The organism is Acinetobacter sp. F16 (assembly GCF_052712855.1).
On sequence record NZ_JBRATK010000003.1, the window covers coordinates 115,344 to 198,507 of the forward strand.

At 43.0% G+C, this 83,164-nt stretch carries 74 protein-coding genes, 4 tRNA genes and 1 riboswitch (1 of these 79 running past the window's edge); of the genes, 42 read left to right on the forward strand and 36 right to left on the reverse strand.

Features of this window, described 5'->3' with window-relative positions; genetic code table 11:
* A protein-coding gene (locus ACU0NF_RS02935) for an exodeoxyribonuclease V subunit gamma (protein ID WP_445660074.1) crosses the window boundary here: on the reverse strand, positions 1 to 1,923 show its 5' portion. It extends 1,770 nt beyond the left edge of the window; 1,923 of the gene's 3,693 nt are visible here — the first part of the coding sequence; it begins with the start codon at positions 1,921 to 1,923; the stop codon falls past the left edge of the window.
* Positions 1,924 to 2,107: 184 nt separating this feature from the next.
* Here ACU0NF_RS02935 and ACU0NF_RS02940 point away from each other — a divergent pair, with 184 nt between their 5' ends.
* Positions 2,108 to 2,614, forward strand: a complete 507-nt coding sequence (locus ACU0NF_RS02940; RefSeq protein ID WP_445660075.1) for a hypothetical protein — start codon at positions 2,108 to 2,110, stop codon at positions 2,612 to 2,614.
* A 67-nt stretch (positions 2,615 to 2,681) separates the two neighbouring features.
* On the opposite strand, the gene pap is transcribed toward ACU0NF_RS02940, so the two are convergent.
* Complete coding sequence (gene pap, locus ACU0NF_RS02945) at positions 2,682 to 4,100, reverse strand: polyphosphate:AMP phosphotransferase (protein ID WP_445660076.1); 1,419 nt, start codon at positions 4,098 to 4,100, stop codon at positions 2,682 to 2,684.
* A 207-nt stretch (positions 4,101 to 4,307) separates the two neighbouring features.
* Between pap and ACU0NF_RS02950 the strand changes: the two genes are divergently transcribed.
* From ACU0NF_RS02950 to ACU0NF_RS03020, 15 genes are all read left to right on the forward strand, one after another.
* Positions 4,308 to 5,012, forward strand: a complete 705-nt coding sequence (locus ACU0NF_RS02950) for an FFLEELY motif protein (protein WP_445660077.1) — start codon at positions 4,308 to 4,310, stop codon at positions 5,010 to 5,012.
* A 167-nt stretch (positions 5,013 to 5,179) separates the two neighbouring features.
* Positions 5,180 to 6,124, forward strand: a complete 945-nt coding sequence (ubiE, locus tag ACU0NF_RS02955) for a bifunctional demethylmenaquinone methyltransferase/2-methoxy-6-polyprenyl-1,4-benzoquinol methylase UbiE (RefSeq protein WP_131385339.1) — start codon at positions 5,180 to 5,182, stop codon at positions 6,122 to 6,124.
* A gap of 11 nt (positions 6,125 to 6,135) precedes the next feature.
* Complete coding sequence (locus ACU0NF_RS02960) at positions 6,136 to 6,798, forward strand: ubiquinone biosynthesis accessory factor UbiJ (protein ID WP_445660078.1); 663 nt, start codon at positions 6,136 to 6,138, stop codon at positions 6,796 to 6,798.
* Between the two features lie 12 nt (positions 6,799 to 6,810).
* Positions 6,811 to 8,430 carry an ABC1 kinase family protein gene (locus tag ACU0NF_RS02965; protein WP_445660079.1) on the forward strand — a complete coding sequence of 540 codons (1,620 nt, stop codon included), beginning with the start codon at positions 6,811 to 6,813 and terminating at the stop codon, positions 8,428 to 8,430.
* 428 nt (positions 8,431 to 8,858) lie between these two features.
* Positions 8,859 to 10,346: a hypothetical protein gene (locus ACU0NF_RS02970; RefSeq protein WP_445660080.1), complete on the forward strand. Its 1,488-nt coding sequence runs from the start codon at positions 8,859 to 8,861 to the stop codon at positions 10,344 to 10,346.
* 319 nt (positions 10,347 to 10,665) lie between these two features.
* The gene (locus tag ACU0NF_RS02975) at positions 10,666 to 11,745 is read left to right on the forward strand and encodes a patatin-like phospholipase family protein (RefSeq protein ID WP_445660081.1); all 1,080 of its coding nucleotides are present in this window, start codon (positions 10,666 to 10,668) and stop codon (positions 11,743 to 11,745) included.
* 256 nt (positions 11,746 to 12,001) lie between these two features.
* Positions 12,002 to 12,793, forward strand: a complete 792-nt coding sequence (gene hisIE, locus ACU0NF_RS02980; RefSeq protein WP_284065996.1) for a bifunctional phosphoribosyl-AMP cyclohydrolase/phosphoribosyl-ATP diphosphatase HisIE — start codon at positions 12,002 to 12,004, stop codon at positions 12,791 to 12,793.
* Positions 12,794 to 12,803: 10 nt separating this feature from the next.
* Positions 12,804 to 14,309, forward strand: coding sequence for a UvrD-helicase domain-containing protein (locus ACU0NF_RS02985; protein ID WP_445660129.1), 1,506 nt, complete (start codon positions 12,804 to 12,806; stop codon positions 14,307 to 14,309).
* Between the two features lie 30 nt (positions 14,310 to 14,339).
* A complete protein-coding gene (locus ACU0NF_RS02990) occupies positions 14,340 to 15,707 on the forward strand; it encodes an ATP-binding protein (protein WP_445660082.1) in 1,368 nt (455 codons plus the stop codon).
* Between the two features lie 367 nt (positions 15,708 to 16,074).
* On the forward strand, positions 16,075 to 18,915 hold the full coding sequence (locus ACU0NF_RS02995) for a monovalent cation/H+ antiporter subunit A (protein WP_445660083.1): 2,841 nt from the start codon (positions 16,075 to 16,077) through the stop codon (positions 18,913 to 18,915).
* Position 18,916: 1 nt separating this feature from the next.
* The gene (locus tag ACU0NF_RS03000) at positions 18,917 to 19,282 is read left to right on the forward strand and encodes a Na+/H+ antiporter subunit C (RefSeq protein ID WP_131267927.1); all 366 of its coding nucleotides are present in this window, start codon (positions 18,917 to 18,919) and stop codon (positions 19,280 to 19,282) included.
* Positions 19,282 to 21,090 carry a monovalent cation/H+ antiporter subunit D gene (locus ACU0NF_RS03005; RefSeq protein WP_445660084.1) on the forward strand — a complete coding sequence of 603 codons (1,809 nt, stop codon included), beginning with the start codon at positions 19,282 to 19,284 and terminating at the stop codon, positions 21,088 to 21,090. The genes ACU0NF_RS03000 and ACU0NF_RS03005 overlap by 1 nt, the downstream gene beginning before the upstream one ends.
* Before the next feature lie 2 nt (positions 21,091 to 21,092).
* Positions 21,093 to 21,614, forward strand: a complete 522-nt coding sequence (locus ACU0NF_RS03010; protein ID WP_445660085.1) for a Na+/H+ antiporter subunit E — start codon at positions 21,093 to 21,095, stop codon at positions 21,612 to 21,614.
* The gene (locus ACU0NF_RS03015) at positions 21,611 to 21,886 is read left to right on the forward strand and encodes a monovalent cation/H+ antiporter subunit F (RefSeq protein WP_171532500.1); all 276 of its coding nucleotides are present in this window, start codon (positions 21,611 to 21,613) and stop codon (positions 21,884 to 21,886) included. The genes ACU0NF_RS03010 and ACU0NF_RS03015 overlap by 4 nt, the downstream gene beginning before the upstream one ends.
* A gap of 11 nt (positions 21,887 to 21,897) precedes the next feature.
* The gene (locus ACU0NF_RS03020; protein ID WP_445660086.1) at positions 21,898 to 22,299 is read left to right on the forward strand and encodes a Na+/H+ antiporter subunit G; all 402 of its coding nucleotides are present in this window, start codon (positions 21,898 to 21,900) and stop codon (positions 22,297 to 22,299) included.
* Between the two features lie 149 nt (positions 22,300 to 22,448).
* Here ACU0NF_RS03020 and ACU0NF_RS03025 read toward each other — a convergent pair whose 3' ends face one another.
* The 10 genes from ACU0NF_RS03025 to tpiA form a co-directional block, all read right to left on the reverse strand.
* Positions 22,449 to 22,853, reverse strand: coding sequence for a ribosome-binding factor A (locus ACU0NF_RS03025; RefSeq protein WP_131267933.1), 405 nt, complete (start codon positions 22,851 to 22,853; stop codon positions 22,449 to 22,451).
* Positions 22,853 to 25,558 carry a translation initiation factor IF-2 gene (infB, locus tag ACU0NF_RS03030; RefSeq protein WP_445660087.1) on the reverse strand — a complete coding sequence of 902 codons (2,706 nt, stop codon included), beginning with the start codon at positions 25,556 to 25,558 and terminating at the stop codon, positions 22,853 to 22,855. Before infB ends, ACU0NF_RS03025 begins: the two co-directional genes overlap by 1 nt.
* A gap of 10 nt (positions 25,559 to 25,568) precedes the next feature.
* On the reverse strand, positions 25,569 to 27,053 hold the full coding sequence (nusA, locus tag ACU0NF_RS03035) for a transcription termination factor NusA (protein WP_131383749.1): 1,485 nt from the start codon (positions 27,051 to 27,053) through the stop codon (positions 25,569 to 25,571).
* A 39-nt stretch (positions 27,054 to 27,092) separates the two neighbouring features.
* Positions 27,093 to 27,617, reverse strand: a complete 525-nt coding sequence (gene rimP / locus ACU0NF_RS03040; RefSeq protein WP_445660088.1) for a ribosome maturation factor RimP — start codon at positions 27,615 to 27,617, stop codon at positions 27,093 to 27,095.
* A gap of 211 nt (positions 27,618 to 27,828) precedes the next feature.
* Positions 27,829 to 27,905, reverse strand: a tRNA-Met gene (locus ACU0NF_RS03045).
* Positions 27,906 to 27,997: 92 nt separating this feature from the next.
* Positions 27,998 to 28,074 (reverse strand) — tRNA-Met (locus ACU0NF_RS03050).
* Positions 28,075 to 28,145: 71 nt separating this feature from the next.
* Positions 28,146 to 28,222: transfer RNA gene (locus ACU0NF_RS03055), tRNA-Met, on the reverse strand.
* Between the two features lie 47 nt (positions 28,223 to 28,269).
* Positions 28,270 to 28,354, reverse strand: a tRNA-Leu gene (locus tag ACU0NF_RS03060).
* Positions 28,355 to 28,407: 53 nt separating this feature from the next.
* Positions 28,408 to 28,737 (reverse strand): preprotein translocase subunit SecG, encoded by a 330-nt coding sequence (gene secG / locus ACU0NF_RS03065; protein WP_086193057.1) that lies wholly within the window; start codon positions 28,735 to 28,737, stop codon positions 28,408 to 28,410.
* A 13-nt stretch (positions 28,738 to 28,750) separates the two neighbouring features.
* Positions 28,751 to 29,542, reverse strand: coding sequence for a triose-phosphate isomerase (gene tpiA, locus ACU0NF_RS03070; protein WP_445660089.1), 792 nt, complete (start codon positions 29,540 to 29,542; stop codon positions 28,751 to 28,753).
* 281 nt (positions 29,543 to 29,823) lie between these two features.
* Between tpiA and pilB the strand changes: the two genes are divergently transcribed.
* From pilB to coaE, 4 genes are read left to right on the forward strand one after another with little or no spacing between them, the layout of a single operon-like run.
* Entirely contained in the window at positions 29,824 to 31,536 is a 1,713-nt protein-coding gene (gene pilB / locus ACU0NF_RS03075; protein WP_445660090.1) for a type IV-A pilus assembly ATPase PilB, read from the forward strand.
* Between the two features lie 29 nt (positions 31,537 to 31,565).
* Positions 31,566 to 32,792, forward strand: coding sequence for a type II secretion system F family protein (locus ACU0NF_RS03080; RefSeq protein ID WP_445660091.1), 1,227 nt, complete (start codon positions 31,566 to 31,568; stop codon positions 32,790 to 32,792).
* On the forward strand, positions 32,792 to 33,652 hold the full coding sequence (locus ACU0NF_RS03085) for a prepilin peptidase (RefSeq protein WP_445660092.1): 861 nt from the start codon (positions 32,792 to 32,794) through the stop codon (positions 33,650 to 33,652). Before ACU0NF_RS03080 ends, ACU0NF_RS03085 begins: the two co-directional genes overlap by 1 nt.
* A 14-nt stretch (positions 33,653 to 33,666) precedes the next feature.
* Positions 33,667 to 34,281 carry a dephospho-CoA kinase gene (gene coaE, locus ACU0NF_RS03090; RefSeq protein WP_370982661.1) on the forward strand — a complete coding sequence of 205 codons (615 nt, stop codon included), beginning with the start codon at positions 33,667 to 33,669 and terminating at the stop codon, positions 34,279 to 34,281.
* On the opposite strand, the gene ACU0NF_RS03095 is transcribed toward coaE, so the two are convergent.
* The 4 genes from ACU0NF_RS03095 to ACU0NF_RS03110 all read right to left on the reverse strand — a co-directional run bounded on the left by ACU0NF_RS03095 (position 34,278) and on the right by ACU0NF_RS03110 (position 36,702).
* The gene (locus tag ACU0NF_RS03095; protein ID WP_445660093.1) at positions 34,278 to 35,195 is read right to left on the reverse strand and encodes a DMT family transporter; all 918 of its coding nucleotides are present in this window, start codon (positions 35,193 to 35,195) and stop codon (positions 34,278 to 34,280) included. The two genes, coaE and ACU0NF_RS03095, sit on opposite strands and share 4 nt — an antisense overlap.
* Before the next feature lie 31 nt (positions 35,196 to 35,226).
* On the reverse strand, positions 35,227 to 35,976 hold the full coding sequence (gene rlmB, locus ACU0NF_RS03100) for a 23S rRNA (guanosine(2251)-2'-O)-methyltransferase RlmB (protein ID WP_425918515.1): 750 nt from the start codon (positions 35,974 to 35,976) through the stop codon (positions 35,227 to 35,229).
* A gap of 131 nt (positions 35,977 to 36,107) precedes the next feature.
* A complete protein-coding gene (gene ppnP / locus ACU0NF_RS03105) occupies positions 36,108 to 36,431 on the reverse strand; it encodes a pyrimidine/purine nucleoside phosphorylase (RefSeq protein WP_067866108.1) in 324 nt (107 codons plus the stop codon).
* Positions 36,432 to 36,549: 118 nt separating this feature from the next.
* Positions 36,550 to 36,702, reverse strand: a complete 153-nt coding sequence (locus ACU0NF_RS03110; protein WP_445660094.1) for a hypothetical protein — start codon at positions 36,700 to 36,702, stop codon at positions 36,550 to 36,552.
* Between the two features lie 440 nt (positions 36,703 to 37,142).
* Between ACU0NF_RS03110 and recN the strand changes: the two genes are divergently transcribed.
* A complete protein-coding gene (recN, locus tag ACU0NF_RS03115) occupies positions 37,143 to 38,804 on the forward strand; it encodes a DNA repair protein RecN (RefSeq protein ID WP_445660095.1) in 1,662 nt (553 codons plus the stop codon).
* Positions 38,805 to 38,867: 63 nt separating this feature from the next.
* Here recN and ACU0NF_RS03120 read toward each other — a convergent pair whose 3' ends face one another.
* From ACU0NF_RS03120 to ACU0NF_RS03135, 4 genes are read right to left on the reverse strand one after another with little or no spacing between them, the layout of a single operon-like run.
* Positions 38,868 to 39,851, reverse strand: coding sequence for a CsgG/HfaB family protein (locus ACU0NF_RS03120; RefSeq protein ID WP_445660096.1), 984 nt, complete (start codon positions 39,849 to 39,851; stop codon positions 38,868 to 38,870).
* Between the two features lie 50 nt (positions 39,852 to 39,901).
* Positions 39,902 to 40,501, reverse strand: a complete 600-nt coding sequence (gene lpoB / locus ACU0NF_RS03125) for a penicillin-binding protein activator LpoB (RefSeq protein WP_445660097.1) — start codon at positions 40,499 to 40,501, stop codon at positions 39,902 to 39,904.
* Between the two features lie 13 nt (positions 40,502 to 40,514).
* The gene (locus tag ACU0NF_RS03130; RefSeq protein WP_131383773.1) at positions 40,515 to 40,919 is read right to left on the reverse strand and encodes a DUF1425 domain-containing protein; all 405 of its coding nucleotides are present in this window, start codon (positions 40,917 to 40,919) and stop codon (positions 40,515 to 40,517) included.
* Between the two features lie 18 nt (positions 40,920 to 40,937).
* Entirely contained in the window at positions 40,938 to 42,293 is a 1,356-nt protein-coding gene (locus ACU0NF_RS03135; protein WP_445660098.1) for a COG3014 family protein, read from the reverse strand.
* Positions 42,294 to 42,674: 381 nt separating this feature from the next.
* On the opposite strand from ACU0NF_RS03135, the gene ACU0NF_RS03140 reads away from it, so the two are divergent.
* Entirely contained in the window at positions 42,675 to 43,229 is a 555-nt protein-coding gene (locus ACU0NF_RS03140; protein WP_445660099.1) for a YqgE/AlgH family protein, read from the forward strand.
* Positions 43,222 to 43,665 (forward strand): Holliday junction resolvase RuvX, encoded by a 444-nt coding sequence (gene ruvX / locus ACU0NF_RS03145; RefSeq protein ID WP_131316640.1) that lies wholly within the window; start codon positions 43,222 to 43,224, stop codon positions 43,663 to 43,665. The genes ACU0NF_RS03140 and ruvX overlap by 8 nt, the downstream gene beginning before the upstream one ends.
* A 98-nt stretch (positions 43,666 to 43,763) precedes the next feature.
* Here ruvX and ACU0NF_RS03150 read toward each other — a convergent pair whose 3' ends face one another.
* Genes ACU0NF_RS03150 through ACU0NF_RS03160 form a run of 3 tightly spaced genes read right to left on the reverse strand, consistent with a single transcriptional unit; the run spans position 43,764 to position 47,114 of the window.
* Positions 43,764 to 44,771, reverse strand: a complete 1,008-nt coding sequence (locus ACU0NF_RS03150; protein WP_445660100.1) for an HlyD family secretion protein — start codon at positions 44,769 to 44,771, stop codon at positions 43,764 to 43,766.
* 46 nt (positions 44,772 to 44,817) lie between these two features.
* A complete protein-coding gene (locus ACU0NF_RS03155) occupies positions 44,818 to 45,024 on the reverse strand; it encodes a DUF1656 domain-containing protein (RefSeq protein WP_131383781.1) in 207 nt (68 codons plus the stop codon).
* Between the two features lie 2 nt (positions 45,025 to 45,026).
* Positions 45,027 to 47,114, reverse strand: a complete 2,088-nt coding sequence (locus ACU0NF_RS03160) for an FUSC family protein (RefSeq protein ID WP_445660101.1) — start codon at positions 47,112 to 47,114, stop codon at positions 45,027 to 45,029.
* Between the two features lie 483 nt (positions 47,115 to 47,597).
* Between ACU0NF_RS03160 and ACU0NF_RS03165 the strand changes: the two genes are divergently transcribed.
* The gene (locus ACU0NF_RS03165; RefSeq protein WP_445660102.1) at positions 47,598 to 48,371 is read left to right on the forward strand and encodes an IclR family transcriptional regulator; all 774 of its coding nucleotides are present in this window, start codon (positions 47,598 to 47,600) and stop codon (positions 48,369 to 48,371) included.
* A 210-nt stretch (positions 48,372 to 48,581) separates the two neighbouring features.
* Here the strand turns inward: ACU0NF_RS03165 and ACU0NF_RS03170 are convergent, their stop codons facing one another.
* Entirely contained in the window at positions 48,582 to 49,199 is a 618-nt protein-coding gene (locus ACU0NF_RS03170; protein ID WP_445660103.1) for an alpha-ketoglutarate-dependent dioxygenase AlkB family protein, read from the reverse strand.
* A gap of 148 nt (positions 49,200 to 49,347) precedes the next feature.
* On the opposite strand from ACU0NF_RS03170, the gene ACU0NF_RS03175 reads away from it, so the two are divergent.
* Positions 49,348 to 51,150, forward strand: coding sequence for an ABC transporter ATP-binding protein (locus ACU0NF_RS03175; RefSeq protein WP_131383786.1), 1,803 nt, complete (start codon positions 49,348 to 49,350; stop codon positions 51,148 to 51,150).
* 65 nt (positions 51,151 to 51,215) lie between these two features.
* Here the strand turns inward: ACU0NF_RS03175 and phoU are convergent, their stop codons facing one another.
* The gene (phoU, locus tag ACU0NF_RS03180; protein ID WP_131316655.1) at positions 51,216 to 51,932 is read right to left on the reverse strand and encodes a phosphate signaling complex protein PhoU; all 717 of its coding nucleotides are present in this window, start codon (positions 51,930 to 51,932) and stop codon (positions 51,216 to 51,218) included.
* A gap of 95 nt (positions 51,933 to 52,027) precedes the next feature.
* On the reverse strand, positions 52,028 to 53,380 hold the full coding sequence (locus tag ACU0NF_RS03185; protein ID WP_370982645.1) for a TolC family outer membrane protein: 1,353 nt from the start codon (positions 53,378 to 53,380) through the stop codon (positions 52,028 to 52,030).
* 275 nt (positions 53,381 to 53,655) lie between these two features.
* Between ACU0NF_RS03185 and ACU0NF_RS03190 the strand changes: the two genes are divergently transcribed.
* The 7 genes from ACU0NF_RS03190 (at position 53,656) to ACU0NF_RS03220 (ending at position 60,415) form a co-directional block, all read left to right on the forward strand.
* Entirely contained in the window at positions 53,656 to 54,723 is a 1,068-nt protein-coding gene (locus tag ACU0NF_RS03190) for a hypothetical protein (protein WP_445660104.1), read from the forward strand.
* Positions 54,724 to 54,813: 90 nt separating this feature from the next.
* A riboswitch (TPP riboswitch) is annotated at positions 54,814 to 54,942 on the forward strand.
* Between the two features lie 111 nt (positions 54,943 to 55,053).
* Positions 55,054 to 56,949 (forward strand): phosphomethylpyrimidine synthase ThiC, encoded by a 1,896-nt coding sequence (gene thiC, locus ACU0NF_RS03195; RefSeq protein ID WP_445660105.1) that lies wholly within the window; start codon positions 55,054 to 55,056, stop codon positions 56,947 to 56,949.
* A 76-nt stretch (positions 56,950 to 57,025) separates the two neighbouring features.
* Positions 57,026 to 57,646, forward strand: a complete 621-nt coding sequence (locus tag ACU0NF_RS03200) for an NUDIX domain-containing protein (protein WP_445660106.1) — start codon at positions 57,026 to 57,028, stop codon at positions 57,644 to 57,646.
* Between the two features lie 10 nt (positions 57,647 to 57,656).
* Positions 57,657 to 58,466, forward strand: coding sequence for a 3',5'-cyclic-AMP phosphodiesterase (cpdA, locus tag ACU0NF_RS03205; RefSeq protein ID WP_445660107.1), 810 nt, complete (start codon positions 57,657 to 57,659; stop codon positions 58,464 to 58,466).
* 209 nt (positions 58,467 to 58,675) lie between these two features.
* Positions 58,676 to 59,203, forward strand: a complete 528-nt coding sequence (gene dksA / locus ACU0NF_RS03210) for an RNA polymerase-binding protein DksA (protein WP_067722416.1) — start codon at positions 58,676 to 58,678, stop codon at positions 59,201 to 59,203.
* A gap of 7 nt (positions 59,204 to 59,210) precedes the next feature.
* A complete protein-coding gene (gluQRS, locus tag ACU0NF_RS03215; protein ID WP_445660108.1) occupies positions 59,211 to 60,128 on the forward strand; it encodes a tRNA glutamyl-Q(34) synthetase GluQRS in 918 nt (305 codons plus the stop codon).
* A gap of 53 nt (positions 60,129 to 60,181) precedes the next feature.
* A complete protein-coding gene (locus ACU0NF_RS03220; protein ID WP_370982637.1) occupies positions 60,182 to 60,415 on the forward strand; it encodes a zinc-ribbon domain-containing protein in 234 nt (77 codons plus the stop codon).
* A gap of 15 nt (positions 60,416 to 60,430) precedes the next feature.
* On the opposite strand, the gene ftsW is transcribed toward ACU0NF_RS03220, so the two are convergent.
* From ftsW to ACU0NF_RS03245, 5 genes are all read right to left on the reverse strand, one after another.
* Positions 60,431 to 61,627 carry a putative lipid II flippase FtsW gene (gene ftsW, locus ACU0NF_RS03225; protein ID WP_445660109.1) on the reverse strand — a complete coding sequence of 399 codons (1,197 nt, stop codon included), beginning with the start codon at positions 61,625 to 61,627 and terminating at the stop codon, positions 60,431 to 60,433.
* A 21-nt stretch (positions 61,628 to 61,648) separates the two neighbouring features.
* Positions 61,649 to 62,995: a UDP-N-acetylmuramoyl-L-alanine--D-glutamate ligase gene (gene murD / locus ACU0NF_RS03230; RefSeq protein WP_445660110.1), complete on the reverse strand. Its 1,347-nt coding sequence runs from the start codon at positions 62,993 to 62,995 to the stop codon at positions 61,649 to 61,651.
* A gap of 162 nt (positions 62,996 to 63,157) precedes the next feature.
* Positions 63,158 to 63,409: a DUF6587 family protein gene (locus tag ACU0NF_RS03235; protein WP_445660111.1), complete on the reverse strand. Its 252-nt coding sequence runs from the start codon at positions 63,407 to 63,409 to the stop codon at positions 63,158 to 63,160.
* A gap of 47 nt (positions 63,410 to 63,456) precedes the next feature.
* Positions 63,457 to 65,313 carry a ferrous iron transporter B gene (feoB, locus tag ACU0NF_RS03240; RefSeq protein WP_445660112.1) on the reverse strand — a complete coding sequence of 619 codons (1,857 nt, stop codon included), beginning with the start codon at positions 65,311 to 65,313 and terminating at the stop codon, positions 63,457 to 63,459.
* Positions 65,310 to 65,573 (reverse strand): FeoA family protein, encoded by a 264-nt coding sequence (locus tag ACU0NF_RS03245; RefSeq protein WP_205677715.1) that lies wholly within the window; start codon positions 65,571 to 65,573, stop codon positions 65,310 to 65,312. The genes feoB and ACU0NF_RS03245 overlap by 4 nt, the downstream gene beginning before the upstream one ends.
* A gap of 169 nt (positions 65,574 to 65,742) precedes the next feature.
* On the opposite strand from ACU0NF_RS03245, the gene xerD reads away from it, so the two are divergent.
* The 4 genes from xerD (at position 65,743) to thrC (ending at position 70,209) form a co-directional block, all read left to right on the forward strand.
* Entirely contained in the window at positions 65,743 to 66,660 is a 918-nt protein-coding gene (gene xerD, locus ACU0NF_RS03250; protein WP_171535746.1) for a site-specific tyrosine recombinase XerD, read from the forward strand.
* A gap of 108 nt (positions 66,661 to 66,768) precedes the next feature.
* Positions 66,769 to 67,584: a DsbC family protein gene (locus tag ACU0NF_RS03255; RefSeq protein ID WP_445660113.1), complete on the forward strand. Its 816-nt coding sequence runs from the start codon at positions 66,769 to 66,771 to the stop codon at positions 67,582 to 67,584.
* 123 nt (positions 67,585 to 67,707) lie between these two features.
* Positions 67,708 to 69,012: a homoserine dehydrogenase gene (locus tag ACU0NF_RS03260; RefSeq protein ID WP_445660114.1), complete on the forward strand. Its 1,305-nt coding sequence runs from the start codon at positions 67,708 to 67,710 to the stop codon at positions 69,010 to 69,012.
* A 57-nt stretch (positions 69,013 to 69,069) separates the two neighbouring features.
* Complete coding sequence (thrC, locus tag ACU0NF_RS03265) at positions 69,070 to 70,209, forward strand: threonine synthase (RefSeq protein ID WP_131383812.1); 1,140 nt, start codon at positions 69,070 to 69,072, stop codon at positions 70,207 to 70,209.
* A gap of 87 nt (positions 70,210 to 70,296) precedes the next feature.
* Here thrC and ACU0NF_RS03270 read toward each other — a convergent pair whose 3' ends face one another.
* On the reverse strand, positions 70,297 to 71,349 hold the full coding sequence (locus tag ACU0NF_RS03270) for a D-alanyl-D-alanine carboxypeptidase family protein (protein ID WP_445660115.1): 1,053 nt from the start codon (positions 71,347 to 71,349) through the stop codon (positions 70,297 to 70,299).
* A gap of 220 nt (positions 71,350 to 71,569) precedes the next feature.
* Between ACU0NF_RS03270 and gacA the strand changes: the two genes are divergently transcribed.
* From gacA to ACU0NF_RS03285, 3 genes are read left to right on the forward strand one after another with little or no spacing between them, the layout of a single operon-like run.
* Positions 71,570 to 72,205: a response regulator transcription factor GacA gene (gacA, locus tag ACU0NF_RS03275; RefSeq protein ID WP_131267965.1), complete on the forward strand. Its 636-nt coding sequence runs from the start codon at positions 71,570 to 71,572 to the stop codon at positions 72,203 to 72,205.
* Between the two features lie 45 nt (positions 72,206 to 72,250).
* On the forward strand, positions 72,251 to 73,813 hold the full coding sequence (locus ACU0NF_RS03280) for a sensor histidine kinase (protein ID WP_445660116.1): 1,563 nt from the start codon (positions 72,251 to 72,253) through the stop codon (positions 73,811 to 73,813).
* A 21-nt stretch (positions 73,814 to 73,834) separates the two neighbouring features.
* Positions 73,835 to 75,250 (forward strand): sigma-54-dependent transcriptional regulator, encoded by a 1,416-nt coding sequence (locus ACU0NF_RS03285; protein WP_445660130.1) that lies wholly within the window; start codon positions 73,835 to 73,837, stop codon positions 75,248 to 75,250.
* A 13-nt stretch (positions 75,251 to 75,263) separates the two neighbouring features.
* Here ACU0NF_RS03285 and ACU0NF_RS03290 read toward each other — a convergent pair whose 3' ends face one another.
* The 4 genes from ACU0NF_RS03290 to lptF form a co-directional block, all read right to left on the reverse strand.
* Positions 75,264 to 76,439 (reverse strand): S41 family peptidase, encoded by a 1,176-nt coding sequence (locus ACU0NF_RS03290; RefSeq protein ID WP_445660117.1) that lies wholly within the window; start codon positions 76,437 to 76,439, stop codon positions 75,264 to 75,266.
* 26 nt (positions 76,440 to 76,465) lie between these two features.
* The gene (gpmI, locus tag ACU0NF_RS03295; protein ID WP_445660118.1) at positions 76,466 to 78,013 is read right to left on the reverse strand and encodes a 2,3-bisphosphoglycerate-independent phosphoglycerate mutase; all 1,548 of its coding nucleotides are present in this window, start codon (positions 78,011 to 78,013) and stop codon (positions 76,466 to 76,468) included.
* A gap of 121 nt (positions 78,014 to 78,134) precedes the next feature.
* Positions 78,135 to 79,205, reverse strand: a complete 1,071-nt coding sequence (gene lptG, locus ACU0NF_RS03300; protein WP_445660119.1) for an LPS export ABC transporter permease LptG — start codon at positions 79,203 to 79,205, stop codon at positions 78,135 to 78,137.
* A gap of 1 nt (position 79,206) precedes the next feature.
* On the reverse strand, positions 79,207 to 80,307 hold the full coding sequence (lptF, locus tag ACU0NF_RS03305; RefSeq protein ID WP_445660120.1) for an LPS export ABC transporter permease LptF: 1,101 nt from the start codon (positions 80,305 to 80,307) through the stop codon (positions 79,207 to 79,209).
* A gap of 159 nt (positions 80,308 to 80,466) precedes the next feature.
* Between lptF and ACU0NF_RS03310 the strand changes: the two genes are divergently transcribed.
* The 3 genes from ACU0NF_RS03310 to blhA are packed head-to-tail and all read left to right on the forward strand — an operon-like array spanning position 80,467 to position 82,976.
* Complete coding sequence (locus ACU0NF_RS03310) at positions 80,467 to 81,915, forward strand: leucyl aminopeptidase (protein ID WP_445660121.1); 1,449 nt, start codon at positions 80,467 to 80,469, stop codon at positions 81,913 to 81,915.
* A complete protein-coding gene (locus tag ACU0NF_RS03315) occupies positions 81,908 to 82,315 on the forward strand; it encodes a DNA polymerase III subunit chi (protein ID WP_445660122.1) in 408 nt (135 codons plus the stop codon). The genes ACU0NF_RS03310 and ACU0NF_RS03315 overlap by 8 nt, the downstream gene beginning before the upstream one ends.
* A 28-nt stretch (positions 82,316 to 82,343) precedes the next feature.
* Positions 82,344 to 82,976, forward strand: a complete 633-nt coding sequence (gene blhA, locus ACU0NF_RS03320; RefSeq protein WP_445660123.1) for a cell division protein BlhA — start codon at positions 82,344 to 82,346, stop codon at positions 82,974 to 82,976.
* Positions 82,977 to 83,164: the final 188 nt, after the last annotated feature.

Consider the following 83,164-nt stretch of genomic DNA (forward strand, 5'->3'; position numbering starts at 1 on the left):
ATAAATCTGAATCAACTTGGCAATCAACTCAAAGTCGCTTGGCAATACTTTGGCAAAACTCAGCGTGCCTTGAAACAAGCTATGTTCGGGAATGGCAATGCCCAAAGCCAGACGGTCAAGCGCAAATTTAAAACTAAATCGATAGTCCTCATCGCCCTCACACAAACTACGCTGTAAATGCTGAGCATCCAGTCCACGTTTAAAGCCGCCATCTATCAGCAACTGCGTCATGCGTTCAATCGAATTGACTTCTAAAGCGTAGCGCTGCTGGGTGGCTCCCAGACTAAGCCAGTCAGCAAAATCCTCAATCGTAAAACGCCGTTGAATCAGCTCAATTCGCCCGAGAACGGCTTTCCAGGCGTTTAGCGCATCCAGCTGGGTCACACCGGCAATTTTAATCGGCAAATACACACTGTCTTTAGAGAGTTGATGACTGCTGCCCGTTTTTTGCTGAATCAGGTCGCGTTCACTGGGCGGTGGGGCGAAGACACTGCGAATCAACGGTTCAAGCTCACTCAAGCTTGGGCTTAAAACCAAGATGTCACTTAGCCTGCGTGGCGCATCTTTTGTGCCTTGTGCCAGCCAGTGAATCAGTTGTTCCTTTAAAACTTCCAGCTGGCGCAAACTGGAATGACAGACATGAATCTGAATCGAATCATCCTGCTTATCCAAAGCATATTGATGCTTTTCAGGCTCGATCAGATACAACACATCCGACTGAATTTTACCGAGCAGCTTATCTTTATATTCATCCACAAAGGCATCTGCCCAAACCCCATCTTCGCCTGAAGACAAGTTGGACAACAAGGAAAAGTGATCCCGTGCCTGTTTACCAAAACGGGTGAGTAAAGGATGGCGAGATTCACGCTGTTCTGCATTGAAATTTAAGGTAAATTCCTGAAAGAACTTTTCAATATCGGCATCACTGGCTTTCGGGTTTTTGGCAATAAAACGCTCTTTCACGCGTACGTCGTAACGTGCTTTCCAGTTCGGATCGACACTGTCTGCCCAATATTCTTGCGATGGATTGTAATGCAGAATATAGATGTCAATGTATTGCCCCAAACGGCGTAAAAACTCTAGTTGCATCGGCGGCAAATCAAGCAGGGTAAAAATCACCAATTGTCGCGGCAGTTTTTTTAAGGCTGCTTTACGCGTTTCCGGATTGTCCAGAATTTCCCAGAACATCGCATCAATACTTTGCATTTGCTCAAAGTCTTGATGAAACACTTCCTGCCATAACCAGCGCTGCCACGCTTCCAGTTCACGGGCCTGATTTAGGGTAAAGTCGGAAATTTCAGTATTGGTTTTAAAGAACATGTCTTCAATTTGGAGTTCTTTGTTTTGTCCCCAAGACTGCAACCAGTTGCTTGGACAACTGCACATATTCGGTGGACAGTTTTTCTGGCAATGCCCGCGATATTCCATGTAATGGCTAAACAGGCGTGATACCTGTTCCGCCACCCAATACAGCATGCCCTGCTTTTTCAGCTGTTTTTCTATGCCTTGTTCCAAACGATCGGCACTGTCATAAATCCGCTGCACAATGGAATGTAAAGGATGATCAAGCGCTAAAGGATTTTGTTCGGCCTGAATAAAGCTTTTCAGCGCCTGAAACACGCGCCACTTAATAATAATGCGGGGAATATTGGCTTTACGGACTTGTTCTTTTTGCTCAACCAGCACCCATTGATAGGCTGACCATTGAAAACCACGAATACGGTGATGGAACTGGGTATTGGCACTGATGCCTTTTTGTTCTGCCAGTTTTTGGGTCAGCCATGCTTCCATCGCATGCGAGGGCACAATAAAATGCTGGGTTTGCAGGACCTGAAAAGGGGTCGTTGCAGGCGCATTCACCGTCGTCAGCATCGCATGTACAAGTACATCAATACGCTGACTTTGAATCACATGAATGGCCATGAATTACCTACCCCTTTATTTTTCAAAAATGAAATACCTACAAAAGCATAAAGATTATTTACTATACATCTGCGTCTGTCTATGTCACTTTTAGATTTCGGTTCGACTCAAAAATGCTTTGAAATTCGTACCTTAATAATGATTGAATAGAAAAAACCAACACCAAGTTCAAGGTATTTACATTATGAAAATAGACAAAATTCCAGACTCAATAGACGCCGCATTAAATTTGGATGCCATTCGTGCAGAATGCTTAGAACTTGTCAAAAAACGTGCTTATTTTTCTGCAGGTGCTGCTGTCGTGCCTGTTCCATTTCTGGATGTTGTCATCGACGTTGGGATTTTGTCACAACTCATTCCAGAAGTGAATGCACGTTTTGGTTTAGCCCCTGAACAAATCAGTGTCTATGACCCAAAAACCAAACAGGTTCAGTGGAATGAACTGCGTAAACGCGGGGTCGAATTTTCTGGTTTGGTGGTTGCTCGTACCGCAGTCAAAAAATCCCTCAACAATGTGGCAGCCAAGGTCATCACCAAACAGGTGACTAAATTTATTCCTTTAGGCGGGCAACTTATTGCGGCAAGTTTAGGTTATTTTGTAATGAAAAAAGTCGCTGAAGCGCATGTAGAAGAATGTTACAAAATTGCCAAAGGTATTCAACAAAAACAAAAGGCACATCTGGTGAATTAAAGCCGCAGTGCAAAATATTGCACAATCAAGGCAGCTTATCATCAAAAATTATTTCAAAGCTGAGAGCTTATTCTGCTCTCAGCTGTTTTAAAATGGCACGCAACACTTCTAGACGCGCCGTATTTTTATCATTATTAGCAATAATATACCAAGGTGCATAGGCGGTACTGGTTCGTTCGAACATATCTGCCGCGGCATTTAGATATTCATCCCATTTTTCACGATTACGCCAATCATCATCAGTAATTTTAAAGCGTTTGTGTGGAGTATCTTCACGTGCTTTAAAGCGTGCTGCTTGTTCATCTTTACTAATCGCCAGCCATAATTTGATCACCACCGTTTGACTATTCACTAAATCTTTTTCAAAGCGGTTAATTTCATCATAGGCACGTTGCCACTCAACCTGATTGGCAAAGCCTTCTACGCGTTCGACCAATACCCGCCCATACCAGGAACGGTCAAAAATCGTAATATCCTCATCGGTCTGTAATTTGTTCCAGAAACGCCACAAATACGGGTGACGCAATTCATATTTTTCAGGTGCGGCAATGGTGTGAATATCATATTCACGTGGATCAAGATTTTTGACGATACGTTTTATCACCCCCCCTTTACCTGCCGCATCCATGCCTTCAAAAACAATAATGGCGTCACGGTCATCCAGGCGCAGTGCTTCGGCCACTTTCAGCGACAGTTTTTTTAACTCTTTTTTATAGTCTTCATTACTTGCCGGCTGATTTTCTGGATGTAATAAAGCCTCGGGAATAACGGCCTGTTTCCACTTGTCTTTGCTTTGACTTACATGCTCGGGGCAATGTTCCAGGGCAGTTAGAATGGTTTGTGCAAATTGTTGATCTCGTGCTTTTTCATCTTCACATTCAATCACCGTCCAGTCCTCGGTGAAGCGCTGACGCAGTTTTTGCACATTGTCATATTGTTTTTTATTGCGCCAGTCCAGACCGTGCAGTTTATGCCAATGCACTTCACTCGGATCCATATTGTCTAGCCGTTTCTGCAAAGATTTCCACGACAGGTCAAACCAGATTTTAATTACGTCAACATGATTGTTTTTTAAATCCTGCTCAAAAGCACGCATATCTTTAATGTAGGCATCAAACACTGTTTCATTTAGGGGTTTGGACACATGCAAGGCGGTGACTAGCAAATCGCTGTACCAATTACCAAACATCACCATGATTTGCCCTTCAGCAGGAATGGAGGAGGCATAAGGCTGCCAAAAAGTTTGCTTCTGATCCAACATCAACGGTGGATCTGCCTTGACTCGCAAATAACGCGGATCGACCCATTCACGTAGTTGTTTGACTGACTCGCCTTTTCCCGCTAGCTCGATTCCATTGACTAAAACCAGTACGCTTTTAGCATTGTTCTGATCACGGGTATTTTTTAAAAGATATTGCGCTTCAATCAGACTCAAGGAGAGTTCATTTTCATCCAGCAGCTGCATTTCTCTTTTTTCTAAAGGCATATTATTCTCAAAGCTATTGTTCTTCATTTGAGTATAGCGAAGCTCAAAACCGCACAACAGAGCAAGATGTGCAGTTTATGTTGCTTAAAATTGTTTATTTCCAGATCAAACTGACCTATTTAAAGTCATTTTTTCATCACTTTGTCATAGCGGCTTTGTCCATCTCCCTCTAAGATTTACCCATCTGAAAAATAATAGAGATGCATGATGTCGAAACTGGCTGCACTGGATGACTTGTTAGAGTTGTACTATCAATTGAAATATCATCAAAATCCTGACATTTTCCAACGTCTTCAGGATGTGCAAGCCTGGCAAAAACAGCGCATGCAAAACACGCATACCCAAAAATTTGCAGAAAAACAGAATATTTTGATGTCTGAATACTTTCTGAATCGTCTGTATGGTGGTCCAGATTTCGACGCTTTGGCAGAGCAAATTGCACGTTTAAGCAAATATGCACATAAAGCTGAAAAGCTGATTCCAGAAAATGCCATTAAAACTGGTACCTCTGGTGTTGAATTGGCAATTTTGGCGGTACAACTGGATGAACAGGTCGCCATGCAACTGCTCGAAGACTATCATCCTTATGAAAGCTTAAGTGATGAGATGATGCGCCTGACTTATCTTAAACTGGATCAAGGACAACAGCGTTTAAAACAGCTGGACTTGCTGGATCAACTGGGTTTGAGTCTAGATAAATACATGCGCTCATTTGTGGTCTACACTGCGTTTAAAATGTGTAAAGGCACTGCTCACAAATACAACTTTCAAGTGATGTATGAATTTATGCAGGATGGCTTTTTAGCGATGAAACCGTTAAAGTCGGCAGAGAAGTTTGTTAAAGATTTTACTGCGGTTGAACGTCAAATCATTCATAAAGTTCATGCAGGCGACCCTACTCCATTTCAATAACCTGATGCTGTGATGGAAAGAGCACAATAAGCCGCGAATAAAAACACGCAGCAGATTTCTGTATATTATTCATAACAATTGCATGCGGATTGCTGTACAACGTCTTAGAATCTGTCATCATGCAAGCACTGCAATATTAACCCTATTTTTATGTTAGGAGTGACTCTATGTCTAACGAAAATCAAACGCCTGCTTCGACACCCGAGTCGGCACAAAATACAGACAAAGTGAGTCCATTCTTAACTGAACCCTTACCGCAAGGGACAGCCCAAGGTCAGCAACAAAGCTTACAACAACAGTTGACCGATACGCCTGTCACTGGTTCAGTACCTAAATACAATCTGCCGCGTGGCGCAAACACGGGCAATGTGGGCGAAACCACACACTTTGGTTTTCAAACGGTAAATAGCCAAGAAAAAGCTCAAAAAGTGGCGGAAGTGTTCCACTCAGTCGCCAGCAAATACGACATTATGAATGACTTGATGTCATTTGGTATTCACCGTTTATGGAAACGCTTTGCCATTAACATGTCTGGCGTACGTCGTGGTCAGCATGTACTGGATATTGCAGGCGGTACAGGTGACTTAGCTAAAGTCTTCAGTCGTGAAGTTGGTCCTACCGGTCATGTTGTTCTTTCAGACATTAACGAATCGATGCTCAATGTCGGTCGTGACCGTTTAATCGATGCCGGCTGTACCAATGTAGACTTCGTTTTAGCCAATGCTGAAACTTTAGAGCCATTTGCAGACAACAGTTTTGACTTACTCACCATCAGCTTCGGTTTACGCAACGTAACCGACAAGGATGCTGCACTCGCTGCGATGTACCGCGTACTTAAACCAGGTGGTCGCTTGTTAGTGCTTGAATTCTCTAAACCGGTATTTGAGCCATTCTCTAAACTGTATGACCTGTATTCATTTACCGCTTTACCGATCATGGGCAAAATCATTGCCAATGATTCAGAAAGTTATAAATACTTGGCCGAATCAATTCGTATGCACCCTGACCAACGTACTCTTAAAGGTATGATGGAAAATGCGGGCTTCCAGAACTGTGATTACCACAACTTAACCGGTGGTATTGTGGCGGTTCACCGCGGCTTTAAACTTTAAGGTTTTATGCTATGTGGTCGATTCTGGCACTTGGTGCAGTTGAACGATTAATTCATCATGTGATTGATCTGGATGCGATTACTCGTATCCAGTTGAATGAGCTGCAAGGGAAAATGTTGCGGGTGGTGATTGAGTCACCGCAGCTGTCTGTCGACGTGTTCTTTGACCAGAACAAAGTTCGCTTAGAACCGACAATCACGGGTCAAAGTGATACGCCCTCCATCTTCGAACAACGTCCATTCGATAAAAATGAACAGATTTCTGAAGCAACGGCGACTTTACAGGTTAAAAATGTGGTCGAGCTTCTGAAGCTGTTACTGGCGGATGATGTCGGCAATATTCCGCTACAAGGGGACTATCACCTGTTACAGGATATTCAGCGCATCATGAAACAGACTGAACCCGATTTGGCTGCACATTTAAGTCCGTGGATTGGTCCGAGTCTGGCACATGAACTGGGTAAGATTCAACTTGCACCGAAATATTTAAAACGCACGCTGGAAAGCTATGCGTTCTTTGCTGAAGATGCATTAAAAGAAGATACAGGTCTGTTTGCCCCACGCTGGCAAATGGATGATTTAAACCATGACACTCGAATTTTTAATCAAAATTTAGATCGTGCTGAAGCTAAAGTTCAGCAGCTTCAGACACAGATTGATTCAACTCAAGATTAGGCACACGCATTTATGATTCCGCACGTTTCACGTTTACTTGAACTTTGGCGCATCGCCGCGCACTATAGACTCGACACGTTGTTTCCTGCGGAAGAATTACCTGAAAAAGCCCGTCATATTTTAAGCCTGATTCGCATGCACCCTGCGGCATGGTCCAGCCGTGAACGTAAAAACCCACTGAAGCTGAAAGAAGCTTTAGAGGATATGGGACCGTTAGCGATCAAGCTTGGACAATTGCTCTCGACCCGCCGTGACTTGATTCCACCAGAAGTCTTACAACAACTGGTCCTACTACAAGATCAAGTTAAACCTTTTGACAACAATGTTGCCAAAATGCGTATTCAGGAATCATTGAAAGCCGATGTAAATACCCTATTTGCCCGTTTTGACACTCAACCGCTTGCCGCAGCGTCCATTGCTCAGGTACATACCGCAGCATTGCATGATGGCCGTGAAGTAGTGGTGAAAGTCACCCGCCCCAACATTCGTCAGCAAATTTTACAAGATTTCGAGATTCTCGACTGGTTAGGTGCGGCCTTAGAAAAACGTCTGGAAGCAGCACGCGCATTACATCTTTCTGAAATTATTCAGGACTATCGTCAAATCATTCTGAATGAACTGAATTTGACTTTAGAAGCGGATAATACTCGTCGCATGCGTCATTACTTCACAGGCTCAAGCATGATGTATGTGCCGGAAGTGTATATGGACAGCAAAGATGTGATGGTCGCTGAACGCATCACCGGTGTTCCAATTTCCGACATTACCACTTTTGACCGCATGGGGATGAATCGGGCGGACTTGGCAGAAAAAGGCTTAACCATTTTCTTTACCCAGGTGTTCCGTGACAACTTCTTCCATGCCGACATGCATCCCGGTAACGTATTTGTCGAAACCATTAATCCAGCCAATCCACGCTTTATTGCACTGGATTGCGCTATTATGGGCGAGCTGTCCAAGCACGATCAAATGACCGTGGCACGGATGTTACTGGCAGTGATGAACAGTGACTTTATGCAGCTAATTCTGGTGGTACATCAAGCCGGCTGGATTCCACCGGGTACAGATCAGGATGCTTTAGCGCGTGAAATGCGTCGTACTGTGGGGCCAATGGTATCCAAACCAATGCATGAATTGGATTTCGCTGGCATTCTCATTCAAGTCATGGATATCGCCCGTCGTTTCCATCTGGAAATTCCACCACAATTAATGTTATTGCTGAAAACATTGGTACATGTAGAAGGTTTGGGAACAGACCTCTACCCCGAATTAGATATCTGGAAACTGGCGAAACCGATCCTGACCGACTGGATTAAAGCGCAAATGAATCCACAGAAGAATCTGAAAGAATTGGGACAAAAAATTCCTGATCTTCTGCTGGGTGCCCAAGACTTGCCAAGCTTGATGATCGACAGTTTAAACGGTCTAAAAAACCAGTCAGCTTGGCATGCTAAACAGTTGCATGAATTACAAAGCATGCGTTTGCAAATGGAAAACCAGCAAAAACGCAGCTGGATTTTCGGCAGCCTCATGGCCATTTTCTTATCCATCGCAATTATTACCCCTTGGTATGTTTCGATTCTTTTGATTGCATTCTCAAGCTTGCTTGCGGTTTGGAGAGTGTTTAAATAAAGGGAAGCCTTCATTAAATCTTTTAAAAATAATTAAATATATTCTTGTTTAAGGCTATTTCGATCATTGTATCGAAATAGCCTTTTATTTTAATATATGGATATTATTAAAATCATTTACAGTATTAAAATTGATAAAAAACCAATAGATCCATTTCTTTATTTTATAATTTTTTGTTTTATGGTTAATAAAAAAATTATTTAACTAAAAATTAAAACACCATTTTTATTTAAATTAAAAAAAACAGTATGAAATAATAAAAAATAACAATTAGATATAGCTTACCAGACATAAGATGAACAAAAATTAAATTTTTAAAATAAGATAAATGTAACTTTAAAAATTAATAGATATATATATCAACACGTATTTTGATCTATTTTTTTGATATAAGAGAAAGAATAACAATAATAGTAGGATAATAAAAAATGTTAAATAAAATTCCAAAAAATCATGTTTTTACAATTGTTCTTTCAAGTTTTTTAACTGCTTGTGGTGATGGAAGTGACAATACACAAAGTAGCAATTTCACCCCTACAACCATTAGTGGTACTGCAGTAGACTTTTATTTAAAAGATGCTGATATAAAATTTGATGACTGTGAAAATACCTCTATAAAAACAGATGCAAATGGTCATTTTTCATTTACCACAACCGCTGCTTGCTCTGAGTCTGCTCTCACCATTACTGGTGGTATGGATATTGGTACGAACCTCCCATTTACGGGCACATTAAAATTTAAAAAAATAGATTTAAAAAATTTAAAAAATGGAATACTGGTGGTTAGTCCTTTAACATCATTAGAATATTTTTTAGAAAAAGTCGGACAATCTAATCAATTAAATACAATTTTAAAAAATTTAGCTTTGAATAATATTAACAATATTTCACAATTTGATCCGACAAAAGATGGTGATGCTCATACGATAGCTGTGGTATTTATTTTCCAACAGCTTGCAACTCAAATTGAGGATCGCCTACAAACAATTAATAATGATAATGGCTCAACTGCGTTTACGCAGGAACAAGCGGCTCAAATCACTTTTGATGCATTGATTAGTCAATTGTCAACTCAACCCTTATTTACAGCAGACTCGGCTAAAATTGACTCTGAGGTATTAAAAAGTATTATTAATAAGGCGATTGATATTGCAAAAGCCCAAATGAATGATCCAAATAACACGATAGATCCAACTTTTACAGATCAAGTGAGCAATAACATCATTGCGGTTTCAAATGCAATTGATAGCATTGCTCAGAATGGCGGAACAGGTGCTAATTTATTATCAAAATTGCAAAAAAATCCTGGTTTACTTCAAACCCTTACTGAAACTTTGAAATCACCTGTATATAGCGACTTCTTTTTAGCAAATTACGATATTGCTGCCCTTAAAGCTTCCAGTGAAACTAACCCATTAAACATCAATTCTAAAAATCTGAGTGATACTCTAGCTGTACAATTTAGGTTAGCAAATGCAAAATCAGAATTAAATGACACAGTCACTCTCGCCTTCACATTAAATGGAGCTAATAGTGCATATCACGAGAATTTAAATATAATTTTTAACAATATTCAGGTTAAATTTAATAATCAAGGCTCAATTGTTTCAGCAAAAATACTTAAGAATACAGTTATTAATGTTTCTTCATCTTCAAGAAAAATTCAGCAGCTTCAATTCAGTGTTCCCGAAGATATTATAATCAGCTCTAATGGCAAGATTTTTTTAAACGATTTAATTCCCATTAATAGTTATATCAATACTTTACCTATTGGCAGTCTGGTCCAGGTAACTGCTTATATAGTCCCCAGCACTTATACAATTAATCCCCAACTCCATCTATCACAAGAAAGAACCACTATCGGTAATTTAACACTCAAGGGGTCTGCATTGACTGGTTATTTTAAATTAAGTTAATTGATGATAATCCAGTATTTAAGCTGGATTTTTTACTTCTGCAATAAAAACTATTTTAGTGAGATGGCTATTTTATAGCCATCTCCGGTTTTTATAGAATGGCATAACTGCCTCAAGACTCGATAAGCGCTATAGCCTTGCATCCTTAGGTGTGCAATTTAAGGGCTTCTAAGCCATTAAAGAGCTGAATAACTTCGGATTTCTATTTATGGTTTTAAGTATGCAATGACTGATCAGTCAGCAACTGATGACTCTCGCCATTGGGTCTTGAGACACATCGCTTAAAATAAGCGCACACTTGTCTTGTATTGATTCTGCCATGACCCAGATTTTGCAAAAACGTGCGCCTGCATTAAACTTACGTGCAGGTCATCTCGCACGCCAACTGATTGAGAAAGAAGGTTTACAGGCAAGCTTTGTCGACATTATTCCCGGCGCTGCAGGCGGCCCAAAAGGCATTGGCATTCAGGGTCTGGATCAGGCCATTTTTGGCGATTTCTTGATCCAGGCACCGCAGCGTAGAACACTGATTGGGTCATCCATTGGTAGCTGGCGATTTGCTAGTATTTTAGCCTGGGGTGCAAAGAAAGGGACTGAACGTCTTTCAGAACTTTATACCAACCTGTATTTTCATAAAAAAATGTCCCGTCACGATGTCGGCAATATTTGCAAAGACATGTTGATTGATCTGATCCAAGGCAAAGAACAACAATTGGTTGATCATCCGGACTATCATCTTGCGGTGATTTCAATTAAAGCCCAACATATTTTTCAGAGCGATCACTCCCTGCCCTTACTGGCCTCTGTGGCTGGCATTATTGGCAGTAATGCACTTGGTCGTAAACATAACCGCCTGTTTATGCAGCGCGTGATCAGTCAGCCTGAAATTGGTACACAGTTTAAAGTAGAGGATGACTTTGTGACCCATTATCAAACTTTAAATAGTACCAATGTCACGCCTTGGTTGATGGCTTCCGCATCTATTCCAGGTGTCATGGCAGCGATTCGTGATATTCCCGATGCGCCCCAAGGCAGCTACCGTGATGGCGGTTTAATTGACTATCACATCGACCTGCCTTTTGAGAGCCAAGGGATTGTGCTGTATCCGCACTTTAGCGACCGCATTACCCCGGGCTGGTTCGATAAAATGTTTAAAAAGCGTCAAGCCAACCCTGAAAATCAGGCACGAACTTTATTACTTTCGCCTTCACCAACGTATTTGCAATCGCTGCCCCTCGGACGTCTGCCCGATCGTAAAGACTTCACCTTAAAAGGTTTAGATCAGAAACAGCGTATTCAAATGTGGAACCAGTGCGTGGCGGAAAGTCAGCGCCTGGGCGATGAATTTTTGGAAATGGTAGAAAAACAAAACTTGCCGCAATTTATCCAGGATTTATAAAACCGCTTTGAGCTCAGCCGATCCATGGATGGGCTGAAGGTTCACTGGCCTGTTTCAATCATTTGGTTTTTAATTGGTTTTTGCTTATAAAAACAAAAAAGTACATTTACACGAAAAAAATATGCAACTTTTTGATGAGCAAAGCAAATGATCAAGGGTATATTTTTTTCTCAAACAGGCACGAATCACGTACACTATGTAGCTGCGATTTTAATTCGCTCTTTTCCATTTTGAATATATTTTTGGTGAAATTCTCATGAACAACGTGCAATGGCTCGATGAAGTAAAATTTAACGAACAAGGTCTAATTCCTGCCATTGCACAGCATCATCAAACCGGCCGTGTGCTCATGGTCGCATGGATGAACCGTGAAGCTTTGGCCTTAACTGCAGAAAAAAACCAGGCGGTTTACTTCTCGCGTTCACGCCAAAAATTGTGGCATAAAGGCGAAGAATCTGGCCATTTCCAGACCGTGCATGAAATCCGTCTAGACTGTGATGCGGACGTGATTGTGTTGCAAATTGAACAACATGGCGGCATTGCCTGTCATACCGGTCGTGAATCGTGTTTCTATCGTAAACTCACGCCAAATGGCTGGGAAATTGTCGATGCACAATTGAAAGATCCAAGCCAGATTTATGCGGAAAAATCTGCCCATTCAAATAATCCACATACGCTGGCCATGAATGCCTCAGCTGCTCAATCTGAACAGGTCGAAGTGCTGGATTATTTAGGTCAGATGATGACCGAGCGCAAAGCGGCAGATCCAGATTCCTCTTATGTGGCAAAGCTGTATCACAAAGGCTTAAACAAGATTTTAGAAAAAGTCGGTGAAGAAAGCATTGAAACCATCATTGCAGCCAAAGACTTTAAAGCTGAAGCGAATGAAGACAATAAAAACGACCTGATTTATGAAGTGGCCGATTTATGGTTCCACACCATTGTCATGCTTGGCTATTTCGATCTTGAACCGCAACTGGTTTTAAACGAACTTGCGCGTCGCCAAGGCTTATCCGGATTGGTTGAAAAAGCCAACCGTCAGCACTAAGCCGATGACTGTGTCTAATTCGCAAAAACCGAGCGCAACCTATGAGCAAGCCATTGCCATAGACAATGCGCGTTTGGGCAAATCTTTTAAAGTGATTGCTTATGCAGGCACAGGTAAAACCACCACTTTGCAAATGATCAGTGATGCCATGCCCGAGCGGCGTGGCATGTATCTGGCATTTAACAAAGCCATTGCTAGTGAGGCGCAAAGTAAATTTCATCGTGGGGTCGACTGTCGTACTTTTCACTCGCTGGCTTTTCGCAGTGTTCCGCGTGGCGTGACCGACAAACTGCGTTTACCGCGTTTAAGTCCAAGTTTTATCGCCAAGGAATATCGGCTGCAACCGATCACCCTGCGCCGGATGATGGGTGGACGTTATGAAAAATACGTGATGATGCCGAGCCGTCTGGCCAGTCTGGTGGCCAATGCGGTCAGTTACTTCTGTTCGACCAGTTCACAATATCCTGCGCCACGTCATCTTCAGGCGCCAAGCTGGTTACATCCAGATGATATTGATGAATTGCAAAAGCATCTTTATCCCGCAGTTGAACGGCGCTGGTTAGAGTCAATTGACCAGAACCATCAGGCCGGGATTGGTCACGATATTTACCTGAAACTTTGGGCTTTGTCTGAACCGAATATTCCCACAGATTATGTGCTGTTTGATGAAGCGCAGGATGCCGACCCATTAATGCTGGGAATTTTACTGCGCCAACGAAATACCCAGGTCATTTATGTCGGCGATGCCCATCAACAGATTTATGCATGGCGCGGTGCAGTCAATGCCATGAAGCAGCTGCCCCTGCCTGAATCGCGTTTAACCACCTCATTTCGTTTCGGTGAGGAAATTGCCTTGAATGCCAATGCGATTTTGGGTGCTTTAAACGAAACCGTACCTTTGCTCGGCAATCCACATCTGCATTCCAAAGTCGTCAATAAACCGCATACCAAACAGCGCGATGCGATTTTGTGCCGGACCAATGCACGGGCGATGGAATTGCTGCTCGCCGGTTTGCTGCATGGTGAAAAAGTCAGTCTGCAAGCCGACCATGTCAAGCTGAACCGTTTTGTCGATGCTGCCAGCATGCTGAAACAAGGTCGCCGTGTCACCGATGTGCCTGAACTGGCCTGGTTCAATTCATGGCATGACGTGCATGAATACTGTGAAACCAATGATGGCAGTGACATTAAACCGTTAGTGAAACTGGTCGATGATCACGGTACCGATCCGCTCAAAAGAGCTTTAGCCCAAATTACCCCGATTGAGCATGCCGACTATATTATTTCGACTGCGCATAAAGCCAAAGGTCTGGAGTGGGATCGCGTACATATCGAAGATGACTATCAATTTAAGATCAATGAAAAAGATCATAAAATTAGTGACGAAGAGTTAAGATTACTTTACGTTGCCTGCACACGTGCTAAAGTAAGTTTAAATATTCACCACATTTACGATTTGGTGCAACAACTGAAAAAGCAGATGCCATTATCGCTGCGTAAAGCTGTGGGAGAATAATTTCAGCTCATTTCGCAATGCAGGTGTTTTATGAAAATCGAATCCGTTCAACTCAAGCATGCCCTTCATTTTGCTGACCTCAAGCTGAAATTTAATGACAAACCCATCACCCTGATTCTGGGCGATCAAGGTTCGGGCAAAACCGCGATTTTAAAATTCACTTATCAGGCACTGACCTGGTTTGCAGCGCGCTATAAAGACTTTCGTGCTGCGGGCGTGGTGATGCATGATCAGGACATCATGTTCACGCGGCTGCAATCCAAAATTGATATTCGGGTTCGTATTCCCAATGATATTGGCACTTTAACCCAAGCCAGTGAACCGCAAGACAAAGCACTTTCTTACTGCGATTGGCAGCTGTATAAAACTTTAAATAGTCATGGCATAGGCACCAGCAAAGCCGAAACCCAGCAATTGGAAAACTTGGTCGAGCTTTATCACAATGCAATCAAACATGACCAGCTGCAAGGCTTGCCTTTAATTGCCTATTACCCGGCAGAACGTTTTGTCAATGAAATGAATATTCAGAGCAAGAATAATCCTGCCGTTTTTCAGACTTCATACGCCTATGAAATTTCCACTATTCCTTACACCACGTTTAACCGTTTTTTTGAGTGGTTTCGTGAAATTAGTGATATTGAAAATGCTCAGATTGCACAGTTATTTCAACAGTTGCTGTCCAATCCCTCTGTTCAGAAAAATAGAGACAATGACTTCCTGCAACAACTGGTCAATGCCCAAAAACAGATGAACGCACCCAGCCTGGATGCTTTAAAACAGGCTTTAAACACGGTCATTCCTGCATTAGACGATATTTACATCCAGTACCAGCCTAAATTGCAGTTAATGGTCAGCTACCAAGATAAAATCATGCTCTATCAGCAACTTTCCAATAGCGTTAAAAACTGGATTGCCCTGGTCGGTGATATTGTGCGCCGTCTATGCTTGCTCAATCCGAACAGTTTGTATCCCTGCCTTGAGGGAGATGGGATTTTATTGATTGATGCGATTGATCACCAGCTTGATCAAAATACCTCGCAAGTCATTTTACAGCGCTTACATCAGGCTTTTCCGCGTCTGCAGATTATTGCGACCGGAAACCGGACTGAACTACTGGAACATGCCGCTGAATATCAATGTTTAAAACTGGAAAATAAACAGGTCTTTGATATGCAGCTGCAACCCTTGCAAGACAAGTTTGATACGATTTATGAGAACCTGGTGTTTAATGAAGAAGTGATTGAAGCTGATAGCTTGCTTGAACCGGAAGTAGAAAGCGTTACGCCACAAACTCTCTTACAACAGATTCAACAGCATTTAAGCACGGAACAACAAACCGAATTGCGCCAGTTAATGGATCAGTCAGATGATACTTCTTCATCGCATCCCCTGTCATAATCCAAAATATTGAATATCATTCAAAACAGATTCAATATTTTTAAAGCGCTATTTTCAGGAATCATTGTTAAGTGTTCATCTGTTTAAACACTCGACGCCCAGAAAGAATGGATAAGCGTATAATAGTTGCGTGTGCGCAAAAATAATTGATGTTGTTTTACTCATGTAATAATATCGAGTATATTTAAAGTTTTATAGTAAAATCCGATTTTACTATCGCTTTTTTCAAGTTGCGCAACACAGCTTGTTCTTTCGTATTTTTTAATTTGGCTTTCAAGATTGAGAAGTTTGGATGGTTCTTTGCTGTCCTGTAATCCTTGAAAGATGAAATTCACCCTTGGGTTTTTTACAAACCTGATTCACGACAATGGATATGAGTGTGCTACCGATTATTATATTGTTACCGTTAGTATTGGGCACTACCCTTGTCTCGTGGCTGAAGCAATTTTCACGCGGGGCAACGGCTCTAGCGGCTATTGGAGTCAGTTTAAGTAGTCTGATCTTATTACTGACTCAAGCAAAACATGTGTTTAATGGCGGAACAATCACCCAAACCTGGGCCTGGTTACCTCAGTTAGGTATCGATTTAAGCTTCCGTATGGATGCCTTAGGCCTACTGTTTTCTTTGCTGATTAGCGGTATCGGTACCCTCATTTACATTTATGCCTATTATTATTTAAGCCCTAAAAGCTCCCTGAGCAAATTGTATATATTGCTGATGCTGTTCATGGCGGCAATGCTGGGAATATCACTTTCCAATAATTTAATTTTATTGCTTATTTTTTGGGAACTCACCAGTATTTCCTCGTTCCTTTTGGTCGGTTACTGGAATAATTACGAAGCTGCACAACGTGGTTCACGTATGGCACTCACCATCACCGGGATGGGTGGTCTGTCGATGCTCGGCGGCTTTATTCTGCTTGGTCAAATGACCGGGACTTATCAGATTGACCAGATTTTAACAATGAAGGATCAGATTCAAAACCATTCATTGTTTGTTCCCGCCTTGCTGCTGATTTTAATGGGCGCATTTACCAAAAGTGCCCAGTTTCCGTTTCATTTTTGGCTACCCAATGCCATGGCAGCACCGACGCCTGTATCGGCGTATCTGCATTCGGCAACCATGGTCAAAGCGGGGATTTTCCTGCTGGCACGCTTTACCCCCATTTTTGTCGGTGCCGCGCTTTATCATAATATTGTGACTTTTGTGGGGCTGTTTACCCTGTGTATGGCGGCGTTTTTTGCCATTTTTAAAGAAGATTTAAAAGGCTTGCTGGCCTATTCCACCATCAGCCATTTAGGTTTAATTGTCTGCCTGTTGGGGATTGGATCACCACTCGCGATTGCCGCAGCCATTTTCCATATTATTAACCATGCGACCTTTAAAGCCGCATTGTTCATGATTGCCGGAATTATTGACCATGAAACCGGAACCCGCGATTTACGCAAGTTAAACGGAATCTGGCAACTGCTGCCGTTTACCGCAACCCTGACCATGATCACTGCAGCCTCGATGGCGGGTATACCACTGACCAATGGTTTCTTGTCTAAAGAGATGTTCTTTACCGAACTCCTGGCCAATCTTTCTGGTCCAGTGATGATTTTCTCGGCGGTAATGGCAACACTGGCAGGAATCTTTGCTGTGGCTTATTCAGTGCGTTTGGTTCACGGGGTATTTTTCGATGGCCCGCTGGGACCCAAAGTCCCCAATCAAGATGTGCATGAACCGCCTTTTGGCATGCGCGCACCTGCGCTTCTGCTTGCGGTTTTATGTATTCTGGTCGGTCTGGCCCCTGCGCTTTTGGTTGAAAACATTGTCAATTCAACTGCGCGTGCCAGCACCCAACTGCCTGACTTTACCGGTACACATTTAGCTATTTGGCATGGCTTTAATCTGCCTTTAGTGATGAGTATCATTGCGCTGTTGGGAGGAATCATTTTCTATTTCGCTTTTGCCAAAAACGGTAGAATCCGCGAGATTGACCTTGATCCTGTACTGGGCAGATTCCAAGGCAGAATTCTGTTTGATTTATTCTTAAAGCATCTGTTACTCAATTCACGTAAGTTAAAACGTAAAACTGAAAATGGTTCGCTGCAAAGCTATTTAACCTGGATTGTATTATTTAGTGCGGCTTTGCTTGCCATGCCGCTGATCAATCAGGGGCTGACCACCGGTACCCGTGAATTAACCCATGCGCCTGCACTGGCCATTGTCCTGTGGCTGTTATTGTTCTCTGCCTGCTGGATGATGTTGTGGTTCCATCATGAACGGATTAAAGCGGTGCTGATTAGCGGTGCTGTCGGTTTAGTCGTCACCATGGTTTTTGTGACCTTGTCTGCACCGGATTTGGCTTTAACCCAAATTACTGTAGATGTGGTCACCACCGTACTCTTGCTGATGAGCCTGTCATTGCTGCCACAACTTACGCCTTATGAATCCAGCGTTTCGCGTCGTTGGCGTGATGCGATGATTGCCATTGGTGGCGGTCTCGGTATTGGCTGGATTAGCTGGTTAGTCTTGACTCGTGACCACAACTCGATTTCATGGTTCTTCATGCAGCAATCGATTCCACTCGGCGGTGGTACCAATGTGGTCAATGTGATTCTGGTCGACTTCCGTGGTTTCGATACCTTTGGTGAAATTACCGTCCTCGGTATTGCCGCCATTGGTGCTTTATGTTTGATGGATGGCATGCGTACCCACGGTACAACCATTACACAAGGCTTGACCTACCGCTTTAATCCATCTCCCTTGATGTTCCGGATTACTGCATCATGGGTTTTACCTTTGGCCCTGGTGGTGAGTTTATATATTTTCCTTCGCGGTCATAACTTACCAGGCGGTGGATTTATTGCCGGCCTGATTACCGCTTTGGCTTTAATCATCCAGTATATTGCACTGGGTCAAGATCAGGCAGAGCAAATGCTGAAAGCCCAATCCGGACGTTTATATGAAATCTGGATTGGTTCAGGTTTGATCATTGCAGGACTGACTGGATTAGGCGCCTGGTTCTGGGGACGTCCATTCCTCACCAGCGCACACGTTTACATCTCACCACCAATTTTAGGTGAAATGCATCTGGCTTCTGCTGCCTTATTTGACGTTGGAGTCTATGTCACTGTTGTCGGTGCAACCATGCTGATGATTTCGGTCTTAGGCGACTCACGTCACTCCAGCATGGCTGGCCCAGTACTCCAGGGAGAATAAAATGATCAGTATAGAATTTTTACTCGCCTCGGCTATTGGATTACTGGCTGCAACGGGAATTTATCTCATTTTACGTGCCCGTACTTTCCCGGTGGTTTTAGGCCTTGCCATGATTGGGTATGCAGTCAATTTATTCCTGTTCGCAATGGGACGGATTCAAGTCAATGCTCCGGCGGTTCTGACTGAAACCACTAAAGTCACCGACCCCCTGCCCCAAGCTCTGGTGTTAACCGCCATTGTGATTGGTTTTGCGACCACGGCTTTTATTGTGCAACTGGCTTTGCGCAGTCGTTATGAAACAGGCACAGATCACGTTGACGCTAAAGAAGATATTGTGCCGATTGACCCGCGTGAGGATCAGCCTTAATGAATGCTGTCATCCAGTTTTGGACTGAACATAGCCCTATTTTTAGTATTTTAATTCCAGCTTTTACTGCTTTTTTATTGGTTATTCTGGGGAATCCAGGCGCAGGCGCATTGTCTGGCGATTGGCGTCAACCTTGGCGTCGTGGAATTAGTTACGTTTCTTCAATTCTAGGTTTAGCCACCGCGATTGTTTATCTGATTTCGGCCAGCAGTGGTCAAATCAGCACCTATAATTTAGGTGAATGGTCTGCACCCTTCGGGATTGTGTTGGTTCTGGATCAACTCTCTGCATTAATGATCGTGCTGACATATGCCTTGGCGACCCCGATTTTATGGTATGCCAGCCATGAATGGGATATACGTGGTCGTTATTTCCATGCCATGTTCCATTTCTTGTTGATGGGCTTGTGCGGCGCATTCCTGACAGGTGACTTATTTAACTTATTTGTATTCTTTGAAATTTTGTTGATGGCCTCCTATGTGTTGCTGGTACACGGACAAGGCAAGGCACGCTTCCAACTCGGCATTCATTACGTCACCATTAACTTACTGGCCTCTGCGCTGTTCCTAATTGGACTTGGCATCATTTACGGCAGTGTCGGCAGTTTAAACATGGCAGATGTCGCACGCTTAATTCCCCTGTTAGAACCAGATCAGCATAAACTTGCCGTCGCGGGTGGCTTATTGTTATTTGTGGTATTCGGGATTAAAGCCGCCATGTTGCCGGTCGGTTTTTGGTTGCCGAAAACCTATGCCGTAGCAACCACACCTGTCGCAGCAATTTTTACCATTATGACCAAAATGGGCATCTATGCCATCCTACGTGTTAATGGCACCATCTTTGAAGATGATTTGAGCCACAGCATTTTGGCAAACTGGTTACTTCCGATTGGTCTAATCACCTCTCTCTACGGGGCAATTGGAGCGATTGGGGCAGAACGCTTACGTCGCTTCGTCGGTTTTATGATTCTGTCCTCAATCGGAACCATCTTGATCGCGATTTCACTGTTTAATACCTTGGCATGGGCGGCGGCACTTTATTATTTAGTCCATAGCACCTTGATTGGCGCTGCATTTTATTTGCTTTCAGGCTGGATTACGTCGCAACGTGGAATATTCAAGGACCATTTCAATATTGCACCACAAATGAAACAACATAAAGTGGTGTCATTGGTGTTCTTTTTAATTGCCTTGATGATGGCAGGTCTACCGCCATTTAGTGGCTTTTTGGGCAAAGTCTTTATCTTGCAGGCCACTTCACATTCACCTTATCAAATGGTGATTATTGCTGTGGTACTGATGGTCAGCTTACTCAGTATTATTGCCTTTACCCGAATTGGCTTTGTGCTGTTTTGGCGTGCTACAACCCCCGAAGACAATGCCACGACTGATGAGTTTAAAATCTATCAGGCTTTGCCTGAGCAATCGCCTGCACGAAATGACAAAACCATCTATTTACTGCTTTCAGGCTTAATTGTATATATGGTTTGTGCCAGTCCTATTCAGCACTATATGTTTAATACGGCTGAACAAATACAAAATAATGCCTTGTATGAAGGGATCATTCTGCATAAAGATAACCTTAATCAGGTGATTAGCGTTCAGCCTTATAACCCTGAAAACCTGCCTGAAACCAAATATGGGGGTGAAAGCGTAGATCCAAATGCCCATCTCATTCCTTATTTGATTTCTGAAGAGACTCTAAAAGGTGAACACATTTCAGAATATAAGCAGCGTCAAATTGAAGAGCAGAACATGCAGAAGGCGGTTCATCCGGATGAAGCCAAGCTTAAACCTAAGGAGCCTTAAACATGAAAAAAACATCGTTCTGGGAAAACTGGCTACCTCATCCATTTGTATCTGTGATGGTGGCTTTAAGCTGGATCATGCTGACACATAGCCTGGATGCTGCAACACTGCTTATGGCATTGCTCCTCGGGATTCTGATTCCGCGTCTGGTACAACCTTTTATTAGCCGTACTCCCGATATCAACTGGGTGTTGGCTTTAAAGCTGTTCTTTGTGGTGTTGTGGGATATCATTATTTGTAATATCAAAGTGGCTAAGCTGGTCCTTGGCCCGACACGCAACCTGCATCCCAAATGGTTTCGCGTGCCTTTAGAAACTCAGCATGAACAGGTCAATGTGTTGCTCGCACTGATTATTACGACCACACCGGGTACAGTTACTGCAGGAATTGACGATGCTCGTGGTGATATTTTGGTGCATGCCTTAAGCACGGATAATTCCGACACTGACATTATCGAAATTAAAAATCGTTATGAAAAAGTACTCATGGCTATTTTTGCTGTGGAATTAGGAGAAGATTCATGACTATTTTGCCTTATGCACTCGGCATATGTATGGTGGCCATCACCATCTCGATGTTTCTTTGCTTAGTCCGTTTAGTCATGGGTCCATCCATTGTGGATCGTCTTTTAGCCTTGGATACGCTGTTTCTGAATGCCACCTGCCTGGTGGTGATTCTTGGCATTTATTGGGCAAGCAGTTCCTTATTTGAAGGGGCTTTACTGGTTGCCATGCTGGGCTTCGTGTCTACTGCAGCCCTAGCCCGCTACTTTACTACTGGTCATGTCGTAGATTAGGAGAAACAGTAATGCAACTTGTGATGGAAATCCTGGTCTCAATTTTTTTAATGATTGGCTCATTTTTTATGTTGGTCGGTGGCATTGGTATGGTTCGCCTGCCCGATCTATTTATGCGTCTGCATGCTCCGACAAAATCCAGTACCTTAGGACTAGGCAGCTTTTTAATCGCTGCAATGATTTTTTCAGCATTTCACGGACGTTTTGGTTTTGCTGAAATTTTATTGACGCTGTTAGCATTCATTACCGCACCCGTATCTGCAAATTTAATGGCTCAAGCCGCTCTGCACTTGCGCTTACGCTCAACCAGTGGTGAAGTCCCAGAAGCTTTAGAACGTCCCTTACCTTGGCAACGAACCCGTCGTCGCCCGCCTGCTAAAGACAATAACGACTCCCATGATGATTTAAGCTAAACCGAGGCTAGGTTGTTTATTATTTTTTCAGCCCCTTGGCCATTTACAATTTAAATCCAGTCTACTGCATGCTCTGACCTCCATCCTGTCTGTAACAAGATTTCAGCATATAAAAAAGCCACCCGAAGGTGGCTTTTTTATTACATCAATTATTCATCATCTTGCTTTGCTTCAGCAGGCGGTAAATCCTTCACTGCTTCTGCAATCAGACCAAACATATAATTGCCGTAAGCATTGGTTTTGTCATAATGGAAACGCAAACGTGGCGTAATACGTGTCTTGATCCGACGACTCAATTCGTGACGCAAGAACCCAGATGCTTTGTTTAAAACATCTAGAGTTTCTTTATTTGCGGCTTCGCTTTGGTCATCACCAAGTTCACGACCCATTACAGTCACATAAACTTCGGCATATCCTAAGTCTGCGCTCACTTTCACCGCAGAGATGGTCACAAGACCACCTAAGCGTGGATCTTTAAGCTCTTGACGAATCAGTTCAGACAACTCGCGCTGAACTGTATCACCCATACGCTTAAGACGCTGACTACCCGCCATTAAAGACTCCGTTTAATCAATTGAACATCGTACACTTCGATCTTATCGAGTGCTTTGATGTCTTTATAGCCTTTCACCGCAAGACCACATTCCATACCGGCACGAACTTCTTCAACCACTTCTTTAAAGCGACGAAGAGATTCAAGCTCACCCTGGAACACAACCACGTCATCACGTAATACGCGAATCGGTTTGTTACGATGCAATACGCCTTCAAGAACCATACAACCAGCGGCTGCACCAAATTTGCTTGAGTGGAACACTTCACGTACTTGAGCAACACCCAGAATCGTTTCACGATGCTCAGGAGCAAGCTTACCGCTCATTGCCGCTTTCACGTCATCAATCAATTCATAGATGATGCTGTAGTAACGAATATCAATGCCGTCTGCATCAGCTTTTTGACGCGCAGTATTATCAGCACGTACGTTAAAGCCAAGTAGAACCGCTTCAGAAGATTCAGCAAGGGTAACGTCAGACTCAGTGATTGCACCAACGCCCGAACCGATTACACGTACACGAACTTCATCTGTTGCCAATGCTTGCAAGGCTACAGTCAATGCTTCCAAGGTACCGCGTACATCAGTTTTAAGTACAACGTTCACATAAGGAACATCTTTTTTGCCCATAGACGCCATGATGTTTTCAAGACGCATTGCAGATTGACGCTCAAGACGTTTTTCACGTTCGCGAGCCATACGTGCATCAGCAACTTCGCGTGCTTTTTTCTCATCGTTTACAACAAGAACTTCGTCACCCGCCATTGGCGCTTCAGGAAGACCCAGAATTTCTACTGGAATGGAAGGACCTGCCGATTTAATACGTTTACCGTTTTCATCTACCATCGCACGAACACGACCGTAAGATGCACCGGCAAGCACTAAATCACCTACATTCAATGTACCGTTTTGTACAAGAATAGACGCAACAGCACCGCGGTCTTTGTCTACACGCGCTTCAATTACAACACCTTGCGCAGCACCTTCTTCAGATGCTTTCAATTCAAGCATTTCTGACTGAATCGAAATAAGGTCAAGCAGTTCATCAATACCTTGACCAGAATGTGCAGAAACCATTGCCACAGGTACGTCACCGCCCCATTGTTCAGGCACGATTTCTTTGGTGGTCAATTCGTTTAATACGCGATCTGGATCAGCAGATTCTTTATCCATCTTGTTGATAGCAACAATGATTGGCGTACCTGCAGCACGTGCATGATCAATTGCTTCAGCAGTTTGTGGCATTACACCATCATCAGCTGCAACAACAAGAACCACGATATCAGTCGCTTTGGCACCACGTGAACGCATTGAAGTAAACGCTGCGTGTCCCGGTGTATCCAAGAAAGTGATAATGCCTTTATCCGTTTTAACGTGATATGCACCGATATGCTGTGTGATACCGCCAGCTTCGCCCGCAGCCACTTTGGTACGACGAATACGGTCAAGAAGCGATGTTTTACCATGGTCAACGTGACCCATGATCGTAACAACAGGAGCACGAGTGGTTTGAACGCCACGCGCTTCTTCAGCTGCTTCAAGTAAGTTATCTTCGGCTTGAGTATCAGAAACCAGAACTGGGTTATGACCCATTTCTTCAACCACAAGGGCTGCAATTTCTTGCTCAATGGCTTGGTTCTGAGTAACAAGCTCACCCATTTTCATGAGTGATTTGATCACTTCGCGAACCTTGATCGCCATTTTTGCAGCTAAGTCAGCAACAACAATGGTTTCGCCAATTTCAACATCATAAACTTGTTTTTTAACAGGTTTTTCAAAACCATGCTTATTGCCTTGGCTGGTTTTCAAACCACGTTTAGGCTGTTTACTGAAGCTTTGCTCTTCCTGACCACGACGTCCACCTTTTTTCGGTGCACGCGCAGTTGTTGTGTTGCCACCACGTTTAATTTCGCGGTCTTCTTTCGCAAATGAATCTTCATAAGCCTGGCCAACAAGACCTGCCGCCAATGGAGAATCATCGACAACACGAATCGTTGCAGTAGTATCTTCAGAGGTGTATTTCGAAGCCATTTGACGCATTTGTTCAAGCGTACGTTGTTGCGCTTCTTCTGCTGACTTGCGACGTGCTGCTTCTTCAACTGCTTTTAATTGCGCAGCTTGAGCTTCACGTAATTTTTTCTGTTCAGCTGTTTCAACTTGTTTAACCGTTTGTTTTACAATCGGTTTGTTGTTTGACTTGCGCTTCACAACAACAGCAGCTTTTGGTACTTCTTGCTTAGCCGTTTCTTGCTTAGCAGCAGCACGCATTGCTTCCAAAGCTTGTTTCGCTTTAGATACGCCTGTTTGAGGTGCGTCATCCGCTTTTTGCTCAGCATTAGCAGTAGATGCAGCTGCATTCTTGTCTGCCTGCGCTTTCGCTAAAGCTTCAGCTTTAATTTGTTCAGGATCTGGCTTAACAAATGTATGCTTCTTGCGAACTTCTACATTAATTGTTTTCGCCTTACCTGATGTACTGGCCACTTTAGCAGTACTGGTTGTTTTACGTTTCAACGTGATTTTTCCTGCATGCCCATCGTCTTGACCATGAAGTTTCTTCAAATGGTTAACGAGGGTATTTTGTTGTTCAGTGGAAATAATATCTTCAGCTTTACGTTGCGGTAAACCTGCGTCACGAACCTGCTCTAGGAGCTTCTCAACTGGACGTTCTACGCTGAGAGCTAACTCTTTAATCGACTTGTCCGTCATATATTTCCTCCTAGTTAAACCATGATTCGCGCGCTTTCATAATGAGTTGACCGGCTTTTTCAGCACCCAAACCTTCAATATCTTCAATATCGTCAGTCGCCTGGTCAGCCAAATCATCTACTGTTACCACACCGCGAGCTGCAAGTGCATACGCGATTTCCTGTGTCATCCCAGCCATTGCAACAAGTTCTGCACTTGGTTCTTGGATGTTTTCTTGTTGTTTTAATGCGTCTGCCAATGTAATTTCTTTCGCACGGCTTTGCAATAATTCAACAGTTTCAGCATCAAGTTCAATTTCATCGAATGTTTCAGCTGGAACGTAAGCAATCTCTTCAAGCGAAGTAAAGCCCATTTCAACCAAAGCCATTGCCAAATCTTCTTCAATATCAAGACGTGTTACAAACATGTCGAGGTATTGTTGAGCTTCATTTTGTTGACGCGCGTAGAATTCTTCTTCGAGCATCATATCCAATTTGTAGCCAGTCAATTCAGATGCTAAACGAACATTTTGACCTTGTGAACCAATGGCACGTGCCAACTGATCCGTTGCAGCAAAAATGATATCGGCGCTATGTGCATCTTCATCAATCACAATACTTGATACATCTGCAGGCTCTAAAGCACTTGCAATGTACTGTGCTGGATCATCAGACCATACCACCACATCAATACGTTCACCGTTCAATTCTGATTGTACTGCCTGGATACGTGTACCACGCATACCAATACAAGCACCAACAGGATCAATACGATGATCGTTCGTTTTCACAGCGATTTTAGCACGAACACCCGGCTGGCGTGCAGCTGCTTTAATTTCGATGATTTCTTCAGAAATTTCAGGAATTTCTTTCTTCATCAAAGCAATCAGCATTTCAGGACGCGCACGTGACAATAATAATTGTGCACCACGACCTTCACGGTTCACGCTATATAAAATGGCGCTCATACGTTGTTTCGGGCGAAGAATTTCTTTAGGAATCATCTCTTCACGAGCAAGATATGCTTCAGCATTTTCACCCAAGTCAATAATAAAGCCATCTTTGGTTTGTTTTTTCACTTCACCGTAGATGAGTTCACCGACTTTAGATTCGTAAGCATCAGCAATTAAAGCACGTTCAGCTTCACGAATTTTTTGCACGATCACTTGTTTTGCAATTTGTGCAGCAATTCGACCGAAATCAATCGATTCAACTTCAAGTTCACGAATGTCACCGATTGACCATTGTTCAGGGTCCAGATCAGAGATCGCATCCTGACATGCAGGCATTTCGTGATCTTCGTCCGCAACCACTTCCCATTGACGGAAAGTACGGTAATCACCGGTTTTACGATCGATTTCCACACGTAAACGTGCTTCTTCCGAGTGTGTGCCTTCGTAAAATTTCTTTTTAGTCGCAGCAACTAAAGCTTGTTCAAGCGCTTCAAAAATTGCATCACGACTTACACCTTTTTCGTTACTAACCGTTTCTACTACGGTAAGAATTTCACGAGCCATAAGTCACCTATTCGTTCAGATTCTTATTTATTGAATGAATTAATCTTGAAAGATCAAATTTGATTTGTCGATATTATGACTGTCGATTTCAAGTACTTGTTGTTTTTCAACTTCGACTTGAATGACTTCATTTTCAAGATCAACAGCAATGAGTTTTGCTTGAAATTTACGACGGTTATCTACAGCACTAATCAGACGTAAAGCAATTTGCTGTCCAATATACGCTGGCATTTGGTTAAGTTGAAAGAATGGTCGATCCCAACCCGGAGAAGATACTTCAAGTGAGTATTCGCCAGAAATTGGATCATGTACGTCAAGCATTGCGCCGACTTGCTGTGTTACGCGAACACAATCTTGAACGCCAATACCACGACCTTCTTCGAGCTCACCATCTTCATTCATGACAGGTTGCGTGTTGTTTTCGTTGGTTTTATCAATATAGATACGTAATAAAGAACGTTTACCCTGAGGAAGAAATTCGATTCCCCAAAGTTCTACATTACAAGCTTGCACTGCAGGAGCTATAAGATCTTGGAGTGCTTGAGTTTTATTTGATAGCTTCATTTACTCTCGTCATTGTTGTGCGATTCAATAGTCGCTGTGACCGGTTCAGACTAACTCAACTATATTAGTAGTGAAACATGACGATTTGACCAATGGATGTCGACACTACACGATAGCCAATAAAAAAGGGCGTAATCGCCCCTGTGTACACAGAAAAACCAAAGTCCACTGTGCAAAAAGGCCCACCATTTTTGTGAGCCTTTTAGAAACTTGGTAGCGGGAGCTGGATTTGAACCAACGACCTTCGGGTTATGAGCCCGACGAGCTACCAGACTGCTCCATCCCGCAACAACGTGCAAAAATTATATACAATTCACTGAGCATTTTCAATCAAAAACTGTTCAGTGGTTGCTTGATTAAGTTGCACCCTAATCAAAAAGTGGTAGCGGGAGCTGGATTTGAACCAACGACCTTCGGGTTATGAGCCCGACGAGCTACCAGACTGCTCCATCCCGCAACAACATGCAAAAATTAATCACCATTTAAATATTATTTAAATCGCCTACTTGGTTTGCTTCCAAGTAGTATTGGTAGCGGGAGCTGGATTTGAACCAACGACCTTCGGGTTATGAGCCCGACGAGCTACCAGACTGCTCCATCCCGCATCAACAGATTTGCTGCACAACACCAACTTATGTTCTGGATTACAAGTTGGTGCGGAAGGGGGGACTTGAACCCCCACGCCCGAAGGCACTACCACCTCAAGGTAGCGTGTCTACCAATTCCACCACCACCGCAGCTGTGTCGCATTCTAGTCGGATCAGGTCCAAAAAGAAAGGACTAAATCAGCTTATTCGCCTGTTTTCGGTGCGACTGGCGAAGTTTCATTCGAATTTGCCGGCGCAGTCGTGGTGGTTTGCACTGATTTCAAGCTATAAGCATCTGTAGTCTGTTTTTTGGCAAACACTGCTAAAGTTAAGCTGGTGACAAAGAATAAAGCGGTCAAAACGCCGGTTAAGCGAGTCATAAAATTCGCTGAACCTGAAGCACCAAATACAGTTGCAGCACCGCCACCACCAAATGATGCGCCTGCATCTGCACCTTTACCATGTTGTACCAGAATCAATACAATCATTAAAATGGCTAAGATAATATGTACTACCAGCACAAAAGTTTGCATGCTGAACTCCTAATTATTTTGTATTTGCAAAAGCCTGAGCTATTTTATAGAAAGACTCTGCATTTAAAGATGCACCGCCAACCAGCGCACCATTAATATCTGGACAGGCGGCCAACTCTACTGCATTTTCAGCCTTAACACTACCGCCATACAAAATGGCGATGCTTGGACCGAACGATGTAATTTGCGTTAAGCCTTCACGAATTTTGGCATGCATGGCCTGTGCATCTTCGGGTGAAGCTGTTCTGCCGGTGCCAATGGCCCAAATCGGTTCATAGGCAATCACAATTTTTTGCCACTGTTCAGCTTGAACCACCGCGGCAATATCACAGATTTGTTGCAATACCACCTGCTCTGCTTGACCATTTTCACGTTGTTCCAGGCTTTCACCTACACAGTAAATGATGGTTAATCCTGCATTTAAGGCATTTTTAACTTTTTCATTCAATATAGACGCAGTTTCGCCAAAGATTTCACGACGCTCTGAATGACCAATCAGTACAAAATCAATTTGATGATCTTTAAGAAGTTCAGCGCTCACTTCACCGGTATAGGCCCCCGTACCGGCAATACGCGAAACATCCTGCGCAACGCTATAAACAGATCGAACTGCACTTGCCAATTCCTGCTGAATACCGGCCAAGGCAAGCATACTAGGCGCAACACCTAAATGACAATTTTTTTCTTTAATTTCATTATTTTGCAATAATTCTTTAAAACCATTTACCAGCTCTTTGGCGTCTGCCTGCATTGGGTTCATTTTCCAATTGCCAACAACCCAAGGAGTAATAGCCGAACCCGACATACAGTAACCTATTAAAAACAATTCATTTAACCGCGCACATTCTACACGGAATTCAGTATTTTTTAGAAAATTTTCATATGGCTTTTTTTACGCTATGCTTAATTTTTGCAAGTCATCATCCTATTCTTGAGAAAAACTTCTGCATGTAATTACGACTGGTTCAAAGTTTTATCTGATATTAAGTAGATGACAACATTTTCAGATATGGTATTTTTATATAACAAAAGTATAATTTAAAGATACCAATTATAAACAAATTGATTGAGCAGGCATATTAAAGCATGACAGCACTACAAGGTTCACCAAGATTCACTGGTTTTATCCGCCGTTTGGTCGAAGATGGCTTAGTTTCTGCTGAAAACATGCAGAATGCAGTATTAAGTGCAAAAAAAGCCAATCAAGATATTGTTCCTTTTCTCATTGATCAGTTAAAAATTTCCTCTTTGGATATTGCAGAGAAAATTTCTCAAGAGTTTGGGGAACCGCTGTTCGACCTTAGTGTTTATGATCCGGCACAAATTATCCGTGAAGGAATCGATGAAAAACTGATTAGCAAACATCGTGTGCTGCCTATTTTTAAACGCGGCAATTTACTTTATGTTGCCACCAGCAATCCAACCAACATGGATGCCATGGATGCGATCCGCTTCAGTAGTAAAATGAATATTGAAGCGGTAATTGTTGAACATCAAAAATTAACAAAACTGATTGAACAAAACTTTGCTGAAGCAGATACGTTTGAATTCTCCGATGATGATATCGACTTAAATCTCGAGCAAGAAGATCTGAGTCAAAAAGAAGATGATGACAATGAGCAACAAGCGGATGAAGCACCGATTGTTAAATACATTAATAAATTATTGATTGATGCGATTCGTATGGGCGCGTCAGACTTACATTTTGAACCTTATGAAAAAAGTTATCGGGTTCGTTATCGCGTCGATGGTGTTCTACGTCAAATTGCCAACCCACCCTTGCAACTGGCAACACGTTTAGCTTCGCGCTTAAAAGTAATGTCGCAGATGGATATTTCTGAAAAGCGCTTACCGCAAGATGGACGGATTAAACTCAAACTTTCCAAAAGCAAAGCCATCGACTTTCGTGTCAACTCATTACCCACCTTGTTTGGTGAAAAGTTAGTACTGCGTATTCTGGATCCATCCAGTGCGATGCTGGGTATTGATGCATTGGGCTATGAACCCGAGCAAAAAGAGCTGTTTATGCAAGCGCTGGACAAACCTCAAGGCATGCTACTGATCACAGGTCCGACAGGTTCCGGTAAAACGGTTTCTTTATATACCGGTTTGAATATCCTCAATCGTGAAGATACCAATATTTCAACGGCCGAAGACCCGGTGGAAATTAATCTTGAAGGCATTAACCAAGTCAATGTCAATGCCAAAGTCGGCTTGACCTTCTCTGCTGCCCTCAAGTCATTTTTGCGTCAGGATCCTGATATTGTGATGGTCGGTGAGATTCGAGATTTAGAAACAGCAGAAATTGCCATTAAAGCCGCCCAGACGGGTCATATGGTGATGTCCACACTTCACACCAACAGTGCACCTGAAACATTGACGCGCTTAAGGAATATGGGTGTACCTTCCTTTAATATTGCCACCTCTGTAAACTTGGTGATTGCACAACGTTTAGCTCGACGTCTATGTCCACAATGTAAAATTCCTGCTGATGTTCCAGAACCCAGCTTATTAGAAATGGGATTTCGAGAAGAAGATCTTAAACACCCAGATTTTCAAGTATATCAACCTGTCGGCTGTTCAGAATGTCGGGAAGGTTATAAGGGTCGTGTCGGTATTTACGAAGTCATGAAAGTGACACCTGAAATTTCGAAAATTATTATGGAAGATGGCAATGCACTTGAAATTGCTGCAGCATCTTCAAGATCGGGGTTTAATAATTTACGTCGTTCAGGATTAATCAAGGTCATGCAGGGGGTGACTTCTCTTCAGGAAGTTAATCGTGTGACCAGCGAATAGATCAAGCATTTAAAAATAAGGATAAATTCATGGCTGTTAAAAAAGCACAGATGATGCCAACCTTCAGTTATGAAGGGGTTGACCGTAAAGGGGAAAAACTTAAAGGAGAATTACCTGCACGTAACATGGCACTTGCAAAAGTGACCTTACGTAAGCAAGGAATTACCATTAAGACGATTCGGGAAAAAAGAAAAAATATTCTCGAAGGCTTGATGAAAAAAAAGGTGTCTACACTCGATATCACCATCTTCACGCGCCAGCTGGCGACCATGATGAAAGCAGGTGTACCTCTGGTACAAAGCTTTGAAATTGTTGCTGAAGGCTTAGAGAACCCATCAATGCGTGAAGTGGTTCTAGGCATTAAAGGTGAAGTCGAAGGGGGTAATACTTTTGCAGGCGCGCTTAAAAAATACCCTCAATATTTTGACAATCTTTTTTGCTCACTGGTTGAGTCAGGTGAACAGTCCGGTGCATTAGAAACCATGCTTGACCGGGTTGCCATCTATAAAGAAAAAAGTGAACTTTTAAAGCAAAAAATTAAAAAAGCCATGAAATATCCTATGGCTGTTATTGTCGTTGCATTTGTGGTGACCATTATTTTAATGGTCAAAGTTGTACCAGTATTTAAAGATGTATTCAGTTCATTTGGAGCAGATCTTCCTGCTTTCACTAAAATGGTTGTCGGTATGTCGGAATGGATGCAAAAATACTGGTTCGTTCTGATTATTGTCATTGGCGCCATTATTGCAGGTTTTCTGGAAGCAAAAAAACGCAGTAAAAAATTCCGTGATTTTCTGGATAAAGCAGCACTCAAAGCTCCTATTTTTGGTGACTTGGTTTATAAAGCGATTATCGCGCGTTACAGTCGAACTTTAGCGACCACCTTTGCTGCTGGTGTACCCCTAATTGATGCATTAGAGTCTACCGCTGGTGCAACCAACAATTGTGTCTATGAACAAGCCGTAATGAAAATTCGCGATGATGTTGCCACCGGTCAACAGCTGCAATTTGCCATGCGTGTCACCAATAAATTTCCTTCCATGGCAGTACAAATGGTGGCGATTGGGGAAGAGTCAGGTGCACTGGATGCCATGCTAGATAAAGTAGCGACCCATTTTGAAAATGAAGTCGACAATGCTGTCGATGGCCTAACTTCAATGATGGAGCCGTTAATTATGGCTGTACTTGGCGTCCTCGTTGGTGGTCTAGTCATCGCCATGTACCTCCCAATCTTCCAAATGGGCTCTGTGGTTTAATGCAAGAATTTATCTCTTATTTTATCAATAACCCAACTGCACTTTATCTTGCAGTTGGGCTTTTTAGCCTTTGTATTGGCAGTTTTCTGAATGTCGTCATCTACCGTACACCCAAGATGATGGAGCAAGAATGGCGTAGTGATTGCCAATTGTTTTTGCATCCAGAACAACCAATCATTGATGAATCTAAGCTTACACTCAGCAAACCTGCATCCACCTGTCCTAAATGCCATACAGAAATTCGCTGGTATCAAAACATTCCATTAATTAGTTGGTTAGTTTTAGGTGGCAAATGCGGCTCTTGCAAAAATCCAATTAGTATTCGCTATCCATTGATTGAGCTACTCACTGCAGTATGTTCATTGGTCATTGTGGCAGTATTTGGTCCAACCCTACAAATGCTCTTTGGTTTACTGTTGACCTGGACCCTCATTGCACTGACCTTTATTGACTTTGATACCCAGCTTCTGCCGGATCGTTATACTCTCACCTTAGCAGCACTGGGTTTGGGTATTAATAGTTATGCCATCTATACCTCCCCCACCTCTGCAATCTGGGGCTATATTATTGGCTTCTTGTGTCTCTGGATTGTGTATTACCTGTTTAAAATCATTACAGGCAAGGAAGGTATGGGCTATGGAGATTTCAAGCTTCTCGCTGCTTTAGGTGCCTGGATGGGACCTTTAATGCTGCCTTTGATTGTGCTACTTTCATCCATGGTAGGCGCAATTATTGGCATTATTCTGCTAAAAATACGTAAAGAAAACCGGCCTTTTGCTTTTGGTCCTTATATTGCCATTGCGGGCTGGATTGCGTTTATTTGGGGTGAGCAGATTATGAAAGTCTATTTAGGGCAATAGTTTTAGGTGAGTAAATGACTTTTATCTTGGGTTTAACAGGTGGTATTGGTAGCGGAAAATCTGCAGCAAGTACATGGTTTGAAGCCCAAGGAATCACCGTGGTGGATGCCGATATTGTGGCACGAGAGATTGTCGAAAAAGGACAGCCAGCGTTGCAACAAATTCACGCAGCTTTTGGGGATTGGGTGCTTTTAGACAATGCAGAACTGAATCGCCGTGCTTTACGTGAACATATTTTTAAAGATCCGAACGCACGCAAAGTACTGGAAAGTATCACCCACCCTGCGATTCGCCAGTCGATTATTCAACAACTTCAGGCTGCCACCAGCCCTTATGTCATTCTGGTTTCTCCACTGCTCTTTGAAACCAATCAACATGAATTGACTGATCATAGCTTGCTCATTGATGCGACTGAAGAATTACAAATTCAGCGCGCTAGCCAACGTGATGGACAATCGATTGAACAAATTCAGAAGATTATTCAGGCACAAATGCCACGTCAAAAGAAACGAAGCCTAGCCGATGATATCGTGCTAAATGATGGTCATCTTGACCATTTATACAGTCATTTAAAGCCGCTACATAATGCTTATTTACAACGCAGCAAGCAAAAAAAAGCAGTCGATTAAGACTGCTTTTTTTGTTGATCGAGTTGCTGTTGCAAGCTGTCTTTATGCATGATCCAGCGCCACGGCTGCAAAGCACCAATCGCCATACCAATCAAGCCACAAATAATTGCCAGACTTAAAGGCTCACCTAAAAGCGGCACAGCTAAAATTGCTGCCATAAACGGTGCCAAAGTTACGATACTACCTGTCTTAAATGCACCTAAGCGCTTAATGGCTTCTACATAAGTCAGTGTTGCCACAATCACCACAAAAATACCGTGAAAAATCACCTGCATCAGTAAATGCACAGGCTCAGGTTCAGTTAAATTTTTTGGTAAAAACAACAGATAAATCGGCACATAAACGATCGCAGACCAGATTGCGACACCGGCCATGGAATGCCATGCAGACAGTTTCCATTGACGGAGTAATACGGTAAATATACCCCACCAGATTGCACTCAACAAAAACAGCAGGTCGCCAAAACCAAAAGCCACACCTGTTTCCTGATACATTAAAAAGCTCATCGCACTAATTGCTGCGAGCATAATGACCAGACTGACCCAGGTATGTTTATCAAAAGGCTGTCTAAACAGAAAAAATGCGGCAAGTGCTGTACACAAAGGAAGACAGCCATTGAGAAAGATGGCGGCATGCGCTGCAGGCACATAGTGAAATGCGCTATATGAGGTCAGACAGTATCCGACCCCGCCAATCATTGCTAAAAGAAAGGGCTCTTTTTTCCATAAAAAGGCCAGGTCTTTTTTATAGATCAGGATTGGCATTAAAATACAGAATGCCAGAGCAAAACGTAAAGCCGTGATATCCCAAGCGCTGATTCCCCACTGTGCATTTAAGCGGGACGTAATGGTAAATCCCCCCCAGATACACATGGTAATGGCGACATAGAGATAACCTTGGGACCGGGGAGACATAGCAAACAACTTTTAAATTGAGATAATAAAATTACACATTACGTTGGCGGCAAGCTTCATACAAAGCCATACCGGTTGCCACACTGACATTTAAACTTTGCAAATTGCCTGCCATCGGAATATAAACCGTTTGATCGCATTGCGATTGGGTAATTGGACGCAGGCCTGTATCTTCAGCACCCATCACCACACACACCCCTGTTCCGGTAAAATCAAACTGCTGCACCGGTAAAGCTTTCTCATCCAGCATGGTACCAACGACACGCACATTGAATTCGTCTTTGATGTTACCCAAAGTACGTGCAAGATTGGTCACCTGAATAAACTTCACTTTCTCTGCGCCGCCTGCAGCAATTTTACGTGCTGTCGGGGTTAAGCTTGCAGAACGGTCACGCGATACAATCACCGCTTCAACACCCATCGCCGCTGCTGTACGAATACACGCACCCAGGTTATGTGGATCAGTGACCTGGTCTAAAGCCAACAACAGTGCTTGAGGATTTTGTTTCAGCAAATCATCCAAATCCTGTTCATTCAGTGTTGGATGCGGACGGACTGCGGCAACCACCCCCTGATGAAAGGGCTGACCTGCCAATTTTTCCAGTTTGTCACGACTGGCCTGTTGCACACTGATCCCGAAAGGGTCAGCCAAAGCCAAAACGTTTTTCAAACGTTGATCGTCACGACCTTTTAGCGTAAATAAAGTAAGTACACGCTCTGGCTCAAGCTCAAGTAATGACTCCACTGAGTGAACGCCATAGAAATATTCGGTTTTTGCCATGAACGGCCTCTAAAATGTTTGTATACAATGCAAAAAAGAAAAATCCTGCAAAGCTGACTTTACAGGATTGATGCTTAAATCTAGTTTAACTGATTCAGGCTAAAATTTCTTTGCCTTAATAAGGCTTATGCCTAGCCTTCTAAATGGCAAACATAATCGAGCACTTCATCAGTCTCGATTTTAAAACGGCTATTGCCTGGGACATAAAAAGACTGTCCTGCACGGAACAATTCACTCTCGATTTTATCCGCGATTTGCACACGGCATTCGCCTGAAATAATTTCCATACGTTCAGGGACATGAGTTTCGAAAGTCAGTGCTTGTTCAGTCGGTAAAATCACCCCTAAGGTCTTTTTTGTGCCATCTTCGAATTGCACGGTATGACTAATACATGAACCGCCGAAATAAACATTCGATTTTTTGATAACAGAAACATGATCAAACTGATTTGACATGCGTATTCTCCAGATAATGCGCATTTATAATTTTTGATTGATGTAGTTTAAACAGCTGCATTCAACTAATCAATCGGTGTTTCATACGGCTAAATCAATATTTTACAAATTGTTGCAGTTATTTTTCTGCATCAATAAAAGCAAGATTTAACACGAGTTTGCGAGAGTCTAAATCAACCTTAGCATAAGCACAAATAAGTTTTTGTACTTCATCGACTAAAGGTCTATTCACTTTTTCAAGTAGCAAATCTTGTACCAAAACAATGGCCATTAACCCAGCAATTTTCGATACATCCAAAGCTGGGTTGGCTGACTCAATTCAGTATTTAAACCTCAACCCAGGAGTACTTTCTGATAAATACCGATCCATGATGTACCTCGACAGATATTGAGTCATTCTCCTATCATCCTGAAGCATGGTTTCAATAGAATGAAAAATATCGCAGACTATTTGAACATGACTGATCTAGGTTTATCTATGCCAGCCTGTCTTCTGGCATGTTTGGCTAGATGTAAGCGAATAGCTTAGTAATATTGAATTCAATTGCAGCAGATGTTGTTTTTATAGCGTATCTTGGGTAAAAGGTATTTTCATCTTGAATATCAGGTAAAATAGTGATGTTTTACGTCATCTTAAAATAAAAGCTGGCTTGTGACCAAAACAAAATTTCACTATCTTAGATTAAAACTTTTCGCAGCTCGGATGCGTTTATGCTGACACACTTAACTCTGATCAACTTTGCTTTAGCCGATCATTTAGCCATTGATATTGAACCCGGTTTCAATGTCCTGACCGGCGAGACGGGTGCGGGTAAATCTTTATTACTGGATGCCCTGTCTGCCTGTTTAGGTGAGCGCACCGATACCAATTACGTCCGTTTTGGCTCCGATAAAGCCGATGTTACCGCCGTTTTTAGTTATAAAGAACGAAGTCCTGAAGCTGAATGGCTGAAAGCACATGAGTTGGATGATGAATCTGGCGAGATTCATTTAAGACGGGTAATTTTTGCCACGGGCCGCAGTAAAGCCTGGATTAACGGTCGCCCAAGCAGCTTGGCTGAACTGAAAGAAATTGGCCGTTTACTGGTGCAACTGTATAGTCAGCACAGTCAGCAACAATTACTAGAACATCCTTATCCCAAGCACTGGCTAGACCGTTACAACAACTTTTATCAGCCTGCACAAGATGTCCGTGATGCCTATAGCAGCTGGCAAAAAGATATTCGCCAGCATCAGGCCGCATTGGATGCGCAAGCGACCCGTAAACAGCGGATCGAAACGTTGGAATTACAGCTTGAAGAACTCGAAGAAATTACTCACATTGACTATAAAGAGATTGAGCAAGAGTTCGACCGTTTAAGTCATCATGAACATATCATGCTGGATTGTAGCTACAGTTTAAATGCACTCGATGAAGCCGAACCCAATATTACTCAAGAAGTGTCTTCGATTATTCGCCGCCTTGAATCACATGCCGGTCGCAGTGAGCAACTCGCAGAAATTTATAATTCTTTGCTGAATGCGCAAAGTGAAATTGCTGATGCGACGGCAAATTTACATCTATTTATTGACCGTCAAAGTTTTGATCCTGAACGGATGGAAGAGCTCAATTCGCAACTAGAAATCTTTCACCGTTTAGCACGTAAATACCGTAGCCAACCTGAAACATTGAAAGAGGAATATGAGGCCTGGCAGGCTGAACTAGAACAGCTGCATCAGCTGGAAGATCCTGAGACTTTAGCTGAACAAGTAGAATTGTCGCATCAAGACTTTTTAGCCAAGGCACAACACCTCGATGAGATTCGCCGTGAAGCGGCAACGCCTTTGGCTAAAAAACTTACGGAACAGGTGAAGCAACTGGCATTGCCTGAAGCCTATTTTGAATTCAAGTTTGAACCTTTGGAACAGGCGTCATCGGAAGGGCTTAGCTTTATTCAACTGATGTTTACTGCAAACAAAGGTATTCCGGCACAGCCACTGGCACGTGTCGCATCCGGTGGTGAACTGTCACGTATTGCGCTGGTCATGCAGGTGATGAATGCGGAAAAAACTGAATCCGAAGTTTTGGTGTTCGATGAAATTGATGTCGGGATTAGTGGCGGTACGGCAGAAATGGTCGGACGCTTACTGGCAGATTTAGCCCAGCATGTACAAATTTTATGTATTACCCATCAGGCCCAAGTGGCGGCACAATCCGATCAACATCTGTTGGTGAAGAAACGTCAAACGGATCCTGCAAGTAGTACCATTATTGACCTGAGCGAAGAACAACGGATTGATGAGCTGGCGCGCATGACCGGCGGTGTCGAAATTAATGATACGACCCTGCAACACGCCAAGCAGTTACGCCAACTTAAGTTTCATCAGGTATAAAAAAGCCAGTACGGCCGTACTGGCTTTGGACTTAAATGCAAATAAAGCTGATTTAAGCACAACTTACCATTTGATCGGCTTTTCACTCGATCCTGGGGTCATATCATAGGTTGGAGTAAAACCTGCATCTTGATTTTGATAAGAAGCAGGTTGGAGTTTCATTCCAATCAACACCTCTTGGCTCAAACCTTGCGCAATTTTATCTATACTTGAATCATTTAATGAATTATTCAGCATGTTTTGAATTGCATTGTCTGCAATGACACGGTTGAAGGTGCCTGCTGCAACAACTTTACTGGTATTCGCCTCAATAACCCGCCAGGTTAAACGTACTTGATCTGAACCTTGATTCATACCATACATGTGTTGACCATTGGCAACCGAAACATCATTGATACGCCCCACCAACAAATAGTCTGCACCTACTTTCTGACCTATACGTGCCAATTCTTGCGGTGCACCATCCCAGTATAAAAATTCATTTTCAGACTGCATTTCGCTTAAATAATGACGATCAACCAAGCTCAATTGTCCCGTTTGAGCCAAGTAAATCCCTAATTGATCAGACAATTCTGAGGCGAAATCATCCGCAGAATCTACCTTGGCAGAACGGTTGTTTTTTTCATAAAATTGAAATGGCAGCACAGCAATACGGCGTAAATACTGATCTTGAACGGATGACTCGTACTGCACAACATGCGCACGCACTTTCGCACGATAATTGTTTTTTGATCCGGTCACACTAAGTACTTGGAATTTAGTTACAGATCCTGAGCCAGTATTATCTACGCTAAATACTGGAGAAACTTTACCCGAATAACTCCATTTATTATTGGAAACTGACATATTGACAGTTTCTTCATAATCTACACGTGAGGAAACAGTAGCGCCATTCACCGATTGAACCGCAACCAACAAGGCTTCTGAAATAGCTTGATGCTGGGTAGCACCACTACCCGACGCTTCTTTGACCACTTCTTTTAATGCTGCAAATACAGATGTGGTCGCACAACCTGCAAGGAATAAGGCTAAAAATAATTTATTCATCGTTATTATCTTCTTAAGCAACTATGCAATCGCACAGTTGCGCATTTAAATTATAAACCGAAGGCCGAACGTTTCGATGATTTACGAATTTCTTTCTCGCTTGTCCATTCCACAATGCCAGATTGTACATTTTGAAGTTTTAAAGTGAACTTGTAATACACATCACTTTTACCCCCAACATTTTTGACAATGCTTGATAGGTTACCGTTTAGCATATATTCAGCGCCAATATGACCACCGGCTTTTACAGAGGTCGCCTGGTTTACCAATCCACTTTGCTTTTGGTATGCCAACTGTTGAGCTAATGCATTAGCAGAAGTCATATCTACAAAACGGAATTTGCCTGAATTGATGAGTTTGTTTTGAATGGTGTCAGTGATTGACTCTGTATCGATATGTTCTTGAGTCTTATTACGTATGCGGTCTACAAACATCACTGGGCGGCGATTTTGAGTTAATTGAACAATTACCGGAAAGGTCAACATATCATCAACCATTTTGTCCGCAATCATCTGCAAATCGGTAGAACCAAAATCTTTATTCAAGGTTTCAACTGACTGAGCATCTCCATAACTTACGTTAGTAGAAGCACAACCGCTCAATACCAGACTGGTCAAAACTGTAGTAGCCAAAGCTAATTTTAATTTCATGGAAAATTTATCCTTAATCTTTTCTCAAATAAACAACAACATCAACAGCAGATGGGTTAGGTGCAATGGACTGAACGGTTTTTATTTCGCGGCCGGTTAACTGGATAGGCTTCCAACGTGAACCTTCTGGATTCACTTCAAAGCCGCTTGCATCTACCCACACAATCTTGTATTCAAAATTACGACTCACAAACCAGCGGTCTTTGATTGCAATCGACGCTTTTTTCAAATCGCCCGCATATCCCATACTGATCCGATCAACACCAATTTGCGTGACCAGTTTTGGGTTACTGCTGATGGTTTTTACACTATAAGTGCCATCTGCCGCGGTTTGGGTAGATAGTGAATTGGGTGCGGTACAAGCAGTGAGCGAAGCAGCCAAAAGGCTGGCCACCCCCAGTTTTGAATATATTTTCATCATTCCACTCTTTTAAAATTAACGAGTTACAGCACTTACACTGGCTGAAATTTTATTATTTATATCACTGACATAAACAAAAACGGTTTGGTTTGGATTTGCTTCAACGTTTACCATTGGACTAGAGGACTGTTGTCCAATAATTTGCAGGTTATGTTTTCCTGGACTTACCTCGAAACGTGCCACCTGTGTATTACTTGGCAGTGTCGACCATGCTCTTAAATCGGCACGTTCAGTAGCAACATTCATTAAATTTCCAGCCAGCTGACCTATAGAGCCCAATTGCTGGCCCAATTGTTGCTGCATCACATATTTTGTCGTTGCTCGTGCAATCTGACTGGTAACGGTACTGATGGTTTGTTCTTTCAGGTTTTTTACAGCCAATGCCCCAATATCACTAACTAGAGCACTTTGCTGTACTTGTCGATCACCCAGCTTTATTTTTAAGCTTTTCGGCGGCATATAAGTACTCGGCTCGTAGGTGGCAAATGCAATATTCACCAGCCCATTTGGCATGGGAAAAGCCAGTTTATTTTCAATCTTTTCCGGTACTGTGCCCTGTTCAATAAATACAATGACGGGTACTGATTTCGCACTGTTACCCGATACTTTATCCACACGGGTCACATCTTTGGCAACATTTGAATCACCCTGTAATTCATAAGCTTTTTTAAAATCCACCAAAGCATTGTTATAGTCGCCTGTGGCTTCCCACAAATTAGCCGCCATGTAAAAAGCATAACCATTTTGATAGGTATTTTTAATTCGGCCTGCAATTGGGTCCAAGCCAACAAAAGCTTCATCTAAAGTTGAATAATCAATTTTATTATCTGTCTTCTGCTTTTCTTTTTTCTTAGCAAACTCTTTCTCATGCGCCAGTTCAATTTCACGCTGAATTTGTTGTGCAACACGCATTTCTACCCCTGCGGCTTCAGCATCATTCAGCAAAATATAATTTTTTGCTTGAGAAATATGCGCCAAAACCTGCTCATAAGGAGGAACCAAATAAGGTACAATGGACTCATTACTGACCATGGAAAGGGCTTTGAAACCCATACGGGTTACACTAATTTTACTTCTGTTGTTTTGCTGATCGATCAATTCAAATGCTTTTTTATAAGTATCCAGGCTTTCTTGATACTGTTGATTGACCTGTAAAATTCGTGCCTGTTCTAAATAATACAAAACGGCATCTTTAGAATTTTTCTTGCTGTCAAACTTCGCTGCTACCGATGAACTAAGTTCCGCATTTAAAGAACTCCTAAAAAGTGATCCCTCTTCTTCATAAGTTCCAAATACCGCTGCATGTGTTTGTAGAGCAAACAATGAAGTAAGGCACAAAGTGACAATTTTCTTGTTAATCCGAACCGACATAATAATATTCAACTTACTTTTTATTACACACATCATACAAATCAAAACAATTTGAATCAAATCAATATTTCTTTATAAAACATATAATTGTTTTGACTAAATTAAGATATTTTAAATATTGATCACAAATAACGTAGAAATAGACAATAAATCACAAAATCATTAAGTTTTCTTAAATCAAATACCTATTTTAATATAACTTTAATTTCAAAAATAAATCTCAAGCATGATAAAAAACATAAATTTATATATTCAATCTATAATTTCTTATAGAAATTTGTAAGGTCAATGTTATAGTCAAGAAAGCTCTAGATCGAGTAACAGCCACACCAAATTTAAAAATATTTTTCAAATGATGGACTAAATCTTGGAGACGCTTAGGTGAGCAAACAATATCTGACACATCACTGTCTGATTGCACCTCCTGATTCAGCCGATGATTTTTTTGCCAATACGGTTATTTATTTGGCACGACATGATGAAGATGGCGCTCAAGGCATTATCATTAACCGCCCTTCCGGCCTTTCAATCAAAGAGTTATTGAATGACCTGGAAATTGAAGCGGATAATGTCAATCCCCATGATGTATTACAGGGTGGACCTTTACGCCCGGAAGCAGGCTTTGTGCTGCATACCGGTCAACCGACCTGGCATTCATCCATTGCGGTGGGTGAAAATGTCTGCATCACCACATCTAAAGATATCTTAGATGCCATTGCACATAACGAGGGTGTTGGACGTTATCAAATTGCCTTGGGTTATGCGAGCTGGGGCAAAAACCAGCTTGAAAAAGAACTGGCACGTGGCGACTGGCTTATCTGTGATTCAGATATGGATTTAATTTTCAACTTGCCTTACGACGACCGCTGGGATGCTGCCTATAAAAAAATGGGCGTAGACCGCAATTGGCTTTCATCAGAGATTGGACATGCCTGATTTATCACAACCTCAACTGATTATGGCATTCGATTTTGGTACACAGAAAATGGGCATGGCGGTTGGTCAATCACTGATTGAAAGTGCCAATCCCCTTGCCCTGTTTCCGATGAAAGATGGGATTCCCAACTGGGATGAATTGCTGAAAATTGTGAAACAGTATCAACCGAGCTTATTTTTAGTCGGTTTGCCGCTGAATATGGATGATAGCGAATCTGAACTTTCGGCTCGCTCGCGCAAGTTTGCCCGCCGTTTACGCCATCAGACCAATATCGAAACCTTAATGGTGGATGAGCGTTTAACCACACGTGAAGCACGTGATGAACTGGGCCATTATCAAGCCCAAGGCCGCGCTAAAAAACTGTCTGCAGATAGTGTTGCGGCTGCACTTTTTATTGAAAGCTGGTATCGCAATCCTGAAGGGCTTACACCTTAACTTTCTAAGCAGCATTGATCTAAAAAAGCCATTCAAAAATGAATGGCTTTTTTTTAATTGCTTAGATTCTCAGATAAAAGCGATAAAGATAAACACGATTACTTGGCTGGTTTTTCAATATGAATGGTTGCCGTACGCCCTGCCACAAAAGCCAATTCATTTTTCGGCATTTCATCCAGGACAATTTTCACCGGCACGCGCTGTGCCAAACGCACCCAGCTAAAGGTTGGATTTACATTGGCCAGCAGTCCAGAGGTCGAGGTGCGTTCACGGTCTTCAATCCCCGAGGCAATCCCCTGTACATGACCTGTTAACTTTTCGGAATCGCCCATCATTTGAATGCTTGCAGACGCACCGACATAAATTTTATTTAATTTGGTTTCTTCAAAATAACCCACAATATATAACTGCTGACGGTTGACCAATGCCGCAACCGCTTGCCCCACTTTGACATAATTGCCTTGCTGCAGTTCAAAATTGGATAAGGTGCCATCGGCAGGTGCAACCACTTCAGAGCGATTTAGGTTCAGTTGGGTCAGGTGCAGATTACTGGTCGCCACTTCAATGAGCGCTTTCTGCTGCACGATATTGGCCTTGGCCTGTGCAATGGCGGCAAGTATCTGTTCATGTTCTGCATGCGACTGATCACGAGTTGCAAACATCTGCTCCTGTTCTTGTTTGGAAATCGCGCCATCCATCAGGTTGGAATAGCGATTGGCATTTTTATCTGCCCAGTTAATATTTGCTTCAGCCTTCACCACATTGGCCTGAGCTTGTGCCAATTCAGCCTGAGCTGCAGCTAAACCGGCTTTGGCTTTGGCTAAATCAGATTTGGCTTGCTCGACATCGATGGCTTGACGGGCGACATCAATTTTAAACAACACCTGCCCTTTTTTAACGCTTTGATTATCTTGTACCAAGACCTCAGTCACCAGACCCGAAACGTCAGAAGACACCTGAATCACATCGCCACGTACACGCCCATCACGCGTCCAAGGTTCGGAATTATAATAGTTCCAGATATGGATAATGGCGAAAATTGCGATCAGCGCCACCCCCAGCAAAACAATCGGTCGGATTATTTTGCGTAAATCAAAGGATGTCATTTCAGGTTTACCTCATTCATTTTAATTTGGGAAGTCGTGATGGTGATTAGATGGCACACAGAATAAACAGCCAATGCACCAGAAAAAGCAGTACGATATACAGGCACAAATTGAATATGCTCGGCCATGCAATCCAGCCCTGATCAACCAGCCGATCAGTTCCGATCATGACGATTTTAAGCAGTACATACGCAAGAATGCTCTGAATTAAAAGGATCGGGACGTAAACCCCATAAAGATTAAGTTCGCCCATGCTTAGCTCCCTGCCAAAATTTTCTGTTCAGCCCTATGTCCTGTATCTTGATGACACAGGCTGCTGCGGATATTGTTGAGTGAAATCTTCAGGCGCTGTGCAACATCGGGATTCTCCACCTCATCGCTTGCAGCCTGAACCACGGCAAGGCTATGCAATAAATTCTGTAAAATATCGGCATGTGTTCGCTGCATTTCTTTGGCACGGAAATAGTCATCTAGCGACTGCTGCAACTCTTCAATCGAAGAAACAATAGCTGCTTGCTCGGGCAGTTTGTTGATCAACTCCTGCAGTCGCGTCAGGTCAATCACTGCACTGGTTTCAATCAGTGCCAAATGAATTTCTTTTTTTAAACTTTGCGACTGAACAGCGACTTTACTGTTGAGCACTCCAATCCGATCCAGCATGCTACGCAAATGCCGTTTAAACTCTGCACCATAAGACAAGTACAGGGCCTTTCTGAGCGCTTTATAATGCATGGCCAAAATGCGTTGTACGGTAATATCAGGAGACATCGCCCGGACGAGGTGAATCACATAAACTGAAATCATCGGACCAATCAGTGAGCCAATCGAGGCATCAAAAAATGTAATCTGGTCCAGTGCATAAGTGTTCTGAAAATTCAGTCCCATCACCGTTCCCATCAGTAAAGGCAGACCTAGTCCGGTTAAAGGTGGATGGGGAAATAACATCAGGCAGAAGATGATGAAGGGCGCAAGAACCACGCCCAGTTCCCAAAAGCTGGTGACATGCGGGAAAATCCCGTAGGCATAAATGAACACCATTACAGCCGCATAAATATTGGCACGGATAAACATTTTCAATGCCGGTACCGGATTATCCATGGCCGTTAAAATGCAGGCAGTGATTGCCGCCATTTCTGCCAGCATGAATCCTGCTTTCCAGCCACTTAAAATCCAGAATGCAGTGGCAATCACGATAATCATAAATGCTGAAATTCCCCCACGTACCGCCACACCATGATCCCGATGCAAACTCGGATAGTGGGTGGTTAACGGGGCAATACTTTCGGGCAAGGAATCATCGCCTTGCTGAATGCGTTGCCAAATCAGTTTCACCGCACGCACATTCTGAATAAAATGCCGCATATCCATTTTCAGGCCATTTAAAATGACCGCTTGTTCAGGTCGTGCTGATGTTATTAAGGCATCAAAATCTGATTCAAACTGGCTGGGTAAAAGATTGAGTTCTTGTTCTTTGATCACATGCTCATCTTTTAAAAATTCGGCAATATGGCCATGTACATCTTTTAGATGGGCACGATAGGTCATATCCATTTGATCGAGCTGTTTCATGCGCTCCGACATCGCCACCAGATTTGCCACCAATACGGTTAATTGATGCAGCATTTCCTGCAGCGGTTTGGTCATGCCCTGAAGGCTGGATTTCTCATACGATAAATGTACCGCCATCGCATGGATATCTGAGGTATCCCGGGTGATATTCCCCAACAGCTGGTTGTAATGATGCAGTTGTTTTTGATCCAGCAAGATCTGATCAAATAATGCGTTGGTATCCTGAATGGTCTTTGCAACCCGGATTTGCACAGCCGGTCCGATATGCATCGGAAAAATGGTCGTGCTGATAATCGCACTGCAGACCACCCCAACAGTGATTTCCAGAAAACGGCCAATTGCCATATCAAAGATGGACACCGTATCGGCATAATAAATAATGTTGTAGCAAATAATGACCGTGGTATAACCCGCCAGCATAGAGACATAACTGCGCGGGGTTCGATCCAGTAGTGAAATATACAGGCAGAAACCCACCCAAGCCGCCAGGAAAAAAGTAAATAACCACGGTGTATTGATCAAAAGCGGGGTCACTGCGATCGAGACGATTGCACCCAGCAAGGTTCCCACAACACGATAAAGGCTTTTTGAAGAGGTCATGCCCGAGTACGGGTTGGCAATCACGAACACGGTACCAATCGCCCAAATCGGATAAGCCAGATTCAAAGAAAATGCGATATAAAGTGCCAACATGCCGGCCACAAAAGTTTTAGTCGCAAAAATCCAGTCCATTTTATTTGGACGAAATGCGAGTAATTGTTTGGTGAGCAGCATGGGTTGATCTCAGATTTAGGTTTAACGCTTCACTCCACAGATTTTTTGACGACGACTAAAGTGCACGAAATATCTTAAAGACACATCGTGTAAAAAATAGACATAGTCAAACATGCCATCAGAAATGATCGTCATTCAAAATGAATGGAGAAATTTTCGCATCGGGTTCTTTATGCGAAATAAAATAGGAAAAACAGTTAACCTATTCTGGCTAAAAATTCATCATTAGATATTTATTTTGCTTATTTTTCCAAAAAAACCACTATAAGTCAATAATAATATCTTATTATGATAATACAACTATAATTAATAAAAAATAATTAACCCTTTGTTATTGAATTTCTCACGGTGGCTATAAAATATTTTTAAATGCTGACAAATCCCGCATTGTCCCCCAACAAAAGCTCTCCTCTGGCTAATTTTTTGTTATAAAGTAATGCTCGTTACTTTTTCTTTTTATATGCTTTGACCAAGCGGGGACTTATGGCAATTTCTAGTTTTGGTAAGATTCTCACCGTTTTGGATCTGTTTTCGGTGTCTCGCCCTATCATTAATGTCGATATCATTAGTGAGGAATTAGGACTGTCTAAACCCACCAGTTACCGGTATTTAAAAGAACTGGTATCTTCAGAATTATTGCAGCGCTTAAGTGGCACTTCAGGTGACTATACCCTGGGTTCTAAAATTGCAGTACTGGACTATATTTCCCGTACCACCGATCCTTTGGTGCAAATTAGTATTCCATTCATGCAGCAAATTGTGGAACGTACTGAATTCGGCTGTCTGCTCACACATCTGAATTATGATTCATGTATTGATATTCATCATGAACTGTATAAAGACATGACCACGCTGATTTATGGCCGTGGTTGCCCTCGCCCGATCTATAAAGGTTCTTCTGCCAAAGTCATTCTGGCGCATTTACCTAAACAGCGCATTTTGGATTATTACCAGCGCTTTGTGCCTGAATTGTCCGAGGTTGGATTTGCGCATAGCGAAGAAGAATTTTTGTTACAGATGAAACAGATTAAAAAGCAGGGTTATTATTTTTCCAATGGAGAAGTTGATCCGAATTTGGCCAGCCTTTCTATCCCGGTAAAATTTTCTAGCAAAGAGCCGCCTTTGGCTTTGACCTTATTAGGCTCTAGAAATCGCTTTGAGTTTATTAATTTTCAGAAGCTGGTCGAAATTTTGCAAGAAAATGCGGCACTGATTGAGAAAAAATTTACTGAATTATCAAGAGATGATGATCTTTGAAATTTCGCGCAGATTCAACCAAATATCAATTTATGCAAAATAAAAGCGGTTTCAACATTGTAATATCCAATTTATTCTCATAATATGATTATTGTTCTTCATGTGGCCCATTGTATTCCATGACAATTTGAGCGACATCCTCAGAGAAAAGCTTGTGCCTATGCATGAGCTTTTTTTTACCTTTATTTTTAGCCTGCCAAATACAGCAGTTTAGAAAAAATAACGGAAAGTCAGATTAATTCTTGGCTCGTATATTCTTGTCGACTTCATTAAAGCGTGCTTCCAGTACTGCTGTGTCTGACCTCGCATCACAATCAGTTGTCCACTGTGTAAAAGCAGATCGACTTTTTTAGCTTGTTTTTTATGCTTGAAGCTAAACTTACGTGTTGCCCCCAAACTCAAAGAAGCAATGACTGTTTCTTGTCCGGCATCGGAGATCAGTGTCGCTTCATCATCACTATGCCAGCCTAGACCTTGAGTACCTTCCTCATATAGATTCGCCAAACAGGAATTAAAACGATGCCCGACCAGCTTTTCGATATGCTGCTTGAGACGAAATAATGCCGGATTCCACACATGTGCCTGCTTGAAGGTGCCTGAATAGTGATATTGGTAATTTTCATCGCCGTACCAGGCCACTTGGCGCTTGGTGATATGATGCTGGCCAAATAAAAATACCTGATCATATTGCCAAGCCAAATTGGCTAAAAAATACTGCAAATATTTTTCACTCTGCTCAGGCCTTAAGATCAGGCCATAATCTTCTACAATCCCGTCGCAAGGCAACAGATTGGCTTGAGCTTCCGGTGCAAACAATTCAAAGTTCATGGTCAAAAATACAGAGTCTAAAATAAATATAAAATTCACTTTTATTTTAGCGGATTATCTCTGCTCACAATTCAAAACATTGTATGCGCTTGTGACATCAGAAAATCAGGCTTAGACTCAAATCAAGCTGAACAATAAAAAATTGCATATGAATTTATGGCACTTATTTCAAAAACTCCGGCCTTTTGTGCGTCCCTATCGCTTATTGGTCATCGCAACACTAATTTTAACCTTGATAGGTTCCTTCACCGCACAGGTCAATGCACTGACTTTGCAATATGCGGTTGATAGCATTAATCGCCTGATTGAAGCCGGTTTAGGACTGTCTGAAGGCTGGCATATCCTGATCACCATCTCTGCCATTTTACTGGGTAAGGAAGTCATCAATGCCTTTGTGCAATTTGGACAAAAATTTTATGGCGAAAAGCTGCGAATTTTTGTCTCGCAGGATTTGGCCCAGGGCATCATTGAAAAATTTCTGACCTATCGACTGGCTTTTTTTAATGAAGACAACAACCAGGCCGGTAAATTACAAACCCGTATCGACCGCGGCATTGGTTCGCTGACGCGTCTGGTTCAAATCTTCTTTATTGATATTTTACCTTTATTTACCAGTGCAATCGTCGCGCTTGGCCTGATGTTCTATGCCAATTTCTATGTCGGACTGGTGGCCTTAAGTATTGTGCCGATTTATTTCTGGCTGACCTTTAAGCAAGCGCAAAAACTGGGTGGATGGCGACGCAACCTGCGCGATGGACGTGAAAAAAAGAGCCAAGGCATCTTAAGCATTATCAACTCGATTACCGTGATTAAATCCTTTAATCGCGAATCGATTGAATCCGACAAACAGCTCAAGCTACAAAAAGAACTGACCGACAATCAGATGCAGACCCGTCAAACCAGTTTTTTATTTGACGGCTTAAAAACCTTTATCGAACAGATTGGTATTGTGCTAATCATCATTTTAACGGCGTATTTCGTACTCGATGGGCAAATGAGTATCGGCATGATTATGTACCATGTGCTGCTGTTCAATAATGTTTCAGCCCCGATTCGTTCCTTGCATCGTATTTATGATGAAGTAAATGATGCGATGATTTATTCGGAAAGCTTCTTTAAAATTTTGGAAGCCGATCATGAAATTGAGCCGAGTGGTGCACAAAAACCGGCGATCACTGGCAAGTTTGAACTTAAAAATGTCGAATTTTATTATCCCAATGGTCATCATGCTTTAAAGAACATCAATATGGTGATTCAACCGAATAAAATCACGGCTTTGGTCGGTTTATCCGGTGCTGGAAAATCGACATTGATCAGTTTGCTGGATAAATTCTATCAGCCTGCATCAGGGCAGATTCAACTCGATGGCATTAATCTGGAAGACATCGACACGCAATATCTACGTGACCATATTGGATTGGTGCTGCAAAAAAATCATATTTTCCAAGGTTCTATTTTTGAAAATATTCGCTATGGTAAAACCGATGCCACCATCGAAGATGTCATGACTGCGGCCCAAAAAGCCTCGATTCATGAACAGATTTTACAGCTTCCCCATGCCTATGATGCAGATGCCCTGATGCTTTCAGGCGGTCAACAACAACGGATTGCCCTTGCCCGAATGTTCTTGAAAAATCCACCAATTATTTTTTTGGATGAACCAACTGCCAGTTTAGATGCGATTGCTTCGGAGCAAATTAAACAAAGTCTGGATCAAATCAAGCAAGGACGAACCGTGATTATGATTTCACACAGTTTGTCGCAAATTATTGATGCCGACTACACCTATGTGATGAAAGAAGGCTGCATTGCCGAACATGGTGAACACGATGCGCTCTATCATCAAGAAGGGGTGTATAAAGAAATTTTTGATGCCATGGCCAAAAGCTTAAACATTGAAAAGATCGCTAAAACGTTTGAAGAAGATCCTGAGGAAGAAACGCATAGTTAATCCTTTTTCTCGCTTAATAAAAAAACCTCCAGTTTGGAGGTTTTTTTATTTAAATCTTGCAGCGCTTATCGCTGAACTTTCTCTTCAATTTCTTCAACACTGGTATGGCGCACATCCAAACCTTTGACCATATAAATGACCTGTTCAGAAATATTGCGCGCATGGTCACCAATACGCTCTAAAGAACGTAGTACCCATAACACATTAATCACCCGTGAAATATGACGCGGATCTTCAATCATATAGGTCATTAAGGTCCGTGTTGCAGATTGATATTCACGGTCAATATCAGCATCGGCAAGTAACACACGTAAAGCCTGGTCAACATCTAAACGTGCAAAAGCATCCAAGGCATCATGAATCATTACCCGTACCTGATTGCCAATATGACGGGTTTCCATGTAGCCGCGAGGTGAATTGCCTTCTTCACACAAATTCTGGGCAATACGGGCAATTTTCGCCGCTTCATCACCAATACGCTCTAAATCGGTATTGGCTTTAGACATGGCAATCACCATGCGCAAGTCAATTGCCGCCGGATGACGGCGCGCCAAAATCAGGGTTAAGGCTTCGTCAATTTCCGTCTCTAAACGATTGACGATATTGTCTTGGAATTGCACATCAATCGCCAGGCTTGCATCGGTGTCCAGTAACGCACGAATACCATTGGCAACTTGTTGTTCAACTAAACCGCCCATGGTCATAAACTTGGTATTTACATCCTGCAATTCTTCATTAAATTGCGAAGAAATATGGTGATTCAACACCGGATTATTTGGCAAGGGGCTTACTCCACAACAGCGATTTTAGAATGAAAAATCTTGTTCAATATTAAATCACATCTAATATGAAACTTTCATGACAAAAATCCAAATGTTTAGCTTGCCTGTTTGGCGGTTTTATCCATCAGCCAAGCATTCATTTCTTCAATATCTTGTTCTGTTAATTTTCCAACCGAGGCTTTTAGGCGTAGCACATTAATTAAATAATCATATTGTGCATTCAAGTAATCTTGCTTGGCAGAAAAAGCATTTCGTTGCGCCAGCAACACATCCACCATGGTTTTTAAGCCTTCCTGATACTGGGCTTTGGAGGCTTGCGATACCACATTGGATGAATCCATTGCCGCTTTACGCGCTTGTAATTTGGCCTGATCAGTTTCCACCTGCATATAGGACTTTTTCACATCGGTATTGGCTTTACGAATTGCAGCATCGAGCTGAGCTTCAGTTTTTTTCACATTCACCGCAGCTTTCTGAATGGATTTTTGCGTGCGCCCACCGTTATACACATTCCAGTTCATCTCCACACCAATCTGATCAAACTGACCATCACTCGAGATGACATTTTGTGGAGATTGCTTGGTATAGCCATAGGTGCCTACAGCTTCAATTTGTGGATATAAAGCGGCTTGTTCAACGCGTTTTTGGTCTTCTGCATAATGCTGTTGTATACGCGCTTGCTGAATTGACAGATTCTGGCTCAGCGCTAAAGCGGTCCATGCCTCCAAGTCGGCAGGATACGGTTTTTGAAATTGAAAGTCGTCTCTCAGTACCGCCAAATTTTCACGATAGGGTCCAATGATTTGTGCCAGTTGCTCTTGTGCCAAAATCAACTGTACGTGAGTTGCAATACGATTGGCTCGCGCACTTTCATATTGTGCATTGGCTTCACTGACATCACTTTTTGCAACCAGACCTTCGCGCAGTTTTGCATTCATCAAATTGAGCTGTTCCAGCAAGGCTTTTTCTTCTTGTAAATTTGCCGTGGTTAAACTCTGTTGACGCAACACATTAAAATAAGCTTCAGAGACATTTAAAATATGTTCCTGGCGCTGTAACTGCAAATTGACTTCACTCAAACTGACTGAGGTTTTGACCTGCTTTAAACCTTCCCAGGCATCCCAACGGAAGATTGGTTGCCGTGCAGTCATGGCAATCTGTTTAGTGGTTGAGGAAGATGCACTAAAGGCATCCGCAGGAAAACCCGGAACGCTGGCCTGATTCGCTTCTTGGCTTTTACGCGTGACATTTCCCGAAACAGTAATGGTGGGAAGCAAATTTCCTTTCGCAATCCCCAGATTTAATTGATCCGCCTCATACTGTAAAAGATTGGCTTGCCAGTTTGGATCTGTCGTTTTTGCACGTTGATAAGCCTCAACCAAATCCAAAGCATAGCTGCATGGACTTACAAGTAAAACACATGCACTGATGACTATTTTTATATTCATTTTTTATGCTAAATCCCTGCACCGTACCAGACCATCTGCAAACACGCATATTTCAAAAGAAACTATGCAATATTAGAATGATCTCCTTAATTTTCCGTATGATTTTTATTAATTTTTACAATCCGTCCATGCTATATCGATTCATCTGTAAATTGCTAGTCAATGATCACACCGCGTAACTAAACTCCTTCACAATACTACACAGACAAAATCCTTTTCAGCGATAAAATAGCCGCACTCCCCTGAAATCATTGCCGCATGTATCCAGATATCGAATGACTGTGCCTTTCAAAAAAAATTTCGCTATAAAGCGATGCCTTCCTTTGGCCATTTTTATGCTTTTGCTCGGGTGTCAAAAACCTGAACCTCAGCCTATGCCAGAACAGGTACAAAAACAATCACAGCAAGATGAAACGGTGGATTTATCGTTATTATGTAAAAATATTGAAAAGAATATGGCAGAAATTAATGCCGAACGTACCACTTTTGCATTAGAACAGATCAATCAAGATTTAAAATTATGCCTGCCGCTGTCTACATTTGCTGAACAGCAGCATTTGCTGGCACTGTCTACTCAAATGTATAACAACTTCTTAACCGTAGACAGAACACCGCCACAACAAGTGGCTTTTGAAGCCTATGCTTTTGATTTATCACAGCATCCAACCATTCAGCAAAGTCATTTTGAACAACTGACTTTACGCGATCAATATTTGTTAAAACATAAGGGACAAGCCTATATCGAGCTGTTTGATGCAGGCAAAGGCCTGGTCAATTATCGCCGTAGCCCTGAATATTTAGCCAAAATTTTTGCACCCTATATGCCGCGAGCAGAACAGGTGTTTATCGAAAATCTGGCCACACAGAATATGATGCCGGTCTTTGTTGAAGATACTTTAATGATTGAGCCGCACGAGATTGCAACCCGTGCCCTATTTTGGGAAGAGTATTTAAATCAGCATCCTAAAAGCAGCTATCGTAAAGATGCAGAGTATCTGTTGCAGATGTATACCCTGTTTTTATTTAAAGGCTTAAACGACTCGCCTGTCTCTGACACTTATATCGATCAATATGCCATCCAAAGCAGTTCGATGGATGAAATTGAAAAATTGGCGCAGGTCAAAAACTCATATTTAGCACTTCAGGCAACAAAATTTCTGCAATTTATACAATTATCCGAACAGCAGCGCTTAAAGGAAATTCCACTTCAGTTAAGCCCCAAAGAACAACAGTCGCTGTCTGAAAATCAGCGTACGCTCAAACAGTTAGAGCAGTATTTAGGTTTGCAAACTTTAAGCCTGTCCAAAACACGTGATTGTTTTAGTGACGCGGTATGTCTTTAATCCCTGCCTTAAATTAAACGTTCATAGAAACCTATAAAAGCGATATTTAATGTGAATGATTTTTAGTGCTTGGGCGTGTTAATATTTGTCCATCGCTTGACGGAGCGCGAGTAATTGCTCGCTGAGATTGTGTCAGTTCTTTCTATAAAGAACTTAAGCACAAGTACCGTTGAACCTGATCAGGTTAAGACCTGCGTAGGAATCAAGCATCTAGAAACCTAAGCCCCCAATTTATCTGTTTGTTGATTTCTTTCATGAATTAAACCAGATAAATCCGCCACGTTTTTGGTCGTGCTTGATTCGTTGATGTCATTCATAAGGATCATTGCAATGAACCAGTTAACGAATCTATCTGCAACAGATATTTCTGCTCAACACGAGCAAGATGCTAAAGATCTCACCCGTATTTTACCCGCTTCAAAAAAAGTCTATATCCAAGGTTCCCGGGCTGATATTCAAGTCCCGATGCGTGCCATTGAACTGACCGATACCCCGACCGGTCTAGGCGGCGAACAGAATCCGGATATTCTGGTTTATGACACTTCCGGTGTATATACCGACCCCAACCTTGCTATTGACCTGAACCAAGGCTTGCCCAATGTACGTGAAGCCTGGATTGAAGAACGTCAAGATACCGAACGCCTAGAGACTTTAACCTCGAAATTTGGACAGGAACGCCTAAAAGACATTCGCACAGCTGAGATTCGTTTTGCGCATATTCAAAAGCCGCGTCGTGCCAAATCAGGCAAAAATGTCACTCAAATGCATTATGCACGTCAAGGCATGATTACCCCGGAAATGGAATATATCGCCATCCGTGAAAATCAGCGCCAGCTTGAAGGTGTCGATGCACGTCAACATGTCGGTCAAAACTTCGGGGCGAAAAATCTAAACGAAATCACGCCTGAATTTGTGCGTCGGGAAGTGGCTGAAGGTCGTGCGATTATTCCGGCCAACATTAACCATCCTGAAATTGAACCGATGATTATTGGGCGTAATTTCCTAGTCAAGATTAATGCCAATATTGGTAACTCGGCGCTCAGTTCAAGCATTGATGAAGAAGTGGCGAAAATGACCTGGGCCACCCGTTGGGGCGCAGATACCATCATGGATTTATCGACAGGCAAAAACATTCATGAAACCCGGGAATGGATTATCCGTAACTCGCCTGTTCCAATTGGCACCGTTCCGATCTATCAAGCACTGGAAAAAGTCGATGGTGTGGCTGAAGATTTAACCTGGGAAATATTTAAAGACACCTTGATTGAACAAGCTGAACAAGGCGTGGATTACTTCACCATTCATGCCGGTGTACTGCTTCGCTATGTTCCGCTTACCGCAAATCGTTTGACCGGTATTGTCTCGCGTGGTGGATCGATCATGGCGCAGTGGTGCCTTGCCCATCATCAGGAAAACTTCCTCTATACCCATTTTGATGACATCTGTGAAATCATGAAAGCCTATGACGTATCGTTTAGTCTGGGCGATGGCTTACGTCCGGGCTGTATTCAGGATGCCAATGACGAAGCGCAATTTAGTGAACTGCGTACTTTAGGTGAACTGACCCACCGCGCGTGGCAACATGATGTTCAAGTGATGATTGAAGGCCCAGGTCATGTGCCGATGCATATGATTAAGGAAAATATGGATCTGCAACTCGAAGTCTGTCAGGAAGCGCCTTTCTATACCCTCGGCCCTTTAACGACAGATATTGCTCCGGGTTATGACCATATTACCTCAGCGATCGGTGCAGCGATGATTGGCTGGTACGGCACAGCCATGCTGTGTTATGTCACACCGAAAGAGCATTTGGGTTTGCCAAACAAGAAAGATGTCAAAGATGGCATCATCACTTATAAAATTGCCGCCCATGCCGCCGACCTGGCCAAAGGTCATCCGGGTTCACAGGTGCGTGACAATGCTTTATCCAAAGCGCGTTTTGAATTCCGCTGGGAAGACCAGTTTAACTTGAGCCTTGATCCGGATACCGCACGCAGCATGCATGATGAAACCATGCCCAAGGAAGCGCATAAATCAGCGCATTTCTGTTCGATGTGCGGACCAAAATTCTGTTCGATGAAAATCACCCAAAATGTGAGAGATTATGCTAAAAATCAAAGCAATGCGGAGCCTGCGCAAGAACAAAATGCAGAGATAGCGGCGGGATTCGAAAGCATGAAAACCAGCTATCAAGCTCATGGTCAAAAATTGTACCACAAGCTGTAATTTGACAAAAAAATCTTTTATTTTCATAAAATTCTCAGTTAGGATGAATGATTGTTTTTCATCCTGACTGAGCTAAATGAATATTATTAGACAAGCTACATATAACAGCGACGAAGTCAAAATCCAGTCACGTGAATATCTTTTCCGTGGCTTCATTCAGGTTGAAAAAGTCAGTCTTCAACATCGTTTATTTAATCAAACTGAATACACGCCTATCCTGCAACGTGAACTGATTCACCGGCCTGAAGCTGCCGGGGTACTCATTTATGATGATGCCCAACAAAAATTTGCCCTGATTGAACAATTTCGTGTGGGTGCAATGGATGATTCAGATTCGGCCTGGCAACTGGAAATTATCGCCGGTGTGCTGGATGGTGATGAATCCCCTGAAAGCTGTATTCGCCGTGAGAGTGTAGAAGAATCAGGCTGTGAGATTGGTGAATTGGAGCATTTATTTAGTTTTTATCCCTCTGCAGGTGCCTGCTCGGAACTGTTCCATTTGTACAGTGCACAGGCTCGTCTGCCTGAACAAGGCGGCGTCTTTGGCATGCCTGACGAAGGTGAAAATATTCAATTGCATCTGATTGACTACAGTGAAGTTACCCATTTACTCACCAATGGTCGATTAAGAAATGCACCGGTCATTATGGCATTGCAATGGTTGCAACAACATATTAAAACTACAAGGAATGTCTAAGGAGTCAGACATGACTTTATCCAATTGCCATGAAACCCAGCAAGACTGGACCATTATTCAAATTTCAGATACACATTTGATGAATCAGGAAGATTTAGAATTTGTGGATATGAATCCTGAACATAGCTTTCATGCCGTGATCAAGCAGATTCAGCAGCAATATCCGAATGTGGATGCCATCATTCATACTGGCGACTTAGCACAAGTGCCGGTGAAAGAAACCTATAGCCGTTATTTGGCCTTTATGCAGCGTTTAGGTATTCCGTTTTATCAAATACCCGGCAATCATGACAATATTGAGATCTTTCCTTTTTACCATAATCAAAATCAGGCGCATGCCATTCATTTTGGAAAATGGAGCATCGTGTTATTAAATAGCGCTGTACCTGGCAAAACGGACGGCTGGATCGAGCAAGCACAACTACAACAACTCGATCAAATCTTATCTAAATTCCAACAGCAATATGTGATTGTTGCATGTCATCATCATCCTTTCGATATGCAGTCAAAATGGATCGATCAACATAAATTGAAGAACACTGAGAATTTAACCGATATTTTAGCCAAGCATACCAATGTGAAAGCAGTCATAAGTGGTCATGTGCATCAAGACGCCTGGAATGAATGGAAAAATATTCAGTTTTTTTCAACCCCGTCAACTTGTGTCCAGTTCAAACCTTTAAGTGATGATTTTGCGCTAGATGAGCAAGCACCCGGGTTTCGTGTACTACATTTGAAAGCAAGTGGTGAGTTACAAACTGAAATTTATCGTACTGAAAAGGTGCAACAAAAAATTAATACCGAAATTTCAGGTTATTAACTTTTCATTTGGCTTTTTTTCTATTACTTTATGGCTTCAAAAGGAAGCGTGGTAGATTGAATCCAAACATCAAAGACTATCAAAAAGCACAAAAAGTCTATATGATGACGCCCCTCTAAGGAGAATCTCCTAAGGGTTGGATAAAAACACTTGCATATCACCATATTTTTTGCGTATAGATAATGCGTATATGATGAGGAATGCCCTATATGGCGAATGACAACCAAAATCAAGTCTTGGACGAACAAACTGATGTTGTAGACGAAAAGTCTACCAAACGCGTGCGTAAAACAAAGCCAAAAGCGTCAGAAAGTGGTTCTACTGCTAGCTTATTTGGTATTGCACCTTATCAGCCGAAAAAAAATGAAGAATACATGTCCGAAGGACAGCTTGAACATTTCCGCCAAATTCTGTTGGCATGGAAAGAAGAGCTGATGTCTGAAGTGGATCGTACCTTAAACACCATGCAGGATGAAAATACTGCATTGCCTGACGTCAATGACCGTGCGACACAAGAAGAAGAGTTTGCAATTGAACTCCGTACACGTGACCGTGAACGTAAGTTAATCCGCAAGATTGAGCAATCAATTGAAGCGATTAAAAACGATGACTATGGTTTCTGTGAAACTTGTGGTATTGAAATTGGTCTGCGCCGTCTTGAAGCACGTCCAACTGCAACCCTTTGTATTGACTGCAAAACTTTAGCAGAAATCAAAGAGAAGCAAAATAACGGTTAATGAGTTCATGCTTAATAATCCTTCCCTAACCCCTCCTTTAATCAAGGAGGGGGATAACAGGATGGCTTATGTGGGTCGGTTTGCGCCATCGCCAACCGGCCCTTTGCATTTTGGCTCACTCATTACCGCAGTGGCCAGTTATTGCGATGCACGTGCGCATCAGGGCAAATGGCTGGTTCGGATCGAAGATACCGACATTCCGCGTATTTACCCCGGCAGTGAAGAACATATTCTGCGCTGTATAGATGCATTTCAGTTTGAAGCTGACGATGCCATCATCTTTCAGAAAGACCGCTTAGACATCTATGATGCAGTAATCGATCAACTCCATCAAAACCATCTGGTTTATGCATGCCAATGCACCCGCAAAATGCTGGGTTCAAATCATATTTATGCCGGAACTTGCCGCGATTTAACTCTGCCCTTTGAGCAGCAAGCCATTCGTATCAAAGTATCGGATCAGGAAATTTGCTTTAGTGACCGTCTGCAAGGCAGACACTGTTCCAATCTGCAGCAGGATCTTGGAGATTTTGTCCTCAAGCGTCGGGATGGCATTATTAATTACCAACTGGCTGTGGTGGTGGATGATTATCTGCAAGGCATGACCCATGTGGTTCGCGGGGCAGACCTGCTGGATAACACGGAACGGCAAATCTGGCTCGGTTCAATACTGGGCTATCCCAAACTTGAATATATGCACCTGCCGCTTGCGATGAATGAGCAGGGACAAAAGCTCTCTAAACAAAACATGGCGCAAGCACTCGATCTCAATCGTGCACCAGAACTCTTGCAACAAGCGATTCGTGCTTTGCATCAGCCCGAAGTTGATTTGGACACCCCGGCACCCATGCTCAAGCAAGCTATTGCCCAGTGGGATATACAACATATTCCCCACACAAAGGAACTAGAAGGCAGTTATTTTTAAATTAAAAACTGGGCTAAGCTAAAAGCTAAACTTCAAGAAATAGAGGTTGGTCTATGTTTTTTATTTTTGGAATCGGTCCTAAAACCAAAGTCGTTGAGAAAAGTCAGTTTGTTTGTCCGGTATGCAGAAGCAGAAGTACCTATGAACTAAAACAGCAGCGCAATTATTTTTCTTTATTTTTTATTCCACTGATTCCCCTTTCAAAAGCGAAAGGAGAATTTGTGAAATGTCTGAATTGTGGCACTGAAATGTCGAGCATCGTATTAAAGCATGCCCAGCAGGATTGATAGAAAGAATCAAGACTAGAAACTTGATTCTTCCTTACTCGGGTTGGCTTTTTGCGTGGTTGCATCAATTTTTAAAACCAAACTAATCATTACGGCACACATAATTAACGATGAACCGCCATAACTAATAAATGGCAGAGTCAAACCTTTGGTTGGTAGCATACCCATATTCATCCCTGCATTGACCAGAATTTGCAGCAGGAAAATGATACTGATGCCATAAGCCAAATAGCCTGCGCGTAAATATTGATGCTTTAACGCACGGTGTCCGATTTTGATACAACACACCACCATCACGAAGGACAAGATCAACACGGTGCTGATGCCAAAGAAGCCGAACTCTTCACCTAAAATGGCCAGCATAAAGTCAGTATGTGCTTCAGGAAGATAAGACATTTTCTGAATACTGTGTCCTAGCCCCACTCCGGCCCATTCACCGCGGCCAAATGCCATCAGTGCGTTGGAAAGCTGGTAACCGGTACCCAATGGATCAGCCCAAGGATCGGTAAAAGACAAGGCACGTTGTAAGCGGTAGGGCTCAAGGATAATCGCAGCCGCCAAGCCTAGAATAATAAAGGCCAAAAAGGCAATAAATTGAATGGCCGGCGCACCTGCAAGGAAGAACACCCCCAAAATCATCAAGACAATAACTGCAGTTGCCCCCAAGTCCGGTTCAGCCAGGATTAGACCGACGGTGATAATCATGACCCCGCCTAAGCGGAACAGCCCAGAAAGGTTATTTCGAACCTCTTCTGCCCTTCGCACCACATAATCTGCAGTAAAGATGGCCATCATCACTTTGGCGACTTCGGATGCCTGCAAGGTAAAGCCAGCAATACGAATCCAGCGGGTAGAACCATTGACCTCGCTGCCGACGACTAACACCACCGCCAGCAACAAAATGGTCATGATCCACAAGGGAAAGGTATTATTGAACCAGATATTTAATGAGATTTTATAGGTCAAAAATGCGGCTACAGCAGCTACGAAAATTGAAATCCCATGCCGGATCACATAGTGAAATGCATTTTCATGTAAACGGTCGGCATAGGGCATCGATGCAGATGCCACCATGATTGAACCGATACACAGCAAGGCAATCACACAAAAAATCAGCACATTACGTGGTGTAACTTCAGCAGGGATTTTTGCTCCCCACTCATTATAGACCTGATTAATTTTACTTATGGTCGTCTGAGCTAACCCAGCCATACAACGTTCCTTATCATTCTTCTAAGCAAGTGTGTTCACACATTCAACAAACTGGTGTCCACGTTCACTATAACCTTTAAACATATCAAAACTTGCACATGCAGGTGACAATAGCACCACATCATTGGCTTGGGTATGTTGCTGGCATAATTCCACGGCTTCTTTTAAAGATTCCGCGTGAATCAAAGTGGTGGTTCCGGCAATGGCCTGTTCAATCACTGGACGGTCTTCACCAATCAATACCGCGACTTTCGCATATTTGGTTAAAGCATCACGTAAGGCAGTAAAATCCTGTCCTTTGCCCTGCCCGCCTAAAATAATCGCCACTTTGCCCTGTTGCGGCTCAATCGCAGCACCCAAACCATCAATGGCGGCTAAGGTTGCCCCAATATTGGTGCCTTTAGAGTCATTGTAATAACGCACGCCATTCACTTCTTTCACGAACTCACAGCGATGTTCCAGACCTTTAAAGGTTTTTAAAGTTTCAAGCATCGACTCAAGTGGCAAACCAATCGCCTCACCCAAAGCCAGGCATGCCAAAGCATTGGCAACATTATGAGTGCCTTGAATGTACATATCCGAGCTTTTTAGCAAACGTACGCGGCCACGTGCCAACCAGATGGTGCCATCGGTATCTCTCAATACACCGTATTGATTGATATCGGGTGCATTCAAGCCAAAGCTTTGCATCGGTGTGCTGTCTGGAACCAGTGGACGTGTCAGTGAATCATCACGGTTAAACACCACTTTTTTCACACCTTGGAAAATACGGTGTTTTGCAGTGTGATAACCAAACATATCGCCATGACGGTCCAAGTGGTCTTCACTCAAATTAAGAACGACTGCAACTTCTGCGGCTAAATTCGATGTTGTTTCTAACTGGAAGCTTGAGAGCTCCAAGATATACAGTTCCGGATCATCTTTGATTAAATCCAGTGCAGGACGACCAAGATTGCCACCGACTGCGACTTTAATTCCTGCATCTTTCGCCATTAAGCCAATCAGGGTAGTCACGGTACTTTTAGCGTTTGAACCGGTGATTGCCATAATCGGCTTATCGGTGGCACGGCGTAAAATCTGGATTTCACTGACCACAGCAATGCCTTTGGCAACTGCTGTCTGAATTTCAGGAATTTTTGGATCAAGTCCCGGGCTAATCACGATTTCCTCAGCTTGTAATAACAGCTCTTGATCGAGCTGACCAAAACTGGTTTGAACTTCGGCTGGAATCTGGTCGTGTCCCGGTGGTGTCTTTCGAGAATCTGTTACTGCAACGCGGTAGCCATTTTCATGTAAGAAATTTACTGCTGCAACACCTGAAATTCCGAGTCCTGCAACGACTTTTAATCCACCACGTTGAATTAACATTTTTACCCCATATCTTGGTATGTTTTAAAACTGACAAAATGTTAGCACTTTGCTCTTTTGAATGCTTTTTCTGTTTTAACTTTATGCGTCTTTTTTTGTGTCCGCGCGTAAAAAACCGTCATAAAAAAGACGGTTTTTTAAAATTAGGCAAAATTTAGAAAATTACTTCCATTTTACCGTTTGGACTTCCGGTTTTTTCTGGGTGCTGTCCTCAGTTGCCGAACAGCCACAACTTCCACCACATCCAGAAACCGTTGCCGGTTTTAACCATTTGGCTAAACTGAGCCAACCCTGTTTGGCACAGGCATTGGACAACTGCATGAAGACCGAGTTTGCCGTCTGAGGAAACACTTTCTTGAAGACAACCACTGCACTCCAAATTACCAATGCCGCAACAATTACCACTTCAATCATCTCAATCTCCCATGCATATTATTTTGAGTCCAATGAACCCAGTCCCATTAACCCAAATAGTGCGATGCAATTTGATAGGTCAGGAACGACATCAAATAAGCCAAACCAAATAAATAAGCCGTCATAAAGCTCACAGTTTTCCAAGAACCGGTTTCACGTTTCACCGTTGCCAAGGTTGCAAGGCAATGTGGCGCGTAAACAAACCAGACCAACAGGGATAAACCGGTCGCGAGTGACCAGCCAAGGCGACCATCACTGCTGATAATGGAGGCCAAACCTTGCGAGATTGCATCATCATTGGTTGCAGACAAGGCGTAAACCGTACCCAGTGCAGCCACCACCACTTCACGTGCCGCCATTGCAGGAATCAAGGCAATACAGATCTGCCAGTTAAAGCCAAGCGGTGCAAAAATCGGTTGCATCACGTGACCAAGCATGCCCGCAAGTGAATAATCGATATCAGGTAAAGTTGCACCTACTGGCGGCTGCGGGAAGGTACATAAGAACCAAAGCAAAATAGACAACGCGAAGATGATGCCACCGACACGTTTCAAGAAAATTTTGGCGCGGTCCAGCAAACCAATCCAAATACTTTTCACGTCAGGAAAGCGGTAACTTGGCAATTCCATCAGCAACATATGTTGGGATTTATCTTTTTGAAAGAATTTCAGGATGAAAGATACCATCAGCGCACTGACAATCCCGGCCATATATAAAGCAAACAGCACCAAGCCTTGCAGGTTAAACACACCCCAAACCATATATTCCGGAATAAAGGCGGCAATCAGTAAGGCATATACAGGCAAACGGGCGGAACAGGTCATCAGTGGCGCAACAAAAATCGTGGTTAAACGATCTCGCGGGTCGCTAATACTGCGGGTTGCCATAATCCCGGGTACCGCGCATGCAAAGCTAGACAGTAACGGGATAAACGCACGGCCACTTAAGCCGGCTTTAAACATCAACTTATCCAGCAAGAATGCAGCACGCGGTAAATAACCCGACTCTTCTAATACTAAAATAAAGAAAAATAGAATCAGAATCTGTGGCAAGAACACCACCACCCCACCGGCTCCGGCAATCACCCCATCCACCACCAAGCTGTTCAGTAATGGATGTGCTATGTGCTGTCCAACATATTCACCGAGCCAGCCGAAGAAGGTTTCAATGCCATCCATAAAAGGTGCAGCCCAGGCAAATACCGCCTGAAACACTACAAACATCATTAAGGCGAGGCTAACCAGACCCAAAACCGGATGTAAAAATATTTTATCGAGCAAGTCTGAGCGTTTATCTTCCTGATCGACTGAATGCACTACATCATGCAAAATCGTGGTGATTTTATGATGATTATCGCCAGTTAAGCCGCTCAGTTCGGTATGTGGAGTTGAATATTTGCCTTGATCGAGCGCATTCATCAGGTTTTCAATGCCTGAATTACGCACCGCAACGGTCTCCACCACAGGAATACCCAAACGTTCCGCCAGCTTTTGCGTATTGATTTGCATGCCACGGCGGCGTGCTTCATCCATCATGTTCAGTACAAGCAGAACCGGGCGGCCCAGCTCGATCATTTCCAAAACCAGACCTAAATGCAGTTTTAGATTGGTGGCATCGACCACACACAAGAACGCATCTTGCTGATCTTCTTCGGCAATTTTTCCTTGCACCACATCACGGGTAATCGCTTCATCCGGACTGGTCGCATCTAAACTATAAGTTCCGGGTAAATCCAGAACACGAACCGGTTTACCAGATGGCAAGGTGAACTGCCCTACCTTACGTTCAACTGTGACACCGGCATAGTTTGCGACTTTCTGACGGGTGCCGGTCAGATGGTTAAATAATGATGTTTTACCGCAGTTTGGGTTACCTACCAGGGCAATACGCAGCGCATCACTCATGCAGGTGCTCCCTCAAGATTAATTTCAATTTTTTCAGCTTCAACTTTACGCAGTGCGAATCGGGTAAATCCAACTTGAATCAAAATCGGGTCGCCACCAAAAATACCTTTGGTAATGACCTGTACTTTTGTGCCCGGAACAAAACCTAGAGTCTCTAAACGGCTTGCGACCAAATCGTTTAAAGAATTATTGCCATCTAAAGTTCTGTTGACTTTGCTGATGATGGCCGTTTGTTTCACTTTTAAATCAGATAAACGCACCGCATCTAATCCTAAAATATTTTGAACAGTATACAAACAAATGAGAATAATTACCAAGTAAGGTTTGATTCCAATTCTCATCTGCTCTCACATCGACATTGGCAAAGAATTGTTCTAAATTGATCCAAGCCAAGAAAAACTTGGATTTTTCATTCAATGTAGAAGTGACATGCTTAATAAAAAACCTCGTATTCCTGCTCCGGTGAGCATTCCTGAACATTTAAGTTTTTTACAGGGTTTCCGAGACTATTTAATTGCACAAACCGTAAGTCCGCATACACGTAACGCCTATCTGTCTGATTTGGTTCAATGTAGTCAATGCAATTCCAATTTAATGCCGAACTGGTCCAGCGACGATGTGGCTGATGTTCTACTGGCATTAACCAAACAGGGCAAAAGTCCGCGCTCGATTGCCCGATCACTTTCTGCCCTGCGTTCTTTTTATAAGTTTTTACGTGAACAAAAACTTCGCTCGGATAACCCGGTTGCGACCCATAAAACCCCTAAAATTGGCCGTTCGCTGCCCAAAGATATTTCCGAACAAGAAGTTGAAGCCTTAATTCATGCCCCCGATATTGAAACGGCTCTGGGTTTGCGTGATCGCGCCATGCTCGAAGTGCTTTATGCCTGTGGGCTACGGGTGACTGAATTGCTCAATTTACGGCTTGAATTGATTAATTTGAAACAGGGTTATTTACGTATTGTCGGCAAAGGCAATAAAGAACGCCTAGTCCCTTTAGGACAAGTGGCTTGTGAATGGATTGAAAAATACCTGAATGAGGCACGTTCCAGCTTATATAAATCTGCCACCGACTATGTGTTTTTAACCCAGCACGGCGGCATTATGAGCCGGCAAAATTTTTGGTATGCGATTAAACGCTATGCACTACAAGCAGGCGTACAGGCTGAATTATCACCGCATACTCTACGCCATGCCTTTGCCACCCATTTGCTCAATCATGGCGCAGACTTGCGCGTCGTTCAGATGTTATTGGGTCACAGTGATTTATCCACCACCCAAATTTACACCCACGTGGCCCAAGTTCGTATGCAGCAACTGCATGCCACGCATCACCCTCGCGCTTAGTCCGATCTTCATTCATCATCTAAGACCAAGAAGTGTTAACGAGCCTGGCTTTTTTTTTGTTATGCTAGGCCATCAATTTTTATCTATAGCTAAAAGAAAGGGTTATTTATGTTATTTACCCGCTCAAAAATTTTTATTGCATGCACTTTGGCAAGCAGCCTGGTCATTACTGCCTGTTCCAACTCAAATAACGATGAAAAAAAGCAAGGCACTTTAACCGCAAGCGCACCGGCAACCGGACAGGCCTCTAATCTGTCCGAACGCAATGCACAGCAGCGTCTGATTAACACCCTGCAACAGCACTTTAAAAAAGCAAATATCAACGCCAAAGTACTGGATATTAAAGCCACTGAAGTACCGAATCTGTATTGGGTCAACCTTGAAGGCATGTCGTCTGTTTATGCAACCGCAGATGGTAAATACATTATTCAGGGCGATGTCCTGCGTTTAGGCGACAGCAAAATTCACAATGTCAGTGAAAATCTGCAATCCGCAACCAATAAAAAATTACTGGCGGGCTTAAAAACCGAAGATCTTCTGGTTTATAAAGCGCAAGGCAAGACCAAACATATTGTGTATGTGTTTACCGATGCCAGCTGCCCGTATTGCCATAAACTGCATGAACATATGAGCGAGATTAATGCCAAAGGCATTGAAGTGCGTTATATCGCATGGCCACGTGGCGAACAGTTCATGCCAGCCATGGAAAGTGTCTGGTGTAGTGAAGATCGTCAGGCTGCCTTTAACCAGGCCATTGCCGGTGCCCCACTTGCTCCAGCGACCTGCAAGAATCCCGTTAAAGATCAGTATCAACTGGGTCTAAATATGGGCGTGAACGGTACCCCTGCAATTTACAATGAAGATGGTGTTTACTTGGGTGGATACCTGTCTCCTGAAGAATTAGCAGAACGTTTAAATAACTAATTTTTATTCGTTAAATTACTGTTTTTTATAGTTGCAGAGAAAGTGATTTCTTTCCTAGAGTCTCATGCTTTTTTTAGCTATGATCTAGGTTCGCTTAAAATTGATTAGATATTGGAGTGTGACGTGAAACCAGTTCGTCTGGCAATCCTCGGTCTTGGTACTGTAGGTGGTGGTGCCCTTAAACTTTTAAAAGAAAACGCTGCTGAGATTAGACGTCGCACCGGTCGAGAAATTGAAATTACCCATGTCGGTACACGTCGTCCGCGTCCTGATTTGGATCTTCCAGAATCAATCAAACAAAGTGCTGATCTTCTAGAAATTGTACGTCAGCCAGATGTTGACGTTGTGGTTGAAGTGATGGGCGGAATTCACCCTGCCTATGAAGTGATTATGGAAGCCATGAAACATGGCAAACATATTGTCACTGCCAATAAAGCCTTATTGGCTGAACATGGCAATGAGTTATTTAAAGCGGCCGAAGACAATGCCGTGCAGATTGCCTATGAAGCAGCAGTTGCTGGCGGCATTCCAATTATCAAAGTGATTCGTGAAGGCTTGGCTGCCAATAAAATTGACTGGTTGGCAGGCATCATCAACGGCACAGGCAATTTTATCTTAAGTGAAATGCGTGAAAAAGGTCGTGCCTTTCCTGACGTTTTGAAAGAAGCGCAAGAACTCGGTTATGCCGAAGCTGATCCTACCTTTGACGTAGAAGGCATTGATGCAGCACATAAACTGACGATTCTGGCTTCATGTGCATTTGGTATTCCGCTACAGTTTGATAAAGTATTTACTGAAGGGATTGGCAAAGTTACCGCCCAAGATGTCAAATATGCAGAAGACTTAGGTTTCCGTATTAAACACTTGGGTATTGCACGTCGTACCGATGCAGGTATTGAATTACGCGTGCATCCAACCCTCATTCCGGATGACCAGCTCATTGCCAATGTCAACGGCGTGAAAAATGCGATCTTGGTACAAGCCAATGCAGTCGGTCCAACACTGTATTACGGTGCAGGCGCGGGTGCAGGTCCAACAGCTTCTGCTGTGGTGGCCGATGTCGTCGACATTGTCCGTGATATCATTTATACCGAAGATGGCGCCGGAACCATTCCGCAGTTGGCTTTTGAAGCCTTGACGGATTTGCCAATTTTAACGCGCGAACAAATGACCACGGGTTATTACATCCGTATCAATGCCGAAGATCAAATGGGCGTCCTTGCAGATGTCACCACGATTTTAAGTCGTGCCGGAATCAGTATTGATGCCATCATGCAGCAACCGCGCTTAAAAGACCTTATTCCGATCGTGATTTTAACTGATCCTATCGTTGAATCAAAAATGGATGAAGCGTTGCAACGAATTCAAGCCTTGCCTTTCATTCATGGCGAAATTGTACGAATTCGTTTAGAATCGCTTGATAATTAATCGGGTTGAGGGGAGTATTACCCCTTGCCAAGCTCTACACACAATTGGAACATCATCATGTCTAATGCCAATCGTTATACTGGTTTAGTTGACCGTTATCGCGACCGTTTACCAGTATCTGCAACCACTCGTGCTATCTCTTTAGGTGAAGGTAATACACCACTGATCAAGCTTGAGAATATTCCACGCATTATTGGTAAAGACGTTGAAATCTATGTGAAGTACGAAGGCTTAAACCCGACTGGTTCATTTAAAGACCGTGGTATGACCATGGCTGTAACCAAAGCGGTTGAAGAAGGCTCTAAAGCCATTATTTGTGCCTCTACCGGTAATACCTCAGCTGCCGCTGCTGCTTATGCTGCACGTGCCGGCATCAAAGCATTCGTGCTCATTCCTGAAGGCAAAATTGCCATGGGTAAAATGGCACAGGCGATGATGTACGGTGCAATCACCATGCAGATTCGCGGTAACTTCGATGACGGCATGCGTCTGGTTAAAGAAGTCGCTGATCAAGCCCCTGTAACAATTGTTAACTCAATCAACCCTTACCGTTTGCAAGGTCAAAAAACCATTGCTTACGAAATTGTTGAAGCTTTAGGTCGTGCACCTGATTACCACTGCTTGCCAGTCGGTAACGCGGGTAACATCACTGCACACTGGATGGGTTATACCGAAGCCGTTGCGAATCAGCCGAAAGAAGAATTTGAGCAAGTGATTTACGATGCTGAAACAGATGCTTTCACTGGTCCTAAACCTGCTGGCCTTCCAGTTATGGCAGGTTATCAAGCATCTGGCGCTGCTCCATTCCTACGTGGTGGCCCTGTTGCAAACCCTGAAACTGTTGCGACTGCGATTCGTATTGGTAACCCGCAAAGCTGGAACCATGCCAAAGCCGTTGTTCGTGACTCGAATGGCTGGTTTGATGAATTGACTGATGCTGAGATTCTTGAAGCACAGCGTCTACTTTCTATGTACGAAGGCGTGTTCGTAGAACCTGCTTCTGCAGCGTCTGTGGGCGGTGCGATTCGTGACATTAAAGCTGGCAAAATTAAAGAGGGTTCAGTGATCGTTTGTACCGTAACAGGTAACGGCTTGAAAGACCCAGATACTGCCATCAAGCAATGTTCTGATGCAGTGATGTTGTCTATTGATGCAACCATGAATCAGGTCAAAGAATCTATCCTTTCTAATATGTAATTCTTTTTAGCATCATTAGAAATAAAAAAGCCCTGCAATTGCGGGGCTTTTTTACGCTACAAATATAGCGATATCGGATCAACGCAATTAGATACGTTTTGGAAGCTGGCTCGCCCAATTCATTAAACGGGTTGCATCATTGGTGCGTGCAGCAGATGAATCTGCTCCAAGAAGCACCACCACTGCTGGACGGTTATTTAAAGTGGTATGCATGACCACACAGCGCCCTGCTTCATTGATATAACCGGTTTTTGAAATATTGATATTCCAACCCCCATTACGCACTAGAGCATTGGTATTGTTTGATTTCAATACACGATAGCCCAAATTAAAATCGTAGCTTGGTGTGGTTGAGAACTGGCGGATCAGACCGTATTGCGATGCTGTATTGACTAAAATACCCAAATCACGTGCAGAAGATACATTACCCGGATGTAAACCTGTTGATTCAAGATAGTGAGTTGAATTCATTCCAAGCTCTTTGGCTTTAGCATTCATTTTTGTAATAAAAGTCGCGCGACCACCCGGATAAGTACGTGCTAATGCTGCTGCAGCAGGATTTTCAGACTTCATTAAAGCAAACAGTAATGCTTCAGCACGATTCATGCTATCACCCGCTCGCAAAGTCGAACTTGAACTTTTACAGCCCGAACATGAAAAGTCAGCCTGCTGTAAAGTAATTTTTTCTGACATATTTAAACGGGAATCCGCAATTACCACAGCTGTCATCAACTTGGTAATCGATGCAATTGGAAAAGCTGTATTGCTATTTTTACTATAAAGTACTTCGCCAGTTTGACCATCCATCACCAATGCAGCACGGGCATTGACCGAAGGCTGGTTGCTATAACTGGAATTATCTAAAATCTGTACAGTTTTAGGTGCGGAATGAGTCACCACACCATTAGAACTACGCACCGAAGTGGTAATTTTAGTTGAACCTTGTGGTGTAGGTTCTTCGTTCAATGCGGAAACATCGCCATTGAGTAACTGTTTGGCCTCTTCAGAAGACCAGTTTAAAGCTGCTTGACCTTTGCCTCCAGAAGCATCCATGATGAGTTCTGCAAAACTGCTGGAACTCATACTAAGTAAGATCGACATACCTAGCACATGCATTAAAGACTTGTTCGAATTTTTCACGGTGGTTTACTCAACTCATGGAGGCAAGATACATTTGTGTATTACCTCAAATATGCCTTACATTTAAACACAAAGGTGAACATTTTTTATGCATAAACCTTTATGCTTAACATTTCATTTAAAGATGAATAATAGGATTGCTAATTTTGTCATTTCATTGCAAGCTTATTTTGCTTTATGTAACAAAAAAATTGCTTTTTTTATATGAGGGGAGAAATAGGTGATCACAGTTTTAGTAGTAGATGATCATGAATTAGTACGTACCGGGATTTGCCGAATGCTCGAAGACCATGCGGATGTTCAAGTGATTGGTCAGGCTGAATCTGGGGAAGAAGCGATTACCTTAGTCCGTCACCATCATCCGAATGTGGTTTTACTTGATGTGAATATGCCGGGCATTGGTGGGGTAGAAACCACACGTCGCCTGTTACAAAGCGCACCTGAAACCAAAGTTGTCGCGGTGAGTGGCCTGGCTGAAGAACCTTATCCGTCATTGTTGCTTAAGGCAGGTGCTAAAGGTTATATCACCAAAGGCGCACCTGTGACTGAAATGGTGCGTGCCATCAATAAAGTCATGCAAGGCGGCAAATATTTCAGTGCAGACATTGCCGAGCAACTGGCCAGTTCATATCTTTCCGATACCCAGCAATCGCCATTTGATGCGCTTTCAGAACGTGAAATGCAGGTCGCGATGATGGTGGTAAATTGTATTAGCGCGCAAGAAATTGCCGATAAACTTTTTGTTAGTGTTAAAACCGTCAATACCTATCGTTATCGGATTTTTGAAAAGTTAAATTTAGATAGTGATGTGAAACTGACCCATTTGGCCATTCGTTATGGGCTGATTAAACCTTAATGACTTTCCTTGGGAACTTCCCCTTGGGCCTTCTAGAAGACATGCATGACGCAAAAAACCCGGAATCTTGAGTTTAATCAGTATCATCTAGGCATCTGGTATGGTGCCTACAGACTGATTATCGCGACATGTCTTCTGCTGATTTTTTCACTCACTTATTCACACTTAAATACAGATTATCGCTATCCACAGCTCTATCTGTACGTACTCAGCAGCTTCGTCGTGATCGCTTGCTTTCAACTGCTGAGTCTGAAAAAAATACGAACTCGAATTCCACAACAGCTGACCCTGTTATTTGCTGCCGATGTCATTGCTTTAAGCTTACTGACGTTTGCACTGGATGGCCCGAATCTGCATTTAAGTCTGCTATTCGTGATTACCATTTTTGCCGCGTCTTTATTATTAGATGCAAAAAAAGCCTTAGTCATTACTCTCATTGCTGTCATTAGTATTATTTATCAAATCTTTTTGGGCAGCATTTTTGATTTTTCTTCGCTGAACAATATCGGTAATAGTGCCTTATTGGCATTTCTGTTTTTTGTGGTTTATGGCAGTGCGCAAGTTGCGGTACGGCGTTTCCAATTGCTGGAAAATTTAAATTTTTCTCAATCTTTGGAACTCAACCGGCTGCAAAATCTGAACCGTTATATTCTGGAACAGATTGAACTCGGCTATCTGGTGCTGGATGAAAACTGTCATATCGTACTGAGTAATCCTGCAGCGTGTCTGCTGCTCGGGATTCCCCCACTCTATGCCTATGACAAATATCCTTTATACAAAATCCAGGCCGATTTATTTGAACTGATTAAATTTGAACAGCTGCAAGATGGTGAACGGTTCCAATTCGAGTCACAGCTGAGCCGTTATCATATGCATATCGAAGTGCAGAAATTAATGGTTCCGCATCAAACCCTGACCCTGCTGGTGCTGCAAGATGCAGCCAGACTCAATCAACGGGTACAGCAGTTAAAGCTGGCGGCTTTAGGACAGCTGTCTGCCAGTATCGCACATGAAATTCGCAATCCCTTGGCGGCTATTGTTCAGGCCAACGAACTGCTGCTCGATAGTGATCCAAATCAACAAAACCTGTTAAGCCAGATGATTGCAAAGCAAGCCCAACGCATTGATCGTATCATCCAGGATACCTTGAATATGGTGCGAAATAGAGAAACACATCCTGCGCAGATCCAGCTGAATCAATTTATCCCCCAAATGATTCAAGAAGATTTAGCTGATATCATCAACCAGATTCGATGCACCATAACCAATAAAATTTCAATTACTTTTGATGAAGCACAATTTCGCCAAGTTCTGATTAACCTGATTCGTAACGCAATTCGTCATAATTCACCTGAGCATTTACATATTGAGTTAAACATTTACTCACATGAATCGAATGTCCGAATTGAAGTCCGCGATTTTGGCACAGGCGTGGCATCTAAAAATATAAGCTCTTTATTTCAACCTTTTTTTAGTACCGAAATCACGGGAACTGGTTTAGGATTGTACTTATCCCATAGTTTCTGTGAAGCCAACCAAGCAAAACTGGACTATGTAGAACAAGAACAAGGGGCATGCTTTCGAATAGAATGCCAACGTGTTGCTTAAAATTAATATTACTGGGGTATAATTGTGGAACGACAACCACTTGTTTTATTGGTGGATGATGAAGAAGATTTGTGTACGCTGATGCAAATGTCTTTATCACGCATGGGCATCAAAACGCATATCGCCTATCGTCTTGAACAGGCAAAAAAATGCTTATCCGATCATCAATATGATGCCTGTTTAACAGATTTGAATTTACCGGATGGTAATGGGCTGCAATTGGTAGAATGGATCGGCCAGCATCTTCCTGCCCTGCCTGTGGCTGTGCTGACTGCATATGGCAATATGGAAATTGCGATTGCAGCATTAAAAGCCGGTGCTTTTGATTTTGTCAGCAAGCCAATTAATCAGAAACATCTGGAACAACTCTTACAAAAAGCTTTAAACAAACCAGTCGAAAATTTTCAAGGTAAAGAAGATAGTCTGGAACAAAAATTATTGATTGGACAATCCCTGCCGATTCAGCAATTACGCATTACCTTAAATAAAATTGCCCGATCTCAGGCACCTGTATTTATTACCGGTGAATCCGGCACAGGAAAAGAAGTCATTGCCAATCTGGTGCACCGTTTAAGTAACCGTAACGAAGGCCCTTTTATTGCGATTAACTGTGGCGCCATTCCAACGGAACTGATGGAAAGTGAACTGTTTGGGCATAAGAAAGGCAGTTTTAGCGGTGCAACGCAAGACAAACAAGGCCTGATTCAATCTGCACACGGTGGCAGTCTGTTTCTGGATGAAATAGCTGAACTGCCGTTAACCATGCAGGTCAAACTGCTGCGTGCGGTACAGGAAAAACGAATTCGCCCGGTCGGTTCAGATGCTGAAATTGATGTCGATTTCCGTGTGATCAGCGCCAGTCATCAAGACCTGGAAGCATTGGTACAACAAGGCAGATTTCGACAAGATTTATTCTTCCGTATTCATGTGATGGATCTGGTGCTTCCGCCCCTGCGTGAACGTGGCGATGATATTATTTTACTGGCGCATCACTTTATTCAAAAAATTAGTCAGGAATGGGGTATTCCTCAAAAACAACTGACTGAACGCGCACGAAACTTTCTGCTGAGCCAATATTATCCGGGAAATGTGCGTGAGCTGCGCAATATTATCGAACGTGCCATCACCCTCAGTGATGAAGATAAAATTGACTTACCGCATTTACAAAGCGCACCGCTGCGTTATCCAACAGCGACAGCTTTAGAGCATCCGCAAGAAGCGACCCCTGCTTTTCGTAGTGACATTCTGGTTTCTGCCAAAAAGTTACCCGATGAAGGTTTAGAGCTTTATCTGGAAAATATTGAAAAAGATATTTTGCTCAATGCGCTAAACTTGACCCATTGGAACAGAACGCTGGCCGCGAAAAAACTGGGCATGTCTTTTCGCTCTTTACGTTACCGCTTAAAGAAATTTGGCTTGGATACGGATGATGAATAAGATGAATAAACGGTTATTTACGGTTTAGAATGACCTCTGCAACATGCTCAAGATAGTTTTCTTCTTTCATCTCATGTTGCAGCAGGTATTGCTGATTCGGCTGAATCCCGACCCCTTCAATCATCTGCCCTTTTGGGGTGTAATAATGCGATACCGTCATCTGTAAAGCGGCACCGTTGGAAAGTGGGAACAGTTTTTGTACCACCCCTTTTCCATAGCTCTTCTCACCGATGACCCAAGCGCGGCCATGGTCTTTCATTGCCGCAGTAAAGACTTCGGCAGCTGAAGCAGAACGGTTATTGATTAAAATGCCCAGCTTTAAATTTTGAAATTCAAAACTCGGTAAAGCCTGAAATTGTTGATCGCCTTCAGAACGACTTTTGGTAGAGACAATTACGCCCTGATTTAAAAATAAATCGGCCGTTTCAACCGCAGCAGACAATAATCCGCCGGGATTATTTCTTAAATCAAGTAACACCGCTTTAAGACGTGCAGATGGCTGCTCTTCAATTAAACGCTTAATTTCATTGGCAGTATTTTGCTGAAAAACTTTGACTTTGATGACTAAAACTTGATTATGTAAGAGGGTTGCCTGAATATCGGTTTCTATTTTTTTATTGCGAACCAAAATAATCGGGCTGCTATTTTGTGCCAGTTGCAAAGTTAAGGTCGAACCAATTGAGCCATTCAGCAAACTATTGACCTGATCAGGATTAAGTTTTTTCAGTTCTTGATCATCAATCTTAAATACCGTCACGCCATTGCGTAAACCTTGCTTGGCCGAATCGGCATTGTCCTTTAAACCATGAATGACCCACTGATGTAACTGCTGGTCATAAACCAGTTCAAAATCGACAGAAGCAATATCCCCTTCGGTATATTGCATCAGCTGTTTGTAATCTTCGGGACTTAAGTAGCGAGAATAACGGTCTAGGCCACTGACTAAACCTTTAATCGCCTGCTGAAATAAGGCATCATCATTTTTGGCATCAACATAATTTTCTTTGACAATGCTATAAATCTGGACAAATTGCTGAATCGATTCCACCGGAACTTCGGCATAATTCTGTTCGACTTCGTCATCAAAATCTAAAACAGGCTGATCTTTCACAGCAGCAAGTGCAGAATGGCTCACACCGATGAATAATGTTGTTAAAGCGACAACCATCTTCCAGCGTTGTAAAGCCATCCTTTCACCTGTTTATCGTGTTAATTTTATGATTTTAAAGTAATCAAATTACGACCTTTCATTTCTTCAGGTACAGGAATTTGCATTAAGCTGAGCAATGTTGGCGCCACGTCTGCCAGTACACCACCTTCAGCAATCGTTGCAGAAGTTGGTCCTACATAAATAAAAGGAACCAGTTCCGTGGTGTGCTGAGTATGTACCTGACCACTCTTGTAGTCCTGCATCTGCTCGACATTACCATGGTCTGCTGTAATCAGCATATGGCCTTTTTGCGCCATCACTGCTTCATATACACGGCCCAGGCAAGTATCGACTGCTTCAACAGCTTTGACTGCAGCATCAAAGACACCGGTATGTCCGACCATATCACCATTGGCAAAGTTCACCACCAACAGGTCATATTCACCCGAGTTGATTGCAGCAACCAATTCATCGGTAACTTCATAAGCACTCATTTCAGGCTTAAGATCATAAGTTGCCACGCTTGGAGAAGGAATCAGAATACGTTTTTCACCCGGATATTCATCTTCGCGCCCACCACTGAAGAAGAAAGTCACATGGGCATATTTTTCTGTTTCAGCAATACGCAGTTGGGTTTTGCCCAAGTTTGATAAATATTCACCAATCGAGTTTTTCAACGCTTCAGGCATATAGGCAACAGGTGCATCGATAGTCGCCTGGTAACGCGTCAACATCACAAATTTAGATAGGTTCGGAACCACTTTACGTTCAAAACCGGCAAATTCTTTTTCAACAAAGGCTTTGGTGATTTCACGCGCACGGTCAGCACGGAAGTTCATGAATACAACACTGTCGCCATCCTGAATTTTAGCCAGCTCACCAATACGGGTCGCTTTCACAAATTCATCCGACTCATTTGCCGCATAAGCCTGTTCCAGACCTTCAACGGCTATTGCTGCGCTACGTGCAGCTTCACCTTCAGTCAATAGACGATAGGCTTGTTCAACACGATCCCAGCGGTTGTCACGATCCATGGCAAAATAGCGGCCGATCATGGTCGCTATGCGGCCTTGACCCGGGTATTGGGCAAAGACTGCATCTAATTTTTCCAGTGATAGCTGAGCACTTTTTGGTGGCGTATCACGGCCATCAAGGAACGCATGCAGATAAACTTTCGCCCCACGTTTTAATGCCAATTCACACATGGCAACAATATGGTCTTCATGCGCATGCACGCCCCCTTGTGACAACAAGCCCATGATATGTACTGCACCATTTGCAGCTTTGGCTTTCTCTACCGCATCAATCAAAACTTCATGCTCAAAAAAAGCACCAGTACGAATGTCTTTGGTAATCCGGGTGAAATCCTGATACAGCACGCGGCCCGCACCCAGGTTCATGTGACCCACTTCAGAGTTGCCCATTTGACCATCAGGCAGACCTACATCTTCGCCCGAACCTGAAATCAAACCATGTGGATGCTTTTGTTGCATAGCAGTTAAATTTGGTCGTTTTGCTGCCAGGAAAGCATTGTCTTCGACCGCTTCGCGATGACCCACACCATCCATAATTACCAATACGTGAGGGATTTTGCCTGCAGTTGCATCCGTCATAATGAACACTCTTTTGTTTACAATTTCATCGTCATATCTTACCGAATTTTCGGTCAAGACTCTATGTGCAGATCATGACTAAAGCTGATCATGCACATTGTTTTTATTACTGTAGGGTCTGTTAACGTGCGCGGCGCAGCAGATAACCGCCTACCATAATCATGAAAATAATCGGTACAAATATGAACCATGCCGGTGAAGGTGAATACACCAAGCTTGCATAGCCCAAGAAATCTTGCAGATAGAAAAATCCCAAGCCAATAAATAAAGCGATGACCAAACGGAAACCCATCGACTGTTGACGCAAGGGACCAAAAATAAACGAACATGCAATCAGTACCAAGGCAATGAGTGCAAATGGCGAACCGACTTTTTGCCAAAAGGCCAGCTTATAGGTTTTTGGTACTTGGCTGTATTCATGCATATAACTCATAAAGCTCACCAGTTGACTTGGCGATAAATCTTCAGGGTCAATCGTGACCATATGCACATATTTTGGTTGCAAGGCCAAAGCCAAAGGCAGTTGATCGGTTTTTACCAAGGTTGAATTGCCTTGCGGCAAAATATCCATTTGCGCAGCACTTTGCAGGTTCCAGTCCCCATCTTTAACGAACTGACCTTGCTCGGCATTTAAAACACCTTTCAAGTGGTAACTGTCATCGAAGTCGATCACTTGTACATGTTTGAGTTGCCCTTGCGCATTGGCATAATCAATATAAATAAAGCGCTGCCCTTCACGGGTCCAGTAACCATTGACTTCACCCAAGGAGCTGACACTGCGGTGATCTTTTACGCTTTTGGCCTTCTCATTGGTATATGGAATCACCCATTCGCTAAGCACAAAGGATAACACCACCAAAATCAGTGCCGAGCGAACGACCCAACCGACAATCCGCCATAAGCTAATACCGATTGAACGCATCACCACCAGTTCACTATTGGATGCCAAGGTGCCTAAACCGAGAACCGCGCCAATCAAGGCAGCAATCGGTAAAATTTCATAGAGATAATTGGGTGCACTCCATAACACATATTGCAGTGCCCGCCATGCAGTATAGGTTTCATTCAAGGAACCCAGTTCACCCAGATAGGTAAATAAAACTTGCAGAACCGACAAGATAACCGTTGCACCCAGCATGGCCAATGCCGTGGTTTTGGTCACATGTTTGGCAATGATTCGACGTGCTAACATTTTAAGACCTCACCTGCTGAATTCGTTTCTTGATTTTAGGCGCAAGCTTTTGTTTTCGGGAGAACAAGGCTCCAGCAATGCCATACACGAGCAATACCAAAGGATATGCCCAAATTCCTAACTCAGCTTTACTGACACGGGTTTTTACGGCCATCATGGCCACAATCAAACTGGCGAAAATCAGCAAAGCCGGGAATAGTTTTAAATAGCGTCCTTGACGAGGGCTCACTTCTGAAAGTGCAATCGCCAAGATTAAAGCCGCCACCACTGAAAATGGCACGAAAATCCGCCAGCCCAGTTCACTCGCAACCACTGGATCATCACGATTGCTCCATAGCTTGCCAATCGGCAATGCTTCGACTTCGGCACTTTCAAATTTGGCTTCGGCATCACTTTCTAGACGTAAACGATAGGATTGAAACTCTGCTTGGGTATATTTTGGATTGCCTGGGAAAATTTCGTAACGGCGCCCTTCAGTTAAATCGACAATACTGGCGGTTTCATTGGCAACTTCTACACGCGTTGCTTCCTTGGCCAGAATCATGACATCCGGTTTACCCGGTTTTTCCGCACGCTGATAAAAAAATACATCTTTCAGGTTACGGCGGTCTTCTGACAGATCTCCGGCATAAATGGTATAGGGACCGGAGGAAATAAATTCTTTGGGACGGACCAAATCGAAACCGGTTCTGACTGCCTGATTGGTGGTCAGCTGTTCAAACTGACGAATCCCCCACGGCGACATCCACACCATCAGCACGGTTTGCACCGCCAGAAAAACTATGGTCAGCGGAATCAGTAAGCGGCCCAGCTGATGCCGACTGACACCACTGCCGTTCATGACTGCCATTTCGTGGTCGACATAGAGACGGCCAAACACCAGCATCAAACCGATAAAAAAGCCGAGTGGAAGAATCAGGGTTAAAAATTCTGGCAGTCGGTAACCAATAATACTGAACAAAATACTGACATCTAAACGGCCTTGTGCCGCCACGCCAAAGTACTTGATCAGTCGACCACCCATCATGATCAAGGTAAGCAAGGCAATCACAACCAAGGATGTAGACACCACTTGCTTGACCAGATAACGCCGAATAATCAAATTAAATCTTCCAAAAAAGAGGCTAATAAAAACTAGCGCTAGTTTACCCGAATGGTGAAAATATAAAACCTATACTGTTGTTGCGCATTGAAACTCTATTCATAGAAATGTTTCAATGGTTTAATGGTTTGCAAACTTTCAAAGGCATGAATACAGAACATGAAACTGACAATTAATACGTCATTCCAAGAGAATGCAGCTAGCCCCTATTTGTTGATATTAGTCGATTCTGAGCAGCTTCAAAAGGCAGCGACTGCTTATGAAATCAATGATTTAAATAGTTTAGTAGAAGCCGCACAATTCAAAGCGGGTCTAAGCGAATCTTTGCCTCTTATCGGAAAAGTGGCAGCATGTAGCAATAGTGCGCTGATTGGGATCGATAAAGCAGCTGAAATTCAGCCGGCTAAATTAGCAAAAATCGCACAAACCATTATCAAAGCGTCACAAAAAAAATTCAAACAGATCAGCATTGATATTTCTGCATTGCCACCTGAGCAGCATTATTTATTTGCCTTGGCTTTAACCCAAGCCGGTTATGCTTTTGATGAATATAAATCGAAGAAAAATGAATTCATCCTTGAACAAATACATCTGATTGCCAGCGATAGCAGTTTAAATCCACAGCAGCTCAGCCTGATTCACGCCGTGCAATCGGGTCAAAGCTTGGCCCGTGATTTAGGTAACCGTCCGGGTAACATCTGTTTCCCTGAATATCTGGCGGAACAGGCGCAAGCCTTGGCGGCGGAATATCCGGACCTGTTAAAAGTGACTGTACTTGATGAACAGCAAATGGCTGATCTTGGTATGGGCGCTTTCCTGGCAGTCAGCAAAGGCTCGGATCGTCCGGGACGCATCATTACCCTGGAATACCAGGCCAATACCGAACAGGCGCCTGTGGTACTTGTGGGTAAAGGCGTGACTTTTGATACCGGCGGTATTTCACTCAAACCTGGCGCAGGTATGGATGAAATGAAATTTGATATGTGTGGTGCAGCGTCTGTACTCGGTACAATGCGCGCGCTGTGTGAATCGAAACTGTCCATTCATGTCGTCGGTGCCATTGCTGCGGCTGAAAATATGCCTTCAGGTCATGCCACCCGTCCGGGTGATATCGTCACCACCATGAGTGGTCAAACGGTAGAGATTTTAAATACCGATGCGGAAGGCCGCTTGGTATTATGCGATACCCTGACTTATATCAAACGTTTCAACCCTGCCCTGGTGATTGATATTGCAACCTTAACCGGTGCATGCGTAGTGGCTTTAGGTTCGGTTCTAACGGGTATGTTCACACCGGATGATGAACTGGCTGCAGAAATCAATGCTGCGGGTCAAACTTCATTTGACCGTGTATGGCGCATGCCAGTGCTTGAGGATTATCAGGAACAGCTTGATTCTCCATTTGCCGACATTGCCAATATTGGTGGCCCTAAAGCCGGCTCGGTGACTGCAGCATGTTTCTTGCAACGTTTCACCCGTGAATACCGCTGGGCACATTTAGACATCGCCGGCACTGCATGGAACTCGGGTACAGCGAAAGGTGCGACCGGTCGTCCTGTTCCGTTACTGGTTCAATTACTGGCCAATCGTGCGCAGTCGAATGGCTAAAGTTAGCTTTTACTTATTTGAAAAAAGTCCTGAACGGCAAGTGGAAAGCACTTGCCGTTTATGCCGCAAGATTCTGAAACAGCCTGAACATATCTGGTTATATTGTTCAGACCCAGACTTGCAACAGCAGTTAGATGAACGATTGTGGAGTTTTGATCCCAGTAGTTTTATTCAGCATGGGATTGATCAGGAACAGGCTACAATTTGTATTTCAGCCAGGCTACCGGAGCAATCTGACTGGATTGTGTTTAATTTTAACAATCAAGCCCTTGAACAGATTGATAAATTTAGTCACATTATAGAAATCATCGAAAATAACGAATCGGCAAAACAACTGGGTCGCGAAAAATTTAAACAATATCGACGTTTAGGTATTGAACCGCGAACTTTCAAACTTTAGCCGGTCAATTGCATTAAGGAGATACGGGGTGGCATTAAATGTCGGTCAAGATTTTAAACAGCGCTGGTTAGATGTGCCTGAGGCTGTTCGTCAGGCATTTATTGATGACCTACACCGTGTCTGCAATGTGCTGAAACCGGAAACCAATATTCAAAAGTGGCTGGAAAAGGATAAAGAGGCACAGCAACATTCTTTTGAGAAAATTGAACGGGCCTACGTAGAACGTAAGGCGCAATTGATTGAAGAAGCACGTATTCGCAAACAGCTTGCGCTAGAAAAATCGCTGGAAAATAAACGTGCTGAACAGGCGGCCTATGCTCAAGCCTTGCAATCAGATGAAGCCCGACAATTTGCCGAACAAACCCAAACTCTGGCCTTTATTCGTCAAACTTTAGATCATGAAACCCAAGTTTACACAGCGCGTTATCATAAGAATCCTGAAGGCTCAGCACTGAATTTCTCCAAAGGTATGCTGTCGATTCATGACCATGAAGTACTCTCGGAACTGGAAAGCGTGCGTTTACGTTTAGAGTTAGAAGCTGAGACCCTCATTGAACAGGCAGTGACGGTATTTCGTGCCAAGTTACATCAAGCCAGCCAAGATGAAATTGACTATATTTTGAAAAACTCTGATTTATCAACAGAGAAACCAAAGCACTAATTTCTTATCGCTATTGATCTAGGCTATTTTTCTACTGTCATATAAATGACATGTTTATGTCACAAGATAGTCATGTTTTTAAATCCTTAGATTCTCATATGAAGTGCAACAGAGATTAAAATACTGGAAGGGAGCAAGATGAGCTAGCATTCTGCATCCGACCGACCAAAGTCAAAGTTGCATCATGA

Excerpts from the sequence above, each read along its gene's own strand:
- ACU0NF_RS02940 (WP_445660075.1), top strand. The coding sequence starts at position 2,108 with ATGAAAATAGACAAAATTCCAGACTCAATAGACGCCGCATTAAATTTG.
- pap (WP_445660076.1), bottom strand. The coding sequence starts at position 4,100 with ATGCCTTTAGAAAAAAGAGAAATGCAGCTGCTGGATGAAAATGAACTC.
- ACU0NF_RS02950 (WP_445660077.1), top strand. The coding sequence starts at position 4,308 with ATGTCGAAACTGGCTGCACTGGATGACTTGTTAGAGTTGTACTATCAA.
- ubiE (WP_131385339.1), top strand. The coding sequence starts at position 5,180 with ATGTCTAACGAAAATCAAACGCCTGCTTCGACACCCGAGTCGGCACAA.
- ACU0NF_RS02960 (WP_445660078.1), top strand. The coding sequence starts at position 6,136 with ATGTGGTCGATTCTGGCACTTGGTGCAGTTGAACGATTAATTCATCAT.
- ACU0NF_RS02965 (WP_445660079.1), top strand. The coding sequence starts at position 6,811 with ATGATTCCGCACGTTTCACGTTTACTTGAACTTTGGCGCATCGCCGCG.
- ACU0NF_RS02970 (WP_445660080.1), top strand. The coding sequence starts at position 8,859 with ATGTTAAATAAAATTCCAAAAAATCATGTTTTTACAATTGTTCTTTCA.
- ACU0NF_RS02975 (WP_445660081.1), top strand. The coding sequence starts at position 10,666 with ATGACCCAGATTTTGCAAAAACGTGCGCCTGCATTAAACTTACGTGCA.
- hisIE (WP_284065996.1), top strand. The coding sequence starts at position 12,002 with ATGAACAACGTGCAATGGCTCGATGAAGTAAAATTTAACGAACAAGGT.
- ACU0NF_RS02990 (WP_445660082.1), top strand. The coding sequence starts at position 14,340 with ATGAAAATCGAATCCGTTCAACTCAAGCATGCCCTTCATTTTGCTGAC.
- ACU0NF_RS02995 (WP_445660083.1), top strand. The coding sequence starts at position 16,075 with ATGGATATGAGTGTGCTACCGATTATTATATTGTTACCGTTAGTATTG.
- ACU0NF_RS03000 (WP_131267927.1), top strand. The coding sequence starts at position 18,917 with ATGATCAGTATAGAATTTTTACTCGCCTCGGCTATTGGATTACTGGCT.
- ACU0NF_RS03005 (WP_445660084.1), top strand. The coding sequence starts at position 19,282 with ATGAATGCTGTCATCCAGTTTTGGACTGAACATAGCCCTATTTTTAGT.
- ACU0NF_RS03010 (WP_445660085.1), top strand. The coding sequence starts at position 21,093 with ATGAAAAAAACATCGTTCTGGGAAAACTGGCTACCTCATCCATTTGTA.
- ACU0NF_RS03015 (WP_171532500.1), top strand. The coding sequence starts at position 21,611 with ATGACTATTTTGCCTTATGCACTCGGCATATGTATGGTGGCCATCACC.
- ACU0NF_RS03020 (WP_445660086.1), top strand. The coding sequence starts at position 21,898 with ATGCAACTTGTGATGGAAATCCTGGTCTCAATTTTTTTAATGATTGGC.
- ACU0NF_RS03025 (WP_131267933.1), bottom strand. The coding sequence starts at position 22,853 with ATGGCGGGTAGTCAGCGTCTTAAGCGTATGGGTGATACAGTTCAGCGC.
- infB (WP_445660087.1), bottom strand. The coding sequence starts at position 25,558 with ATGACGGACAAGTCGATTAAAGAGTTAGCTCTCAGCGTAGAACGTCCA.
- nusA (WP_131383749.1), bottom strand. The coding sequence starts at position 27,053 with ATGGCTCGTGAAATTCTTACCGTAGTAGAAACGGTTAGTAACGAAAAA.
- rimP (WP_445660088.1), bottom strand. The coding sequence starts at position 27,617 with ATGAAGCTATCAAATAAAACTCAAGCACTCCAAGATCTTATAGCTCCT.
- secG (WP_086193057.1), bottom strand. The coding sequence starts at position 28,737 with ATGCAAACTTTTGTGCTGGTAGTACATATTATCTTAGCCATTTTAATG.
- tpiA (WP_445660089.1), bottom strand. The coding sequence starts at position 29,542 with ATGTCGGGTTCGGCTATTACTCCTTGGGTTGTTGGCAATTGGAAAATG.
- pilB (WP_445660090.1), top strand. The coding sequence starts at position 29,824 with ATGACAGCACTACAAGGTTCACCAAGATTCACTGGTTTTATCCGCCGT.
- ACU0NF_RS03080 (WP_445660091.1), top strand. The coding sequence starts at position 31,566 with ATGGCTGTTAAAAAAGCACAGATGATGCCAACCTTCAGTTATGAAGGG.
- ACU0NF_RS03085 (WP_445660092.1), top strand. The coding sequence starts at position 32,792 with ATGCAAGAATTTATCTCTTATTTTATCAATAACCCAACTGCACTTTAT.
- coaE (WP_370982661.1), top strand. The coding sequence starts at position 33,667 with ATGACTTTTATCTTGGGTTTAACAGGTGGTATTGGTAGCGGAAAATCT.
- ACU0NF_RS03095 (WP_445660093.1), bottom strand. The coding sequence starts at position 35,195 with ATGTCTCCCCGGTCCCAAGGTTATCTCTATGTCGCCATTACCATGTGT.
- rlmB (WP_425918515.1), bottom strand. The coding sequence starts at position 35,976 with ATGGCAAAAACCGAATATTTCTATGGCGTTCACTCAGTGGAGTCATTA.
- ppnP (WP_067866108.1), bottom strand. The coding sequence starts at position 36,431 with ATGTCAAATCAGTTTGATCATGTTTCTGTTATCAAAAAATCGAATGTT.
- ACU0NF_RS03110 (WP_445660094.1), bottom strand. The coding sequence starts at position 36,702 with ATGGCCATTGTTTTGGTACAAGATTTGCTACTTGAAAAAGTGAATAGA.
- recN (WP_445660095.1), top strand. The coding sequence starts at position 37,143 with ATGCTGACACACTTAACTCTGATCAACTTTGCTTTAGCCGATCATTTA.
- ACU0NF_RS03120 (WP_445660096.1), bottom strand. The coding sequence starts at position 39,851 with ATGAATAAATTATTTTTAGCCTTATTCCTTGCAGGTTGTGCGACCACA.
- lpoB (WP_445660097.1), bottom strand. The coding sequence starts at position 40,501 with ATGAAATTAAAATTAGCTTTGGCTACTACAGTTTTGACCAGTCTGGTA.
- ACU0NF_RS03130 (WP_131383773.1), bottom strand. The coding sequence starts at position 40,919 with ATGAAAATATATTCAAAACTGGGGGTGGCCAGCCTTTTGGCTGCTTCG.
- ACU0NF_RS03135 (WP_445660098.1), bottom strand. The coding sequence starts at position 42,293 with ATGTCGGTTCGGATTAACAAGAAAATTGTCACTTTGTGCCTTACTTCA.
- ruvX (WP_131316640.1), top strand. The coding sequence starts at position 43,222 with ATGCCTGATTTATCACAACCTCAACTGATTATGGCATTCGATTTTGGT.
- ACU0NF_RS03150 (WP_445660100.1), bottom strand. The coding sequence starts at position 44,771 with ATGACATCCTTTGATTTACGCAAAATAATCCGACCGATTGTTTTGCTG.
- ACU0NF_RS03155 (WP_131383781.1), bottom strand. The coding sequence starts at position 45,024 with ATGGGCGAACTTAATCTTTATGGGGTTTACGTCCCGATCCTTTTAATT.
- ACU0NF_RS03160 (WP_445660101.1), bottom strand. The coding sequence starts at position 47,114 with ATGCTGCTCACCAAACAATTACTCGCATTTCGTCCAAATAAAATGGAC.
- ACU0NF_RS03165 (WP_445660102.1), top strand. The coding sequence starts at position 47,598 with ATGGCAATTTCTAGTTTTGGTAAGATTCTCACCGTTTTGGATCTGTTT.
- ACU0NF_RS03170 (WP_445660103.1), bottom strand. The coding sequence starts at position 49,199 with ATGAACTTTGAATTGTTTGCACCGGAAGCTCAAGCCAATCTGTTGCCT.
- ACU0NF_RS03175 (WP_131383786.1), top strand. The coding sequence starts at position 49,348 with ATGAATTTATGGCACTTATTTCAAAAACTCCGGCCTTTTGTGCGTCCC.
- ACU0NF_RS03185 (WP_370982645.1), bottom strand. The coding sequence starts at position 53,380 with ATGAATATAAAAATAGTCATCAGTGCATGTGTTTTACTTGTAAGTCCA.
- ACU0NF_RS03190 (WP_445660104.1), top strand. The coding sequence starts at position 53,656 with ATGACTGTGCCTTTCAAAAAAAATTTCGCTATAAAGCGATGCCTTCCT.
- thiC (WP_445660105.1), top strand. The coding sequence starts at position 55,054 with ATGAACCAGTTAACGAATCTATCTGCAACAGATATTTCTGCTCAACAC.
- ACU0NF_RS03200 (WP_445660106.1), top strand. The coding sequence starts at position 57,026 with ATGAATATTATTAGACAAGCTACATATAACAGCGACGAAGTCAAAATC.
- cpdA (WP_445660107.1), top strand. The coding sequence starts at position 57,657 with ATGACTTTATCCAATTGCCATGAAACCCAGCAAGACTGGACCATTATT.
- dksA (WP_067722416.1), top strand. The coding sequence starts at position 58,676 with ATGGCGAATGACAACCAAAATCAAGTCTTGGACGAACAAACTGATGTT.
- gluQRS (WP_445660108.1), top strand. The coding sequence starts at position 59,211 with ATGCTTAATAATCCTTCCCTAACCCCTCCTTTAATCAAGGAGGGGGAT.
- ACU0NF_RS03220 (WP_370982637.1), top strand. The coding sequence starts at position 60,182 with ATGTTTTTTATTTTTGGAATCGGTCCTAAAACCAAAGTCGTTGAGAAA.
- ftsW (WP_445660109.1), bottom strand. The coding sequence starts at position 61,627 with ATGGCTGGGTTAGCTCAGACGACCATAAGTAAAATTAATCAGGTCTAT.
- murD (WP_445660110.1), bottom strand. The coding sequence starts at position 62,995 with ATGTTAATTCAACGTGGTGGATTAAAAGTCGTTGCAGGACTCGGAATT.
- ACU0NF_RS03235 (WP_445660111.1), bottom strand. The coding sequence starts at position 63,409 with ATGATTGAAGTGGTAATTGTTGCGGCATTGGTAATTTGGAGTGCAGTG.
- feoB (WP_445660112.1), bottom strand. The coding sequence starts at position 65,313 with ATGAGTGATGCGCTGCGTATTGCCCTGGTAGGTAACCCAAACTGCGGT.
- xerD (WP_171535746.1), top strand. The coding sequence starts at position 65,743 with ATGCTTAATAAAAAACCTCGTATTCCTGCTCCGGTGAGCATTCCTGAA.
- ACU0NF_RS03255 (WP_445660113.1), top strand. The coding sequence starts at position 66,769 with ATGTTATTTACCCGCTCAAAAATTTTTATTGCATGCACTTTGGCAAGC.
- thrC (WP_131383812.1), top strand. The coding sequence starts at position 69,070 with ATGTCTAATGCCAATCGTTATACTGGTTTAGTTGACCGTTATCGCGAC.
- ACU0NF_RS03280 (WP_445660116.1), top strand. The coding sequence starts at position 72,251 with ATGACGCAAAAAACCCGGAATCTTGAGTTTAATCAGTATCATCTAGGC.
- ACU0NF_RS03290 (WP_445660117.1), bottom strand. The coding sequence starts at position 76,439 with ATGGCTTTACAACGCTGGAAGATGGTTGTCGCTTTAACAACATTATTC.
- gpmI (WP_445660118.1), bottom strand. The coding sequence starts at position 78,013 with ATGACGGATGCAACTGCAGGCAAAATCCCTCACGTATTGGTAATTATG.
- lptG (WP_445660119.1), bottom strand. The coding sequence starts at position 79,205 with ATGTTAGCACGTCGAATCATTGCCAAACATGTGACCAAAACCACGGCA.
- ACU0NF_RS03310 (WP_445660121.1), top strand. The coding sequence starts at position 80,467 with ATGAAACTGACAATTAATACGTCATTCCAAGAGAATGCAGCTAGCCCC.
- ACU0NF_RS03315 (WP_445660122.1), top strand. The coding sequence starts at position 81,908 with ATGGCTAAAGTTAGCTTTTACTTATTTGAAAAAAGTCCTGAACGGCAA.